At 71.9% G+C, this 111,379-nt stretch carries 112 protein-coding genes and 2 riboswitches (1 of these 114 running past the window's edge); of the genes, 50 read left to right on the top strand and 62 right to left on the bottom strand.

Translation table 11 applies throughout. The features are described 5' to 3' along the window. Positions 1–2 precede the first annotated feature (2 nt). Positions 3–791, bottom strand: coding sequence for a methyltransferase (locus ABT041_RS07750; protein ID WP_351180621.1), 789 nt, complete (start codon positions 789–791; stop codon positions 3–5). A gap of 73 nt (positions 792–864) precedes the next feature. After that, a complete protein-coding gene (locus ABT041_RS07745) occupies positions 865–1,377 on the bottom strand; it encodes an SAV_6107 family HEPN domain-containing protein (RefSeq protein WP_351180618.1) in 513 nt (170 codons plus the stop codon). Positions 1,378–1,539: 162 nt separating this feature from the next. On the opposite strand from ABT041_RS07745, the gene ABT041_RS07740 reads away from it, so the two are divergent. The 5 genes from ABT041_RS07740 to ABT041_RS07720 all read left to right on the top strand — a co-directional run bounded on the left by ABT041_RS07740 (position 1,540) and on the right by ABT041_RS07720 (position 7,540). Further along, the gene (locus tag ABT041_RS07740) at positions 1,540–2,454 is read left to right on the top strand and encodes an ATP-binding cassette domain-containing protein (protein ID WP_351180615.1); all 915 of its coding nucleotides are present in this window, start codon (positions 1,540–1,542) and stop codon (positions 2,452–2,454) included. Next, the gene (locus ABT041_RS07735; RefSeq protein WP_351180612.1) at positions 2,426–4,525 is read left to right on the top strand and encodes a YhgE/Pip family protein; all 2,100 of its coding nucleotides are present in this window, start codon (positions 2,426–2,428) and stop codon (positions 4,523–4,525) included. Before ABT041_RS07740 ends, ABT041_RS07735 begins: the two co-directional genes overlap by 29 nt. A gap of 19 nt (positions 4,526–4,544) precedes the next feature. Beyond that, complete coding sequence (locus ABT041_RS07730; protein ID WP_351180609.1) at positions 4,545–5,153, top strand: TetR/AcrR family transcriptional regulator; 609 nt, start codon at positions 4,545–4,547, stop codon at positions 5,151–5,153. Positions 5,154–5,449: 296 nt separating this feature from the next. Then, positions 5,450–6,097, top strand: a complete 648-nt coding sequence (locus ABT041_RS07725) for a DUF4126 domain-containing protein (RefSeq protein WP_351180606.1) — start codon at positions 5,450–5,452, stop codon at positions 6,095–6,097. A gap of 33 nt (positions 6,098–6,130) precedes the next feature. Next, positions 6,131–7,540 carry a phytoene desaturase family protein gene (locus ABT041_RS07720; protein ID WP_351180603.1) on the top strand — a complete coding sequence of 470 codons (1,410 nt, stop codon included), beginning with the start codon at positions 6,131–6,133 and terminating at the stop codon, positions 7,538–7,540. Positions 7,541–7,548: 8 nt separating this feature from the next. Here ABT041_RS07720 and ABT041_RS07715 read toward each other — a convergent pair whose 3' ends face one another. From ABT041_RS07715 to ABT041_RS07695, 5 genes are all read right to left on the bottom strand, one after another. After that, positions 7,549–8,391 (bottom strand): hypothetical protein, encoded by an 843-nt coding sequence (locus ABT041_RS07715; RefSeq protein WP_351180600.1) that lies wholly within the window; start codon positions 8,389–8,391, stop codon positions 7,549–7,551. Positions 8,392–8,445: 54 nt separating this feature from the next. Then, positions 8,446–9,363, bottom strand: a complete 918-nt coding sequence (gene metF, locus ABT041_RS07710; RefSeq protein ID WP_351180597.1) for a methylenetetrahydrofolate reductase [NAD(P)H] — start codon at positions 9,361–9,363, stop codon at positions 8,446–8,448. Between the two features lie 99 nt (positions 9,364–9,462). Further along, positions 9,463–10,116 (bottom strand): thiamine phosphate synthase, encoded by a 654-nt coding sequence (gene thiE / locus ABT041_RS07705; protein WP_351180594.1) that lies wholly within the window; start codon positions 10,114–10,116, stop codon positions 9,463–9,465. 89 nt (positions 10,117–10,205) lie between these two features. Continuing rightward, positions 10,206–10,580: an Rv2175c family DNA-binding protein gene (locus tag ABT041_RS07700; RefSeq protein WP_351180591.1), complete on the bottom strand. Its 375-nt coding sequence runs from the start codon at positions 10,578–10,580 to the stop codon at positions 10,206–10,208. A 43-nt stretch (positions 10,581–10,623) separates the two neighbouring features. After that, complete coding sequence (locus tag ABT041_RS07695; protein ID WP_351180588.1) at positions 10,624–11,838, bottom strand: NAD(P)/FAD-dependent oxidoreductase; 1,215 nt, start codon at positions 11,836–11,838, stop codon at positions 10,624–10,626. Positions 11,839–11,920: 82 nt separating this feature from the next. Then, a riboswitch (TPP riboswitch) is annotated at positions 11,921–12,033 on the top strand. Between ABT041_RS07695 and thiO the strand changes: the two genes are divergently transcribed. The 5 genes from thiO to ABT041_RS07670 all read left to right on the top strand — a co-directional run bounded on the left by thiO (position 12,031) and on the right by ABT041_RS07670 (position 17,208). Further along, complete coding sequence (gene thiO / locus ABT041_RS07690) at positions 12,031–13,185, top strand: glycine oxidase ThiO (RefSeq protein WP_351180585.1); 1,155 nt, start codon at positions 12,031–12,033, stop codon at positions 13,183–13,185. Its footprint overlaps the riboswitch before it by 3 nt. Further along, positions 13,182–13,382, top strand: coding sequence for a sulfur carrier protein ThiS (thiS, locus tag ABT041_RS07685; protein ID WP_351180582.1), 201 nt, complete (start codon positions 13,182–13,184; stop codon positions 13,380–13,382). The genes thiO and thiS overlap by 4 nt, the downstream gene beginning before the upstream one ends. Positions 13,383–13,387: 5 nt before the next feature. Then, on the top strand, positions 13,388–14,182 hold the full coding sequence (locus ABT041_RS07680) for a thiazole synthase (protein ID WP_351180580.1): 795 nt from the start codon (positions 13,388–13,390) through the stop codon (positions 14,180–14,182). A gap of 263 nt (positions 14,183–14,445) precedes the next feature. Further along, the gene (gene pknB / locus ABT041_RS07675; protein ID WP_351180577.1) at positions 14,446–16,341 is read left to right on the top strand and encodes a Stk1 family PASTA domain-containing Ser/Thr kinase; all 1,896 of its coding nucleotides are present in this window, start codon (positions 14,446–14,448) and stop codon (positions 16,339–16,341) included. Positions 16,342–16,347: 6 nt separating this feature from the next. Further along, positions 16,348–17,208 (top strand): deoxyribonuclease IV, encoded by an 861-nt coding sequence (locus ABT041_RS07670; protein ID WP_351180574.1) that lies wholly within the window; start codon positions 16,348–16,350, stop codon positions 17,206–17,208. 84 nt (positions 17,209–17,292) lie between these two features. Here ABT041_RS07670 and ABT041_RS07665 read toward each other — a convergent pair whose 3' ends face one another. Then, the gene (locus ABT041_RS07665) at positions 17,293–17,616 is read right to left on the bottom strand and encodes a hypothetical protein (protein ID WP_351180571.1); all 324 of its coding nucleotides are present in this window, start codon (positions 17,614–17,616) and stop codon (positions 17,293–17,295) included. 42 nt (positions 17,617–17,658) lie between these two features. Between ABT041_RS07665 and ABT041_RS07660 the strand changes: the two genes are divergently transcribed. Beyond that, positions 17,659–18,081, top strand: coding sequence for a DUF4396 domain-containing protein (locus ABT041_RS07660; protein WP_351180568.1), 423 nt, complete (start codon positions 17,659–17,661; stop codon positions 18,079–18,081). A 36-nt stretch (positions 18,082–18,117) separates the two neighbouring features. Here the strand turns inward: ABT041_RS07660 and ABT041_RS07655 are convergent, their stop codons facing one another. Beyond that, the gene (locus ABT041_RS07655) at positions 18,118–18,774 is read right to left on the bottom strand and encodes a sulfite oxidase-like oxidoreductase (RefSeq protein WP_351180565.1); all 657 of its coding nucleotides are present in this window, start codon (positions 18,772–18,774) and stop codon (positions 18,118–18,120) included. A gap of 178 nt (positions 18,775–18,952) precedes the next feature. Here ABT041_RS07655 and bfr point away from each other — a divergent pair, with 178 nt between their 5' ends. Beyond that, positions 18,953–19,429, top strand: a complete 477-nt coding sequence (bfr, locus tag ABT041_RS07650) for a bacterioferritin (protein WP_351180562.1) — start codon at positions 18,953–18,955, stop codon at positions 19,427–19,429. 16 nt (positions 19,430–19,445) lie between these two features. Here bfr and ABT041_RS07645 read toward each other — a convergent pair whose 3' ends face one another. Then, complete coding sequence (locus ABT041_RS07645) at positions 19,446–19,694, bottom strand: (2Fe-2S)-binding protein (RefSeq protein WP_351180559.1); 249 nt, start codon at positions 19,692–19,694, stop codon at positions 19,446–19,448. A gap of 122 nt (positions 19,695–19,816) precedes the next feature. Continuing rightward, complete coding sequence (locus ABT041_RS07640; RefSeq protein ID WP_502976403.1) at positions 19,817–21,217, bottom strand: class II 3-deoxy-7-phosphoheptulonate synthase; 1,401 nt, start codon at positions 21,215–21,217, stop codon at positions 19,817–19,819. 107 nt (positions 21,218–21,324) lie between these two features. On the opposite strand from ABT041_RS07640, the gene ABT041_RS07635 reads away from it, so the two are divergent. From ABT041_RS07635 to ABT041_RS07625, 3 genes are all read left to right on the top strand, one after another. Further along, entirely contained in the window at positions 21,325–24,123 is a 2,799-nt protein-coding gene (locus ABT041_RS07635) for an N-acetylmuramoyl-L-alanine amidase (protein ID WP_351180556.1), read from the top strand. A 93-nt stretch (positions 24,124–24,216) separates the two neighbouring features. Then, complete coding sequence (locus tag ABT041_RS07630) at positions 24,217–24,276, top strand: trp operon leader peptide (protein ID WP_351181052.1); 60 nt, start codon at positions 24,217–24,219, stop codon at positions 24,274–24,276. 104 nt (positions 24,277–24,380) lie between these two features. Beyond that, positions 24,381–26,249, top strand: a complete 1,869-nt coding sequence (locus ABT041_RS07625; protein WP_351180553.1) for an anthranilate synthase family protein — start codon at positions 24,381–24,383, stop codon at positions 26,247–26,249. Between the two features lie 6 nt (positions 26,250–26,255). Here ABT041_RS07625 and ABT041_RS07620 read toward each other — a convergent pair whose 3' ends face one another. The 4 genes from ABT041_RS07620 to ABT041_RS07605 form a co-directional block, all read right to left on the bottom strand. Continuing rightward, complete coding sequence (locus tag ABT041_RS07620) at positions 26,256–27,257, bottom strand: 2-hydroxyacid dehydrogenase (protein ID WP_351180550.1); 1,002 nt, start codon at positions 27,255–27,257, stop codon at positions 26,256–26,258. Positions 27,258–27,328: 71 nt separating this feature from the next. Beyond that, a complete protein-coding gene (locus ABT041_RS07615; protein WP_351181049.1) occupies positions 27,329–27,976 on the bottom strand; it encodes a response regulator in 648 nt (215 codons plus the stop codon). Between the two features lie 20 nt (positions 27,977–27,996). Beyond that, positions 27,997–29,208 (bottom strand): MacS family sensor histidine kinase, encoded by a 1,212-nt coding sequence (macS, locus tag ABT041_RS07610; RefSeq protein ID WP_351180547.1) that lies wholly within the window; start codon positions 29,206–29,208, stop codon positions 27,997–27,999. A 31-nt stretch (positions 29,209–29,239) separates the two neighbouring features. Continuing rightward, positions 29,240–29,986 carry a lysophospholipid acyltransferase family protein gene (locus ABT041_RS07605; protein WP_174518248.1) on the bottom strand — a complete coding sequence of 249 codons (747 nt, stop codon included), beginning with the start codon at positions 29,984–29,986 and terminating at the stop codon, positions 29,240–29,242. Between the two features lie 174 nt (positions 29,987–30,160). On the opposite strand from ABT041_RS07605, the gene ABT041_RS07600 reads away from it, so the two are divergent. Both ABT041_RS07600 and ABT041_RS07595 read left to right on the top strand, forming a co-directional pair. Further along, positions 30,161–30,943 (top strand): alpha/beta hydrolase, encoded by a 783-nt coding sequence (locus ABT041_RS07600; RefSeq protein ID WP_351180544.1) that lies wholly within the window; start codon positions 30,161–30,163, stop codon positions 30,941–30,943. Next, positions 30,936–31,580, top strand: coding sequence for a hypothetical protein (locus tag ABT041_RS07595; RefSeq protein ID WP_351180541.1), 645 nt, complete (start codon positions 30,936–30,938; stop codon positions 31,578–31,580). Before ABT041_RS07600 ends, ABT041_RS07595 begins: the two co-directional genes overlap by 8 nt. Positions 31,581–31,778: 198 nt before the next feature. Here the strand turns inward: ABT041_RS07595 and ABT041_RS07590 are convergent, their stop codons facing one another. From ABT041_RS07590 to ABT041_RS07565, 6 genes are all read right to left on the bottom strand, one after another. Next, positions 31,779–32,525, bottom strand: coding sequence for an endonuclease/exonuclease/phosphatase family protein (locus tag ABT041_RS07590; protein ID WP_351180538.1), 747 nt, complete (start codon positions 32,523–32,525; stop codon positions 31,779–31,781). A gap of 75 nt (positions 32,526–32,600) precedes the next feature. Next, positions 32,601–33,542, bottom strand: a complete 942-nt coding sequence (locus tag ABT041_RS07585; RefSeq protein ID WP_041128818.1) for an ROK family glucokinase — start codon at positions 33,540–33,542, stop codon at positions 32,601–32,603. Between the two features lie 66 nt (positions 33,543–33,608). Next, positions 33,609–34,070, bottom strand: coding sequence for a DUF5304 domain-containing protein (locus ABT041_RS07580; protein ID WP_351180535.1), 462 nt, complete (start codon positions 34,068–34,070; stop codon positions 33,609–33,611). A 44-nt stretch (positions 34,071–34,114) separates the two neighbouring features. Next, the gene (locus ABT041_RS07575; protein ID WP_351180532.1) at positions 34,115–35,242 is read right to left on the bottom strand and encodes an ArsA family ATPase; all 1,128 of its coding nucleotides are present in this window, start codon (positions 35,240–35,242) and stop codon (positions 34,115–34,117) included. Between the two features lie 128 nt (positions 35,243–35,370). Next, positions 35,371–35,811, bottom strand: a complete 441-nt coding sequence (locus tag ABT041_RS07570) for an SRPBCC family protein (protein ID WP_351180529.1) — start codon at positions 35,809–35,811, stop codon at positions 35,371–35,373. A 91-nt stretch (positions 35,812–35,902) separates the two neighbouring features. Continuing rightward, complete coding sequence (locus ABT041_RS07565; RefSeq protein WP_351180526.1) at positions 35,903–36,670, bottom strand: metallophosphoesterase family protein; 768 nt, start codon at positions 36,668–36,670, stop codon at positions 35,903–35,905. Positions 36,671–36,925: 255 nt separating this feature from the next. Here ABT041_RS07565 and ABT041_RS07560 point away from each other — a divergent pair, with 255 nt between their 5' ends. Continuing rightward, complete coding sequence (locus tag ABT041_RS07560; protein ID WP_351180523.1) at positions 36,926–38,722, top strand: AMP-dependent synthetase/ligase; 1,797 nt, start codon at positions 36,926–36,928, stop codon at positions 38,720–38,722. Between the two features lie 62 nt (positions 38,723–38,784). Here the strand turns inward: ABT041_RS07560 and ABT041_RS07555 are convergent, their stop codons facing one another. Continuing rightward, positions 38,785–39,927, bottom strand: coding sequence for a glycosyltransferase family 4 protein (locus ABT041_RS07555; protein ID WP_351180520.1), 1,143 nt, complete (start codon positions 39,925–39,927; stop codon positions 38,785–38,787). 99 nt (positions 39,928–40,026) lie between these two features. On the opposite strand from ABT041_RS07555, the gene ABT041_RS07550 reads away from it, so the two are divergent. Next, on the top strand, positions 40,027–41,289 hold the full coding sequence (locus ABT041_RS07550; protein ID WP_351180517.1) for a glycosyltransferase 87 family protein: 1,263 nt from the start codon (positions 40,027–40,029) through the stop codon (positions 41,287–41,289). On the opposite strand, the gene ABT041_RS07545 is transcribed toward ABT041_RS07550, so the two are convergent. Further along, entirely contained in the window at positions 41,250–42,596 is a 1,347-nt protein-coding gene (locus ABT041_RS07545; protein WP_351180514.1) for an MATE family efflux transporter, read from the bottom strand. The two genes, ABT041_RS07550 and ABT041_RS07545, sit on opposite strands and share 40 nt — an antisense overlap. Positions 42,597–42,698: 102 nt before the next feature. On the opposite strand from ABT041_RS07545, the gene ABT041_RS07540 reads away from it, so the two are divergent. Next, positions 42,699–43,238, top strand: a complete 540-nt coding sequence (locus ABT041_RS07540) for a PadR family transcriptional regulator (protein ID WP_351181046.1) — start codon at positions 42,699–42,701, stop codon at positions 43,236–43,238. Here the strand turns inward: ABT041_RS07540 and ABT041_RS07535 are convergent. The 5 genes from ABT041_RS07535 to ABT041_RS07515 all read right to left on the bottom strand — a co-directional run bounded on the left by ABT041_RS07535 (position 43,235) and on the right by ABT041_RS07515 (position 48,677). After that, positions 43,235–44,449: a hypothetical protein gene (locus ABT041_RS07535; protein ID WP_351180511.1), complete on the bottom strand. Its 1,215-nt coding sequence runs from the start codon at positions 44,447–44,449 to the stop codon at positions 43,235–43,237. The two genes, ABT041_RS07540 and ABT041_RS07535, sit on opposite strands and share 4 nt — an antisense overlap. A 75-nt stretch (positions 44,450–44,524) precedes the next feature. Next, on the bottom strand, positions 44,525–45,544 hold the full coding sequence (locus ABT041_RS07530; RefSeq protein ID WP_351180508.1) for a C40 family peptidase: 1,020 nt from the start codon (positions 45,542–45,544) through the stop codon (positions 44,525–44,527). Positions 45,545–45,741: 197 nt separating this feature from the next. Next, positions 45,742–46,779 (bottom strand): C40 family peptidase, encoded by a 1,038-nt coding sequence (locus tag ABT041_RS07525; RefSeq protein ID WP_351181043.1) that lies wholly within the window; start codon positions 46,777–46,779, stop codon positions 45,742–45,744. Between the two features lie 257 nt (positions 46,780–47,036). Then, positions 47,037–48,401, bottom strand: a complete 1,365-nt coding sequence (locus ABT041_RS07520) for an NYN domain-containing protein (RefSeq protein WP_351180505.1) — start codon at positions 48,399–48,401, stop codon at positions 47,037–47,039. 33 nt (positions 48,402–48,434) lie between these two features. Then, positions 48,435–48,677 (bottom strand): hypothetical protein, encoded by a 243-nt coding sequence (locus tag ABT041_RS07515; protein ID WP_030693922.1) that lies wholly within the window; start codon positions 48,675–48,677, stop codon positions 48,435–48,437. A gap of 157 nt (positions 48,678–48,834) precedes the next feature. Here ABT041_RS07515 and ABT041_RS07510 point away from each other — a divergent pair, with 157 nt between their 5' ends. Beyond that, the gene (locus tag ABT041_RS07510) at positions 48,835–49,569 is read left to right on the top strand and encodes a rhomboid family intramembrane serine protease (protein WP_351180502.1); all 735 of its coding nucleotides are present in this window, start codon (positions 48,835–48,837) and stop codon (positions 49,567–49,569) included. Then, positions 49,566–49,847 (top strand): Lrp/AsnC family transcriptional regulator, encoded by a 282-nt coding sequence (locus tag ABT041_RS07505; RefSeq protein WP_017238849.1) that lies wholly within the window; start codon positions 49,566–49,568, stop codon positions 49,845–49,847. Before ABT041_RS07510 ends, ABT041_RS07505 begins: the two co-directional genes overlap by 4 nt. Positions 49,848–49,918: 71 nt before the next feature. On the opposite strand, the gene ABT041_RS07500 is transcribed toward ABT041_RS07505, so the two are convergent. The 6 genes from ABT041_RS07500 to ctaE form a co-directional block, all read right to left on the bottom strand. Further along, the gene (locus tag ABT041_RS07500) at positions 49,919–51,313 is read right to left on the bottom strand and encodes an aminotransferase class V-fold PLP-dependent enzyme (protein ID WP_351180499.1); all 1,395 of its coding nucleotides are present in this window, start codon (positions 51,311–51,313) and stop codon (positions 49,919–49,921) included. A 183-nt stretch (positions 51,314–51,496) separates the two neighbouring features. Next, positions 51,497–51,612, bottom strand: a riboswitch (SAM riboswitch). Between the two features lie 75 nt (positions 51,613–51,687). Next, positions 51,688–52,752 (bottom strand): anthranilate phosphoribosyltransferase, encoded by a 1,065-nt coding sequence (trpD, locus tag ABT041_RS07495; protein ID WP_351180496.1) that lies wholly within the window; start codon positions 52,750–52,752, stop codon positions 51,688–51,690. A gap of 135 nt (positions 52,753–52,887) precedes the next feature. Then, positions 52,888–54,510, bottom strand: coding sequence for a cytochrome bc1 complex cytochrome b subunit (gene qcrB / locus ABT041_RS07490; protein ID WP_351180493.1), 1,623 nt, complete (start codon positions 54,508–54,510; stop codon positions 52,888–52,890). Then, a complete protein-coding gene (gene qcrA / locus ABT041_RS07485) occupies positions 54,507–55,559 on the bottom strand; it encodes a cytochrome bc1 complex Rieske iron-sulfur subunit (protein ID WP_351180490.1) in 1,053 nt (350 codons plus the stop codon). The genes qcrB and qcrA overlap by 4 nt, the downstream gene beginning before the upstream one ends. Further along, positions 55,556–56,365: a cytochrome bc1 complex diheme cytochrome c subunit gene (qcrC, locus tag ABT041_RS07480; RefSeq protein ID WP_351180487.1), complete on the bottom strand. Its 810-nt coding sequence runs from the start codon at positions 56,363–56,365 to the stop codon at positions 55,556–55,558. The genes qcrA and qcrC overlap by 4 nt, the downstream gene beginning before the upstream one ends. A 74-nt stretch (positions 56,366–56,439) precedes the next feature. Next, positions 56,440–57,060 (bottom strand): aa3-type cytochrome oxidase subunit III, encoded by a 621-nt coding sequence (gene ctaE / locus ABT041_RS07475; protein ID WP_351180484.1) that lies wholly within the window; start codon positions 57,058–57,060, stop codon positions 56,440–56,442. A gap of 202 nt (positions 57,061–57,262) precedes the next feature. Between ctaE and ABT041_RS07470 the strand changes: the two genes are divergently transcribed. Continuing rightward, complete coding sequence (locus ABT041_RS07470) at positions 57,263–57,664, top strand: DNA-binding transcriptional response regulator (protein WP_351180481.1); 402 nt, start codon at positions 57,263–57,265, stop codon at positions 57,662–57,664. A 20-nt stretch (positions 57,665–57,684) separates the two neighbouring features. Here the strand turns inward: ABT041_RS07470 and ABT041_RS07465 are convergent, their stop codons facing one another. The 4 genes from ABT041_RS07465 to ctaC all read right to left on the bottom strand — a co-directional run bounded on the left by ABT041_RS07465 (position 57,685) and on the right by ctaC (position 62,154). Further along, positions 57,685–58,938, bottom strand: coding sequence for a L,D-transpeptidase (locus ABT041_RS07465; RefSeq protein WP_351180478.1), 1,254 nt, complete (start codon positions 58,936–58,938; stop codon positions 57,685–57,687). Positions 58,939–59,060: 122 nt separating this feature from the next. Next, positions 59,061–59,459: a cytochrome c oxidase subunit 4 gene (locus ABT041_RS07460; RefSeq protein ID WP_190157189.1), complete on the bottom strand. Its 399-nt coding sequence runs from the start codon at positions 59,457–59,459 to the stop codon at positions 59,061–59,063. After that, positions 59,456–61,192 carry an aa3-type cytochrome oxidase subunit I gene (gene ctaD, locus ABT041_RS07455; RefSeq protein ID WP_351180473.1) on the bottom strand — a complete coding sequence of 579 codons (1,737 nt, stop codon included), beginning with the start codon at positions 61,190–61,192 and terminating at the stop codon, positions 59,456–59,458. The genes ABT041_RS07460 and ctaD overlap by 4 nt, the downstream gene beginning before the upstream one ends. Then, the gene (gene ctaC / locus ABT041_RS07450; RefSeq protein ID WP_351180470.1) at positions 61,189–62,154 is read right to left on the bottom strand and encodes an aa3-type cytochrome oxidase subunit II; all 966 of its coding nucleotides are present in this window, start codon (positions 62,152–62,154) and stop codon (positions 61,189–61,191) included. The genes ctaD and ctaC overlap by 4 nt, the downstream gene beginning before the upstream one ends. A gap of 729 nt (positions 62,155–62,883) precedes the next feature. Here ctaC and ABT041_RS07445 point away from each other — a divergent pair. Further along, on the top strand, positions 62,884–64,269 hold the full coding sequence (locus ABT041_RS07445) for a cysteine desulfurase/sulfurtransferase TusA family protein (RefSeq protein ID WP_351180467.1): 1,386 nt from the start codon (positions 62,884–62,886) through the stop codon (positions 64,267–64,269). A gap of 395 nt (positions 64,270–64,664) precedes the next feature. On the opposite strand, the gene ABT041_RS07440 is transcribed toward ABT041_RS07445, so the two are convergent. Continuing rightward, on the bottom strand, positions 64,665–65,639 hold the full coding sequence (locus tag ABT041_RS07440; protein ID WP_351180464.1) for a carbohydrate kinase family protein: 975 nt from the start codon (positions 65,637–65,639) through the stop codon (positions 64,665–64,667). A gap of 130 nt (positions 65,640–65,769) precedes the next feature. On the opposite strand from ABT041_RS07440, the gene ABT041_RS07435 reads away from it, so the two are divergent. Both ABT041_RS07435 and ABT041_RS07430 read left to right on the top strand, forming a co-directional pair. Further along, positions 65,770–65,976, top strand: a complete 207-nt coding sequence (locus tag ABT041_RS07435) for a hypothetical protein (RefSeq protein WP_351180461.1) — start codon at positions 65,770–65,772, stop codon at positions 65,974–65,976. Between the two features lie 66 nt (positions 65,977–66,042). Beyond that, the gene (locus tag ABT041_RS07430; RefSeq protein WP_351180458.1) at positions 66,043–67,509 is read left to right on the top strand and encodes a hypothetical protein; all 1,467 of its coding nucleotides are present in this window, start codon (positions 66,043–66,045) and stop codon (positions 67,507–67,509) included. Between the two features lie 85 nt (positions 67,510–67,594). On the opposite strand, the gene ABT041_RS07425 is transcribed toward ABT041_RS07430, so the two are convergent. Further along, positions 67,595–67,951 (bottom strand): HesB/IscA family protein, encoded by a 357-nt coding sequence (locus ABT041_RS07425; RefSeq protein WP_018848827.1) that lies wholly within the window; start codon positions 67,949–67,951, stop codon positions 67,595–67,597. A 247-nt stretch (positions 67,952–68,198) separates the two neighbouring features. On the opposite strand from ABT041_RS07425, the gene nadA reads away from it, so the two are divergent. Continuing rightward, positions 68,199–69,377 (top strand): quinolinate synthase NadA, encoded by a 1,179-nt coding sequence (gene nadA / locus ABT041_RS07420; RefSeq protein ID WP_225798756.1) that lies wholly within the window; start codon positions 68,199–68,201, stop codon positions 69,375–69,377. A 96-nt stretch (positions 69,378–69,473) separates the two neighbouring features. Here nadA and ABT041_RS07415 read toward each other — a convergent pair whose 3' ends face one another. The 10 genes from ABT041_RS07415 to mshD form a co-directional block, all read right to left on the bottom strand. Then, positions 69,474–72,587, bottom strand: a complete 3,114-nt coding sequence (locus tag ABT041_RS07415; protein ID WP_351180453.1) for an efflux RND transporter permease subunit — start codon at positions 72,585–72,587, stop codon at positions 69,474–69,476. 160 nt (positions 72,588–72,747) lie between these two features. After that, positions 72,748–73,437, bottom strand: coding sequence for a response regulator (locus tag ABT041_RS07410; protein ID WP_351180450.1), 690 nt, complete (start codon positions 73,435–73,437; stop codon positions 72,748–72,750). Further along, on the bottom strand, positions 73,434–74,678 hold the full coding sequence (locus tag ABT041_RS07405) for a sensor histidine kinase (RefSeq protein ID WP_351180447.1): 1,245 nt from the start codon (positions 74,676–74,678) through the stop codon (positions 73,434–73,436). Before ABT041_RS07405 ends, ABT041_RS07410 begins: the two co-directional genes overlap by 4 nt. 418 nt (positions 74,679–75,096) lie before the next feature. After that, a complete protein-coding gene (locus tag ABT041_RS07400) occupies positions 75,097–75,504 on the bottom strand; it encodes an NUDIX hydrolase (RefSeq protein WP_351180444.1) in 408 nt (135 codons plus the stop codon). After that, the gene (locus ABT041_RS07395; RefSeq protein ID WP_351180441.1) at positions 75,501–76,487 is read right to left on the bottom strand and encodes a CHAD domain-containing protein; all 987 of its coding nucleotides are present in this window, start codon (positions 76,485–76,487) and stop codon (positions 75,501–75,503) included. The genes ABT041_RS07400 and ABT041_RS07395 overlap by 4 nt, the downstream gene beginning before the upstream one ends. After that, positions 76,474–78,753: an RNA degradosome polyphosphate kinase gene (locus tag ABT041_RS07390; RefSeq protein WP_351180438.1), complete on the bottom strand. Its 2,280-nt coding sequence runs from the start codon at positions 78,751–78,753 to the stop codon at positions 76,474–76,476. Before ABT041_RS07390 ends, ABT041_RS07395 begins: the two co-directional genes overlap by 14 nt. Before the next feature lie 208 nt (positions 78,754–78,961). Beyond that, entirely contained in the window at positions 78,962–79,945 is a 984-nt protein-coding gene (locus tag ABT041_RS07385) for an ABC transporter permease (RefSeq protein ID WP_351180435.1), read from the bottom strand. Beyond that, entirely contained in the window at positions 79,942–80,814 is an 873-nt protein-coding gene (locus tag ABT041_RS07380; protein WP_351180432.1) for an ABC transporter ATP-binding protein, read from the bottom strand. Before ABT041_RS07380 ends, ABT041_RS07385 begins: the two co-directional genes overlap by 4 nt. Then, entirely contained in the window at positions 80,811–81,194 is a 384-nt protein-coding gene (locus tag ABT041_RS07375; protein WP_351181040.1) for a GntR family transcriptional regulator, read from the bottom strand. The genes ABT041_RS07380 and ABT041_RS07375 overlap by 4 nt, the downstream gene beginning before the upstream one ends. A gap of 89 nt (positions 81,195–81,283) precedes the next feature. Beyond that, complete coding sequence (gene mshD / locus ABT041_RS07370) at positions 81,284–82,210, bottom strand: mycothiol synthase (protein WP_351180429.1); 927 nt, start codon at positions 82,208–82,210, stop codon at positions 81,284–81,286. 152 nt (positions 82,211–82,362) lie between these two features. Between mshD and ABT041_RS07365 the strand changes: the two genes are divergently transcribed. Further along, positions 82,363–84,204, top strand: coding sequence for a bifunctional metallophosphatase/5'-nucleotidase (locus tag ABT041_RS07365; protein WP_351180426.1), 1,842 nt, complete (start codon positions 82,363–82,365; stop codon positions 84,202–84,204). A gap of 111 nt (positions 84,205–84,315) precedes the next feature. Then, positions 84,316–85,170, top strand: coding sequence for a phosphatidylinositol-specific phospholipase C (locus ABT041_RS07360; protein ID WP_502976401.1), 855 nt, complete (start codon positions 84,316–84,318; stop codon positions 85,168–85,170). On the opposite strand, the gene ABT041_RS07355 is transcribed toward ABT041_RS07360, so the two are convergent. From ABT041_RS07355 to ABT041_RS07330, 6 genes are all read right to left on the bottom strand, one after another. Then, entirely contained in the window at positions 85,167–85,952 is a 786-nt protein-coding gene (locus tag ABT041_RS07355) for a nucleotidyltransferase domain-containing protein (RefSeq protein WP_351180423.1), read from the bottom strand. The genes ABT041_RS07360 and ABT041_RS07355 overlap by 4 nt on opposite strands. A 43-nt stretch (positions 85,953–85,995) precedes the next feature. Further along, on the bottom strand, positions 85,996–87,387 hold the full coding sequence (locus tag ABT041_RS07350; protein ID WP_351180420.1) for a sensor histidine kinase: 1,392 nt from the start codon (positions 87,385–87,387) through the stop codon (positions 85,996–85,998). After that, positions 87,384–88,112 (bottom strand): response regulator transcription factor, encoded by a 729-nt coding sequence (locus tag ABT041_RS07345; protein ID WP_351181034.1) that lies wholly within the window; start codon positions 88,110–88,112, stop codon positions 87,384–87,386. The genes ABT041_RS07350 and ABT041_RS07345 overlap by 4 nt, the downstream gene beginning before the upstream one ends. A 35-nt stretch (positions 88,113–88,147) precedes the next feature. Continuing rightward, complete coding sequence (locus ABT041_RS07340; protein WP_351180417.1) at positions 88,148–89,269, bottom strand: S1C family serine protease; 1,122 nt, start codon at positions 89,267–89,269, stop codon at positions 88,148–88,150. Positions 89,270–89,381: 112 nt separating this feature from the next. Further along, the gene (locus ABT041_RS07335) at positions 89,382–90,407 is read right to left on the bottom strand and encodes a LacI family DNA-binding transcriptional regulator (protein ID WP_351180414.1); all 1,026 of its coding nucleotides are present in this window, start codon (positions 90,405–90,407) and stop codon (positions 89,382–89,384) included. 24 nt (positions 90,408–90,431) lie between these two features. Beyond that, positions 90,432–91,241, bottom strand: coding sequence for a response regulator transcription factor (locus ABT041_RS07330; protein WP_351180411.1), 810 nt, complete (start codon positions 91,239–91,241; stop codon positions 90,432–90,434). 231 nt (positions 91,242–91,472) lie between these two features. Between ABT041_RS07330 and ABT041_RS07325 the strand changes: the two genes are divergently transcribed. From ABT041_RS07325 to ABT041_RS07290, 8 genes are all read left to right on the top strand, one after another. Beyond that, positions 91,473–92,279, top strand: coding sequence for an alpha/beta hydrolase (locus ABT041_RS07325; protein ID WP_351180408.1), 807 nt, complete (start codon positions 91,473–91,475; stop codon positions 92,277–92,279). A 45-nt stretch (positions 92,280–92,324) separates the two neighbouring features. Beyond that, the gene (locus ABT041_RS07320) at positions 92,325–92,579 is read left to right on the top strand and encodes a MoaD/ThiS family protein (protein WP_329849796.1); all 255 of its coding nucleotides are present in this window, start codon (positions 92,325–92,327) and stop codon (positions 92,577–92,579) included. Positions 92,580–92,590: 11 nt separating this feature from the next. Beyond that, positions 92,591–93,724 (top strand): hypothetical protein, encoded by a 1,134-nt coding sequence (locus ABT041_RS07315; protein ID WP_351180405.1) that lies wholly within the window; start codon positions 92,591–92,593, stop codon positions 93,722–93,724. A 106-nt stretch (positions 93,725–93,830) separates the two neighbouring features. Further along, positions 93,831–94,517, top strand: coding sequence for an LmeA family phospholipid-binding protein (locus ABT041_RS07310; RefSeq protein WP_351180402.1), 687 nt, complete (start codon positions 93,831–93,833; stop codon positions 94,515–94,517). A gap of 243 nt (positions 94,518–94,760) precedes the next feature. Further along, positions 94,761–94,841, top strand: coding sequence for a putative leader peptide (locus tag ABT041_RS07305; protein ID WP_350497993.1), 81 nt, complete (start codon positions 94,761–94,763; stop codon positions 94,839–94,841). 164 nt (positions 94,842–95,005) lie between these two features. Further along, positions 95,006–95,845 (top strand): sulfurtransferase, encoded by an 840-nt coding sequence (locus tag ABT041_RS07300; protein WP_189806763.1) that lies wholly within the window; start codon positions 95,006–95,008, stop codon positions 95,843–95,845. Between the two features lie 33 nt (positions 95,846–95,878). Continuing rightward, entirely contained in the window at positions 95,879–96,169 is a 291-nt protein-coding gene (locus ABT041_RS07295) for a DUF1416 domain-containing protein (protein ID WP_030693674.1), read from the top strand. Positions 96,170–96,360: 191 nt separating this feature from the next. Next, complete coding sequence (locus ABT041_RS07290; protein ID WP_502976400.1) at positions 96,361–96,624, top strand: DUF3099 domain-containing protein; 264 nt, start codon at positions 96,361–96,363, stop codon at positions 96,622–96,624. Positions 96,625–96,646: 22 nt separating this feature from the next. Here the strand turns inward: ABT041_RS07290 and ABT041_RS07285 are convergent, their stop codons facing one another. Beyond that, entirely contained in the window at positions 96,647–97,009 is a 363-nt protein-coding gene (locus ABT041_RS07285) for a DsrE family protein (RefSeq protein ID WP_041130408.1), read from the bottom strand. Between the two features lie 103 nt (positions 97,010–97,112). Between ABT041_RS07285 and ABT041_RS07280 the strand changes: the two genes are divergently transcribed. From ABT041_RS07280 to ygfZ, 6 genes are all read left to right on the top strand, one after another. Further along, on the top strand, positions 97,113–97,928 hold the full coding sequence (locus ABT041_RS07280) for a hypothetical protein (protein ID WP_351180398.1): 816 nt from the start codon (positions 97,113–97,115) through the stop codon (positions 97,926–97,928). Positions 97,929–97,945: 17 nt separating this feature from the next. Further along, the gene (locus ABT041_RS07275) at positions 97,946–98,758 is read left to right on the top strand and encodes a hypothetical protein (protein ID WP_351180395.1); all 813 of its coding nucleotides are present in this window, start codon (positions 97,946–97,948) and stop codon (positions 98,756–98,758) included. Beyond that, positions 98,755–99,753, top strand: a complete 999-nt coding sequence (locus tag ABT041_RS07270) for a hypothetical protein (protein ID WP_351180392.1) — start codon at positions 98,755–98,757, stop codon at positions 99,751–99,753. The genes ABT041_RS07275 and ABT041_RS07270 overlap by 4 nt, the downstream gene beginning before the upstream one ends. 228 nt (positions 99,754–99,981) lie before the next feature. After that, positions 99,982–100,554: a heme-binding beta-barrel domain-containing protein gene (locus ABT041_RS07265; RefSeq protein ID WP_351180389.1), complete on the top strand. Its 573-nt coding sequence runs from the start codon at positions 99,982–99,984 to the stop codon at positions 100,552–100,554. 40 nt (positions 100,555–100,594) lie between these two features. Continuing rightward, positions 100,595–101,032 carry a Fur family transcriptional regulator gene (locus ABT041_RS07260; protein ID WP_351180386.1) on the top strand — a complete coding sequence of 146 codons (438 nt, stop codon included), beginning with the start codon at positions 100,595–100,597 and terminating at the stop codon, positions 101,030–101,032. 10 nt (positions 101,033–101,042) lie between these two features. After that, positions 101,043–102,008, top strand: a complete 966-nt coding sequence (gene ygfZ, locus ABT041_RS07255; RefSeq protein WP_351180383.1) for a CAF17-like 4Fe-4S cluster assembly/insertion protein YgfZ — start codon at positions 101,043–101,045, stop codon at positions 102,006–102,008. A gap of 12 nt (positions 102,009–102,020) precedes the next feature. On the opposite strand, the gene dtd is transcribed toward ygfZ, so the two are convergent. Next, entirely contained in the window at positions 102,021–102,446 is a 426-nt protein-coding gene (gene dtd, locus ABT041_RS07250) for a D-aminoacyl-tRNA deacylase (protein WP_351180380.1), read from the bottom strand. Between the two features lie 141 nt (positions 102,447–102,587). Between dtd and ABT041_RS07245 the strand changes: the two genes are divergently transcribed. The 4 genes from ABT041_RS07245 to ABT041_RS07230 all read left to right on the top strand — a co-directional run bounded on the left by ABT041_RS07245 (position 102,588) and on the right by ABT041_RS07230 (position 107,263). After that, positions 102,588–103,202 carry an RsiG family protein gene (locus ABT041_RS07245; protein ID WP_351180377.1) on the top strand — a complete coding sequence of 205 codons (615 nt, stop codon included), beginning with the start codon at positions 102,588–102,590 and terminating at the stop codon, positions 103,200–103,202. Between the two features lie 99 nt (positions 103,203–103,301). Continuing rightward, the gene (locus ABT041_RS07240; RefSeq protein WP_351180374.1) at positions 103,302–104,546 is read left to right on the top strand and encodes a GNAT family N-acetyltransferase; all 1,245 of its coding nucleotides are present in this window, start codon (positions 103,302–103,304) and stop codon (positions 104,544–104,546) included. 44 nt (positions 104,547–104,590) lie between these two features. Then, positions 104,591–105,214: a TetR/AcrR family transcriptional regulator gene (locus ABT041_RS07235; RefSeq protein ID WP_351180371.1), complete on the top strand. Its 624-nt coding sequence runs from the start codon at positions 104,591–104,593 to the stop codon at positions 105,212–105,214. Positions 105,215–105,274: 60 nt separating this feature from the next. Further along, on the top strand, positions 105,275–107,263 hold the full coding sequence (locus ABT041_RS07230; protein WP_351180368.1) for a HelD family protein: 1,989 nt from the start codon (positions 105,275–105,277) through the stop codon (positions 107,261–107,263). Positions 107,264–107,662: 399 nt separating this feature from the next. On the opposite strand, the gene ABT041_RS07225 is transcribed toward ABT041_RS07230, so the two are convergent. Genes ABT041_RS07225 through ABT041_RS07215 form a run of 3 tightly spaced genes read right to left on the bottom strand, consistent with a single transcriptional unit; the run spans position 107,663 to position 109,189 of the window. Further along, positions 107,663–108,247 (bottom strand): DinB family protein, encoded by a 585-nt coding sequence (locus ABT041_RS07225; protein ID WP_502976399.1) that lies wholly within the window; start codon positions 108,245–108,247, stop codon positions 107,663–107,665. Positions 108,248–108,282: 35 nt separating this feature from the next. Then, on the bottom strand, positions 108,283–108,699 hold the full coding sequence (locus tag ABT041_RS07220) for a VOC family protein (RefSeq protein ID WP_351180365.1): 417 nt from the start codon (positions 108,697–108,699) through the stop codon (positions 108,283–108,285). 10 nt (positions 108,700–108,709) lie between these two features. After that, positions 108,710–109,189 carry a helix-turn-helix transcriptional regulator gene (locus ABT041_RS07215; protein WP_351181028.1) on the bottom strand — a complete coding sequence of 160 codons (480 nt, stop codon included), beginning with the start codon at positions 109,187–109,189 and terminating at the stop codon, positions 108,710–108,712. A gap of 136 nt (positions 109,190–109,325) precedes the next feature. On the opposite strand from ABT041_RS07215, the gene ABT041_RS07210 reads away from it, so the two are divergent. From ABT041_RS07210 to ABT041_RS07200, 3 genes are all read left to right on the top strand, one after another. Continuing rightward, positions 109,326–109,718 (top strand): helix-turn-helix domain-containing protein, encoded by a 393-nt coding sequence (locus ABT041_RS07210; RefSeq protein WP_502976398.1) that lies wholly within the window; start codon positions 109,326–109,328, stop codon positions 109,716–109,718. A 27-nt stretch (positions 109,719–109,745) separates the two neighbouring features. Next, positions 109,746–110,318 carry a prolipoprotein diacylglyceryl transferase gene (locus tag ABT041_RS07205; protein WP_351180362.1) on the top strand — a complete coding sequence of 191 codons (573 nt, stop codon included), beginning with the start codon at positions 109,746–109,748 and terminating at the stop codon, positions 110,316–110,318. A gap of 91 nt (positions 110,319–110,409) precedes the next feature. Then, entirely contained in the window at positions 110,410–110,757 is a 348-nt protein-coding gene (locus tag ABT041_RS07200) for a DUF2516 family protein (RefSeq protein ID WP_351180359.1), read from the top strand. Between the two features lie 31 nt (positions 110,758–110,788). On the opposite strand, the gene ABT041_RS07195 is transcribed toward ABT041_RS07200, so the two are convergent. Continuing rightward, a protein-coding gene (locus tag ABT041_RS07195) for a PP2C family protein-serine/threonine phosphatase (RefSeq protein WP_351180356.1) crosses the window boundary here: on the bottom strand, positions 110,789–111,379 show its final stretch. 648 nt of this gene lie beyond the right edge of the window; only the last 591 of its 1,239 coding nucleotides appear in the window; its start codon lies off the right edge, out of view; it ends in the stop codon at positions 110,789–110,791.

The following is a 111,379-nucleotide window of genomic DNA, read 5'->3' as shown; positions in this document are numbered from 1 at the left end:
GCTCAGGCCCGCTTCTCGGCGAGAACGTGCAGCTGGGTGGCGATGGCGTGGAAGGAGGGCAGCTCCGCGGCGGCCGCTTCCAGCTTGAGCAGGGCCTCGGCGGCGCCGGGCTCGGTGTCGACGAGGACGCCGGGGACGAGGTCGGCGAAGACCCGGACGCCGTGCACGGCGCCGACCTCGAGTCCGGCCCCGTCGGCGAGCTCGGTGAGCTGCTCGGCGGTGAAGCGCCGGGGCACGGGGTCGCCGGCGCCCCAGCGGCCCGCCGGGTCGTCGAGCGCGTGCCGGGCCTCGGTGAAGTGGCCGGCGAGGGCGCGGGCCAGCACGGCTCCGCCGACGCCGGCGGCGAGCAGGCTGAGGCAGCCGGCGGAGCGGAGCGCGGCCGTCGCGTTCCGCACGCCCTCGGCGGGATCGTCGACGTACTCCAGGACGCCGTGGCAGAGCACCGTGTCGTAGGCCTCGCGCTCGACGACGTCGAAGAGGCCCTTGATGTCGCCCTGGACGCCGGTGACGAGGTCGGCGACGCCGGCCTCGGCGGCCCGGCGCTCCAGCGCGAAGAGCGCGTCGGGGCTGGGGTCGACGACGGTGACCCGGTGGCCGAGGCGGGCCACCGGCACCGCGAAGTTGCCGGAGCCGCCGCCCGTGTCGAGGACGTCGAGGCTGTCCTTCCCGGTGGCCTCGACCCGGCGGTCCAGGGCGTCTTTGAGGACGTCCCAGACGACGGCGGTACGCAGGGAGGCGCGCGACGGACGCGAAGACGCCTCTCGACCGAAGACAGGGGAAGGGTCCGGCACGGCTGTTGACTCCTCGGTGACGGGTACGAACGCTCCCCACCCTATGGCCTCGCCCCTCCCTTTCGGATCATCCTCAGGCCTCGTCCGCCCCGGGCTGGCGGGGCAGAACCGGCTGGAGGGCGAGCAGCCGCTCGACCAGGCGCAGGAAGTGCGCGGCGTCCCTGAGCAGGTCGTCGGCCTCGCGCCGGGTGGCCGCGCTGCTGATGCCGGCCTCGGCGCGGGCTCTGCGCGAGGCGCCGGCGGCGAAGAGGGCGCTCCATTCGGTGAGCTCGGGGGCGAGGTCGGGGAGGAGCTCCCAGGTGCTCCTTATCCGCTGCCGGTGGCGGGGCCGGGTGTCGGGCCTGGCCCGGGCGGCGAGCACGGCGGCGGCCGCGCGCAGGGCGGCGAGGTGGGCGGTGGCGTACCGCTCGTGGGGGCGGTCGAGGACGGCGGCCTCGGCGAGTCCGGCGCGGGACTTGGCGAGGAGGTCGAGGGCGGCGGGCGGGGCGGCGGAGCGGCGCGGGACGGGGTGGATGTCGGAGCCCGGTCCCGCCTCCCCCGGGGTGGGACGGCGGCGGGGCGTGGCTGCTGCGGATGGGCCGGCCATGACGAGCCTCCTGTCGTCGCGTGACGGCGCTGTGGCCGTATGTGTTCATCGTGCCGCGCCCCACTGACAATCGCGCTGACCTGGGGTTTTGCCTCAGACCCAACCCCGGGGTAACTTTTGAACTGACTGGTCAGTTCAAAAAGGGGAATGGGGGGTGAGTCCGTGGGCACGGAAACCGAGGAACAGCCGCACGGCGCCGCCGTCGTCGCGGACGGCTTCGGACTGAAGGGACCGCGCGGCTGGGCCTTCCGGAAGGTCTCCTTCCGTGCCGAGCCCGGCGCGCTGGTGGCCATCGAGGGACCGTCCGGCTCGGGCCGCACCTGTCTGCTGCTCGCGCTCACCGGCCGGATGAAGGCCACGGAGGGGCACGCCGAGGTCGGCGGCCTCCCCCTGCCCCGCAAGATGGCCGCCGTGCGCCGGATCACCGCACTCGGCCAGGTCCCGGGCGTCAGCGAGCTCGACCCCGCCTTCACGGTCGCCGAGCACCTGCGCGAGCGGGCCCTGCTCCAGCGCCGCTTCGACGGTTCCGTACGGGCCCTCCTGCGGCGCCCGGCCGAGCGGGCCGCGACCTCCCGGGCCCGGATCGACGAGGCCGTGAAGGCCGCCGGTCTGGACCTCGACGCCCTGCCGAAGGGCGAGCGGACCTCCGTACGGGATCTGGAGCGCCTCGAAGCGCTGCGGCTCTCGATCGCCCTGGCCCTGATCGGCCGCCCCCGGCTGCTCGCCGTGGACGACACCGACCTCAAGCTCTCGGACGCCGACCGCGCCGAGGCCTGGGCGCTCCTGCGCTCCCTGGCCGCGTCCGGGACGACGGTCCTCGCCGTCTGCAGCGAGGCCCCCGAGGACGCCCTGCGCATCACGACGGTCCAGGACGAGAGCGAGCCCGAGGCCCCCGGGGCCGAAGAAACCGCCGCCACCGAGACGGCCACCGAAGAAACCGCCGCCACCGAGACGGCCACCGCGGAAACCCGCGCCACCGGGACGGCCACCGAAGAAACCGCCGCAGAGAGCGGCGCCACCGACGCCACGACCGAGGAGGGGGCGGCCGATGCGCTCGCCGAAACTGGCCGCGCTTGAGCTGAAGCGCTTCGGCAGGGGAAAGCTGCCGCGCGCCGCGCTCGTCGCGATCCTGCTGCTGCCCCTGCTGTACGGCGCCCTGTACCTGTACTCGTTCTGGGACCCGTACAGCAGGCTCGACAAGATCCCCGTCGCCCTCGTCAACGAGGACCGGGGCGCCACCGCCGGCGGCAAGGAGATCCACGCCGGCGACGACATCACCGAGGGGCTCCTGGAGAGCAAGACCTTCGAGTGGCACCGCGTGAGCGACGCCGAGGCACGCGCGGGCGTGGAGGACGGGACGTACTACCTGTCCCTGACCATGCCCGGCGACTTCAGCTCCCGCATCGCCTCCAGCTCCGGCGACTCCCCCGAGACCGGCGCGCTCCAGGTGCGGACGAACGACGCCAACAACTACATCGTCGGCCAGATCTCCCGGACGGTCTTCTCCGAGGTGCGCACCGCGGCCTCCACGAAGTCCTCCCGCACCTTCCTCGACAAGATCTTCATCTCCTTCTCCGACATCCACGACGCCACCGCGAAGGCCGCCAAGGGCGCGGCCGACCTGAAGCAGGGCGTGGACAAGGCGAAGAAGGGCTCGAAGAGCCTGTCGGAGGGCCTCACCGACGCCAAGGCCGGCAGCGGTGACCTGGCCGCCGGTCTGAAGAAGCTCGACAAGGGCGCCAAGGACCTGGAGAACGGTTCCCGCAAGGTCGCGAAGGGCACGCAGGCCCTCGCCGACAAGGTGAACGGCACCGCCGACAAGGTCCGCCCGTACCTGGCGAACAACGGCAAGTCGATCCGCGACACCGCCCGCCTCGTCTCCGACTCGGCCACGGCCGCCCGCCACAACCTGGACAAGCTGGTCGAGCACGCGCCCCAGGTCCGCACCGCCGCCCACAAGGCCGACGACGGTCTCGCCCGGCTGCACCGCGAGGTCTGCGTGGACGCCCCCGCCACCACTCCCCCGCTCGACCCCAGGATCTGCCAGAAGCTCAAGGAGGCCTCGGTCACCGCCGGGGACGTCGCCACGATCGCCGACGACGTCCACGAGCTCACCAAGGACAACTCCGACGACCTGAAGACCCTGGACGCGCGCCTGGCCAAGCTGAAGAAGCAGGCCGACGAACTGGCCGCCCGAGCCCCGCACCTCGACGAGGACGTGGAGGGCGCCATCCGGAAGATCAACGAGCTCAACGCGGGCGCGCAGAAGGTCGCGACGGGCGCGGACCAGCTGCACACGGGCATCACCCAGGCCAAGACGGGTTCGGTCAGCCTCGACACCGGTGTCGGCAAGCTCAAGAAGGGCGCGGGCGACCTGGACGGCGGCCTGTTCAAGCTGGCCGACGGTTCGGGCAGCCTCGCCACCGGTCTGAAGGACGGGGTCGACAAGATCCCCGACTACGACGAGCAGGACCGCGACCGGCGTACGGAGGTCATGGCCGACCCGGTGAAGCTGGCCTCGCAGTCCCTGCACAAGGCCCCGAACTACGGCACCGGCTTCGCCCCGTACTTCATCCCGCTCTCCCTCTGGGTCGGCGCGATGGTCGCGTACATGCTCATCCAGCCGTTGAACCGGCGCGCCCTCGCAGCGGGCGGCTCCGCCTGGCGGATCGCGCTCGCGGGCTGGCTCCCGGTGGCGGCGATCGGCGTCCTCCAGGTCGCGGCCCTGATGTCGGTCCTGCACTGGGGCCTCGGCCTCCAGATGGCCCGGGCCGCCGGCACGATCGGCTTCCTCGCCCTGGTCACCTGCTGCTTCGCGGCGATCATCCAGTGGCTCAACGCCCGCTTCGGGGCGGCGGGCCGGATCCTGGTCCTCGCGTTCCTGATGCTCCAGCTGACCTCGGCGGGCGGCACGTACCCCGTCCAGACCAGCCCGGCCTTCTTCAACGCCGTCCACGCCTTCCTCCCGATGAGCTACGTGGTCGAGGCGCTGCGCCGGCTGATCACCGGCGGCGGGATCGGACCGGTCTGGCAGGCCTGCGCGGTCCTGACGGCCTTCACCGTCGGTGCCCTCGCCCTGACCGCGGTCTCGGCACGCAAGAAGCAGGTGTGGACGATGGACCGGCTCCACCCCGAACTGTCGCTCTGAACCTGTGAGAATCGACGCCATGGACAGCAGCAGCACCCGACGCCAGGCCACGCGCACCAAGCTCTACGAGGCGGCCGTCACCCTCATCGCGGAGCAGGGCTTCTCCGCGACGACGGTGGACGAGATCGCCGAGCGGGCCGGCGTGGCCAAGGGCACCGTCTACTACAACTTCAAGAGCAAGACGGAGCTCTTCGAGGAGCTGCTGCGCCACGGCGTGTCGCTGCTCACCGCCTCCCTGCGCTCGGCGGCCGAGGAGACCGCCGAGCGCGGCGGGAGCCGGGTCGACGCGCTGGACGCGATGATCCGGGCCGGTCTCGTCTTCATCGACCGCTACCCGGCCTTCACCCAGCTGTACGTGGCCGAGCTCTGGCGCACCAACCGGGCCTGGAACTCCACGCTCCTGGTGGTGCGTCAGGAGGCCGTCGCGGTCGTCGAGGGCGTGCTGCGCGAGGGGGTCTCGGCCGGTGAGCTGAGCGAGGAGATCGACGTCCAGCTGACGGCCGCGGCACTGGTCGGGATGGTGCTGGTGGCGGCGCTGGACTGGCAGGCCTTCCAGAGCGAGCGCTCGCTGGACGACGTGCACGCGGCTCTTTCCCGCCTGCTGCACGGGCGCGTCGGCGGCCGCTGAGGCAGGACACGGCGAAAGGCCGGGGCGGCAGGACGTGGCGAAAGGCCGCTGACGCAGGAGACGACGAAAGGCCGGTGCGGCGAAGCTCGATCCCCCCGAGCCTCGCCGCACCGGCTTCTTTCTCCCCCCGTGCCGGCAGGTGCGCGGCCCCGTTCCGCAGCCCCGTGCCGGCGGTACCGGAGCCGCGCCCCTTCCGTGGGCTCCACTCTCTCCTTCCGCCGGCACCGGCCCCATCCGCGCACCTACTCATCTCGACCCCTAGGTACGGATACTCAGTCCTGGTTACGATCGCGGGCGTGTCCGTACTCCCCCTGGTGTTCACCAGCGGCTGGGCGAGCGGGATCAACGCGTACGCGGTGGTCCTGCTGTTCGGCGTCTTCGGCGCGACCGGGCTGACCGACGAGGTGCCCGAGTCCTTGCAGCGCACCGATGTCCTCGTCGCGGCGGGCGTGCTGTTCCTGTGCGAGGCGGTGGCGGACAAGATTCCGTACGTCGACTCGATATGGGACTCCGTCCACACGGTGATCCGGCCGATCGCGGGAGCCGTGGTCGGCGCCCTGCTCGCCGGGCAGAACGGTTCGCTGCCCGAGCTGGCGGCGGGCGCGGTCGGCGGTTCGACGGCCTTGCTCAGTCACTTCGTCAAAGCCGGGACGAGGATGGCGGTCAACACCACTCCGGAACCGTTCTCGAACGTCGCGCTGAGCCTGGCGGAGGATCTCGGGGTGGCGGCGATCGTCACGTTCGCCGTCTTCCACCCGGTCGCGGCGGCGTCGATCGCGGGCTTCCTGCTCCTGGCGGGCCTGGCGATACTGGTCTTCCTGGCCCAGCGGATCCGCCGTTTCTGGCGGCGCCGGTCCCAGCGCCGGGAGGAGAGACGGCTCGCGACCCCGAGGGCGCGCCCACGGGTCCCGGCCCCGCCGGACGACGGTTCCGACCACTTCTGATCCGGTCCTGGGACGCCCCATAGACTCGCCCGCATGGCACGGATTGTGGTGATCGGCGCGGGACTCGGCGCCATGGCGGCGGCGGCGCGCCTCGCGGTCGCCGGGCACACGGTGACGGTGTACGAGAAGACGTCGACGTACGGCGGCGCGGTCGGCCGCTTCGAGCGCGACGGCTTCGCCTTCGACACCGGCCCGGGGCTGCTGCACCTGCCCGCCGTCTACCGGGACCTTTTCGTGAAGACGGGCAAGGAGCCCCTGGAGGAGTGCGTCGCGCTGACGCAGGTCGATCCGGCGGCCCGTCATGTCTTCGCCGACGGCGCCCGTGTCGACCTGCCGAACGCCTCCCGGGCCGGCACGGTCGCCGCCCTGGACGCGGCGCTGGGCGCGGGAGCGGGCGAGCGCTGGGGCGACTTCCTGACCCGGGCCCGCGAGGCCTGGGACCGGACCCGGCGCCCGCTCCTGGAGGAGCCGCAGCCGGCCGACCCGGCGCCGCTCGCGCGCGAGCCGTACCCGGCCCTGAAGGCGGGCCTGCTGCGCCGCCCGACGACGACGCTCGCGCAGGTCGGGGCGCGGGAGCTGCGCGACCCGCGGCTCGCGGCCCTCCTCGACGCGTACGCGTGGTCGTACGGCTTCGACCCGGCGACCGCCCCGGCCTCGGCTGCCGTCCTGCCGTACATGGAGCAGACCTTCGGCAGCTGGTACGTGGGCGGGGGCCTGCGGGCGCTCGCCGACGCGGTGTACGAGCGGTGCCTGAAGCGGCGGGTGGAGTTCGTGTTCGACACCGCGGTCGAGGACGTCGTGGAGAAGGACGGCCGCGCGGCCGGTGTCCGCCTTGCCGGCGGCGGGACGGTCGAGGCCGACCACGTGGTGTCCGGGACCCCGATGCCGGCGCTCCACCACGGTCAGGACCTGCCCCGTCACCAGGCGACCGGCACAAGCCGGGTGACGGTCTGTCTGGCCCTGCGCGGCGCCCGGGAGGCGGACGCGGTCCACCGGACCGTCGTGCACGCGGAGGGCGGGCGGCCGACGGTGACCGTGCTGCGGCCCGACGACCCGGCGCTGCACCCGGACGGTGCGTACGAGTCGGTGACGGTCACGGCGACCGTGCGGACGGGCCCCGGGCAGGAGTGGGAGCCCTTCGCCGACCGGATGGTCGAGGCGGCCGGGCGGGCGGTCCCGGACCTCGCGGAGCGGCTCCTCTGGCGGCACGTCCGGACCCCGGAGGACGTAACGAGGGACACGGGCGCCGCCGAGGTGCCGGGCCCGGCGCTCGCCGGGGCCGGCGGCCGGCTGCTTCCGGCCGCCAACCGCTCCCCGCTGCCCGGCCTGTACCACGCGGGCGGCTGGTCGCACCCCGGCGGCGGGCTCGCCCACGCGGGCATGTCGGGCGCGCTGGTGGCCGGACTCATCGTGGAGGGCGCGGACTTCCGCGGCTCCCAGTAGGTCCCGGCCTAGTAGCGGTACTGGTCGTCCGGGTGCGGCTGCTCGTAGCCGTACGGCGCCTGCTGCTGCGGGGCCTGATCGGTGTCGCGCTGCTGCGGGACCCAGACGCCGCCGGGCGGGGTGTCGTAGGTGTACGAGGGGGCGTACGGGTCGGTGTAGTAACCGGCGTACTGCTGGCTGTCCGTTCCCGGGCCGATGTACGGGTCGGAGTACGCGGCGTACTGCTGCTGCCCGGCGGCGGCACCGTAGTCGTAGGCCGGCTGCTGCTCGTAGCCGGGCTGCGGGTAGGAGGGCTGCTCGTAGGAGGTCTGCTCGTATCCGGGCTGCTGGTACGCGGAGGCGTAGGGGTCGTACCCCGTCCCGTACCCGGCGCCCTGGCCGGCGGTCTCGTAGACCCCGTACTGGCCGGTGTCCTCGGGCATCGGCTGCGGCTCGTAGACCGCGGTCGTCTCGGCGGCGGTCTCGGGGTGCGGGTCGTGACCGGAACCGTCCTCCGTGCCGTACGCGCTGTCCGGCGTGTCGTACGAGAGCTCGGTGACCTCGAGGGTGGGCCCGGCCTCGGCCGGTGCGGCCTTGCGGCGGCGGCTCGCCCCCGGGTTGCCGCCGATCGCCCAGCCGGTGGAGAAGCCACGGCGGAAGGAGAGCGTCACATAGGTCTGGCCCACGGCGAAGGCGACGGCTCCGGCGATGATGACGTAGACCGAGGGCAGCAGGACGCCGAGGACCACGCAGAGGAAGCCGGCGAAGGCGAGCAGGCGCCAGCGCAGTCGTGCCTTGTACTGGAGGAGCACCTCCCCCAGCAGCCACAGTGCGACCACGCCGAACGCGATGTAGAGGACCGTCCACCCCATGCCCCGCCGCCCCTCTCCACGGTCACCGCCGCGGGTCGGGGCGGGTACGACCGGTCACGACTGCTGGTGCAGTCCGAGATTCTCGTAGATCTCGAGCGTCGCGGTGGAGCTGTTGAGCGTGATGAAGTGCAGTCCGGGGACACCCTCGGAGAGCAGACGCGCGCAGAACTCCGTCGCGAACTCGATACCGATGGAGCGTACAGCGGCCGGATCGTCCTTGACGGCGAGGATGCGCTCTTTCACATCCGCGGGGAAGACGGCGTTGCTCAGCTGGGGCAGCCGGTCGAGGGTCTTCACGTTCACGACGGGCATGACCTCGGGGATGATCGGGGTCTCGCAGCCCGCCTTCTGCACGCTGTCGCGGAGCCGCAGGTAGTTCTCCGGGTCGAAGAACATCTGGGTGATCGCGTAGTCGGCGCCCGCGCGGCACTTGTCCACGAAGTGCCGGATGTCGGTGTCCCAGTCGGTGGAGCGGGGGTGCATCTCCGGGAAGGCGGCGACGCCGACGCAGAAGTCTCCGGACTCCTTGATCAGCCGGACGAGGTCGGCGGCGTACCGCACGCCCTCCGGGTGCTCGATCCACTCGCCCAGCGGGTCGCCGGCCGGGTCGCCGCGCAGCGCGAGCATGTTGCGGATGCCGGCGTCGGCGTACTGGCCGAGGACGTTGCGCAGCTCGGCGACAGAGTGGTCGACGGCCGTCAGGTGGGCGACGGGGGTGAGCGTGGTGTCGGAGGCGATCTTCTGGGTGGCCTTGACGGTGCCGCCGCGGGTGGTGCCGCCGGCGCCGTAGGTCACGGAGACGAAGCTGGGGCCGACCGCCTCGACGCGGCGCATGGCGTTCCAGAGGACCTGTTCGCCCTTCTCGGTGCGGGGCGCGTAGAACTCGAAGGAGTACGACGTGTCACCGGCAGCGAGGATCTCGCGCACCGTGCGGGCACGGTCCGATCGGACGGAAGCGGTTCCAAGGGCCATACCGGCAGGTTAGACGCGGTCAGGGAAGCCGCGTAGACGGCGTCCGAGTGGTGGACACCTTTTCGGACACTCTGCCGGGCTCCCCGCGGAGGCGCCGGGTCAGGCCTCGGCGCGCTCGCGGACGCGCTTGGCGAGGGCGGCCGTCGCGGCGGCCGGGTCGTCGGCCTCGGTGATGGCGCGGACGACGACGATCCGGCGGGCGCCCGCGTCCAGGACCTCGTCGAGGTTGGTCTCGTCGATGCCGCCGATGGCGAACCAGGGCCGGTCCTGCGCCAGCTCCGCCGCGTACCGCACGAGGCCGAGCCCCGGTGCGTACCGTCCGGGCTTGGTGGGGGTGGGCCAGCAGGGGCCGGTGCAGAAGTAGTCCACGCCCGGCTCGGCGGCGGCCGCGGCGACCTCGCTCTCGGCGTGGCAGGACCGGCCGATCAGCACCTCCTCGCCGAGGATCGCGCGGGCGGCGGGCACGGGCAGGTCGCCCTGGCCGAGGTGGAGGACGTCGGAGCCGATGGCGTGGGCGACGTCGGCCCGGTCGTTCACGGCGAGGAGCTTGCCGTGCCGGCGGGCGGCCTCGGCGAAGACGGCGAGGTGCTCCAGCTCCTCACCGGCCTCCATGCCCTTGTCGCGGAGCTGCACGATGTCCACGCCGGAGGAGAGCACGGCGTCGAGGAAGGCGGGCAGGTCGCCCTGGCGCTTCCGGGCGTCGGTGCACAGGTAGAGGCGGGCGTCGGCGAGCCGTGCGCGAGGCGTGGACATGGGTGTTCCCCCGTCGGGTGGTGCCGGTGCCGGGCCGGCCTCGATCGGCCGGCCCGGCACCCGCGGCGGTGTCTTCGGTGGTGCGAGCGTCAGACGGCGAGCGCCTGGGCGCGGCGCTTCACCTCCGTGCCGCGATTCTCACTCAGGGCCTGCGCGGGGGTGCCGGGCAGGGTCGGGTCCGGAGTGAAGAGCCACTCCAGCATCTCTTCGTCGGTGAAGCCGTCGTCCCGCAGGAGCGTCAGGGTGCCGGCGAGGCCCTTGACGACCTTGTCGCCGTCGATGAAGGCGGCGGGCACCTGGAGGATCTTCTCGCCGGGGCGCACTTCACGGCGGACGGCGATGAGCTGGCCCTCCTTGACCAGCTGCCGCACGCGCGTCACCTCGATGTCGAGCGCCTCCGCGATGTCGGGGAGGAAGAGCCAGGCGGGGACGAGAGCATCGGTCTTTGCGTCAATCTCGGTCACGGGACAAGCCTGCCATCCCGGACTGACAGCCGGTAGTCGGGCCCTACCGGACTGCCGCCTTCAGGGGGACGGACGGGTCGGCGGCGCGCCCGGGGTCGACGGGGACGGCGGCCTCGATGAGCTTGCGGCCCTGGGCCAGGTCGCGGGGGCGGCCGACGGCGAGGAGGGCCACCGGCACGCCGGCGCGCAGCCAGAGCACGGACCAGGACTCGGCGGCCGGGTCGCCGCGCCACAGCAGCTCGTCCGCGTGCGCGTGGTGCCCGGCGTACTGGACGAAGCGGCCGAACTGCTCGGACCAGAAGTACGGCACGGGGTCGTACGGCACGTCGGCGGCGCCGGTGATCGCGGCGGCGACCGCGCGGGGGCCCTGGAGGGCGTTGTCCCAGTGGTGGACGAGGAGGCGCTCGCCGTAGCGGGCGGAGGGGAAGGAGGCGCAGTCGCCGACGGCGTACACATCGGGCAGCGAGGTGCGCAGCCGGTCGTCGGCGGTGATGGCGCCGCTCGGGTCGAGGGCGATGCCGGAGCCGGTGAGCCAGCTCGTGGCGGGGCGGGCGCCGATGCCGACGACGACGGCGTCGGCGGCCAGTTCGCGGCCGTCGGCGAGGACGACGCGGCCGGGTTCGACGGTGTGCACGCGCGCGTGGGTGAGGAGTTCGGCGCCGTTCGCCCCGTACCACTCGGCCATCGGGGCGGTGACCTCGGCGGGCAGCGCTCCGGCGAGGGGGCGGTCGGCGGCCTCGACGACGGTGACGGCGCAGCCCGCCTCGCGCGCGGCGGTGGCGAACTCGGCTCCGATCCAGCCGGCGCCGACGACCACGACGGAGTGGCGGCGCTCCAGGACGGGCCCGAGGCGCACGGCGTCGTCGAGGGTGCGGAGGAGGTGGACGCCGGGGACTCCCTCGGCGCCGGGCAGGGTGACGGGGTGGGCGCCGGTGGCGACGACCAGGGTGTCGTACGCGACGGGTCCGGCCTCGGTGTCGATCTCGTGGTCGGCGGCGCGCAGACCGGTGACGTCCAGGCCGAGGCGGAGCTCGATCCCGAGGTCCTCGAAGTCGATCTCGAAGGCGGAGTCCTCGGCCTTGCCGAGGAGGATCGCCTTGGACAGCGGCGGCCGGTCGTAGGGCTGGTGGGGTTCGGCCCCGATGAGGGTCAGGGGGCCGGTGAAGCCCTGCTCGCGCAGGGCGACGGCGGTCTGGACGCCCGCCATTCCGGCGCCGACGATCACGACGTGCTGCTGGGCCTGCTTCTGCTCGCTCACCCGACCACCTTACGCATCTGACGAACCGTCAGGACGGGAGGGGTCTGTGGCCCGGTATCGGCGCGGGCTAGTCTGGCGGGCGTAAAGCACTCGCGGGAGCCCGGACGCACCGGGCTGAGAGGGAGGCTGGCCGGCCTCCGACCGTACGAACCTGATCCGGGTCATGCCGGCGAAGGGAGGGGCTGGACGCCCATGCGTTCTTCCGATGTCCTCGTGGTCGGGGGCGGCATCATCGGCCTGGTCACGGCCTGGCGGGCCGCGCAGCGCGGACTGCGCACCGCCGTCGTCGACCCGGACCCGGGCGGCGGGGCCGCGCGGGTCGCGGCCGGCATGCTCGCCGCCGTCACCGAGCTCCACTACGGCGAGGAGACCCTCCTCGGGCTCAACCTCGCCTCCGCCGCGCGCTACCCCGCGTTCGCCGCCGAGCTGGAGGAGGCCGCCGGCCACGACGTCGGCTACCGGGCCTGCGGCACCCTCGCCGTCGCCCTCGACGCCGACGACCGGGCCCATCTGCGCGAACTCCACGCCCTGCAGACCCGCTGCGGCCTCGTCTCCGAGTGGCTCAGCGGGCGCGAGTGCCGCCGCCTCGAACCGATGCTGGCGCCCGGCGTGCGGGGCGGGCTGCGGGTCGACGGCGACCACCAGGTCGACCCGCGCCGGATGGCCGCCGCGCTCGTGACGGCCTGCGAGCGGGCCGGGGTGGTCTTCCACCGCACGCTCGCCGAGCGCCTGGCGGTCGTACGGGACCGGGCCCGCGGGGTCCTCCTCCACGGCGGCGAGGAGCTGTCGGCCGGCCAGGTCGTGCTCGCCGCGGGCAGCCTCAGCGGGCGGCTCGCGGGCGTGCCGGAGGAGGTGCTGCCGCCCGTCCGCCCCGTGAAGGGCCAGGTCCTGCGGCTCCGCGTCCCCGCGCCGTACGCCCCCTTCCTCTCCCGCACCGTCCGGGCCGTCGTCCGCGGCAGCCACGTCTACCTGGTGCCCCGCGAGAACGGCGAGCTCGTCGTCGGCGCCACCAGCGAGGAGCTCGGCTGGGACACCACGGTGACCGCGGGCGGGGTGTACGAGCTGCTGCGCGACGCCCACGAGCTGGTCCCCGGCCTCACGGAGCTCCCCCTCACCGAGACCTGCGCCGGGCTGCGCCCCGGCTCCCCCGACAACGCGCCGCTGCTCGGCCCCACGGCCCTGCCCGGCCTGCACCTGGCCACCGGCCACTACCGCAACGGGGTGCTGCTCACCCCCGTCACCGGCGACGTCATGGCGGAGGTGCTCACCACGGGCGCCCTCCCCGACGAGGCGCGCCCCTTCACCCCCCGCCGTTTCTCCCCTGTACGTCAGGAGCAGCCCGCATGAACGTGTCCGTGAACGGAGAGACCCGCGAGCTCTCCGGCCCCCTCTCCCTCGACGCCCTCGTGGCGACCCTGACCACGGCGCACTCCGGGGTCGCGGCGGCGCTCAACGAGACGGTCGTACCGCGCGGCGAGTGGGCCACGACGCTGCTCGGCGAAGGCGACCGGGTGGAAGTCCTCACGGCCGTGCAGGGGGGTTGAGCGCGATGTCCGACGACGTCTTCTCCCTCGGCGGTGCGGAGTTCTCCTCCCGTCTCATCATGGGCACCGGCGGCGCCCCCAGCCTGGACGTCCTGGAACGCTCCCTCGTCGCCAGCGGTACGGAGCTGACGACGGTCGCCATGCGGCGCCTGGACCCGACGGTCCAGGGCTCGGTCCTCTCCGTCCTGGAACGCCTCGACATCCGGGCCCTGCCGAACACGGCGGGCTGCTACACCGCGGGCGAGGCCGTGCTCACGGCGCGGCTGGCGCGGGAGGCGCTGGGCACGAACTGGATCAAGCTGGAGGTCGTCGCCGACGAGCGGACCCTCCTCCCGGACGGCGAGGAGCTCCTGGCCGCGGCCGAGACCCTCGTCGACGACGGCTTCGTGGTCCTCCCCTACACCAACGACGACCCGGTCCTCGCGCGGAAGCTGGAGGACGTGGGCTGCGCGGCGATCATGCCGCTCGGCTCGCCCATCGGCTCCGGGCTCGGCATCCGCAACCCGCACAACTTCCAGCTGATCGTGGAGCGGGCCGGGGTCCCGGTGATCCTCGACGCGGGCGCGGGGACGGCGTCGGACGCGGCGCTCGCGATGGAGCTGGGGTGCGCGGCTGTGATGCTGGCGTCGGCGGTGACGCGGGCGCAGGAGCCGGTGCTGATGGCGTCGGCGATGCGCCACGCCGTCTCGGCGGGGCGCCTGGCGTTCCGTGCGGGCCGGATCCCCCGCCGCCACTTCGCCGAACCGTCCTCCCCGACGACGGGCCACGCCCACCTGGACCCCGAACGCCCAGCGTTCTGACCCCGCTGTGGGCGGCGCCCACGCCGTTGTGGGCAGGCGTTCCGCAAGGGGCGATTGCCCACACGGGCAGCGGGGCACCGCCCGCCCGGCCGCGGGCCCACACGGCATTGCGCACTGCCCAGCCGGGCGCGGGCGCGCACGGGCGTGGGGCGCCGCCCAGGGGCGGGCGGAGGGGCGGCTCGGGGTGGGGCCCGCGTCACAGGTGCGCTGCAGTGGTGGGCGGCAGGACCGGCGACCCGTACCGCCCTCGTAGACTCGTCGCCGTGGACACGACCCTTCAGGACCCCCTCGTCGGGCGGCTGCTCGACGGCCGCTACCGCGTGGACGCGCGCATCGCCGTCGGCGGCATGGCCACGGTCTACCGGGCCGTCGACACCCGCCTCGACCGCGTCCTCGCGCTCAAGGTCATGCACCCCGACCTCGCCACCGACGCCGCCTTCGTCGAGCGCTTCATCCGCGAGGCGAAGTCCGTCGCCCGACTCGCGCACCCGAACGTCGTCGGCGTCTTCGACCAGGGCGCCGAGGGCGCGTACGTCTATCTGGCGATGGAGTACGTCGCCGGCTGCACCCTCCGCGACGTCCTGCGCGAGCGCGGCGCCCTCTCGCCCCGGGCCGCGCTCGACATCCTTGAGCCGGTGCTCGCCGCACTCGGCGCCGCGCACCGGGCCGGGTTCGTACACCGCGACATGAAGCCGGAGAACGTCCTGATAGGGGACGACGGCCGGGTGAAGGTCGCCGACTTCGGTCTCGTACGGGCCGTGGGCTCGGCGACCGCCACCACCGGCGCGGTCCTCGGCACGGTCTCGTACCTCGCGCCCGAGCAGATCGAGCACGGCACCGCCGACACCCGCGCCGACGTGTACGCCTGCGGTGTCGTCCTCTACGAGATGCTCACCGGCGCCAAGCCGCACTCGGGCGACACCCCCGCCCAGGTCCTCTACCAGCACCTGAACACCGACGTGCCCGCCCCCTCCGCCGCCGTCCCCGGGCTCGCCCCCGAGCTGGACGACCTGGTCGCGGCGGCCACGGCCCGCAACCCCGAGCTCCGCCCGTACGACGCCGTCGCCCTGCTCGCCCTGCTCCGCGAGGCCCGCGCCGGGCTCGGCGACGAGCAGCTCGACGCGGTGCCCCCGTCGGCGCGCGCCGAGGCCCGGGACACCGCCGAGGACCGGACGAGCGTGATCGCCCGCCCCGTACCGGCCGCGACCGAGCACACCGACGTGCTGCCCGCCCCGGAAGCGCCCCCCGCCTCCGGGACCGCCCGTCGGCGGCCCCCGCGCGGCCCCCTCCTCGTCGTCGTCGCGGTCCTGCTCGCCCTCGGCCTCGGCGCCGGCGTCTGGTACATCAATTCCGGCCAGTTCACCCGCGTCCCCGCCGTCCTCGGCCAGTCCGAGGCCGCCGCGACGAAGCGCCTCACGCACGCCGGCCTCGACGTCGGCACCACGAAGCGCGCCTTCAGCGACGTGTACGAGCGCGGCACGGTCATGGCCGTCGACCCGGCCCCCGGCGAGCGCGTCCGCGGCGACGGCCCGGTCACCCTCACGATCTCCCGCGGCCCGGAGATCGTGAAGGTCCCCAACCTCAAGAACAAGCCGCTCGCGGAGGCCAAGCGCACCCTGGAGCAGGAGGGCCTGGCGCCCGGCGTGATCACCTACGCCTTCAGCGACTCCATCGCGCAGGGCTCCGTGATCAGCTCCGACCCCGAGCCCGGCACCGAGCGCAGCCCCGACTCCGCCGTCGCCCTCGTGGTCAGCAAGGGCTCCCCGATCGACGTCCCCGACGTCAGCGGCGAGACGGTCGCCGACGCCACGGCCGCCCTCCAGGAGGAGGGGCTCACCGTCAGGGTCGCGCCGGAGCGGATCAACTCCCCCGAGGCGGCCGGCACCGTCGCGGCCCAGTCCCTCGCCGGCGGCAGCCGGGCCGCCGAGGGCGACGTCATCACCCTCACCGTCTCCAAGGGCCCGAAGCCGGTCGAGGTCCCCGACGTGACCGGGGAGACGACCGCCGACGCACAGACGGCCCTGGAGGACGCGGGCTTCGAGGTGGAGGTCAAGAAGTCCTTCCCCTACCTCGGCGACACGGTCGCGAGCCAGTCCGTCGAGGGCGGCGAGACCGCACCCGAGGGCTCCACCATCACCATCACGATCAAGGGACTCTAGAAACTCATGCGCAACCCCGTCGGCGGCCATGTCCCCGTGGCCGGTGGCCTCGCCACGACCGGCCTCGGCTACGCCCGCGAGCTCGGCGCCGAGACCGTGCAGGTCTTCGTCGCCAACCCGCGCGGCTGGGCGACGCCGGTCGGCAACCCGGCCCAGGACGAGCGCTTCCGGGCCGAGTGCGAGGCCGAGTCGATCTCCGCCTGGGTGCACGCCCCGTACCTGATCAACTTCGGCTCCCACACCGAGGCCACGGTGGAGAAGTCGGTCGAGTCCCTGCGGCACTCGCTGCGCCGCGGCCGGGAGATCGGCGCGAAGGGCGTGGTGGTCCACACCGGCTCGGCGACCGGCGGCCGCCCCCGCGAGGTGGCCCTCGCCCAGGTGCGGGAGCGGATGCTGCCGCTCCTCGACGAGCTGACCCACGAGGACGACCCGTACCTGCTCCTGGAGTCGACCGCGGGCCAGGGCTTCTCGCTCTGCTCGCGCACCTGGGACTTCGGCCCGTACTTCGACGCCCTCGACCATCACCCGAAGCTGGGCGTCTGCCTCGACACCTGCCACATCTTCGCCGCCGGCCACGACCTGGCGGGTCCGCACGGGGCGGCTCAGACCCTCGACCTGCTGGTGGAGACGGTCGGCGAGGGACGCCTCAAGCTGATCCACGCCAACGACTCGAAGGACGTCGTGGGCGCCCACAAGGACCGGCACGCCAACATCGGGGCCGGGCACATCGGCGAGGACGCCTTCGGAGAACTCCTGCGACACCCGGCGACCGACGGCGTACCGTTGATCATCGAGACCCCCGGCGGCAAGGAAGGGCACGTCGCCGACATCGAGCTCCTGAAGAAGCTCCGCGAGCGCCAAGGCTGATCATTTCCCGTTGAGGAATACCCCAGGGGGGTATAGCGTTCTGATCGATCGACGACAGAACGCATACCCGAGGCTGGGGGCACCTCAATGCAGCACGAAGCGCACGGACACCACGACCATTCCGGCCACGAGGGTCACGCGGGGCACGCGGGGCACGCGGGGCACACGAGCCACGAGGGTCACGCGGGCCATGAGGGTCACGCCGGTCACGACACCCACGCCGGTCACCCCGAGAACCACGGCGACCACCAGAACCACGCCGCCCACGCGAGCCACGCGGGCCACGGCACCCACACCGCCCAGGCGGACCACGAAAGTCACGACGCCCACGCGGGCCATGCCGCCCACACCGCCCGTCACGCCGCCCATGCGGGTCATGCCGCCCACACCGCCGGTCACGACGCCCACGCCGGACACCACCACACCCCCGGCGGCACCGTCTCCTGGTCCATGGCCGCTCAGGCCACCCTGCACTGCCTCACCGGCTGCGCCATCGGCGAGATCCTCGGCATGATCATCGGCACCGCGTTCGGCTGGGGCAACATGCCGACGATGGTCCTCGCGATCATCCTGGCGTTCTTCTTCGGCTACGCACTCACCCTGCGCGGCATCCTGGCCGCCGGCGTCGACTTCAAGACGGCCTTCAAGGTCGCCCTCGCCGCCGACACCCTCTCCATCGCCGTCATGGAGCTCATCGACAACGGCGTCATCGCCCTCTGGCCCGGCGCGATGGACGCCCACCTCGACGAGCCGCTCTTCTGGATCGTCCTCGCGATCTCGCTGGGCATCGCCTTCGTGCTGACCACCCCGGTCAACAAGTGGATGATCGGCCGCGGCAAGGGCCACGCCGTGGTCCACCAGTACCACCACTGAACCACCCGCGAACACCGTCGAGGCGGTCCGGAGCCGCTACAGCTCCGGGCCGTCTCCTGGTTCCTCCTGGTACGAGTAGCGCTGCTCCCGCCACGGATCGCCGAGGTTGTGGTAGCCGCGCTCCTCCCAGAAGCCCCGCCGGTCGGCCGCCATGTACTCGACGCCCCGGACCCACTTGGGCCCCTTCCAGGCGTACAGGTGCGGGACGACGAGCCGCAGCGGGAAGCCGTGCTCGGCGGTGAGCAGCTCCCCGTCCTTGTGGGTGGCGAAGATCGTACGGTCCGAGGCGAAGTCGGCGAGCCGCATGTTCGCGCTGTAGCCGTACTCGGCCCAGACCATCACGTGCGTGACGTGGGGAGCGGGCGGGGCGAGCTCCAGGACCGTGCGGGCGGGGACACCACCCCATTCGGCCCCGAGCATGCTGAATTTCGTGACGCAGTGCAGATCGGCCACGACCGTGGAGAACGGAAGGGCCGAGAACTCCTCATGGTTCCAGCACCGCTTGTCGCCGTCGGCCGTCGCCCCGAAGACGCGGAACTCCCAGCGGTCCGGCTTGAACTTGGGGACGGGCCCGTAATGGGTGACCGGCCAGCCGCGCTGGAGGCGCTGCCCCGGCGGCAGATCCGGCGGAAGGTCCGGCGAACGATCCGGCTGACCCGCTTCCCGGTGTACTCCGCTCTCCGGCTGACCCATGTCATCCATGGTGACAGACGGCGAGGGGTGGTCATGACCAGGCGACCACGCCGAGGGCTCGATTCGGGCAACTCACACTAAGCCTGCACTTACTGGACGCCCCCCATTCGGGGTGCGAGGATGCGGCCATCCCGCCTAGTGACGGCATGGACACGTACCGTGGAAGGATCCTGAAGCGATGCAGGGCGACCCCGAGGTCCTCGAGTTCCTCAACGAGCAGCTGACCGGCGAGCTGACGGCCATCAACCAGTACTGGCTGCATTACCGCATCCAGGACAACAAGGGGTGGACGAAGCTCGCCAAGTACACCCGCGAAGAGTCCATCGACGAGATGAAGCACGCGGACAAGCTGACCGAGCGCATCCTGATGCTCGACGGCCTGCCCAACTACCAGCGGCTCTTCCATGTGCGGGTCGGTCAGACGATCACCGAGATGTTCCAGGCGGACCGCCAGGTCGAGGTGGAGGCGATCGACCGCCTCCGGCGCGGGATCGAGGTCATGCGCGCCAAGGGGGACGTCACGTCAGCCAATCTCTTCGAGGAGATCCTCGCCGACGAGGAGCACCACATCGACTACCTGGACACGCAGCTGGAGCTGATCGAGTCCCTGGGCGAGTCGCTGTACATCTCGACGCTCATCGAGCAGCCCAGCTAAGTGCCGGGCAGGGGGCCTAGGCGGCTTCCTGGAGCTCCACGACGGTCTCCGTCGTCAGGGCGGGCATGCCCTGGTCCACGAGCTCCCGTCGCGGGCAGTTGCCGCGCCCCAGAATGGCCTGAATGCGACGGACGCAGGAACCGCAGTCCGTGCCGGCCTTGCAGGCGGAGGCAATCTGGCGGGGCGTGCAGGCACCCGCGTCCGCATGCTCCTTGACCTGCTTCTCCGTGACACCGAAGCATGAGCAGACGTACACGCGGTTCACCTCCCGCCGAGATCGTTAAGGCTAACCTAACCTTACCCGGCACCTCGGGGCCGTAAAAGCCCTCGATACGACGATGGGGCACGGATCACAGCGATCCGTGCCCCATCCCCGTAGGAACCTACTTACTGATCGCGGTACATCTCCGCCACCAGGAACGCCAGGTCGAGCGACTGGCTGCGGTTGAGCCGCGGGTCGCAGGCCGTCTCGTAGCGCTGGTGCAGGTCGTCGACGAAGATCTCGTCGCCGCCGCCCACGCACTCGGTGACGTCGTCACCGGTGAGCTCGACGTGGATGCCGCCCGGGTGGGTGCCGAGCGCCTTGTGGACCTCGAAGAAGCCCTTGACCTCGTCGAGCACGTCGTCGAAGCGGCGGGTCTTGTGGCCGGAGGCCGCCTCGAAGGTGTTGCCGTGCATCGGGTCGGTGACCCAGGCGACGACCGCGCCGGAGGCGGTGACCTTCTCGACCAGCTCGGGGAGCTTGTCGCGGACCTTGTCGGCGCCCATGCGGACGATGAAGGTCAGCCGGCCCGGCTCGCGGTCCGGGTCGAGACGGTCGATGTAGGTGAGCGCCTCGTCCACCGTGGTGGTCGGGCCGAGCTTGATGCCGATCGGGTTGGCGATCTGCGAGCAGAACTCGATGTGCGCGTGGTCCAGCTGGCGGGTGCGCTCACCGATCCAGACCATGTGGCCGGAGGTGTCGTACAGCTTGCCGGTGCGCGAGTCCGTACGGGTCAGGGCGCCCTCGTAGTCGAGCAGCAGCGCCTCGTGGGAGGCGTAGAACTCGACGGCCTTGAACTCGGCCGGGTCGGTGCCGCAGGCCTTCATGAAGTTCAGGGCGTTGTCGATCTCGCGGGCGAGCGCCTCGTAACGCTGGCCCGAGGGGGACGACTTCACGAAGTCCTGGTTCCAGGCGTGCACCTGGCGCAGGTCGGCGTAGCCACCGGTGGTGAAGGCGCGGACCAGGTTGAGCGTGGAGGCGGAGGCGTTGTACATCCGCTTCAGCCGCTCGGGGTCCGGGATACGGGCCTTCTCGTTGAAGTCGAAGCCGTTGACCGAGTCGCCGCGGTAGGTCGGCAGGGTCACGCCGTCGCGGGTCTCGGTGCCCTTGGAGCGGGGCTTCGAGTACTGGCCGGCGATACGGCCGACCTTCACGACGGGCACGGAGGCCGCGTAGGTGAGGACGGCGCTCATCTGGAGCAGCGTCTTGAGCTTGGCCCTGATGTGGTCGGCGGACACGGCGTCGAAGGCCTCGGCGCAGTCGCCGCCCTGGAGCAGGAACGCCTCGCCACGGGCGACGGCTCCCATCCGGGCGCGCAGCTGGTCGCACTCGCCGGCGAAGACGAGCGGAGGATACGACTCGAGGTCCGCGATCACATCGCGCAGAGCCTCGGCATCGGGGTACTCGGGCTGCTGCGCCGCGGGCAGGTCTCGCCAGGTCGCCTTGGCGACGGCGTGGGAATCAGCGTTCACGGTCACATGCACAACATTACGGGGTTCTTCGTCCGGTCCTGTCCCCCTGCCCATTGGCTGAGACGCGCGCCCGAAATGTCACACGGGGATCTTCACACCGTCGAGTGGTGTTACCCTCTGGCCCGTTTCACAACAGCAAAGTCGAGTTCACAGGGGTGGGCGTGAGCCAGAGGCACCGCAGGGATCGCAAGAAGAAACGACTCTTGTACGGAGCGGCGGCGGCGGTCGTCGCCACCGCCACCATCGGCACGATCGCGGTGGCCTCACCGGGCCTCCTGGGCGCGGACGGCCCGTCCGGGGGTGACCCTTCCCTCCAGACGCAGTTCGCAAACGCCGCCCGTGAGTTCGACGTCCCGCAGAGCGTGCTGATGGCGGTGTCGTACCGCCAGACGCGGTGGGAGTCGCACGAAGGCGTGCCCAGCACCACGGGCGCGTACAACGTCATGGGGCTGACGAAGGTCGACCCGGAGGACGTCGAGCAGGACACGGACGAGCAGCTGCTCGATCTGATGAACCGGAGCGGCGACCCGCGCATCGAGAAGCGCTTCGACGGGAAGAAGGCGCTGGCGTCCCTCCCCGAGAAGAAGATCGACACCTCCGACCCGACGCTGCACACGCTCGACAAGGCCGCCGAGCTGATCGACGGCTCGACCGAGTCCGTGCAGAACGACACGGCCGCCTCGATCCGCGCCGGTGCCGCACTCCTGGCCGAGTACCAGAAGCAGGCCGGCGCCGAGCTGGCGGACGACCCGGGAGCCTGGTACCCGGCCGTGGCCCGTTACAGCCAGTCCGAGGACCGGAAGGGCGCCGACCTCTTCGCGAAGCGCGTCTTCGAGTCCATCAGGACGGGTGAGCGGGAGATCACCGCGGACGGCGAGCAGGTCGTCCTGCCGGCGGACCCGTCGGTGAAGCCGGTCGCGCCGTCGAACGTGCCGCTGGCGGCGAGCTTCACGGCCACCACCGAGACCCCGGCGGTCGAGTGCCCGACCGGGCTGGTCTGCACCTACATCCCGGCCGCCTACTCCGAGAACGACGGCAACTACAACATCGCGAGCCGGCCCGCGAACGGCTTCGACGTCCGCCAGATCGTCATCCACGACATCGAGGGCAACCACGACGGCGCCGTCAACGTCTTCCAGAACCCCCTGAGCTACGCCAGCGCCCACTACATCGTCCGCGCCGACGGCCGCGTGACGCAGATGGTGGAGACGAAGAACGAGGCGTACCACGCCGGCAACAAGACCCTCAACATGCACTCGATCGGCATCGAGCACGAGGGTTACGCCATCAAGGGCGACGCGGGCTGGTACACCGAGCCGGAGTACGAGTCCTCCGCCGCCCTCGTGAAGTACCTGGCGGCGAAGTTCTCCATCCCGCTGGACCGCGAGCACATCATCGGCCACGACGACGTGCCGAGCATCCTGGACAGCAAGATCCAGGACCACTGGGACCCGGGCCCGTTCTGGGACTGGAACCACTTCATGACCCTGGTGGGCGCCCCCACCGGCGCCGGTGGCGCGGGCGGCCCCCTCCAGGCCGGTCAGCTCGTCCGGATCGTCCCGCCGTTCACCTCGGCCAACCAGCAGCAGCTGAAGTACACGGAGGACGGCGTCACCAAGACGACCGCGCCGCTGCCGGTGAACTTCGGCTACCTGTACTCGGAGCCGGTGGCCGACCAGACCAAGGCGCTGACCGACCCGTACTTCACCTCGAACTGGCAGTTCGGCTCGAACTGGGCGAACAAGGTCACGGCCGGCAGCACGCACGTCGTCGCCGAGTCCCGGACCGACTGGACCGCGATCTGGTACGGCGGCAAGAAGGCCTGGTTCTACAACCCCGGCGGCCAGTACACGGCCCCCGTGGGCGTGAAGACGGCGATCACCGCCAAGGACGGCGCCGCCTCGATTCCGGTCTACGGCCGCGCCTACCCCGAGGACGCCGCCTACACGGGCACCGGTGTCCCCGTCCAGGCCAACAACAGCGCGTCGCTGACGAAGTACAGCCTCCCGGCCGGGCAGCTGTACGTGAAGGCCGGCGAGCCGGTCGCGGGCGACTACTACTACAGCGCCTACAACACCGACGGCACCCGTGTCGTCGGCACGACCAACATCTTCATCCCGATCCGCTACAACCACCGCATGGCGTGGGTGAAGGCGAGCGACGTCAAGGAGGTCGCCACCACGGCCTCCGTCCGCGCGGACAACCGCTACAACCTCCTCGCCCGTGACGGCTCCGGTGTCCTCTGGCAGTACCAGGGCACCGGCAGCGCCGCCGCCCCGTTCCTGACCCGGTACAAGGTCGGCAGCGGCTGGCAGATCTACAACACCGTCACCCCGCTGACCGCCCTCCGGGCCGACGGCACCGGTGACGCCGTGGCCCGGGACGCCTCCGGTGTGCTCTGGTACTACCAGGGCAGCGGCAACGCGTCCGCGCCGTTCAAGCCGCGCCTGAAGATCGGCGGCGGCTGGCAGATCTACGACCGGATCACCGGCGTCCGCGACCTCACCGGCGACTCCAAGCCGGACCTGATCGCCCGCGAGAAGTCGGGTGTCCTGTGGCTGTACAAGGGCACCGGCACCCCGGCGACGCCGTTCGCCCCCCGGGTGCAGATCGGCACCGGCTGGCAGATCTACAACACCATCGTCAGCACCGGCGACCTGACCTCCGACGGCAAGCCGGACATGATCGGCCGCGACGGCGCCGGCGTGCTGTGGCTGTACAAGGGCACCGGCAGCGCCACCGCCCCGTACGCCGCCCGCGTCAAGGTCGGCACCGGCTGGCAGATCTACAACAGCATCACCGGTCCGAGTGACATCACCGGTGACGGCAAGGTCGACTTCGTCGCCCGTGACGGCTCCGGCGTGATGTGGCTGTACAAGGGCACCGGCAGCGCCACCGCCCCGTACTCCTCGCGCGTGCAGGTCGGCCCGGGCTGGCAGTCCTACAACCTGATCTTCTGATCGGGTAGTTCGCTCGGCCTCGGGGCCCGGCTCGCACCGTCCACGGTGCGGACCGGGCCCCGTTTCCGTGCCGGGCTGCGTTACAGTGCTGGCATGTCGTACGCCTCGCAGACCCAGAACTGGTGGTGGACCGCTCATCCGGCGGCCCACTGACTGCGCGTACACCGACACACGCAAAGGCCGCCCGAGGGGCGGCCTTTCTCGTACCCGGGCCGTTCCTCCTCTCCGTACTCCCCTCGGAAGGAACGACCCGCCCCATGGACCTTTCCCGTCTCCTCGCCCCCTCCTGCCCGCCCTTCGCGCTGCTGCGCCGGCGCACCCCCGGACGTGACCGCGACACCGTCGAGGTGCTGGTCGGCCGGGTCCACGAGGCCGAGCGCCTCGCGGAGCTGCCCGTGGGCCCGCTGCCGACCCTCGCGCTCGTCCCGTTCCGGCAGATCCGCGAGCGCGGCTTCGACGTGCGGGACGACGGCACCCCGCTCTCCGTGCTGGTCGCCGACGAGGCGTACGAGCTGCCGCTCGACGAGGCCCTCGCGCAGCTCCCGGCGCACGAGGTGCGCGTCGAGGGCGGCGGGTTCGACGTCTCGGACGAGGACTACGCGGAGACCGTGCGGCGGGTCATCGACGAGGAGATCGGCTCGGGCGAGGGGGCGAACTTCGTCATCCGGCGGACGTACACCGGTGAGATCCCGGGCTTCGGGCGCGCCGACGCGCTCGCCCTGTTCCGGCGGCTGCTCGCGGGCGAGCGGGGCGCGTACTGGACGTTCGTCGTCCACACCGGCGACCGGACCCTCGTCGGGGCGAGCCCCGAGGTGCACGTGCGCATGTCGGGAGGGACGGTCGTGATGAACCCGATCAGCGGCACGTACCGCTACCCGGCCGGGGCCGCCCCGACCCCCGAGGACCTGCTCGCCTTCCTCGCCGACCGCAAGGAGACCGAGGAGCTCTCCATGGTGGTGGACGAGGAGCTGAAGATGATGTGCACGGTCGGCGACATGGGCGGGGTCGTCGTCGGGCCGCGGCTGAAGGAGATGGCCCATCTCGCGCACACGGAGTACGAGTTGCGCGGACGGTCCTCGCTCGACGTGCGGGAGGTGCTGCGGGAGACGATGTTCGCGGCGACCGTGACCGGCTCCCCCGTGCAGAACGCCTGCCGGGTGATCGAGCGGCACGAGGAGGGCGGCCGGGGCTACTACGCCGGCGCGCTCGCGCTGCTCGGCACGGACGCGAGCGGGGCGCAGACGCTGGACTCCCCCATCCTGATCCGTACGGCCGACATCGCCGCCGACGGCCGGCTGCGGGTGCCGGTGGGGGCCACGCTCGTGCGGCACTCGGACCCGGCGGGCGAGGTCGCCGAGACCCACGCGAAGGCGGCGGGCGTCCTCACCGCGCTCGGCGTACGGGGAGGGCGGCCGCGCGACGAGTCCCCGGTGGCGCCCCGCCTCGCCGACGACCCCCGGGTGCGGGCCGCGCTCGACGCGCGCCGCGCGGACCTCGCGCCGTTCTGGCTGAAGATGCAGGTCCGTTCGGCGGAGCTGTCCGGGCACGCGCTGGTGATCGACGCGGAGGACACCTTCACGGCGATGCTGGCGCACGTGCTGCGCTCCTCGGGCCTCGAGGTGTCGGTGCTGCGCTACGACGAGCCGGGGCTGCGGGAGCTGGCGCTCGCCCACGAGGGGCCGGTCGTCCTGGGGCCCGGCCCGGGGAACCCCTCGGACGCCGCCGACCCGAAGATGCGCTTCCTGCGCGGTCTGACGGCGGAGCTCGTACGGGAGCACCGCCACGGCCTGCTGGGCGTCTGCCTCGGGCACGAGCTGATCGCGGCCGAACTGGGCCTGGACATCGTCCGCAAGCGGACCCCGTTCCAGGGGGCGCAGCTGCGGATCGACCTCTTCGGGCAGGAGCAGACGGTCGGCTTCTACAACAGCTTCACCGCGCGCTGCGACGACCGGACGGCGACGGAGCTGGCGCTGCACCGCATCGAGGTGAGCCGGGACGCGGAGACCGGCGAGGTGCACGCCCTGCGCGGACCGGGCTTCGCCGGGGTCCAGTTCCACCCGGAGTCGGTGCTCACGACGGACGGCGCGGCGCTGACGGCCTCGCTGCTGGCGGGCGTGCTGGTCTAGGCGGTTCTAGGAGGCCGCCCTCGGTACCAGGACGTTCTCGCTGCGCCGGCCGGCGGTGTGGTCGAGGACGTTCTGGACGGTGGTGTCGATGATCTGGCCGACCGCGTCGGTCGTGTAGTACGCCTGGTGGGAGGTGACCACCACGTTCGGGAAGGTGACCAGGCGGGCCAGGGTGTCGTCCTCGACGACCTCCAGGGACTTGTCGAGGAAGAAGAGCCCGGCCTCCGCCTCGTACACGTCGAGGCCGACGCCGGCGAAGCGGCCGGACCGCAGCTCGGCGACGAGCGCCTCCGTGTCGATGAGCCCGCCGCGGCTGGAGTTGACCAGGATGGCGTCGTCCTTCATGGCCTTGAGGGCGCCGGCGTCGATGAGGTGCCGGGTGGCGGGGAGCAGCGGCACGTGGAGGCTGATGAGGTCGGCCTCGGCGAAGAGCTGTTCCTTCTCCACGTACTTCATGCCGAGTTCCAGGCAGGCGGGGTTCTCGGCGACGTCCCAGCCGAGGAGGTTCATGCCGAAGCCGTGGGCGATGCGGGTGAAGGCCTCGCCGATCTTTCCGGTGCCGAGGACGCCGACGGTGCGGCCGCGCAGGTCACGGCCCATCAGTCCGTCGAGCCGGAAGTCGAAGTCACGGGTCCGGTTGGAGGCGCGGACGATCCGGCGGTTGACGGCCAGGGCCAGGGTCCAGGCGAACTCGGCGACGGAGTACGGCGAGTAGTACGAGACCCGGGCGACGGTGAGGCCGAGGCGCTCGGCGACCTCCAGGTCGATGTTGTTGAAGCCGGTGGAGCGCTGGGCGATCATCTGCGTCCCGCCGGCCGCGAGGGTCTGCAGGACGCGCTGGTCCAGGCTGCAGTTGACGCTGGTGGAGACGGTCTCGTGGCCGGCGGCGATGGGGGCCGTGTCCTCGCTGAGGAAGACGCTCAGGCAGCGGACGTCGTGGTGGCCCTCGAAGGCCTTCTCGATGAGGGGCTTCTCGTCCGCCTGCACGCCGAATGCCAGGATCTCCACGGTTTTTCCCCTCACCGTCACGATGGGCCGTATATCCGCGAATATACGGCCCCACGTGACGCCCGGCCGCCTCAGGCGTCGTCGAGGCCGCGCTCGATGGCGTACCGGACGAGCTCCACCCGGTTGTGCAGCTGGAGCTTGCCCAGGGTGTTCTGGACGTGGTTCTGCACGGTGCGGTGCGAGATGACCAGGCGCTCGGCGATCTGCTTGTAGCTGAGGCCCTTCGCGACGAGCCGCAGGACCTCGGTCTCGCGCTCGGTGAGCTGCGGGGCCTTCGGCTCGTCGGTGCCGGCGGCCGGGGCCGGCTCGGAGGCGAGGCGGCGGTACTCGCCGAGGACCAGCCCGGCCAGGCCCGGGGTGAAGACGGGGTCGCCGACGGCCGTGCGGCGTACCGCGTCGAGCAGCTCCTCCGTACTGGCCGACTTGAGGAGGTAGCCGGTGGCGCCCGACTTCACCGCCTCCAGGACGTCGGCGTGCTCGCCGCTCGCCGAGAGGACGAGGACGCGCAGCTCGGGCCGGCCGCCGACCAGCTCCTTGCAGACCTGGACGCCCGGCTTGACCGGCAGGTTCAGGTCCAGGACGAGGACGTCGGGACCGGCGGCGACGGCACGGCGCACGGCCTGCTCGCCGTCGCCGGCGGTGGCGACGACGTCGAAGCCCGCCTCGGCGAGGTCGCGGGCGACCGCGTCCCGCCACATCGGATGGTCGTCGACGACCATCACCTTGATCCGCTGCTCGCTCACTTCTCCCCTGCCTTCCCCCGTGGAACCTTCAATTCGACTTCCGTGCCCTGGCCGGGGACCGAGATCAGCTCGGCCGAGCCGCCCAGATCCCGCAGTCTCCCCCGGATGGACAGGGCGACGCCCATCCGGCCCTCGCCCCAGGCCTCCGCGAGGCGGCCCTCCGGGATGCCGGGACCGTCGTCCCGGACGGTGACGATCACCTCGTCCGTCCAGTCCTCGATCAGGATCCACGCGTGCGCGTCCTGCCCGGCGTGCACCCGGACGTTGTCCAGGGCGGCGCCGACCGCGTTGGCCAGCTCGCGGGCGGCGGGCGGCGGCAGCAGGACCGGGGCGCCCGGCTCGGAGAGGGTGACCTTGGACCCGGCGCGCGGGGCGAGCAGGACGCGCAGGTCGACCGGCGCGTCGTCGTCGGGCTCGTCGTCGACCTCCACGACCCGGACGAAGGCGCCCTCGGACTCGTCCTCGGAGACCAGGCTGGGCCGGGTGAGTCCGCCCGCGACGAGGGTGCGGAGGGCGACCTCCTGCTCCCCCGCCATCCGGCCGAGTTCGGCGGCCTCGCCGCCGAGGGCCGTGCCGCGCCGCTGCACCATCGCGAGGACCTGGAGGACGCTGTCGTGGATGTCGCGGGCGAGCCGCTCCCGCTCCCGGGTCGCGGCCTCGATCTCCAGGGCGCGGGCGAGGGTGCGCTCGGAGGCGCGGGCGACCTCGACGACGTACCCGATGGCGATGGAGGCGACCCACACGAGGATGAGGTTGTGGAAGGTGTCCCGGCTGGGATGGCCGCGCTCGATGATGTTGGCGACGGCGACCAGGGAGGAGGCGACGCCCGCCCAGCGCCAGCCGCCCTTGATGGCGTACGCGAGGACGGAGCCCGCGGTCCATATGGAGGGCAGGGTGGGGCCGTCGAACGACTGGGCGTCGGCGTCGGCGAGCGGGGTCAGGAGGATGCCGACGAGGGCGAGGGTGATGTCGGCGACGAGGAAGCGCCTGGTGCAGCCGGCCGCGTTCGCCACCTTGGGCAGGGTGGCGAGGGTCCAGACGCACAGCACCGCCAGATAGACGACGGCGATCCAGGGCCGCTCGTACCGCTCCCGGCCGAACGCGAAGATCAACACCGCGTAGACCATGGTCAGGACTCGGTAGCCGGTCAGCGCCCGCCACAACGGCTGCTCGACCGACATGCGCACGACACGCTCACGCTTGGCCATCCACCCCACCCCCGACGAGTCCCCGAAGGACTCAGGCGCCCGACTCTTCCCGAGCGGCGATCTCGGCCTTGACGGCCTCCTTGGCCGCCTTCTCCGCCTCCGCGATCTGCCGCTTGGCGGCGGTCGCGTAGATGTCGACGTACTCCTGGCCGGACAGCTTCATGATCTCGTACATGACCTCGTCGGTCACCGAGCGGAGGATGAAGCGGTCCCCCTCCATGCCCTGGTAGCGCGTGAAGTCCAGCGGCTTGCCGATCCGGATCCCCGGGCGCATCAGCTTGGGGACGACCTTGCCGGGCGGCTGGATCTTCTCGGTGTCGATCATGGCGACCGGGATCACGGGCGCGCCGGTGGCCAGGGCCACGCGCGCGAGACCGCCGGGCTTGCCCCGGTAGAGGCGGCCGTCGGGCGAGCGGGTGCCCTCGGGGTAGATCCCGAAGAGCCCGCCGCCCTCGATGACCTCGATGCCTGCCTTGATGGCCGCCTCGCCCGCGCCGCGGGCACCCGAACGGTCCACCGGGAGCTGGCCGACGCCCTTGAAGAAGGCGGCGGTGAGCTTGCCCTTCACACCGGGGGTGGTGAAGTACTCGGCCTTGGCGATGAAGGTGACCTTGCGGTCCAGGACGGCGGGCAGGAAGAAGGAGTCCGAGAAGGACAGATGGTTGCTCGCGAGGATCGCGGGTCCCTCGGCGGGGATGTTCTCCAGACCCTCCACCCAGGGCCGGAAGGCAAGCTTCAGGGACCCTCCGATGGAGAACTTCATTGCGCCGTAGATCAACTCGCCAAGCCTTCCGTGTGCCGTCGCCCCGACTTTATCCCGTACCGGCGTACGGCCCCCTCTACGGCCCTGGTCGGTGTCGGTCCGGTCGCGTACCGTGAAGGTCCTTCCCCATTCACCGTCGCTCCGGCGCACCCCGAGGACGCCGGAGTCGCAACCGAACAGGAGACCCCGGTGCCGGTCCTTCCCGGAGCCGAGCCGTACCGCCATGAAGGCGGAGAGGTCGGCGTCCTTCTCTGTCACGGATTCACCGGTTCCCCGCAGTCGATGCGCCCGTGGGCCGAGTACCTGGCCGAGCGCGGCCTGTCGGTGTCGGTGCCGCTGCTGCCCGGTCACGGCACCCGCTGGCAGGACATGCAGCTCACCACCTGGCACGACTGGTACGCGGAGGCGGACCGGGCGCTGCGCGAGCTCCTGGAGCGGTGCGAGACCGTGTTCGTCTTCGGCCTCTCCATGGGCGGGGCCCTCACGCTGCGGCTCGCCGCCCAGCACGGTGACGCGGTCCGGGGCATCGTCCTCGTCAACCCGGGCAACAAGGTGCACGGCATCGCCGCGCGCGCCCTGCCCGTCGTCCGGCACCTGGTCCCCTCCACCAAGGGCATCGCCAGCGACATCGCCAAGGAGGGCGTGGCCGAGATCGGGTACGACCGGGTGCCGCTGCACGCCGCGCACTCCCTGCGCCGGTTCTTCCAGACGGTCGACGCGGAGCTTCCGCAGGTCACCCAGCCGGTGGTACTGCTCCACAGCCCGCAGGACCACGTCGTGCCGCCCGCCGACTCGGCCCGGATCCTCTCCCGCATCTCCTCGACGGACGTGAAGGAGATCCTGCTGGAACAGAGCTACCACGTGGCGACGTTGGACCATGACGCGGAGCGGATCTTCGACGAGAGCCTGGCCTTCGTCGAGCGTCTGGCCCCGGATCTGGTCGACGGAAAGGGGAGCAGGAGCGGTGGCTGAGCAGCAGGACGGCCCGGAGCGGGAGCCGCAGCCCATCGACGAGGAGGCGGCGTGGGCCGCGATCGTCGCCGGGTACGGCGAGGAGCCCGCGGACCCTCCGGGGACGAAGCCGTTCCGGCCCGTCGAGAACCTTCCGCTGCCCGAGCCCGAGGAGGAGGACGGTGAGGGCGCGGAGATCCGGCCCGTGAAGGGCACCGCATGGAAGCCGAGGCCGAAGCCCGCGGCCGAGGAGCCCGAGGCCGGTTCGGACGAGGACCCGGAGGCGGGCCCCGAGCGGCCCGCGCTCGGCAGCTCGATCGTGTTCGCGCCCGGGGTGCGGACCGGCGGCCCCCGGGACTACTCCCCGGCCGAGCCGGACGAGGAGACGGGCGGCGCGGACGAGGGCCACTTCGTCCCGCCGGAGCCGCCGCCGCTGCCCGAGGCCGACACGACGACCAGGTTCGCCTGGCTCGCGGTCGTCGGGGGCCCGGTCCTGATGCTGGTCGCCGTCCTGCTCCAGTGGGACATGACCTGGTGGCTGACGACGCTGTGCGTGGGCGGCTTCCTGGGCGGCTTCGCGACGCTGGTGGCCCGCATGAAGCACGACGACGACGATGACGACGGCTTCGACGACCCGGGGCGCGGGGCGGTGGTGTAGCTCCGCCCTGAAGGGCGGAGCTCGTCGTTCACGGCGTCGGGGGGACCCGGACCGCCGCCAGGACCGGGAGGTGGGCTGCTCCTCCCGTCGCCGCCCTCGCACCGCTCGGCGCCGGGGCGCCCCGTGGGCTTCGGACGGCTGCGCCGTCCTCCGGCCGCCGGGCACGTGGCCGGTCCCCCGGCCGTCGGAGCGCGTCGTTCACGGCGTCGCGGGGACCCGGACCGCCGCCAGGACCGGGAGGTGGTCGGTGGCGGCCCTCAGGTCCTCGGGGTCGAGGTCCGTCGGGACTCCGCAGCCGAGGAACTCGATGCCCGGGGTCGCCAGGATCGCGTCGATGCGCTGGTGCGGGTCGGCCGGGGTCGAGGTGTGCTCGCCGCCCCAGGGGCTGACCGCCCAGCCGTCCTGGAGCTCCTTGGTGAGCCGGGTGAAGGCGGGGCCTCCCGGGCGTTCGTTCAGGTCGCCGGCGACGAGGGCGTGCGGGGTGCCGAGGGCGGCGACCCGGTCGAGGACCATCCCCGCCTGGGCGTACCGCTCGTCCTTCCGCAGGCTCAGATGGCAGCTGACGAGACCGAGCCGGGCCCCGGCGAAGCGGACGACGGCGGTCGCGAGGCCGCGCCGGTGCAGGCCCGGTGTGAGCGGCAGCAGGACGTCCTCGGTCCGCTCGACGGTGGCCCGCAGGGAACAGAGCAGAAGCGGTCCGGCCGCGGTGGCGCCGCCGCTGAGGACGACGAGCTCGCTCTTGGCGGCGAGCCGGGCGGCGTGCTTGCGCCAGCGGAAGAAGCGCGGGGCCTCCTGGACGAAGACGAGGTCCGGGGCGCAGGCCCGGATCACCCGGGCGAGGGCGTCCTCGTCGTCGCGCATCGAACGGACGTTGTAGCTCAGGACCCGGAGGACGGCCGAACCGTCGCTCTCGGTGCGGGAGTTGGGCAGCTCACTGATCGCCATGACGGCCAACATACGACGACCGCCCGCCGGGTCCGAGAGGACGCGGCGGGCGGTCGTCGTATGCCCTGGGGGCGCTCAGCCCTGGCGGGCGAGGTCCGCCGCGCCGACCAGGCCGGCCTTGTTGCCGAGCTGGGCCGCGAGGACCTGGGCGTGCGGGCGCCACTGGCCGCCGATCAGCCAGCGCCGGAAGGACTTGCGGATCGGGTCGAGGACGAGGTCGCCCTCGTCCGAGACGCCGCCGCCGACGATGAACGCCGAGGGGTCGAAGAGCGAGGCCAGGTCGGCGAGACCGGCGCCCGCCCAGCGGGCCAGCTCGCGGAAGGAGTCGACGGCCACCGGGTCGCCGGCACGGGCGGCCTGGCTGACGTGCTTGCCCTCGATGCCCTCCGGGGTGCCGTCGCCGAGGCCGAGGAGGATCTCCGCGCGCTCCGGGGTGGCGTTGGCTCGCTGCTTGGCGTACCGGACGAGCGCGCGCCCGGAGGCGTACTGCTCCCAGCAGCCCTGGCTGCCGCAGCCGCACAGCAGACCGTCCGGGACGACCCGGATGTGGCCGAACTCGGCGGCCACGCCGAAGCGTCCGCGGCGCAGCTTGTTGCCGATGATGATGCCGCCGCCGAGGCCGGTGCCGAGGGTGATGCAGATGACGTCCTCGTGGCCCTTGCCGGCGCCGAACTTGTACTCGCCCCAGGCGGCCGCGTTGGCGTCGTTCTCGACGACGACCGGCAGGCCGACCCGCTGCTCGACCTTGTCCTTGAGCGGCTCGTGCCGCCAGTCGATGTTCGGCGCGAAGAGGACGGTGGCGCGCTTGTCGTCGACGTAGCCCGCGGCTCCGATGCCGACGGCCTCGATCTCGTACCCCTTGCCGGCCTCGGAGACCGCGGCGCAGATGGCGTCGACGATGCCTTCGGGGGTCGGCGGGGTGGGCACGGTGTGCGTGTCGAGGATGTTGCCCTCCTCGTCGACCACGCCGGCCGCGATCTTCGTGCCGCCGATGTCGACGCCGATGGTGAGTCCCATGTGTCCCTCAGTTTTCGGTCGAGCCCCGCTAAGGCCCACCGTACCCGAGCGGGGATGGCTCGCCGATCAGTCCAGGTCGATGTGCTGGCCGGTTCCGGGCCCCTCGTCGTCCTTGCGGGGGGTGTCCGGGTCCGCGTCGCGGCGCGGGTCGTCGGCGTCGGGTACGGAGCCGCCGCGGGTCCAGCGGCTCTCGTGGCCCTCGACGGCGGAGCGGTAGGCGGCGAGCAGTTCGCCGCCGGCGGCGGCGAGGTGGTCGAAGACCTGCGGGTTGCGCTCGATGACGGGCTCGACGACGGCCTTCGCCTGGTTGACGAGCTGCTGCACGGTCTGCGCGGCGGTCTGCGCGGCCTGACCGCCGAGGAGCGGGCTCCCGAGGCCGCCGGAGACCTTCTCGGCCACGGCCTCGAAGAGCTTGCGGAACTCCTCCGCGGGAGAGCCGGGCTCGGTCGCGCGCTGCGCCCGGCGGCGGGCCTTCTCCGCCTCCAGGTCCTCGGCACAGGCCTTGGCCCAGGCGTCCGAATCGCTCATGGCGTACTCCTCAGTGGCTGCGTACTTCGACGGTACACGCCGCGTCAGGGGGTGCGGGGCCACAGCCCGGGGTCGGGTGTGAAGCGCACCCGGAGGTCCCCGTCGACGAGCCCGGCGCCGCTGACGGTGCAGCGGCGCAGGGCGCCCGGCAGGGGGACGCCGCGGCGGAAGGCGCCCACGGTCAGGAGCAGTTCGTCACCGCGGCGGACGAGGGAGAGCTCCTCCTTGACGGCCCCCGGCAGCGGGATGTGCCAGACGAGGACGCCGTCCTCCTCGCGCCGGTCCTCGACGGCCCACTCCGGTACGGGGGCGGCCTTCCCGGTCCGGGCGGGCGCGAGGAGCACCAGGTCCTCGGCGCCGCGCGGGGCCCTGCCGAGGTGCGGCAGCTCGTACAGCTCGCCGGTGGTGGCGGTACGGAGCTCCGCGAGGTGCCGGTGCTGTTCGGCGGTGAGTCCGGCGAGCCAGGGGTCCTCGGAGGCGGCGGGCAGGATCCGGTTGGCGACGACGGCGTCGAGGGCGAGGCGCTGGACGGCCAGGCCGAGCCGGGCGGTGCGCAGGGCGGGTGCGGCGCCGGGGCCGGGTTCGAGGACGAGCCGGACGGTGGTGTCGGGGGCCTCGACCACGGCCTGGACGGCTTCGAGCTCCGCCTCCCAGCGGGCGGTGGTCTCGTACAGCCACTGCGCGGGCATCGGGACGCCGGCGAGCTGGGCGAGCATCGGGCGCAGGGCGCGGGCCGCCTGGCGCTCCTGGGGCAGGAGGCGGCGCAGATAGCGGCGGAGCTGGCCGGGGAGGGCGAGCAGGGCGAGGGCCTCGGGGAGCGGGGGCAGATCGACGACGGCGACCTCGTGGTCACCGGCGGCGGCGTCCCGCAGCGCCCGCAGGAGGGCGAACTGCCGGCTTCCGGGGAGCTCCGTCAGCTCGGCGTCCTCGAAGGGAGCGGCGCCGAGGAGGTCGAGCGCGGCGGAGGAGCGGTCCTGGAGGGCGAGGAACTCCCGTCGGAAGTCGGCGGCGGGCTGGGGGCGCAGGACCCGGAGACCTTCCCCTGGGAAGGGGCCCGCGTCCTCCGAGACCAGCAGGACCTGGCGGCCGGACCGCGCTTCGGCGAGGGCGGTGGCGGCGGCGAGGGTGGTACGGCCGGCGCCGCCGGGTCCGGTGACAAGGATGATCCGCATGCGGCGGAACGTTACCTGCGCGGCGACGTGGGACGGTGCCCACGTCGGTGCGGGCCCGCGCCTTGCTGGGCGGTGCCCCGCTGCCGTGTGGGCACCGCCCTCGCGGAACGCATGCCCACAACGGGGGGCTACGCGCCCGATTCCACCCGCTGCTTCAGGCCCGCCAGAGCGCGGTCGATGATGACCTTCTCCGCCTTGCGCTTGATCATGCCGAGCATGGGGATCTTGACGTCCACCGTCAGCTGGTACGTCACCTCGGTGCGCTTGTCGCCGAGGGCCTTCAGCAGGTACGAGCCGTCGAGGGACCGCAGCATCTGGGACTTGACCAGGGTCCAGGAGACCTCGTTGTCCCCGGTCCAGGTGTACGCGAGGGTGTGGTCGTCCCTGATCGCCCCCGCGTCCAGGAGCAGCCGGACCTTCTCCGCGCGTCCGGCCTCGTCGGAGGACAGGACCTCGGCCTCCTTCACCTCGCCGGTCCACTCGGGGTAGCGGGCGAAGTCGGCGATCACGCCCATGACGTCGGCCGGCGCCGCCTCGATGGTGATGCTCGAGCTGGTGTGTTCGGCCATCGCGGTGGCTCCTCCACTGTGCGGTCCGGCGGAAGTAAAAGGGGGCACAGACGTGCCGACGGAAGGCTATCGCGCCCCCGTGGCCCCGCCGTCACCACTCCAGGGCGTAGGGCCTCCCGGTCGAGGCGAAGTGGCCGACGTTCACGCACTCGGTCCGGCCGATCCGCATCCGCCGGGCGAGCGGCTGGTGGACGTGGCCGAAGAGGGAGTACCGGGGCCGGACGCGGTGGATGGCGTCGAGCAGCGCCCGGCTGCCGCGCTCGAAGCGGCGGGCGACGGTGTCGTACGTCAGCTCCGGCACCTCCGGCGGGATGTGGGAGCAGAGGACGTCCACGTCGCCGAGGGCCTCGACCTTGGCGGCGTACTCCTCGTCGGAGATCTCGTACGGGGTGCGCATGGGCGTGCGCAGCCCGCCGCCGACGAAGCCGAACACCAGCCCGCCGAGTTCGACCCGCTCACCGTCGAGGACCTTCGTGCCCGGCCCGGCGAAGTCCGTCCAGAGCTGGGGGATGTCGACGTTCCCGTAGGTGGCGTACGTAGGGGTGGGGAAGGCCGCGAAGAGTTCGGTGTACTGGCGGCGGACGGCGGCCTCGATGGCGATGTCGCGGTCGACGTCGAGCGCGGCCCACAGGCTGCGCCCCAGGTCGCGGGCCTCGTCGAAGCGGCGGGCGGTACGGAGCTCGACGATCCGGTCGGCGTTCTCGGTGCCGAAGAGATCGGGGAAGATGCCCCGGCTGTGGTCGGCGTAGTCGAGGAAGAGGACCAGGTCACCGAGGCATATGAGCGCGTCGGCGCCCTCTCCCGCCTTGGCGAGGTCGCCGGCGTTGCCGTGCACGTCACTGACCACATGGACTCGCATGAGCCCACCTTAGGGGGTGTCACCTGCGGTTACTTGGGAGTCGCGAAACCGGTGGATTACTGTGCGCACAGCACCGTCACGCATGTGTGACGCACGGAACATCTGGCCGGGACCCCCTATCGGGAACCATGTACTGATGGGTAACGTCCGAGCGGTCCAGTCGTGCTCACCCCCACTGAGCACCTGCCCGATCTTGGACCACACCGGTGCATCACACAGAGCCGTGGCGCCGGCGCCCGATGAGGAGCAGCAGTCTTGCGCGAGTTCAGCCTTCCGGCCCTGTACGAGGTCCCCACGGACGGCAACCTGACGGATCTCATCCGCCGCAACGCCTCCCAGCACCCAGACGTCGCCGTGATGGGGCGCAAGGTCGACGGCGTCTGGACCGACGTCACCGCCACCCAGTTCCTCGCCGAGGTCCGTGGGGTCGCCAAGGGCCTGATCGCCGCGGGTGTGGAGCCGGGCGACCGGGTCGCGCTGCTCTCCCGTACGCGCTACGAGTGGGTGCTCCTCGACTTCGCGATCTGGAGCGCGGGCGGTGTCACCGTGCCGGTGTACGAGACGAGTTCGCCGGAGCAGATCCAGTGGATCCTCGGCGACTCGGGCGCGACGGCCGTGGTGGTGGAGAGCGCGGCGCACGAGGAGTCGGTGGCCTCCGTCCGGGCGAACCTGCCGGAGCTCAAGGCCGTCTGGCGGATCGACACGGACGCGGTGGCCCGGCTCACGGCCGAGGGCGCGGACGTCTCCGACGAGCTGCTCGACGCACGCATGTCGGCGGCGAACGCGGACGACCCGGCCACGATCGTCTACACCTCGGGCACGACCGGCCGCCCCAAGGGCTGTGTCCTGACCCACCGTGCCTTCTTCGCCGAGTGCGGCAACGTGGTGGAGCGGCTCAAGCCCCTCTTCCGTACGGGCGAGTGCTCGGTGCTGCTGTTCCTGCCGGCCGCGCACGTCTTCGGGCGGCTCGTCGAGGTCGCGTCCGTGATGGCGCCGATCCGGCTCGGCTGCGTCCCGGACATCAAGAACCTCACGGACGAGCTGGCCTCGTTCCGGCCGACGCTGATCCTGGGCGTTCCGCGCGTCTTCGAGAAGGTCTACAACTCGGCGCGGGCGAAGGCCCAGGCCGACGGCAAGGGCAAGATCTTCGACAAGGCCGCGCACACGGCCATCGCGTACAGCAGGGCGCTGGGCACCCCGCAGGGCCCGTCCTTCGGTCTGAAGCTGAAGCACAAGGTCTTCGACAAGCTGGTCTTCAGCAAGCTGCGGGCGGTGCTCGGCGGTCGCGGCGAGTACGCCATCTCGGGCGGCGCCCCGCTGGGCGAGCGGCTCGGCCACTTCTTCCGGGGCATCGGCTTCACGGTCCTGGAGGGCTACGGCCTGACGGAGTCGTGTGCGGCGACGGCGTTCAACCCCTGGGACCGGCAGAAGATCGGCACGGTCGGTCAGCCGCTGCCGGGCTCGGTGGTGCGGATCGCCGACGACGGCGAGGTGCTGCTGCACGGCGAGCACATCTTCTCGCGGTACTGGAACAACGAGGCGGCGACGGCCGAGGCGCTCGCGGACGGCTGGTTCCACACGGGTGACATCGGCACGCTCGACGAGGACGGCTACCTCGCGATCACCGGCCGCAAGAAGGAGATCCTGGTGACGGCCGGCGGCAAGAACGTCGCCCCGGCGGTCATCGAGGACCGGATCCGGGCGCACGCGCTGGTCGCGGAGTGCATGGTGGTCGGCGACGGGCGTCCGTTCGTGGGCGCGCTGGTCACGATCGACGAGGAGTTCCTGGGCCGCTGGGCGAGCGAGCACGGCAAGCCGGCCGGTTCGACGGCGGCTTCCCTCCGTGAGGACGCGGAGCTCATCGCGGAGGTGCAGCGGGCGATCGACGACGGCAACGCCGCGGTGTCGAAGGCGGAGTCGGTCCGCAAGTTCCGTATCCTCCCGGCCCAGTTCACGGAGGAGGCGGGGCACATCACCCCGTCCCTGAAGCTGAAGCGGAACGTGGTGGCGAAGGACTTCGCGGACGAGATCGAGGCGATCTACGCCAAGTAGGAGCGGGTACGGGAAGGGCCCGGGGCGATCACATCGCCCCGGGCCCTTCCCGTGCGTCCGGCCTACAGCAGCTCGCGCAGCCGCTCGGCGAGGAGGTCCCAGCGCCAGCGCTCCTCCACCCAGGCCCGGCCCCGCTCGCCCATGCGGGCGCGGAGCTCGGGGTCGAGGAGGAGGGTGCCGACGCGGTCGGCGGTCTCCTCGGCGGACTCGCCGCGGACGACCCAGCCGGTCTCGCCGTCGAGGACGGCGTCGGGCGCGCCGCCGGAGTCGCCGGCGACGACGGGCAGGCCGGTGGCGGAGGCCTCCAGGTAGACGATGCCGAGGCCCTCGACGTCGAGTCCGCCGCGCCGGGTGCGGCAGGGCATGGCGAAGACGTCGCCGGCCCCGTAGTGGGCGGGCAGCTCGGACCAGGGGACGGCGCCGGTGAAGCGTACGGATCCGGCCACACCGGTCTCGGCGGCGAGGCGGCGCAGGTCCTTCTCGTACGGTCCGCCGCCGACGATCAGGAGGACGGCGTCCGGGACCCGGCTCAGGATCGCGGGCATGGCCCGGATGAGGGTGTCCTGGCCCTTGCGCGGGACGAGCCGGGAGACGCAGACGACGACGGGACGGTCGCTGAGCCCGAGGGCGGCGCGGACCTCGTCGCCGCCCGAGTCGGGGTGGAAGGTCTTCTCGTCGACGCCGGGCGGGAGCTGCACCATGCGTCCGGCGGCGGCCGGGGTGAGGGCGGTCGCGATCCGGGAGCGGGTGTACTCGCCGAGGTACGTGATGGTGTCCGTGCCCTCGCCGATCCGGCGCAGGAGCTGCCGGGCGGCGGGGAGCTGGGCCCAGCCGGCCTCGTGCCCGTGGGTGGTGGCGACGAGCCGCTCCGCGCCCGCCCGGCGGAGGGCGGGGGCCATCAGGCCGAGCGGCGCGGCCGCCCCGAACCACACGGACTCGCAGCCGTGCTCGCGGAGCAGCGCGGTGGCGCGGGCGGTGACCCGAGGAGTCGGCAGCAGCATGGTGGTGCGATCCCGTACGACCGTGAAAGGCTGTTCGGCGTCGAACGCGGCCGTCGCCTCGATCCCTTCACGGCTGCGCTTCCACGTGGAGGCGTAGACGACGATCCGGTCGGGGTCCAGGCGGAGTGCCATGTTGTGCAGGAAGGCCTGGATTCCGCCGGGACGCGGCGGGAAGTCGTTGGTTACGATCAGGGTCTTGTGCATCGTGGCCGACAGTACGCGATCGCATCCACCGCCCGGCAACACGACCGCCCCGCCACCGCGGGCCGACAGGACAGGGACGCGACAGTGACGACGGGTGCCGTGGGGAACGGGTCACGCACGGGTCTGCGACTTCCGCTCGGCCTCTGGGGCCTCACCCGGGTCCTGCTGCTGCTCTGCGTCTTCAAGGTCGTGGTGATACCCGGCCCCGACATCACCTTCGACGTCCGGGACATCTACCAGGGCTGGTACGAGGTGCTGCGGACGGGCACGTATCCGCTGGACGACGTCACCTGGCAGTATCCGCCGGCCGCGGCGTTCGCGATCCTCGCCCCCGGTCTGCTGCCCTTCCTCGACTACGCCTCCGCCTTCTTCGTCCTCGCCTTCCTCTGTGACGCGCTGGTCTTCGGGCTGCTCCTGCACACGGGCCGCCGCGCGGGCCGCTCGCCGCGGGGCGCCTGGTTCTGGCTCGCGGGCGTCCCGCTGCTCGGCCCGACGGCGTACGCCCGGTACGACGTGATGGTCACCGCCGTCGCGGTGGCGGGGCTGCTCGCGGCGGGCCGCAGCCCCCGGGTCCTCGGCGCCCTCGCCGGATTCGGCGCGGTCCTGAAGGTGTGGCCGGTGCTGCTGCTCGCGGGCGCCCCGAAGGGCCGGGCGACCCTGCGCTCCTGGTCGGCGGCGGCGGGCGCGGGGGCCGCGGTGCTGGCGTTCTGCGTGGTGTGGATGCCGGGGGCGCTGGCCTTCCTCGGTTTCCAGCGGGACCGGGGCACGGAGGTCGAGTCGCTGGGCTCGATGGTCTTCCACGTCGTCCGGCACTTCGGCTGGGAGGGCGAGGCGCTGATGAACTACGGGTCGATCGAGTTCCTCGGCCCGCACGTGTCCACGGTGTCGACGGCGGCGCTGTTCCTCACGGTCGCCGCGTTCGGCTGGCTGCTGGTGTGGCGGATCCGGGCGCGCCACTTCGCCTCGTCGACGGTGGCGGACGCGGCCTTCGTGGCGGTGCTGCTGTTCACGACGACGAGCCGGGTGCTCTCCCCCCAGTACATGCTGTGGCTGGTCGGGCTGGCCGCGGTGTGCCTCGCCTTCCGTTCGAGCCGGATGCGGAAGCCCGCGCACCTGGTGCTGTGGGCGACGGCGGTGACGCAGTTCGAGTTCCCGGTGTGGTTCTCGCATGTGACGCGGAGCGATCCGCTGGGCATGGCGGTGCTGTTCACGAGGAACGGTCTGCTGATCGCGGCCACCGTCATCGCCTGCCGGATCCTGTGGCGGCACACGGTGACGGAGCCGCGTCTCGCCGGGGCCGCGAAGGTGCCCGCCCAGGGGACTCACCCGGAGCGCGAGAAGGCTCTGTCCGGCTCGCTCTGAGTCTTCACGGCGGCCGCCGGGACCGTACGGCGGTGCAGCAGGCCGAGGGACGCGCACTGGGCTCCCATGGCGAGCGCCATCGCGAGGCAGATCCCGGGCAGTCCGAGACCGGCGCCTGAGAGGGCGTACGCGAGGGGGAGCTGGACGAGGACGCCGGCGACGGTGATCCGGGCGAGGTACGGGCTCGCCCCGGTGCCCTCGAAGACCCCGGCGAGCGCGATGTACCCGGCCATGAGCAGCAGATAGGGGCCGAGGCAGCGCAGGAAGAGCGCGCCCGCCTCCGCCACCGCGGGTTCGGCGCCGAAGGCCCGCATGACGGGTCCCGCGCCGAGGAGCAGCAGGAGTGCGGCGCTCGCGCCCAGGGTGCCGCCCAGGAGGAGGGCCTCCCGGCCGACGGCCCGGCGCTCGTCCCTGCCCGCGCCGAGGAGGTGGGCGCTGTGGATGGACGCGGCCTGCCGGACGGCGTAGAAGGCCATGGTCGCCACGTACATGGCCTTGGTGGCGATGCCGTAGGCGGCGATCTCGGTGACGCCGAGTCGGGCGACGACGGAGACGAGCGCGAGGGCTCCGGCCATCCGGACCGTGAAGTCGACGGCCATGGGCAGCCCGGTGGCGGCGGTCCGGCGCAGCGCGGCGGTCGTGGGCAGGGCCGCCCGGGCCGCCCGGGCGGCCTTGAGGAGCGGGTCGCGGCGCAGGGCGAGGAGTCCGGCGGCGAGGGCGGCGCCCCGGCCGATGACGGTGGCGAGGGCGGCGCCGGGGACCCCGTACGCGTGGATGAGCAGGGGGTCGAGGACGAGGATCAGCCCGTTGGCCAGGAAGGCGAGCCGCATCGGGGTGCGGGTGTCGCCGGTGCCCTTGAGGATCCCGTCGAGGACGTTCGTGGCGAAGAAGACGGCCGTGCCGGGGAGGGAGATCGCGAAGTAGGCGGTGGCCAGGGTGTGCGCGGGGTGGCCGGAGCCGCCGAGCAGAAGGGCGGCGAGCGGGTCCCGCAGCAGGTATCCGCCGAGGGCGACGGGCGGTACGAGCAGGGCGCAGAGGGCGGTGCCGCCGCGGACGGCGGCGCGGACGGCGCCGGGGTCGTCGGCTCCCCGGGCGCGGGCGACGAGGACGGTGGTGCCGGAGCCGGCCATGAGGACGACGCCGAGCAGGAGGTTCTCGACGTTGGTGGCGACGGCGACGGCGGCGACGGCGTCCCCGCCGAGGCGGGCGACCCAGACCATGTTGATGATGCCGGCGGCGACTCCGGCGAGCAGTTCGAGATAGACCGGGCGGGCGAGCCGGACGAGTGTGCGGCGGTGCGAGGACATGACGAAGAGACCCCCTCTTTCCGATGTACCTCGATTAGAGGCACCTCGAAAAGAGGTAGCATGAGGGGCAGTCCCCCGACAAGCGCGAAGGAGTGGTGCCCGGTGCTGGAGCTGTCGATCCTGGGCTTCCTGTACGAGAAGCCGCTGCACGGCTACGAGCTCAAGGAGCGCATCCAGGGCCTGAGCGGCCACGTCCGCCCGGTCAGCGACGGCGCCCTCTACCCGGCCATCACCCGCCTGGTGAAGAACGGCCTGGTCGACAGCCGTACGGAGCCGGGCGCGAGCGCCGCCCCGCGCCGCACCCTCTCGCTCACCCCCGAGGGCCGCCGGGAGCTCCTCGCCCGGCTGCGCACCCCCAAGGACGCAGAGATCACCGACGGCCAGCGCTTCTTCACCCTGCTCGCCTTCCTGCGGCACCTGCCCGACCGGGCGGAGCAGGCGGCCGTCCTCCGCCGCCGCCAGGAGTTCCTCGACACCCCGGCCAGCTTCTTCTACGAGGGCGGGGCCCCGGTCACCGTCGAGCGGGAGCCCGACGTCTTCCGCCAGGGGATGCTGCGGATCGCCCGCGCGACGGGCACGGAGGAGAAGGCCTGGCTGAAGGAGACCCTGGCGCAGCTGGAGGGCCCGCCGCAGGGGGCCTAGCCGAGCCGCTCCCCCAGGTACGTCCGCCAGTCGGCGGTGAACTCCTCCGGCGTGGTGTCCAGGACCTTTCGGAGCGCCTTCTCCACCGCCCCGTCCCGGCCCGGGTGCGCGCCCACGGCCCGGTAGAACGCGGTCAGCTTCTCCTCGCCCCAGCGGTCCGCGATCAGCTCGCAGGCCAGCCAGCCGCCCTCGTAGGCCCGGGCCAGGGCGTCCGCGTCCCCGCCGAAGGAGAAGGCCTCGTCCTCGGGCAGCTCCGCCGGGAGGTCACCGGCCCGGACCGCACGGCGCAGCTCGGGGGCGGCCTGCGCGGCGGTGCGGTCGGTCCCCCGGTAGGCGACCCAGTCGGCGAAGCCCTCGGAGAGCCAGACGGGGGTGGCCTTCGTCGTCTGGACGCGGGTCGCGACATGGGTGGTCTCATGAGTGAGGACCATCTGTCGGCCGAACTCGCCGAGCACCGCGTACGCCTCCGGGTTCACGATCACCCGGTCCGCGGGCGCGGTCGGGCCGCCGCCCGTCCGGCCGGTCGTGACGGCCGCGATGCCCCGGTAGGAGGCGGCCGGCCCGCCCAGGAGCCGGCCCATCGCCTCGGTGGAGGCGGGCACGAGGACCACGACCCGGCCCGCCCAGTCGCCGTGCCAGGCGTCCCCGACGGCGGGCACCGCCCGGTCCGCCGCCGCCGCGATCTCCCGCAGCCGCTCCTGGCCCTGCCCCACGCCGAGGACGAGGCTGCGGCGGCCGGTCACGCTCGTGACCTCACCCTGCTGCCACAGCTGCTGCGGGGCGCCCTCGGCGGCGCGGTCGCCGGTCACGTACCAGCGGCCGTCCCGCTCGGCGAGGTCGAGGACCCGCTCGGTGGTGGCCGGCCCGGAGTCGTAGCCCTTGATCCGGTACCCGAGCTCGGCCCTGGCGACGACCCGGCCCTCGCCGGCCCGGTCGACATCGGTGACCCGGTACTTCCAGCCGCCGAGCGGGACCTTCGCGAGCCGGTCGAACTCGGTGCGCGCGGCCGGTACGAGCGCGGGGTCGAGGGCCGCGAGGTAGCCGGTCTCGTCCCGGTCGAGCAGCGCCCGGGCGTGCCGGTCGAGCAGGCTCTGGATCTCCTCGGAGGCCGGGCCGACCGGGGCGGGGGCGGCGCATCCGGCGAGGGCGAGCACCGCGGCCAGCAGCCCCGCCGCCGCACCGCGCACCGCTCGACTCCGCCTGCCCGCCACGCCCCCGATCGTACGGGGCGCCGAAGGGGCGCCGCCGGTTCGAGCGCCCCGGGGGCCGGCGGGGAGGGCGGAGCGTCAGACGCGGGTGACGGTGACGTGGGACATCATGTTCACCGGGTCGTAGCGGACCCGGGCGCCCGGGTAGGGGGCGTGGATGACCTGGCCGTTCCCGGCGTAGATCGCCACATGGCTGGCGTCGCCGCGGTAGGTGACGAGGTCGCCCGGCTGCGCCTGCGAGAGCGGCACCTGGCGGCCGGCGTACCGCTGCGCCGAGGAGGTGCGGGGCAGGCTGATCCCGGCCTGCCGGTACGACCAGACCATCAGGCCCGAGCAGTCGAAGGCGGAGGGGCCGGTCGCGCCCCACACGTACGGCTTGCCGATCGCGCTGCGGGCGGCGATCACCGCGGCGGCGGCCCGCGAGGGGCCCAGGTCGGCGAGCGGCGGCAGCTCCTCGGCGGGCGCGTCGGCGCGCTCGCCGGTGCGGGAGGCGCGGTCGTAGTCGGCGCGCTCCTCGACGGTGAGGGAGGCGAGCGCCCGGCGGGCCTCGGCGAGCTTCCGCTCGACGGTGCGCTTGTGGCGGGCGACCTCGGCCCGGCTGCGCTCCAGTTCGCCCAGGGCCGCGCGGGCCTCGCTCCGCTTCTGGTTCAGGCCGCGCTGCTCGCGCAGGAGTTCGCCGAGCGCGGCGCCCTGGCGGGCGGTGACCCGGTCGAGGGCGGTGGCCCGGTCCAGGTAGCTGTCCGGGTCGGAGGAGAGGAGCAGGGCGAGGGCGGGGTCGATGCCGCCGGAGCGGTACTGGGCGCCGGCGACCGCACCGAGCGCGCCCCGCATGCGGTTGATGCGCTCCTGGCCCCGGGCGAGGCTGTCCTGCGCCTGGGAGACCGTCCTGCGCAGCGCGTCCGCCTTCTCGTCGGCCCGGTTGTAGCCCTCGGTGGCCTTCTCGGCCTCCTCGAAGAGGCGGTCGACCGTGGCGCGGGTGGCCGCAGGGGTGGCTCCGGGGTCGGCGCTCGCGGGGACGGCACCGAGGGACGCCGCCGCGGTGGCCGCGGCGGCGGCGGTGAGGACGGTGACCCGGGCGGGTCGGCGGTGGGACGCCACGAACAGCGCTCCGTTCGTCTCGACGCAGACTGGCGCGGCAGACAGTAGCCGCTGATCAGTCCTCGTCCAACGAAGCCGCCGGGCACACAAAGTGACGCCCCGCCGGAGAACACAGGTCACCGGCGGGGCGTCAGGTCAGTGCGCGTCGCGGCGAACCACCCGATTGGGCGGTGTGCCGCAGCGGGTCGCGGGAAGGCTCAGCCGCCGATCCGGACGCCGAACTGGAAGGTGCCCATGTAGTCCATGGACTCGTAGCGGACGACCGCGCCCGGCTTGGGGGCGTGCAGGATCGTGTTGTTGCCCGCGTACAGGCCCACGTGCGACAGGCTGTTGAAGAAGACCAGGTCGCCCGGCTTGAGCTGGCTGCGGCCGATCTTCACGCCGTCGTTCTGCTGGGTGTAGGTGGTGCGGGTGAGGGTGACGCCGGCCTGGCGGTAGGACCACATGGTCAGACCGGAGCAGTCGTACGAGTTGGGGCCCTCGGCGCCGGAGACGTACGGCTTGCCGAGCTGGGTGGCGGCGGCCGCGAGCGCGGCGGCGCCGAAGCCGTTCGCCGGGACCTCGCTGCCGAGGTTGACGCGCTCGGCGGCGCCGCGGCTGGCGCGCTGCTCCTGCTCCTCCATCTTGGCCCGTTCGGCGGCGGTGAGGCTGTTGAGGAGCTTGCGGGCCTCGGCCAGCTTGCCCTGGTACTTGGCCTTCTTGGCGCCGAGGGTCTTGCGGACGTCCTCGAGGTCGGCCAGCTTCGCGGTGGCCTCGGCCCGCTGCTGGGCGAGCGTGCGCTGCTTGGCCTGGATCGACGTGAGCACGTCGGCCTGCTGGGCGCTCAACTGGTCGATCGCCGACGCCTTGTCGAGGTAGGTGTCCGGGTCGGAGGAGAGGAAGAGCTGGAGCGCCGGGTCGATGCCGCCGGAGCGGTACTGGGCGCTGGCGACCGAACCGATCTGGTCGCGCAGGGTGTTGAGCTCCTGCTGACCGCGGGCCACCTTGTCCTGGAGGTCGCCGATCTCCTTCTGCAGCTTGCCGCGGCGCTCCTCGGCGAGGTTGTACTGCTCCGTGGCCTCCTCGGCCTCGTGGTGCAGTGCGTCGACCTTCGCCTTGACCTCGTCGATCTTGGGCTTGGCGGGGGCCGCCTGGGCGCCGGACTGGGCGGTGAGGGCCACGGCGGCGGCCGCGGTGACGGTGAGCACGGTCACACGGGTGCGGCTCGGCTGCTTGGGTCGACGGTGGGACGCCACGAAGGCGAGCTCCTTCTTCCTCAGAGCCGCCCAACCGGTCACGGGCAGGCGGTTCCTCCGCCGCCACCCCGGATGGGTGATCAACCGCGCGAAGGTTCGAAGCCCGACCCTAGTGACCAAGTTGTGATCAGTTCAAATCCCGCTGGCAAAAATCTCGCCCACGCACCACTTTATTTACATACATCGCACGGCCAGTGATGGGCACTTGACGGTGCGCCATCCAGAATTCGGGCATAACGCCCAGGAGTTGCGATGCGTCACGAGAGGCGCGAAAGCCGCTTCAGCAACAAGGCGGACGCGACCGGCCGCGCACCGGCCTTCGCGACGCCGTCGGCCACCTCGCGGTCGGTGGAGACCACCACGACCGGCCGCCCCGGCGGCTCCGCCCGGACCAGCTGACGGATCAACTCGTCCGCCGTGACGCCGGGCTTGGAGAACAGCACCCGCACCCCGCGCGGCGGGGCGAGCAGCACCGGGGCCGCCAGCTCCGCCCCGTCGAAGACACAGGTGACCTCGGCGCCCGAGCGGGCGGCCAGGGCCGAGAGCCCGCCCAGCAGCCGCAGCCGCTGCTTCTCCAACGGCATCGTCGGATAACCGGTCTTGGTGACGTTGTAGCCGTCGACGACCAGATGCGCCTGCGGCAGCGCGAGCAGCTGGTCGAGGAGCGCCGGGTCCGTCTCGGAGAGCGCCCGCGCCGCGATGTCCTTCGGGGACATCCGCCCCGGCTCCACCGCGTCCACGGTGTCCGCCGGGTGCACCGAGACGGGCGGCAGCGCGAGTTCGCGCCGCAGCCCCTGGGCCGCGTCGAGGACCGTGTCGAGCAGCAGCCGCAGCCGCATGTCCTCCACCGAGCGGCCCTCACGGGCGGTCCTGCGGCTCGCCTCCAGGGCCGCCTCGACCTCGCCGAGCCGGGCCTTGAGCCGCCGGGTCTCGCTCTCGGCGGCCGACACCTGGGCCGCCGACTCCGCCCGCGCGGCCTCGATCTCGCCCTGGACCTTGCGCAGCGCGGCCTCGCCGCGCTTCACGTCGCTCTGGGCGCTGCGCAGCTTGCGCTGAAGCGATTCCGCTTCCTTGCGGGCGGCCTCCAGGTCGTGCCGGAGCTGCTCGGTCTCGCCCCGGGAGCGGTCCCGGGCGGCGGCGAGCTCCTCGCGCAGCCGCTCCAGCTCCCGCCGACCGGCCTCGTCGGCCCGCTCGGCGTCGGCCCGCAGGGCCTCCTCGCCGGCGGCGGCGACGAGCTTGACCCAGCCCGGCGGGCGCAGCACATAGGCGGCCGCCGCCACGTCGACGGGGTCGGCGGCCGCGGGCGGGGTGCCGGTCTCCACGGCCCCGGCCAGCTCGGGCTGGCCCTGCTTGAACCGTTCGCCGATCCGCTGCCGGAAGAGCGGGTCGCTCTCCAGGGCGGCGGCCATCGCGTTGCCGGCGAACTTGGCCCGCCGGCTCGCGGTGAAGCGGGCGTACTGCCGCAGGGGCGCGGGCAGCTCCGCGACGGTGAGCCCGCCGAAGGCGTCCGCGACCAGCGCGACGACCCGTCGCCGTACACCTTCCGGCAATGGGTGGTCGAGCGTCTCGGCAGCGTCACCTGCCGCGCCGGCCGGCTCACCACCGTGCGCGGGCTGCTCCACGTTCCGTCACCCCTATGTCGTCCGCGCCGTCCCTCAGGATTCGGCGCCCGGCCTGTCCACCAGTTCGATCTGGTCCACCGCGTTGCACCAGCGGCAGCGGACCGACTCGATGGTCTCACTGACCACCTGCCGCTCCTCGACCTTCGGCTCTCCGGCGAGGTCCAGATGGACGTACTCCACGACCTTGGAGGAGCGGGTCACGTCGAAGCGGGTCAGATTGCCGCAGAGCGTGCAGCGCCAGCGGGTCTCGTCGGTCGGCAGGGGAACCGTCGTCATCGGTCCGTCCTTCTTCCTGTTGCGTGGTGCCAGGTGCGGGTGCCGCGGTGCGCCGTCGAACTGCGGTGGTGTGCCCGTAACCCTACGGCCTCACGGCCGGGCAGGGGCACGGCGAGGCACTCTGTCCACTTCGGCCCCGGTACGCCATGATCTGTCCATGATCGACTGGCGAGGCGCGGTCCTCGGTGCCTGGCGGGGCACCCGCGGCGGACCCACGGTGACCTACGGACTGATCGCCGCCTGCTGCCTGCTCTTCGTCATCAGTCCGGTCTCCGGGATCAACCCCGGGTACGGCACGGGCGACGAGCTGCTGGCCGCCCAGGGCGCCTACTTCCGCCGCTGGGGCGTCGTCCCCGCCGACCTGACCGGCGGCGACCCGCGCGCCCTGCTCACCCCGCTGACCGCGCTCTTCGTCCACGGCAGCTGGCTCCATCTGCTGGGCAACATGCTCTTCCTGTACGTCTTCGGCGCGATGGCCGAGGAGCGCATGGGCGCCGTCGAGTTCTGCCTCTTCTACCTGGGGACCGGCTACATCGCCCTGTCCGGGTACGCGCTGGCCCACGCGGACAGCGAGCAGACCCTGGTCGGGGCGTCCGGGGCGATCTCCGCGGTGCTCGGGGCCTTCCTCTTCCTCTTCCCCCGCTCCCGGGTCACCAGCCTCTTCCCCTTCCTCTTCTTCCTGCCGCTGCGCTTCCCCGCCTGGATCGTGCTGATCTTCTGGTTCACGCTCCAGTGGCTGGCCGCCCGGGAGGCGGGCGCGGGGCCCGGCGTCGCCTATCTGGCCCATGTCGTGGGCTTCTCCGTCGGCTTCCTCTACGCCTGGGTGCGCTTCCGCGGTGGGGATAGAGTGAAAGCCCAAGCCGCGGCGACCGAGGGAGAAAGCCAGCCGTGATCACCGCGATCGTGCTCATCAAGACCAGCGTGGACCGCATCCCCGAGATCGCCGAGTCGATCGCCGCGCTCGACAGCGTCAGCGAGGTCTTCTCGGTCACCGGTACGTACGACCTGATCGCCATGGTCCGGGTGCCGCGCCACGACGACCTGGCGGACGTGATCCCCGGCCGGATCAGCAAGATCCCGGGCGTCGAGGCCACGGACACGCACGTCGCCTTCCGGACCTACTCCCAGCACGACCTGGAGGCGGCCTTCGCCATCGGTCTGGAGTCCTGACACGGGGCACGCGGCACGACCGAAGGGGGCCTCCCGACCGGGAGGCCCCCTTCACCCGTACGAGTGAGCAATCAGCCACGGTCCGGGACGCAGCGGCCGTCCTCGGTGCGGTACTTCCACTGCGCGCCGTCCCGGACGAGCTCCTTCACGGCGCCGACGAACCGGTCCACGTGCTCGTCCGGCGTACCGGCGCCGAAGCTCACCCGGATGGCGTTGAGGGACCTCTCGCCCGGGTTCGCCTCGGGGGCGCCGCACTCGCCCGGGTCCTGCGGGTCGCTGCCGAGCAGGGTGCGCACCAGCGGGTGGGCGCAGAACAGGCCGTCGCGGACGCCGATGCCGTACTCGGCGGAGAGCGCGGCGGCGAAGTGGGAGCTGTTCCAGCCGTCCACGACGAAGGAGATGACGCCCACGCGGGACGCGTCGTCGCCGAAGAGCGAGAGCACCCGCACCTCGGGCACGTCGGCCAGTCCCTCGCGGACCTTGGCGATGAGGTGCTGCTCGCGGGCGACGAGGGAGTCGAAGCCGGCCTCGGTGAGCGCCTTGCAGGCGGAGGCGATCGAGTAGACGCCGATGACGTTCGGCGAACCGGCTTCGTGCCGGGCCGCGGTGGTGTGCCACTCCACGTCCACACCACCATCGGCCCGACGGGCTACCTTGCGGGACGCTCCACCGCCCGCGAGGTAGGGCTCGGAATCCTGCAGCCAGTCGGCGCGGCCGGCGAGCACGCCGGAGCCGAAGGGCGCGTACAGCTTGTGCCCGGAGAAGGCGACCCAGTCCACGTCCAACTCCCGTACGGAGACCGGGTGGTGGGGCGCCAGCTGGGCGGCGTCGAGCACGATCCGGGCGCCGTGCGCGTGCGCGGCGGCGGCCAGTTCCTTCACCGGCCACAGCTCGCCGGTGACGTTGGAGGCGCCGGTCACGCAGACCAGGGCGGGGCCAATGGGGTCGCGGTCGGCGAGGGCGCGCTCCAGGGTCTCGACGGCCTGCTCCGGGGTGCGCGGCGCGTTGAGGTAGGTGACGCGGGCGTCCCTCCAGGGCAGCAGGGAGGCGTGGTGCTCGGTCTCGAAGACGAAGACCTGGCAGCCGGCCGGGACGGCGGCGGCGAGCAGGTTGAGCGAGTCGGTGGTGGAGCGGGTGAAGACGACCTGGTCGTCGGGGCGGCAGTCGAGGAACTCGGCGACGGTGACGCGGCTGTTCTCGAAGAGGTCGGTGGAGAGCTGGGAGAGGTAGCCGGCGCCGCGGTGGACGCTGCCGTAGTACGGGGCGTACGCGGCGACGTCGTCCCACACGCGCTGGAGGGCGGGGGCGCTGGCCGCGTAGTCGAGGGCCGCGTAGGTCACTTCGCCGCCGGTGACGAGCGGGACGGTGACGTCCCGGCCGAGAACCGGCAGCGGGGCGGCGCAGCAGGGGTCGGCGGACTCGGCGGCGGAGGTGTCGACGGTGGCGGCGTTCGGGCGTGCGGACATGACGGTGTCTCCCGGCATAAAAAGGGCGCGAAAAGGCGTGAAAGGGCCCGCAGGGCAGCGCACAGACGGGTGCCGCGTACGGGTGTGAGGGTGGAGAGAAGGGGCCGGAAGGGCCCTAACGCATTCGCTTGCTCACGAGACACCGCTCCCTAGAGGACCAAGGACCCCAGGGTGGCGCGCAGGGGTCCGCGCTTGCCGCAGGCTTCTGCCGTACGACCTGGTCTTCACCCGGGGCACCCCGCCACGGACGGAGGGTTGCCGGACAGCCAGCCGGGGCTTGAGGGCTGTCACTCATGACCTGGTACAGAACGTAGTTCAGCTGATCGACGACGCGCAACCCCGTCCGTATGCCGGACGGGGCCGCGCGGGGCGCCTCAGCGGTGGGTGGCGGCGATCCACCGCTCCAGGGACCGCTGGGCCGCGCCGGAGTCGATCGCCTCGGCCCCCTTCGCGATGCCCGCGGCCAGTTGCTCCGCGAGGGTGCCCGTGCCGGGGTCCAGGGCGGTGAGCGCCGCGGCCGCGTTGAGCAGCACCGCGTCCCGTACCGGACCGGTCTCCCCCGCGAGCAGCCGGCGGGCGACGTCGGCGTTGTACGAGGCGTCCTCGCCGCGCAGCGCCTCCAGGGGCACGAGGTCGATGCCGACGTCCCGCGGGTCGAAGCGCTCCTCGGTGACGCCGCCGTCCCGGACCACCCAGACCCGGGAGGTGGAGGTGGTGGTCAGCTCGTCCAGGCCGTCGTCGCCGCGGAAGACGAGGGCGGAGTTGCCGCGCTCGGCGAAGACCCCGGCGACGACCGGCGCCATGCGCGGGTCGGCGACGCCGACGGCCTGGGCCCGCACCTTGGCCGGGTTGGTCAGCGGGCCGAGGACGTTGAAGGTGGTCCGGATGCCCAGCTGGCCGCGGGCAGCGGCGACGTGCCGCAGCGAGGGGTGGAACTTGATCGCGAAGCAGAGGGTGATGCCCGCCTCGTCGGCGACCTCGGCGACCCGCTGCGGGGTCAGGTTCAGGTTGACGCCGAGCTTCTCCAGGACGTCGGAGGAGCCGGAGGCGGAGGACGCGGCGCGGTTGCCGTGCTTGACGACCTTGGCGCCGGTCCCGGCGACGACGATCGACGCCATCGTGGAGATGTTCACCGTCTTGGCGCCGTCGCCGCCGGTGCCGACGATGTCGACGGTCCGGCCCGGCACCTCGATGACGTTGGCGTGCTCGTACATGGTCCGGACGAGGCCGGCGATCTCCTGCACGGTCTCGCCCTTGGCGCGCAGGGCCACCATGAAGCCGGCGATCTGCGCGTCGGTCGCCTCACCGCTCATGATCAGGTCCATCGCCCAGGCCGTGTCGTCGGCGGTGAGGTCGTGGCCGTCGAGGAGCCCGTTCAGCAGGACGGGCCAGGAGCGGCCCGCCGACGTAGGTCCTCCAGCGGGGGTCGCAGCGCTCATGGCAGCTCCTGTGATGATCACGTGACGGATACGGTTCCACCCTATCGACCTCCGGGGACGGCAAAGAGCCCCGTCCATCGAATGGACGGGGCTCTCGCCGTGGCGACACCTACATGGTCAGGTGTTCAAGGGTGATCAGTGGTGGCCGTGGCCGCTCTGGATCTCCTTGTACTCCTCGACCGTGGGCTTGGCGATCTGGCTGTCGTCGCCGTAGTAGCCCTTGTTGAGCTTGACCCGGAGCTTCTCCATGCGGCCGATCTTGCGCTCCACGCCGTTCTCGTCGACGGCCGGCGGAAGCTCCGCGGCCTCGTACTGCTCGTGCGCCGTGAGGCGGTGCAGCTCGCCCTGGCTGAGCGGCGTGTGGACCTCGACGAACTCACCGTGCGGCAGGCGCTTGATGATGCCCGACTCGCGGCCGTGCAGCACCTTGTCCTTGTCGCGGCGCTGGAGGCCGAGGCAGATCCGCTTGGTGGCGATGAACGCGAGGACCGGGCCGACGAAGAAGAAGATCCGCACGAACCAGGTGATCGAGTTCAGCGACAGGTGGAAGTGGGTCGCCCAGAGGTCGTTTCCACCACCCACGAGCATGATCATGTACGCGGTGATCCAGGCGACGCCGAAGGCGGTGCGCGTCGGAGCGTTGCGCGGGCGCTGCGCGATGTGGTGCTCGCGCTTGTCGCCGGTGATCCACGACTCGATGAACGGGTAGACCGCGATCGCGGCGAGGACCGCCGGGAAGATCGCGAGCGGGATCATCACGCCGAGGACCAGCGTGTGGCCCCACAGGTTGATCTCCCAGCCCGGCATGACACGGATCAGACCCTCGGCGAAGCCCATGTACCAGTCGGGCTGGGCGCCGGTGGACACCTGGTCCGGACGGTACGGGCCGATGGCCCAGATCGGGTTGATCGAGGCGACCGCCGCGATGACCGCGATGAGACCGAAGACCAGGAAGAAGAAGCCTCCGGCCTTCGCCATGTACACGGGCAGCAGCGGCATGCCCACGACGTTGTCGTTCGTCCGGCCGGGGCCGGCGAAGTGCGTGTGCTTGTGGACGAACACCAGGATGAGGTGGGCGACCACGAGACCCAGCATGATGCCGGGCAGCAGCAGCACGTGCGCCGAGTAGAACCGGGCGACGAAGTCGCCGCCGGGGAACTCGCCGCCGAACAGGAACATCGAGAGGTACGTGCCGATGACCGGCACGGACAGGATCGCGCCCTGCATGAAGCGGACACCGGTGCCGGAGAGCAGGTCGTCCGGGAGCGAGTAACCGGTGAAGCCGGTGAACATGCCCAGGAAGAACAGCAGGAAGCCGAACAGCCAGTTGATCTCACGCGGCTTGCGGAACGCGCCGGTGAAGAACACGCGCATCATGTGCACGAACATGCCGGCGAGGAAGATCAGCGCCGCCCAGTGGTGGATCTGCCGGATCAGCAGACCACCGCGCACCTCGAAGGAGATGTGCATGGTCGAGTTGAACGCCTCGGACATCAGCTGTCCCTGGAGCGGGACGTACGGTCCGACGTACTCCACCTCGTTCATCGACGGGTGGAAGAACATCGTCAGATAGACGCCCGTCAGGATGATGATGAGGAAGCTGTAGAGGCAGACCTCGCCCAGCATGAAGGACCAGTGGTCCGGGAAGATCTTCCGCATGTTGGCCTTGGCCAGCGTGTAGATCCCCAGGCGGCCGTCGGCCCAGTCCGCGACCCGCTCACCGGCGGGTGCTTTCTTACTCGTGGTCACGGTGCTCATCCGCGCTCCCAGAAGGCAGGACCGACGGGCTCGTCGAAGTCGCCGAGCGCCTCGAGGAAGCCCTTGTCGTTCACGCCGATCCGCAGCTGCGGAAGGGCGTGACCGGCCGGGCCGAAGATGACGCGGGCGCCGTCGGAGAGGTCGAAGGTGGACTGGTGGCACGGGCAGAGCACGTGGTGCGTCTGCTGCTCGTACAGGGAGATCGGGCAGCCGACGTGGGTGCAGATCTTCGAGAACGCGACGATGCCCTGGTGGGACCACTCGAGCTCGCGCTTGTCCTTGATGTCCTCCGGCTGGATCCGGACGATCATCAGGGCGGCCTTGGCGATCTCGGTCTGGAAGTGCTCGTCGTGCTCCGAGAGGCCCTCGGGCATCGCGAAGGTCAGCGAGCCGACCGCGACGTCCTCGGGACGGAGCGGCTCGTGCGTGTTCATGTTGATGAGCTGGAGCCCCTTGGTCCACAGCGTGGACCGGAGCTTCTTCTCGGGCAGCGGGCCCATGTCACGCAGCAGGACGATGCCGGAGAGCGGTACGAGCGACAGCGCGCCGAACATCGTGTTGCGGATGAGCTTGCGGCGGCCCATGCCCGACTCCGCGGCACCGGCCGCGAAGTCCGCCATGACCTTCGCCTTGACCTCGGGCGACGCCGCCATCGGGTGACGCTCGTCGGCGACCTCGACGTCGGACATCAGGGTGCGGGCCCAGTGGACCGCGCCCGCGCCGATGAAGAAGAGGGCGGCACCGAGGGTCAGACCCAGGGCGAAGTTGAGCGCGGACACGTGACCGAAGGGCCAGATGTACACGATCTTGTCGACCGGGAAGATCACGTACGAGGCGATGAAGCCGACGGTGGCCAGCATCGACAGCGTGAACATGAAGGCGACCGCGCGCTCGGACCGACGGGCGGCCCGCTCGTCGATGTCCTGGATGCGGGGCTTGTGGGGCGGGAGGCCCGGGTCGGCGAACGGGTCGTCGGCGACCTTCACCGCGCCGTGCGCGGCGTCCTGCCCTGCCGGCAGGGTCTCTTCTGGAATCTCTTGGCTACTCATGACTTCTTGGCCTTAGCGGTGTGGGCCGCGACCCAGATGGCAACTGCGATCAGCGCGCCCAGGCCGAAGACCCAGGCGAACAGGCCTTCGCTGACGGGGCCGAGGCCACCGAGCTTGAGACCGCCCGGGCTCTCGGACTTGTCGCTGTTGACGGCCTGGACGTACGCGATGATGTCCTTCTTCTCCTTCTCCGGCATCGTCGTGTCGGGGAAGGACGGCATGTTCTGCGGGCCGGTCTGCATGGCCTCGTAGAGGTGCTTCGGGGCCACGTCCTCGAGGCTCGGGGCGTACTTGCCGTAGGTCAGCGCGCCACCCTCACCGGTGAAGTTGTGGCACTGGGCACAGTTGGTGCGGAACAGCTCGCCACCCTTGGCGATGTCGGCACCTTCGGGGCTGTACTGGCCCTCGGTCGGCGTGATCGCGCCGGCACCGAGAGAGGCGACGTACGCCGCGAGCTGATCGATCTCAGCCTGCGAGTAGATGACCTTCTTCTTCGGGACCTGGGCGCCCGGCTGCTGGGCCGGCATGCGGCCCGTGCCGACCTGGAAGTCGACCGCGGCCGAGCCGACGCCGACGAGGGACGGGCCGTCAGAGGTGCCCTGACCGCCGGTTCCGTGGCAGCTGGCGCAGCCGACGGAGTAGAGCTTCTTGCCCTCCTCGATGGCGAGGGACTGGGCGGTTTCATCGGCCTTCGCCGTGCCCGCGGGCGCGAACGCGGCGTACAGCCCCCCCGTGGCCGCCAGCGCGAGAAGTAGGACGACGACCGCCGCCAGCGGATGGCGTCGTCGTGCGGAGAGCTTTTTCACGGATTACCCCGGTGTCAGGATCTTCTGCGTCGATGCTTGCTGGATGTCTCGGTCCGCCGTGGAGGCGGAGCCGATTACTTGATCATGTAGATCGTGGCGAAGAGGCCGATCCAGACGACATCGACGAAGTGCCAGTAGTAGGACACGACGATGGCGGCGGTTGCCTGCTCGTGGGTGAACCTCTTGGCGGCGTACGTCCGGCCCAGGACCAGCAGGAAGGCGATGAGACCGCCCGTCACGTGCATGCCGTGGAAGCCGGTGGTCAGGTAGAACACCGTGCCGTACGGGTCCGAGGACAGCGAGAGGCCGTCCTTCTTGACCAGCTCGGTGTACTCGAAGACCTGGCCGCCGATGAAGATCGCACCCATCACGAACGTGATGATGAACCACGTCCGGAGCTTCTTCACATCGCCCCGCTCCGCGGCGAAGACGCCGAGCTGGCAGGTGAGGGAGGAGAGCACCAGGATCGTGGTGTTGGTCGCCGAGAAGGGGAAGTTCAAGGCCGAGGCCTTTTCCGCCCAGAACTCGGGACCCGTCACCGATCGCAGGGTGAAGTACATCGCGAAGAGGGCCGCGAAGAACATCAGCTCGGAGCTCAACCAGATGATGGTTCCGACGCTGGTGAGGTTCGGTCGATTGACCGACGGGTGCGCGTGCCCTGTTTCTACTGTCGTTACTGTCGCCACGACCGACATTATGTCGGTCGCTTATCCCGCCCTCACTCCGGGGGGTGCCGTTCGGAGTGTCAGGGGGGTGTGTCCAGCCCGAACGGCCCAGCGGGAGGGCCCCGCAGCCCCGTTCGAACAGGTGTTGAACGGGTGTTGACGGGGTGTGGACCGGAGTAGCATCCGGCGCATCGATCGACGACCTTCCCACGGACTTCCCCACGGAGGAACGATGCAGTCGAGTGCCACGGTCCTGGTCTACAGCGACGACGCGAACACCCGCGCGCAGGTGCGGCTCGCGGCCGGACGCAGGCCCGCGACCGACGTTCCCCCGGTCGAGTTCGTGGAGTGCGCGACGCTGCCGGCGGTCCTGAAGCGCCTGGACGAGGGCGGGATCGACGTGTGCGTGCTCGACGGCGAGGCGGTGCCCGCCGGAGGCATGGGCGTCTGCCGGCAGATCAAGGACGAGGTCTTCCGCTGCCCGCCGGTGCTCCTGCTGATCGGGCGGCCCCAGGACGCCTGGCTGGCCACCTGGAGCCGCGCGGACGCCGCGGTCACCCTTCCGGTGGAACCGGTCGAGTTCGCGGCGTCCCTGGCGGCGCTGCTGCGCTCGCGCCTGTCGATCGACGCCTGAGCCGCCGGGCGCGTCGCCGCTCAGATCGAGGGCCTGAGACGGGCCTTCTCGGTGGGGGTCACCGGGTTTCCGGCGGCCTCCACCAGGGCGCTGCCCTGGCGCCACTTGGCCCACTCCATGTTCCAGTCGCCGAAGCCGTTGCCGAAGGTGTCCATCGCGTCGCCGTAGCTGTTGACGACGCGGACGATGTCTCCGGGACGGACGGTCTCGAAGAACCAGGCCGCGTTCTCCGTCGACATGCCGACACATCCGTGGCTGACGTTCTCGACGCCCTGCGAGCCCACGGACCAGGGCGCGGCGTGGACGTACTCCCCGCTCCAGGTGACCCGGGTGGCGTAGTACACGGGCAGGTCGTACGAGTCGGAGCTGCCCTCCGCGATGCCGATGCTGGTGCCCCGCATCCGGACGTAGTACTCCTTGCCGAGCACGACCTTGATGCCGTTTCGGGTGGAGAAGCCCGGTTTGCCGGTGGTCACCGGAATGGTGTTGATCACTTCTCCGTTGCGCTTCACCGTCATGTAGTGCGACGCGGCGTCCGCGACGGCCTCGATCCGGTCGCCGATGGTGAGCTTCAGCGGCTTGGAGGCGCCGCCGTAGAGCTTGTCGCCGACCTTGAGGCCGTCCAGGTTGCCGGTGACCGTGACGAGCGCGCCGGCCGGCCAGTACTCCTTCGGACGGAAGTGCAGTTTCTTGTCGTCCACCCAGTACCAGGAGCCCTCGACGAAGGGCGTGGAGCGGACCTTGAGGGCCCGTTCGACGACCGCGCGGGCCGAGCGGTCCTTGACGGGGAGGCTGAGCTCCGCCGTGATCGGCTGTCCGACGCCGTACGTGCCCGCCTCCGGCCCGAAGGTGGCGGTGAGGGCCCGTTTGGCCGGAGCCGTCTCGAAAGTGAACGTACGGGCGCCTGGGGCGCCGTCCTCGTCCTCGGTGGCCACCCGGACGGTGTAGCGGGCGCCGGCCGCCAGGGCGGCCGTGGAGCGCCAGCGCTGCCCGTCCGCGGTGAGCTCGCCGGCCAGGTGGTGCCCCGAGGCGTCGGTGGCGGTGACGTCGGTGATCCGGGCGTCGTCGTCCTTGGCGGTGATCTCCAGGGGCTTCTCGGGGTCCGCCTTGGCGCCGTCGGCGGGGGCGTTGACCGCGAGCTGGTCGGCCGCGTCGTAGGCCTTCTCCGACAGCGGGTGGTTGTCCGAGCCGGCGCACGCGGTGGCACCCGCGGTGACGGTGACGGCCAGAAGAGTGCAGCTCAGAACAGTCCGAATGCGCGGCGTGTCGTTCATGACTTCACGCTAGATACGTTCCTCGCGACCGGCGCGCCGAGTGCTGCAAAAGAGGGGCCCGGACGCTTCGGTGACGAAGCGTCCGGGCCCCTCGGTGTGCTCCGGTGCGGAGCGGGGTACCGCTACTGGTTCTGGTTCTCGCCGCGGTAGAACTCGAAGACCCAGCCGAACAGGCCGACGAGGATCAGCGGGGCGGAGAAGTACAGGATCCACCAGCCCATGGCGATGCCGAGGAAGGCGAGCGCGCCACCGACGGCCAGCGAGAGCGGCTGCCAGCTGTGCGGGGCGAAGAAGCCCACCTCACCGGCCTCGTCCGCGACGTCGGCCTCCTTGTCGTCCTGCGCCATCGCGTCGACACGCTTGGCCGTGAAGGCCAGGTAGTAGCCGATCATGATGGCCAGGCCGAAGGCCAGGAAGAGCGCCGTCGTACCGACCGGCTCCTTGGACCAGACGCCGTAGAGGATCGCCATGGCAAGGATGAAGACGCTCAGCCAGATGAACATCTTGCCCTGGATCTTCACTTGCCGGCCTCCTTGCTGCCCGTGAGGGCCGCGGCCTCGTGCGGCTTGTTCTCGAGCTGGTCGAGAGCGGCGATCTCAGGGTGGTGCAGGTCGAACGCCGGGGATTCCGAACGGATCCGCGGCAGGGTGAGGAAGTTGTGCCGCGGCGGCGGGCAGGACGTCGCCCACTCGAGCGAACGGCCGTAGCCCCACGGGTCGTCGACCTCGATCTTCTTGCCGTACTTGGCGGTCTTCCAGACGTTGTAGAAGAACGGCAGGATCGACAGGCCGAGCAGGAACGAGGAGATCGTCGAGATCGTGTTCAGCGCGGTGAAGCCGTCGGCGTCGAGGTAGTCCGCGTAACGACGCGGCATGCCCTCGGCACCGAGCCAGTGCTGCACCAGGAACGTGCCGTGGAAGCCCACGAACAGCGTCCAGAACGTGATCTTGCCGAGGCGCTCGTCGAGCATCTTGCCGGTGAACTTCGGCCACCAGAAGTGGAAGCCGGAGAACATCGCGAAGACGACGGTGCCGAAGATGACGTAGTGGAAGTGCGCCACGACGAAGTACGAGTCGGAGACGTGGAAGTCCATCGGGGGCGAGGCCAGGATGACGCCGGTCAGACCACCGAAGGTGAAGGTGATCAGGAAGCCGACGGCCCAGAGCATCGGGGTCTCGAAGGACAGCGAGCCCTTCCACATCGTTCCGATCCAGTTGAAGAACTTCACGCCGGTCGGTACGGCGATGAGGAACGTCATGAAGGAGAAGAACGGGAGGAGCACGCCACCGGTGACGTACATGTGGTGCGCCCACACGGTCACGGACAGACCGGCGATCGCGATCGTCGCGGCCACCAGACCGATGTAGCCGAACATCGGCTTGCGGCTGAAGACCGGGATGACCTCGGAGATGATGCCGAAGAACGGCAGGGCGATGATGTACACCTCTGGGTGTCCGAAGAACCAGAAGAGGTGCTGCCAGAGCAACGCTCCGCCGTTGGCCGCGTCGAAGACGTGGGCACCGAACTTGCGGTCCGCCTCCAGGGCGAACAGCGCGGCCGCCAGGACCGGGAAGGCGAGCAGGACCAGGACACCGGTCAGCAGCACGTTCCAGGTGAAGATCGGCATGCGGAACATCGTCATGCCCGGAGCGCGCATGCAGATGATCGTGGTGATGAAGTTGACCGAACCGAGGATCGTGCCGAAGCCGGAGAAGGCCAGACCCATGATCCACATGTCGGCGCCGACACCCGGCGAGCGGACGGCGTCCGACAGCGGGGAGTAGGCGAACCAGCCGAAGTCGGCCGCACCCTGCGGGGTGAGGAAGCCGGCCACCGCGATGATCGAGCCGAAGAGGTACAGCCAGTACGCGAACATGTTCAGCCGCGGGAACGCCACGTCGGGCGCGCCGATCTGCAGCGGCATGATCCAGTTCGCGAATCCGGCGAACAGCGGCGTCGCGAACATCAGCAGCATGATCGTGCCGTGCATCGTGAACGCCTGGTTGAACTGCTCGTTCGACATGATCTGCGTACCCGGACGGGCCAGCTCGGCGCGCATGAAGAGCGCCATGAGACCGCCGATGCAGAAGAAGACGAACGACGTGACCAGGTACAACGTACCGATGGTCTTGTGGTCCGTGGTGGTGAGCCACTTGATGACCACGTTGCCGGGCTGCTTGCGCCGTACGGGCAGCTCGTTCTCGTACGAGTCCTCAGCTGCGGCGGCACCCTGGGTTTCGTTGTGGATGCTCACAGTTGGTGCTTCTCCGCATTCCTAGCCGGGTCCGTCTGCTCGATGCCGGACGGGATGTAGCCGGTCTGCCCCTTCTCGGCCAGCTCCTTCAGGTGCTGCTGGTAGCGCTCCGGAGAGACCACCTTGACGTTGAAGAGCATCCGGGAGTGGTCGACACCGCACAGCTCGGCGCACTTGCCGAGGAAGGTGCCTTCCTGCGTCGGAGTCACCTCGAAGGAGTTGGTGTGACCCGGGATGACGTCCTGCTTCATGAGGAAGGGGACCACCCAGAACGAGTGGATGACGTCACGCGAGGTCAGGACGAACCGGACCTTCTCACCCTTCGGCAGCCACAGGGTCGGGCCCGGGTTGCCGGTCTGCGGGTTCCGGTCGCCGGGGATGCCGGCGTCGTAGACACCGCCCGCGTTCGCCGGGAAGTCCGCGAGGTACTTGTCCGGGATCGTGGCGAGGTTCTTGTCCGTCTTGGCGTCGCCCTTCACACCGGGCACGTCCTCGACGTAGTTGAAGCCCCAGCTCCACTGGTAGCCGACCACGTTGATCGTGTGGGCCGGCTTCGGGGTGAGCTCGAGGAGCTTCGACTCGTCGCGCGCGGTGAAGTAGAAGAGCACCGAGACGATGATGAGCGGGGTGACCGTGTACAGCGCCTCGATGGGCATGTTGTAACGGGTCTGCGGAGGTACCTCGACCTTGGTCCGGCTGCGCCGGTGGAAGATGGTGGCCCAGAGGATCAGGCCCCACACCAGGATGCCCGTGATGAGGGCGGCGGCCCAGGAGCCCTGCCACAGGGAGAGGATCCGAGGCGCCTCTTCCGTGACGGGGGTGGGCATGCCAAGGCGGGGGAAGTCTTCCCAGTTGTACGAGCAGCCCGTGGCTGTCGCCAGGATCAGGCCCGCAGTCAGCACCTGCGGCAGCTTCCGCCGCATCGGGCGCCGCGACGAGCGGTCGGAGCCGTTGGGACTCACGTAGCGCCTTCCCGAGAGTCTCGGCCCGCGTTGGTCGGCCACGGCCGTCCGTCTCGCTGGTCGGTCGCCGCCCCGGCCGCGGGCAGGGGTTTGGATGTTTATGCGGACCAAACCCTACTGGACGCTATTTGGGGTCGCGCGGGGAGGGTGCCCAACGCGCCGTCCGAGTCCCCGAAGGGGTGGACTCCGGCCTTCCGGAGGGGGTCCGGGAACGCCCGTTCGGCCGTCTGCCGACGCGCCGGGGCCGGGTTCTGACGGGGGCTCATCGGGGGTGGGGGTGGGGGCCACGGGGTGTCAGCTGGGGCAGGGGGGCGGGCGTCGGCGGGGTGCGCGGGGGCGCGGGGTTCCGCCGGGCGAGGGGGCCGGGCCCCTGCGGGAAGGGCGCGCGGGGCGCGGGGCCTCCAGGTGTAGGGGCGAGCTTCGGCGGGGCGGGGACTCCAGGTGTGGGGGGGTGAGCCTGGGCGGGGCGGGGCCTGCAGGGCGGTGGGGGAAGAGCCTCGGCGGGCCGGGACGCCCCGGGCGCGCGGCCTCCATGTGCCGTGGGGCCTGACCGTGGGGCACGGCATGCGCCCGGGCGGCCGGAGCGGCGCGGGGCACGGGGTGTGCCCGGGCGACCGGAGCGGCGCGGAGCAGGGAGTGGGCCCGGGGTGCCCGGAGCAGCGCGGGGCACGGGGTGCGCCCGGGGTGCCCGGAGCCTGGTGGTGGGGCGGTGCGTTCTACCGTGGGTGGATGCCGTACTTCGACGCCGCGTCCGCCGCTCCCCTGCACCCCGTCGCCCGTCAGGCTCTGCTCGCCGCCCTGGACGAGGGCTGGGCCGACCCGGCCCGGCTCTACCGGGAGGGACGGCGGGCCCGGCTGCTGCTCGACGCGGCCCGGGAGGCCGCGGCGGAGGCCGTGGGGTGCCGCCCGGACGAGCTCGTATTCACTCCTTCGGGGACGCGCGCGGTTCACGCCGGAATCTCCGGCGCGCTCGCGGCGCGTCGGCGTGTCGGAAACCGGCTCGTCGTCTCGGCGGTCGAACACTCCTCCGTCCTGCACGCGGGAGAGACGCACGCGGCGGCGGGCGGCACGGTGACCGAGGTGCCGGTGGGGCGCTCGGGCGCGGTGGACGCGTCCGCGTTCGCCGCGGCGCTCGGCCCCGGCACGGCCCTGGCCTGCCTCCAGTCCGCCAACCACGAGGTGGGGACCGAGCAGCCGGTGGCCGAGGTCGCCGAGGCCTGCCGGGCGGCGGAGGTGCCGCTGCTCGTGGACGCGGCCCAGTCGCTGGGCTGGGGTCCGGTCGAGGGCGGCTGGTCGCTGCTCGCGGCGAGCGCGCACAAGTGGGGCGGTCCGGCGGGGGTCGGCCTCCTCGCGGTGCGCAAGGGCGTCCGGTTCGCGCCCCAAGGCCCGTCGGACGAGCGGGAGTCGGGGCGGGCGCCGGGGTTCGAGAACCTGCCGGCCATCGTGGCGGCCGCGGCGTCCCTGCGGGCCGTCCGGGCGGAGGCGGCCACCGAGGGGGCGCGGCTGCGGGCCCTGGTGGACCGGATCCGGGCGCGGGTGCCGGAGCTGGTGCCGGACGTGGAGGTGGTGGGCGACCCGGTGCGCCGGCTCCCCCACCTCGTCACCTTCTCCTGCCTGTACGTCGACGGGGAGACGCTCCTTCACGAGCTGGACCGGGAGGGTTTCTCCGTTTCATCCGGTTCGTCGTGTACGAGTTCGACGCTGACGCCCAGCCATGTGCTGCGCGCGATGGGGGTGCTGAGCGAGGGGAACGTCCGGGTGTCGCTGCCGGCCGGCACGTCGGAGGAGGACGTGGACCGCTTCCTCGCCGTGCTCCCGGGGGTGGTGGCGGGGGTACGGGAACGGCTCGGGGCCCCCGCGGCCGTACCGGTCGCCGCGGCGCCCTCGGGGTCGCTCGTCGTGGACTCCCTGGGCAAGCGGTGCCCGATTCCGGTGATCGAACTGGCGAAGGTGATCGGGGACGTGCCGGTGGGCGGGACGGTGACGGTGCTGTCGGACGACGAGGCGGCGCGGCTGGACATTCCGGCGTGGTGCGAGATGCGGGGGCAGGAGTACGTGGGTGAGGAGGTGTCGCCTCGGGGGGGCGTGGCGTACGTGGTCCGCCGCGCGTCGTAGCCACCGGGGCCGCGCCCGCGCCGGGCGGCGCCTCGATCCGCCTCCTGTATGGGCGGCGCCCACGCCCGTGTGGGCCCGCGCCCGTGCGGGACGGCGCCCACGCCCGTGTGGGCAATCGTCCCTCCCCCAGACTTCGTCCGGGAGGTGCCCCCAGGGCGGGACGGGTGGGCACACGGGACGGCGCCCTTCAGCGGCGCCTCCGCGTTCCGCGCCCTGGCCCGCACCACCGGCTTCGGCGCACGGGGTGCGGGTCCAGGCACGTAAGCCTCTGGCGCCGGCAGGGGCGCCGTTCCGTTGTGCCCACCCGTTCCGCCCTGGGGGCACCTCCCGGACGAAGTCTGGGGGAGGAACGCATGCCCACAACGGGGGTGGGCGCCGTCCGCGGTCGGTTCGGGTCAGGACAGGTGGGCGTGGACCTCCGTCGCGGCCTCGTCGCCGTACGCCTTCGTGAAGCGCTCCATGAAGTGCGCCCGCCGCAGCGTGTACTCCTGCGTCCCCAGCGTCTCGATGACCAGCGTCGCCAGCATGCAGCCGACCTGCGCCGCCCGCTCGAGCCCGACGCCCCACGACAGACCCGTCAGGAAGCCCGCGCGGAAGGCGTCGCCGACGCCGGTCGGGTCGACCTTGGCCGTCTCCTCGGGGCAGCCGACCTCGATGGGCGTCTCGCCGACCCGCTCGATGCGCACGCCGCGCGAGCCGAGCGTGGTGACGCGGTGGCCGACGCGGGAGAGGATCTCCGCCTCGGTCCAGCCGGTCTTGGACTCGATGAGCCCCTTCTCGTACTCGTTCGAGAAGAGGTACGTCGCGCCGTCGAGGAGGGTCCGGATCTCCTCGCCGTCCATCCGCGCGATCTGCTGCGAGAAGTCGGCCGCGAAGGGGATCTTCCGGGCCTTGCACTCCTCGGTGTGGCGCAGCATCGCCTCGGGGTCGTCGGCGCCGATGAGGACGAGGTCGAGGCCGCCCACGCGGTCGGCGACGGCCTTGAGCTCGATGAGCCGGGCCTCGCTCATGGCGCCGGTGTAGAAGGAGCCGATCTGGTTGTGGTCCCTGTCGGTGGTGCAGACGAAGCGCGCGGTGTGCAGGACCTCGGAGATCCGCACCGAGCCGGTGTCGACGCCGTGCCGGTCGAGCCAGGCGCGGTACTCGTCGAAGTCGTAGCCGGCCGCGCCGACCAGGATCGGGTTGCCGCCGAGCTGGCCCATGCCGAAGCAGATGTTGGGGCCGACGCCGCCGCGGCGGACGTCGAGGTTGTCGACGAGGAAGGAGAGGGACACCGTGTGGAGCTGGTCGGCCACCAGTTGGTCGGCGAACCGGCCGGGGAAGGTCATGAGGTGGTCGGTGGCGATGGAGCCGGTGACTGCGATACGCACGGCGGGGTGCTCCTGCGGGAAGGCGGTAATGACAGTTCACGCTACCGGGTGGGGCGCGCCCTGCCGAACAGTGGAAACTACCCCAGAGTAGGCCTTTTCCCCGGAGTGGTGCGGTGCATACGGTGCGCCCATGACCATGTACCCCGCTCCCCGAGAGCGACACGAGTCCGAGTTGAGCCTCGCCCAGCTGCGCGGGGACGGCGCTCGGATGGCCCCCCACTGGGTCACTCCGGTCTCCCCCGAACCCGTACCGGTCTCGCCGGCGGCGATCCACGGGGTGGTCGTTCCGGCGGCCTCGGCCCGGCTGATCGACGCCACCGCCGAGTACGGCGGCTGACGGACGGAACCGTCCGCCCCTCCGCTCCGTCCCATCGACGTCCGGTCGAGACGAGGGAGCTTTGCGGTGAGCGGTACGGAGAACGTACGGAGGCGACGGAACGTCCTCGCCGCCTCGGTGGCGGCGGGTGTGCTGCTCGCCGGCGGCGGTGGCGTCTATCTCGCCGTCGCGGCGACGGCGCCCGGCGAGGCGACCCCGGCCGCCGCGGCCGGCAAGGCGGGCCGGGCCGGTGACGCGATCGGGTCGCCTCCGCCGCTGCGTCTGGAGGGCGGCGACGGCGGTACGGAAGGCGGTCCCGGGATCGCCCCCGGTGAGCCCGACCCGGGCGGCGGGCCGAACGGGACGGTCTACAAAGCCAAGGGCCCCCTCCCCGATGGGCCCTCCTCGGCCGCGGTCCACCGGCCCGAGGGCCTGGTCACCTCGGCCGAGGTGACCAGGCTGGCGGAGGCGCTCGGCATCGAGGGCCGGCCCTCCCTGGTCGGGGACGTGTGGACGATCGGGCCCGGGAAGGACGCTTCGGGGCCGCGCCTCGACGTGGCCCGGAAGGCGCCCGGGAACTGGTCGTACTCCTGGTACGACGGCGGCCCGGTCGGCGACTCCTGCCTCAAGGGCAAGGAGTGCCCGCCGCCGGGAGAGGCGAAGCCCTCGCGCGGTGGTTCTCCGGTGAGCGAGGCGGCGGCGAAGGCGGCGGCCGTCCCGGTCCTCAAGGCGCTCGGCCAGGACGACGCGAAGGTGACCGCGACCCAGGTGATGAACGGTTCGGTGCGGGTGGTCAACGCCGATCCGGTGATCGGCGGCCTGCCGACCTACGGCTGGTCGACGGGGCTGCACATCGGCCCGGACGGCCGCCCGGTCGCCGGGAGCGGGATGCTCAAGGAGCCGGTGAAGGGCGCCACGTACCCGGTGATCGGGGCGGCGAAGGCGCTCGCGGAGCTGAACGAGGACTCGAAGGGCACGGGCCCGGTCGGCATCGGCGGCTGCGCGACCGACCCGCCGGCGGACGTGCAGACCGAGGGGAACGGCAAGGACGAGCCGGCCGCGCCCTGCCAGTCCATCGTGGACACGGCCCCGCCGACCGAGGTCCCGGTGACGGCCGCCGTCTTCGGCCTCGCGGCGAAGGACGTGGCGGGCGAGCGGCTGCTCGTGCCGACCTGGCTGTTCACGGCGGACCCGGTGGACGCGGCGCCGTACACGGTGACGCAGACGGCGGTGGCCCCCGAGTACCTGGCGCCGCCGGAGAAGCCCGCGCCGGACCAGGGCACGGCGCCGGTCCGGCAGATCCAGTCGTATCGCACGGCGGAGGACGGCCGGAAGCTGTCGGTCACCTTCTGGGGCGGGGTGTGCAGCACGTACACCGCGAAGGCCGTGGAGACCCCGGCGAAGGTGACCGTGCGGATCGACGAGAAGTCCGACCCCGGGCGGGCCTGCATCATGATCGCCAAGGAGATCACGCTGACCGTGACCCTGCAGAGCCCGCTGGGCGACCGCTCCGTGGTGGACGCGGCGAGCGGCCAGACCGTACCGCGCCACTGAGCACGGCCCCGGGGTGTCCCCGGGTACGCGTGAGGGCGGCGGCTCCGGGGGTTCCCGGGGCCGCCGCCCTCACGGTCGTACAGGCTTAGCTGAACGAGTCGCCGCAGGCGCAGGAGCCCGTGGCGTTCGGGTTGTCGATGGTGAAGCCCTGCTTCTCGATCGTGTCGACGAAGTCGATCGACGCGCCGCCCAGGTACGGGGCGCTCATGCGGTCGGTGACGACCTTGACGCCGTCGAAGTCCTTCACGACGTCGCCGTCGAGCGAACGCTCGTCGAAGAACAGCTGGTAACGCAGGCCGGAGCAGCCGCCGGGCTGAACGGCGACGCGCAGGGCCAGGTCGTCACGGCCTTCCTGGTCGAGGAGGGCCTTGACCTTGGCCGCGGCGGCGTCGGACAGGAGGATGCCGTCGCTGACAGTGGTCTTCTCGTCCGATACGGACATCTGCTTCTCTCCCGGTGGTGTACGGAGACTGCTTGCCGACGGTTGCAACCGACGGTGCCCCGGATTCATTCCGGGCCGAGTGGGGTCTTCCCTCTTTCATGCTCGCACACCATGTCCAGGAGCGCGGACAGCGAATTCGTCACATCGACACTATGGCCATCGTCATCCTGACGTGAAGCGGTTATGATAGATAGCGTCATTTCGACGAAAAGCGTTTCCCGAAGACCCCGAAGAAAGGGTGCGTGACGTGACCACCGCCCAGCCCCTGGATGTGCAGCCGACGCCGCTCGCCCTGCTCCTGCTCGGTCGCGAAGCCGACCCGAAGAGCGAGCGCGGTGTGGAGTGTCCCGGCGATCTGCCGTCGCCCTCCGACCCGGACCTCGTGGAGCGCGCCCGCGCCGCGAAGGAGAAGCTCGGGGACAAGGTCTTCGTGCTCGGCCACCACTACCAGCGCGACGAGGTCATCCAGTTCGCCGACGTGACCGGCGACTCCTTCAAGCTCGCGCGCGACGCCGCCGCCAAGCCGGAGGCCGAGTACATCGTCTTCTGCGGTGTCCACTTCATGGCCGAGTCGGCCGACATCCTCACCGGCGACGACCAGAAGGTCGTCCTGCCCGACCTCGCGGCCGGCTGCTCGATGGCCGACATGGCCACCGCCGAGCAGGTCGCCGAGTGCTGGGACGTGCTGACCGAGGCCGGCATCGCCGAGCAGGTCGTGCCCGTCTCGTACATGAACTCCTCGGCCGACATCAAGGCCTTCACCGGCAAGCACGGGGGCACGATCTGCACCTCGTCCAACGCCGAGCGGGCCCTGAACTGGGCCTTCGAGCAGGGCGAGAAGGTGCTGTTCCTGCCGGACCAGCACCTGGGCCGCAACACCGCCGTGCGCGACATGGGCATGTCCCTGGACGACTGCGTGGTCTACAACCCGCACAAGCCGAACGGCGGGCTCACCGTCGAGGAGCTGCGCGCCGCCAAGATGATCCTGTGGCGGGGCCACTGCTCGGTGCACGGCCGCTTCTCGCTGGACTCGGTGAACGACGTCCGCGAGCGCATCCCCGGCGTGAACGTGCTCGTCCACCCCGAGTGCAAGCACGAGGTCGTCGCCGCCGCGGACTACGTGGGCTCGACCGAGTACATCATCAACACCCTGGAGGCGGCCCCGGCCGGTTCCAAGTGGGCCATCGGCACCGAGCTGAACCTGGTCCGGCGTCTGGCGAACCGTTACGCCGACCAGGGCAAGGAGATCGTCTTCCTCGACAAGACGGTCTGCTTCTGCTCGACCATGAACCGCATCGACCTGCCGCACCTGGTGTGGACCCTGGAGTCCCTGGCCGAGGGCAACCTCGTCAACCAGATCCAGGTCGACAAGGAGACGGAGAGCTTCGCCAAGCTGGCGCTTGAGCGGATGCTGGCTCTGCCGTAACGGTTCTCCGTCACGGTTCTCCGTCGCGGTTCTCCCGTACGGACGACGGAAGGGGCGCCCCGCACTCGCGGGGCGCCCCTTCGTCATGCGTACGGATCAGGCGCCCAGGACGTCCAGGACGCTGTCCACGCCCTCCGCGAGGTCCGCCGCGGCCTTCCCGGCCTTCTTCAGCCTCCGGCGCTCCTTGCGGAGCTCCACCATCGCGTAGAGCGTCGGGACGAGCAGCAGGGTCAGCAGCGTCGAGGTGATCAGACCGCCGATCACCACCACGGCCAGCGGCTTCGCGATGAAGCCGCCCTCGCCGGTGACGCCGAGCGCCATCGGGAGCAGCGCGAAGATCGTCGCCAGGGCCGTCATCAGGATCGGGCGCAGACGGTGCCGCCCGCCCTCGATCACCGCTTCGACCACGCCCAGGCCCTGGGCCCGGTACTGGTTGATCAGGTCGATCAGGACGATCGCGTTGGTGACCACGATGCCGATCAGCATCAGCATGCCGATCATCGCCGGGACGCCCATGGGCGTGCCCGTGGCGACGAGCAGGCCGATGGCGCCGGTCGCCGCGAACGGGATGGAGACCAGCAGGATCAGCGGCTGGATCAGCGAGCGGAAGGTCGCGACCAGGAGCATGAAGACGATCGCGACGGCCGCGAGCATCGCCAGGGCCATGCTGCTCGCCGCCTCGGCCTGGTCCTCGGAGACACCGCCGATGGAGGCGGTGGCGCCGTCCGGGAGGTCGAGGCCGTCGATCTTCTTCTGCAGCGCCGCGCTGACCTCGCCGGTGTTGTCGGTGGTCGGCTTGGCCGTGATCGTCGCCGCGCGGGCGCCGTCGATCCGGGTCATGGAGACCGGTCCCGCCACCAGCTCGACGGTGGCGACGTCGCCCAGCTTCACCGGGCCGAGCGGCAGCGCCTTCAGCTCGGCCAGGGTGGTGGCCGGCTTGGCCGAGGTGATCAGGACGTCCCGCTCGGTGTCGTCGAGGGTCGCCTTGGCGGCCGGGATGCCGCGTACCGCCTGGGAGACGACCATGCCGAGGGTCGTGTCGTCGAAGCCCGCGTCGGCGGCCTTCTCGTTGGCCTTCACCGAGATCCGGGGCACCGACTGCGACAGGTCGCTCTGGACGTCGGTGACGTCCTTCAGCTCCGCCACCGCGTTCTTGACCTGCTCCGAGGCCTTCTTCAGGACCGCCGGGTCGCCGGCCTTGACGACCACGCTCAGGTCCTGGTTGCCGAAGCCGTCTCCGGCCGCGATGGAGGTGTCGCCGATGCCGTCGAGCTTCCCGAGCGCCGCGTCGATCGCGTCGCGGGTCTTCTCGTACGAGGCGGAGTCCTCCAGGGTCACCTGGAAGGAGGCCTGGTTGGAGCCGGTGCCGCCGCCGAAGGCCGCCATGAAGCCGGAGGAGCCCACGGTGACCTGGTAGTCCTTGACGCCCTCGGTGTCGGCGAGGACCTTCTCGATCTTCTTCGCGGCCTCGTCGGAGGCGCCGAGGCTGGTGCCGGGCGCCAGCTTCTGCTTGACCGTCAGGACCTGCTGCTCGCCCTGGTCGAAGAAGTTGGTCTTCAGCAGGCCGCCCATCCCGAAGGTGCCGAAGAGCACCACGAGGGCGATGACCACGCTGGTGAGGCGGCGCCGGGTCGCGAACCGCAGCACCGGCACGTACGCGCGCTGCAGCCGGCTCCGGTTCTCCTTCTCCTCGGCCAGCCTGCGGGCCTCCTCCGGGTCCTCCGGGGTGTCCTTGGGGGCGCGCAGGAACCAGTACGAGAGGACCGGCACGACCGTGAGCGAGACGAGCAGCGACGCGAGGAGCGCGGCGGTGACGGTCAGGCTGAACGAGCCGAAGAGTTCGCCGATCATGCCGCCGACCAGACCGATCGGCAGGAAGACGGCGACGGTGGTGAGCGTCGAGGAGGTGACCGCGCCGGCGACCTCCCTGACCGCGGTGATGATCGCGGCCTGGCGCTCCTCGCCGTAGCCGAGGTGCCGCTTGATGTTCTCCAGGACCACGATCGAGTCGTCGACGACCCGGCCGATGGCGATGGTGAGCGCGCCGAGCGTCAGCACGTTCAGGGACAGGTCACGGGTCCACAGCACGATGAGGGCGAGGACGACCGACAGCGGGATGGAGACCGCGGTGACCAGGGTGGAGCGCAGCGAGGCGAGGAAGACCAGGATGACGAGGACGGCCATGACGAGGCCGAGCGCGCCCTCCGTGGTGAGGCCGGAGATGGACTTGGCGACGGCCGGGCCCTGGTCGGAGACCACGGTCAGCTCGGCGCCCGCGCCGAGGTCCTTGCGCAGCTGGGGCAGCTTGTCCTGGACGGCGTCGGAGATGGCGACGGCGCTGCCGTCCTTGTCCATGGTGGCCATCACGGCGAGGCTGGGCTTGCCGTCGGTGCGGGTGATGGAGACGCGGCGCGACTCCTCCTGCTTGACCGTGGCGACGTCGCCGAGACGGACCGCCCTGCCCTTCTCGGGCTTGATCCGCAGGTCCTCGATCTGCCGGAGCGAGGTGTAGCCGCCGCCGACCTGGACGGTGCGGCTCTTGCCGGCCTCCGAGAAGGCGCCGGCGGGCATGGTGCCGCCGCCGTTCCTGATCGCCTCGGAGAGCTTCATCGGGCTCAGGCCGGCCGCCGCGAGCTTGCGGTCGTCGGGCGTGACGGAGACCTGGAGGTCCTGCACGCCGTCGACGGTGACCTGGGCGACGCCGTCGATGTCCTCGAGGACCGGGACGACGGTCTTCTCCAGCTGGTCGGCGAGGGCCTGCTGGTCCTTGTCGGAGGTGACGGCGAGGACGACGGTGGGGATGTCGTCGGTGGAGCCGGCCACCACCTGCGGGTCGACCGAGTCGGGCAGCGTGGCCCGGGCCCGGTTCACGGCCTGCTGGACGTCGGCGACGAGCTGCTTGGTCCCCTCGTCCCCGTAGTCGAAGCTGGCCATGATGACGGCGCTGCCCTCGGAGGCGGTGGACGTGATGCCCTTGATGCCGTCGACGGCCTTGAGGTTGTTCTCGATCGGCTGGACGACCTGCTTCTCGACCACGTCGGGCGAGGCGCCCTGGTACGGGGCGAGGATCGAGACCATCGGGAGCTCGATCGAGGGGAACAGCTGCTGCTTCAGCTGCGGGATCGCGATGACTCCGAAGAGGAGCGCGACAAGGGACATCAGCCCGATCAGGGCCCGTTGCGCGAGGCTGAATCTGGACAGCCAGGACATGGGGACTCTCTTCTGTGGCGTACTCGGCGGCCGGACACCCTCAGGGGTCCCCAGGGGTGTCCGCTTATACGATCAGCCACGGGAAGGGCCCGATCCTCGGCCCCGGGGCCCAATTCCTTATGCCGCGCATACCGCGTCTGGAGTACGCCCGCCCCCGGGGTCACTCCACCCTTGGGCGTACGAGCCCCGACTCGTAGGCCGTGACCACCAGCTGCGCCCGGTCGCGGGCGCCGAGCTTGGCCATGGTCCGGTTGACATGCGTCTTCACGGTGAGCGGGCTGACGTCGAGCCGCTCGGCGATCTCGTCGTTGGAGAGTCCGCCCGCGACGAGGACGAGGACCTCCCGCTCCCGGGCGGTCAGCGCGGCGAGCCGCTCGGAGCGCGCCCCGGCGCCCTCGCCGACGGGCTCCGCGCCGGGACCCTGCGCGAGGAAGGTGGCGATCAGGCCCTTGGTGGCGGCCGGGGAGAGCAGCGCCTCCCCGGCGTGCGCGATACGGATCGCGCCGAGGAGCTCCTCCGGTTCCGCGCCCTTGCCGAGGAAGCCGGAGGCGCCGGCGCGCAGCGACTGCACGACGTACTCGTCGACCTCGAAGGTGGTCAGCATGACGATGCGTACGTCGGCGAGTTCGGGATCGGCGGTGATCATCCGGGTGGCGGCGAGACCGTCGGTGCCCGGCATCCGGATGTCCATGAGGACGACGTCGGGCCGGGTGGCCCGGGCGAGCGTGACCGCCTCGGCGCCGTCGGGAGCCTCCCCGACGACCTCCATGTCGGGCTCGGAGTCGACCAGGACCTTGAAGGCGCTGCGGAGCAGGGCCTGGTCGTCGGCGAGCAGTACCCGGATCGTCATGTGCGGTCCTCCCCCGTGCGGCACGTCACCGGCAGTATCGCCTGGACGCGGAAGCCGCCGCCGTAGCGGGGGGCGGCGGTGAGGGTGCCGCCGAGCGCGCCGACCCGCTCCCGCATGCCGAGCAGTCCGTGGCCGCCGACCGGGGGCTGCTCGACGGCCTGGGGCGGGACGGTCCTGGGCGTGCCGTTGTCGAGGACGGTGATCTCGACCGTACGGCCCACCCGGACGATGCTCACCTCGGCCTTCGCTTCCGGTCCCGCGTGCTTGCGGACGTTCGTCAGTGCCTCCTGCACGATCCGGTACGCGGCGAGGTCGACGGTCGCGGGCAGCGTCAGGCCCTCGTCGGCGCGGGCCAGGGCGACCGGGAGGCCGGCCTTGCGGAAGCTGTCGAGCAGCCCGTCGAGGACGGCGAGGCCGGGTGCGGGCTCGGTGGGGGCCTCCGGGTCGCCGGACTGGCGCAGCAGGCCGACGGTGGCGCGCAGCTCGTCCAGGGCGGAACGGCTGGCCTCGCGGACGTGCGCGAGGGCCTCCTTCGCCTGGTCGGGGCGCTTGTCCATGACGTGGGCGGCGACGCCGGCCTGCACGTTCACCAGGGCGATGTGGTGGGCGACGACGTCGTGGAGGTCGCGGGCGATCCGCAGCCGCTCCTCGGCGACCCGGCGCCCCGCCTCCTCCTCACGGGTCCGCTCGGCGCGCTCGGCGCGCTCCCGGATCGCGTCGACGAAGGCCCGGCGGCTGCGGACGGCGTCCCCGGCGGCCGCGGCCATGCCGGTCCAGGCGAAGACGCCGAGGTTCTCCTGCGCGTACCAGTGGGTCGGCCCGAAGATCATGGCCGCGGCGGTCAGCACCGCCATCGTGACGAGGCCGACCCGCCAGGTGGTGGGGCGGTCGGTGCGGGAGGCGACCGTGTAGAGCGCGACGACCGCGCTCATCGCGATGGGGGCGGGGCGGCTGTCGTTGACCAGCTCGAAGAGGCTGATGGTGACGGTGAACGCGAGCACCGCGAAGGGGTTGCGGCGACGCATCACCAGTGCGGCCGCCCCCGTGATCATGATCAGCACGCTCCACGCGTCGGGGCGGTGATCCCCGAACGTCGGCCCGTCCGGGCTGCCGTGCGGGTCGGTGAAGGACCCGGCGACCATGGCGACGAGCGCGCCGGCGGCGATGACCGCGTCGAAGGCGAGCGGGTGCGCGCGGAACCAGTCGCGGAGACGGGCGGTGGCGGGGCCGGTGGGGGTCACGGGAGACAACGGTACGGCCCCGTTGCGGGCGGGCGTCCCGCGCTGTGGGCATGCGCCCCGCGGGGGCAGTGCCCACCCGCGTTGTGGGCATGCGTTCCGCCGGGGTGGTACCCCCCCCCGTTGTGGGCATGCGTTCCGCCGGGGCGATGGGGGTCCCCCCTGCTCGAGCGAAGCCGAGAGCTTGGGGGAGGGTGGGCACAACGGACGGCGCCCTTGCCGGCGCCAGAGGCTTACGCGCCCTGACCCGCATCACGTTGTGCGCCGCCGCTCGGGGCGCGGGTCCAGGCGCGGAACGCGGAGGCGCCGCTGAGGGCGCCGTCCCGTGTGCCCACCCGTCCCGCCCTGCGGGACGGATTGCCCACACGGGCAGCGGGGCGCCGCCCACACGGGGCGTGGGCACCGCCCGCGCGGGCGTGGGTCAGTGGTGGGTGGTGGGGACTGCCATGTCCAGGAGGGTGCGGTCTCTCGGTTGGGTGAGGCGGTGGCGGGCCGCGGCCGGGGGGAGCCACACGAGGGCGTCGATCTCGCGCGTGGGGACGAAGCCGCCGTCCAGCGCCCGGGCCGCCCAGTACTCGACCTCCTTGGGCCGGCCGTCCACCGTGTAGTGGACCGTCGGCAGGCGGGGGCCCAGTTCGCAGCGGCGGCCCGTCTCCTCCAGGACCTCGCGCACCGCGCACGCCTCCGCCGTCTCGCCGCGCTTCCGCTTGCCCTTGGGGTGCGACCAGTCGTCCCACTTCGGACGGTGGACCAGGGCGATCTCGATGCCCTGGCCGGAATTCGCCGGGCGCCACAGGACGCAGCCCGCCGCGAGGATCGACGTGGTCATGGGACCGGGGCCGTCGTGCGGTGCCACGCGTGCTGGAAGGCGAAGCGGGCCGCCTCCACCTCGTGGCGCTGGTCGGCATGGAGGACGCCCAGGGCGTAGGCCGTCGCCGGGGCGATTCGGGGGGTACGGGCGGCGGCGGCCGCCGCGGAAGCCGCCTCCGCCGCGTCGCGGTGCGCGTCCAGCGCCCTGGCCGCCTCGTACAGGACCGGGTCGGGTTCGCCGCCCGTGTGCAGGGCCTCCGTGGCGTACCGGTGCAGCCGCAGCAGGAGTCGCGTCTGGTGCCAGGGCGCGTCCTGGCTCTCGGCGGCGGCGAGCGCGAGGGCGTCCGCGTTGTACGGGTGGGCGGCCCGCGTCAGGGGCAGCGCCGCCACCGCGTCGAGCAGGCGCCGCTCGGCGAGCTCGGCGGGGGCGTCGATGACCTCGACGGCCGGGGCCGCGCCCGCGGGACCGAGCGGCACCTCGGAGGCGAGCAGGGCGACGGCGTCCGCGACCGCGTGGAAGCGGGCGGAGCCGAGCGCCTGGAGGGAGGCCGAGTGGGCGCGCGTACGGGCCAGGGTCAGCTGGCGTTCGAGGAGGGCGCCCGCCCGGGCCGCGCCGACCGTCAGGCCCGTACTCTCCGCACCGCGCGCCGCCGGCACCGGGCCCCCGCCGCTCGACAGGCGGGACAGGGCGTCCACCAGGCGGACGAGCCGGGACGTACAGGCCTGCTCCAGGGCCAGGGTCCCCGAGAGCCAGGCGAGCTCCGTGCGCAGCTGGTCGGCCCAGGCCGAGTCGAGCAGCGGCCGGAAGGTGTGGAGGGTGCCGCCGATCCGGCGGGCCGCGCCCCGCAGCGTACGGGCGGCCTCCTCCGCCCCGGCCGTGTCGGAGCCGCTCTCGCGGTGCAGCCGCAGGCCGCGGAGGAAGTCCGCGGCCCGGGCGTGCAGGTAGGGGGCGAGGACCTCGCCCGCCGTGACGTCCTGCGAGGAGTGGTCAGGGTTGTGCACGCCGGCGCCTCCGCGCGTCGATGAGCATCTCCTGGACGTGCCGCAGGGGCCGGCCCTCGGGGTCGGTCGCGTGCCGCGTCCAGTTCCCGTCGGGGCCGAGGTGCCAGGAGGAGGTGGTGTCGGACATCCCGGTCTCCAGGAGCCGGGTGAGCGCTGCCCGGTGCGCCGGGTCGGAGACCCGTACGAGGGCCTCGATCCGGCGGTCCAGGTTGCGGTGCATCATGTCGGCGCTGCCGAGCCAGACCTCGGGTTCGCCGCCGTTGCCGAAGGCGAAGACCCGGGAGTGCTCCAGGAAGCGGCCGAGGATCGAGCGGACCCGGATGTTCTCCGAGAGGCCGGTGACGCCGGGGCGTACGGCGCAGATGCCGCGGACCCAGATGTCGACCGGGACGCCCGCCCGCGAGGCCTGGTAGCAGGCGTCGATGACCGCTTCGTCGACCATCGAGTTGACCTTGATGCGGACGTACGCGGGCCGCCCGGCCTTGTGGTGCGCGATCTCCTTGGTGATCCGGGAGACCAGGCCGTCGCGCAGTGACTTCGGTGCCGTGAGCAGGCGCCGGTACGTCTCGCGGCGGGAGTAGCCGGAGAGCCGGTTGAACAGGTCGGAGAGGTCCGCGCCGACCTGCGGGTCGGCGGTGAGCAGGCCCAGGTCCTCGTAGAGCCGGGCGGTCTTCGGGTGGTAGTTGCCGGTGCCGACGTGCGAGTACCGGCGGAGCAGCTCGCCCTCCTGCCGTACGACCAGGGAGAGCTTGCAGTGGGTCTTGAGGCCCACCAGGCCGTACACGACGTGGCAGCCGGCCTCCTCCAGCTTCCGCGCCCACTTGATGTTGGCCTGCTCGTCGAAGCGGGCCTTGATCTCGACGAGGACGAGGACCTGCTTGCCGGACTCGGCGGCGTCGATGAGGGCGTCGACTATGGGGGAGTCGCCGGAGGTCCGGTACAGCGTCTGCTTGATCGCGAGGACGTCCGGGTCGGCCGCCGCCTGCTCCAGGAAGGCCTGGACGGAGGTGGAGAAGGAGTCGTACGGGTGGTGCAGGAGCACGTCCCGCTCGCGCAGCGCCGCGAAGATGTCGGGCGCGGACGCCGACTCGACCTCGGCGAGGTCGCGGTGGGTGCCGGCGACGAACTTCGGGTACTTCAGCTCGGGCCGGTCCTGCCCGGCGATCCCGAAGAGCCCGGTGAGGTCGAGCGGGCCGGGCAGCGGGTAGACCTCGGCGTCGGAGATCTTCAGCTCGCGGACCAGCAGGTCGAGGACGTACGGGTCGATGGACTCCTCGACCTCCAGGCGCACCGGGGGCCCGAAGCGGCGCCGCATGAGCTCCTTCTCCAGGGCCTGGAGCAGGTTCTCCGCGTCGTCCTCCTCGACCTCCAGGTCCTCGTTCCTGGTCACCCGGAACATGTGGTGCGCCAGCACCTCCATGCCGGGGAACAGCTCCTCCAGGTGCGCCGCGATCACGTCCTCCAGGGGGACGTACCGCTGCGGGGAGGCCTCCAGGAAGCGGGAGAGCAGCGGCGGCACCTTGACGCGCGCGAAGTGGCGGTGGCCGCTGACCGGGTTGCGTACGACCACGGCGAGGTTGAGGCTCAGGCCGGAGATGTACGGGAAGGGGTGCGCCGGGTCCACGGCCAGCGGCGTGAGGACCGGGAAGATCTGCTGCCGGAAGAGGGTGAAGAGCCGGGCCTGCTCCTTCTCGGTGAGCTCGGGCCAGCGGATCAGGTGGATGCCCTCGTCGGCGAGGGCCGGGGCGACGTCCTGCTGGTAGCAGGCGGCGTGCCGGGCCATGAGCTCGCGCGAGCGCGTCCAGATCAGGTCGAGGACCTCGCGGGGCTGGAGGCCGGAGGCGGAGCGGGTGGCGACGCCGGTGGCGATGCGGCGCTTGAGGCCGGCGACCCGGACCATGAAGAACTCGTCGAGGTTCGAGGCGAAGATCGCGAGGAAGTTCGCCCGTTCGAGGAGGGGGGTCGTGGGGTCCTCGGCGAGTTCGAGGACGCGCTCGTTGAAGGCGAGCCAGCTGCGCTCACGGTCGAGGAAACGCCCCTGCGGCAGCTCGTCGCCGAGCGCGCCGTCGTCCTGGTAGGTGTCGGGATCCGCGTCGAGGTCGGGGTCGATGTCGGTGACGACGGCCCCGTTCACCACGTGCGCGCGGCGTGCGGTTATGGAACCGAAGGGGGACGCGGCGGAGGGCGCTCCGGACGCCTTTGCGTTCGACGGGGCGGACGGCGTGGCGGAGGACTGGACCGGGACCTCGGCGGGCTGCTGGCTCATGGCCCCATTCTTCCGCGCGAAGGGGTGGTCGGGCGCGTCGGAGCGGGCCGTGGGGGAGGGAAGTCTCCCTTTGGGGAGAGCGGACACGGAGCGCTTCATTGCGTGAGCGTCGCAAGCGCGTCTGAATGGCCGGTAACGACGACATGTCGTACGGGAATCGGTGGCGGGGCCCTTGTCGGGCCCCGCCACCGGGGGTTTCCGGGGGGTCCTAGGGGTGCCGGGCGCGCAGGACGCGGAAGGCGGCGAAGGCCGCGAGGGCGGCGAGGGCGAGGAGGATGCCGGTCTCGATGAGCTGGGTGGGCCAGTAATGGGACCCGGGGTGGTAGTCGGTGTACTGGCCGGTGACGTGGTGCCGGGTGAGGCAGCGGTCGAACAGGTTCATGCCGCCGTCCTCCATGCCGTCCAGGCCGGGGGTCCTGTCCACCTCGTCCCAGCAGATGTTCTGGTCGAAGCGGGCGCCGGTGGAGGTGAGCAGTCCGGTGTCCATCACCAGGCCGTTCTCCGGTGTCCACAGCGTGGGGCCGGCCGGTCCGGTGATCGTCTTCACCGGCAGGAAGTCCCAGCGGAACGAGCCGAGGACGAAGACGACCACGCCCATGACCAGACCGGTGACGGACATGGCGAGGAGGGTGCGGCGGATCAGCTGGCCGACGAGCGCGCCGACGGCGACGGCGGCGAGCAGGTACGCGAAGAGGACGATGCCGGTCGCCTCGTACGGGCCGCGGTCGGCCCAGGTGAGGTTCCAGCTGCCGCCGACGCGGCTCCAGCCGATCCGGTAGACGCCCAGGAGGGCGATCAGGGTGAGGACGGCGGCGGCGGTCGTGGAGAGGAGCTTGGCGCGGAGCCAGGCCGCCGGCGTCACCGACTGGGTGAGGGAGAGCTTGTACGTCCCCGACTCGAACTCGCGGGCGACGAGCGGGCCCGCGACGAAGACGCCGGCGAGCAGCGGCAGCAGGAGCAGGTACACGCCGCCGTACTCGACGGCGAGGCGCAGCACCTCGTAGCCGCGGTTGTCGTCGGCGAAGTACCGCGTGCCGTCCTCGTAGTACCGGTCGGGGGTCTGCGCGTCCCAGATCCGCAGCCCGCCGATCACCGCCAGCGACACGACCACGGCCGCGGCCGCCAGCCACAGCGTCCGGCGGTACTGGCGGACCGTCACCCAGTAGGCGCCCTTCAGGGCGATGTCGCTCATGCCGGGGCTCCTTCGGTGGTGACTTCCGGGGTGACTTCGGTGGTGACTTCGGTGGTGCGGAGGTGGGCCAGGAGCAGGTCCTCCAGGGAGGGTTCCGTGGTGTCCCACGGGCCTTCGACGGGGCCCTGGTGGCGCACCAGCGCGGTGAGCTGGCGGCCCGTCGTGCGGGACTCGACGACCGTGTGCGGGGCGAGGTCGGCGATGGGGCCGGTGAGCAGGGTGTGGGCGGAGAGGAGTTCCTCGACGGAGCCGTCGAGGCGGACCCTGCCGCCGTGGAGCAGGAGGAGGTGGTCGCAGGCGCCCTCCAGCTCGGTGAGGATGTGCGAGGACATGACGACGGTGGCGCCGTGTTCGGCGGCCTCGGCCATGAGCAGGCCCATCAGCTGGTGGCGGGCGAGCGGGTCGAGATCGGCCATCGGCTCGTCGAGGAGCAGCAGTTCGGGCCGCTTGCCGAGGGCGAGCGCGAGGGCGACGCGGGTGCGCTGGCCGCCGGAGAGTTCGCGTACGAGCGCGCGGGGATCGAGCTGGTCGGCGATCACTCGCGCGGCGACGGCCTCGTCCCAGCGGCCCGGGTTGAGCTCGCGGCCCATGCGGAGGGTGTCGGCGACGCTGAGCCGGGGGTGGAGCGGCTTGTCCTGGGCGACGTAGGCGAGGTGCTCGCGGGCCGGGGCCTGGATCGTGCCCTCGGTGGGGCGGAGCAGGCCGGCGGCGAGGGCGAGGAGGGTGGACTTGCCGGCGCCGTTGGGGCCGACGAGGGCGCAGATCCGGCCGGCGGGGACGGCGAAGTCGCATCCCCGCAGGGCCCATCCCCCGCGGCGCCGTCGGTAGTGCATGCCGAGGCCCCTGGCCTCGATGACCGGGTCGGTCATTCGTCCCCCTCGAAGTGTTCCTTCAGTACGGATGTGAAGAGCGCGGCCACGTCCTCCCGCTCCAGTCCCTCGGCGCGTGCCCGGCGGGCCCAGTCGGCGAGTTCGCCGCGCAGCGGCGAGTCGGCGGGGCCGGTGCCGAGGGTGGCGCGGACGAAGGTGCCGAGGCCGCGGCGGGCCTCGACGAGGCCCTCGCGTTCGAGCTCGCGGTAGGCCTTGAGGACCGTGTTGGGGTTGATGGCCGTCGCTTCGACGACCTCGCGTGCGGTGGGCAGTCGGTCGCCGGGCTCCAGGAGGCCCATCCGGAGGGCCTGTTTCGTCTGCTGGACGATCTGGAGGTAGGTGGCGACGCCACTGCGCCGGTCGATGCGGTACTCGACCACGATCGCTTCCACCACCCTTTCACTAATCAAGTAGTGAAAGGGTGGTGGAAAGAAGGGGGCGGTGTCAACCGCCCCCTTCCCGGAAGGACTTAGGACTCCGTGCGGTACATCAGGTCCACCTCGTGCGTCGTGAACCCCATCCCCTCGTAGACCCGCACCGCCGCCGTGTTGTCCGCGTCCACGTACAGCATCGCCGTCGGCAGGCCCTGCGCCGCCAGGTGCCGCAGACCGATCGCCGTCAGCGCCTTGCCGAGGCCGCCGCCCTGGGCCTCCGGCAGGATGCCCACCACGTACACCTCGCCGAGCTGCTCCTCGGCGTGCGTCTTCGTCCAGTGGAAGCCGATCACCTTCCCGTCCTTCTCCGCGAGGAAGAAGCCCTTCGGGTCGAACCACGGCTCGGCCATCCGGTCGTCCAGGTCCCGCTGGGTGAGCGAGCCCTGCTCCGGGTGGTGCGCGAACGCGGCGGCGTTGACGGCGAGCCAGGCCGCGTCGTCGACGCCGGGCGTGAAGGTCCGTACGGTGACGCCCTCCGGCAGCACCGGCTCCGGAATGTCCAGCGGCACCAGGGGCCGGCGCAGCTGGCGCAGCTCGCGGAAGAGCGTCAGACCGAGGACCTGGGCGAGGTGCCGGGCCGCCGACTTGCCGCCGTGCGCCCAGACGCGCAGCCGCTTGCCGGAGGCCGTCAGCAGGGCGGTGCCGAGCGCCCGGCCGTGGCCGCGGCCCCGGTGGGAGGGGTGGACGACCAGCTCGGCGGCCGGGGCCTCGATCGGATCGGTCTCCTCCAGCTGCGCGTAGCCGTAGAGGCGGGAGCCGACGGTGAGAAGGAAGTGGCGCACGCCCTCGCGCCGGCCGTGCCGCAGGTACAGCCGCCCCTGCTCGGACACGGCATGCAGGCCGTCGGCGTGGTCGGCGGCCTCGAGCAGCTCCAGTACGTCCTGGATCTGCTCGGGCGTGAGCTCGTCATACGTGTGGATCTGCCGTCCCGGTTCGAGGGCCGGCGCCGTGTCGGAAGTCATGGTTACGAGCCTACGGCGACACTCCGTCAGTCAAGGGCAACTGTCTTGTAACCCACTCCCCCCTGTTGCGCTACGCGCGTTGACTCTAGGCTGCACGCGCAACGGGGGAGTAGATCAAGGCCGCGTAACGGGGCAAGGGGACTAGGGGAGAGATGGCAGCGACACCGAGGAAGAACAAGACGGCACGGCGAATTCTCGCCGCCGGTGCGGGGCTTGCGACCGTAGGGGCGCTCGTCGCCGCGATGCCGTCGGCCGGTGCGGCCGAGGACACGTACGCCGCCGGGCAGGGGACGAACGGCAAGGGCTGGGGCCGGATGGTCGACGTCCAGCTGCTGTCCTTCAACGACCTGCACGGCAACCTGGAGCCGCCGGCCGGTTCGTCCGGGCAGGTCACCCGGACCAAGGAGGACGGCACCACCGAGAAGATCGACGCCGGTGGTGTCGAGTACCTGGCGACGCACCTGCGCCAGGCGCGTGAGGGGAACCGTTACTCCATCACGGCGGCGGCCGGCGACATGATCGGCGCTTCGCCGCTCATGACGGGTCTCTTCCACGACGAGCCGACCATCCACGCGCTCAACGCCCTCGACCTCGACGTCACCTCGGTGGGCAACCACGAGTTCGACGAGGGCGCGGCCGAGCTGGCCCGCATGCAGTACGGCGGCTGTCACCCGACCGCCGGCTGTTTCGGCGCGGAGAAGGGCTTCGAGCCCTTCGGGGGCGCGGACTTCCCGTACCTCGCCGCCAACGTGACGAACGAGAAGACCGGCAAGCCGATCCTCGACCCGTACTTCGTCTGGGAGAAGGACGGCGTCAAGATCGGCTTCATCGGCGTGACGCTGGAGGGCACCCCGAACGTCGTCACCGCCGAGGGCGTCAAGGGCCTCAAGTTCGGCGACGAGGTCGAGACGATCAACAAGTACACGAAGATCCTGGAGCGCAAGGGCGTCAAGTCCATCGTCGCCCTGGTCCACGAGGGCGGCATGCCGGCCTCGTCGTCGGTCAACTACAACTGCGACGGTGACGGCGACGGTGAGGGCGAGGGCGTCTCCGGCGCGATCGTCGACATCGCGAAGAACGTCTCCCCGCAGGTCGACGCGCTGGTCACGGGCCACACGCACCAGGCGTACGTGTGCAGCATCCCGGACCCGGAGGGCAAGCCGCGCCTGGTCACCTCGGCGTCCTCGTTCGGCAAGCTGTACACGGACACGACGCTGACCTACGACCGTGCCACCAAGGACATCGTGCGCACGGCGGTCGCCTCGGCCAACCACGTCGTCACCCGTGACGTGCCGAAGGCCGACGACATCAGCGAGCTGATCGCCGACTGGAAGGACCTCGCGGCCCCGATCGCCAACCGCCCGCAGGGCTGGATCGCCGCGGACATCAACGGCCGCGGCTCCGCGGCGTACGAGAAGCCGCTCGGCGACGTGATCGCCGACGCGCAGCTGGAGGGCCTGGCCCCGGCGGACAAGGGTGGCGCGCAGCTTGCCCTGATGAACCCGGGCGGCATCCGCGCCGACCTCGTCTACAAGGCCTCCGGCGCCGAGGGCGACGGTGTGGTGACGTACGGCGAGTCCTTCACCGTGCAGCCCTTCACCAACATGATGAACGTGGTCGACCTGTCCGGCGCGAACCTCATCACCGCGCTGAAGCAGCAGGTCAGCGGCTCGAACCTGAACTCGGTCAAGATCCTCCAGGTCTCCAAGGGCCTCACCTACACGCTCGACATGACGAAGACCGGCGCGGACCGCGTGGTCGACGGCACGATCAAGCTGAACGGCGAGGCGATCGACCCGGCGAAGACCTACCGCGTCGCGATGAACGAGTTCCTCGCGGGCGGCGGCGACGGCTTCGGCGCCCTGGCCACCGGCACCAACAAGCTGGTCGGCGCCTCGGACCTCGACGTCTTCAACGCCTACCTGGCGGCCCACTCCTCGGCGGCCAACCCGCTTCCGGTCCCGGCCGCGAACCGGATCACGGTCGTCAAGTAACTCCCGGTGGCTCCTGAGAGGGGGCGGCGGACCGCTCGGGCGGTGCGCCGCCCCCTCTTCGTGCGCACGCACTCTGGCAGTGTTGTCGTGGACCTGCCATAGTCCCGGGTCATGGAGCGACGACGCTTACTCATGGGGGCCCTCGGGGCCGGGGCCGCGCTGCTCGTCGGAGCGCCCGACGCCGCCGCCGTGGACGTACGCGCGTGGATGGCGGCGCACGGGGACGGCACCGACCTGCGGCGGCTCACCATCCCCGGGACGCACGACTCGGGCGCCCGGTTCGGCGGCGCCTGGAGCGAGTGCCAGAACACCACCATCGCCCAGCAGCTGGACAGCGGCATCCGGTTCCTGGACGTGCGGTGCCGGGTGACCGGAGGGTCGTTCGCCATCCACCACGGCGCCTCCTACCAGAACATGATGTTCGGGGACGTCCTCGTCGCCTGCCGCGACTTCCTCGCCGCGCACCCCTCCGAGACCGTCCTCATGCGGGTCAAGCAGGAGTACTCCGAGGAGTCCGACGCCACCTTCCGCGCGATCTTCGACGACTACCTCGACCGGCGCGGCTGGCGGTCCCTCTTCCGGATCGGCGACACCCTGCCGCCGCTCGGCGAGGCACGCGGGCGGGTCGTGCTCCTCGCCGACAACGGCGGACTTCCCGGGCTCCGCTGGGCCGACCCCGCCGTGTTCTCCGTCCAGGACGACTGGAACGCCCTGCCCGACGCCAAGTACCCCAAGATCCAGGCCCAGTTCCGCGCCGCCGTCTCCCAGCCCGGCCGGCTCTACGTGAACTTCGTCAGCACCTCCGCGTACCTCCCGCCCCGCTGGAACTCCGACCGGCTGAACCCCTGGGTGCACGGCTTCCTGGACGGCTCCGAGCTCGCCGGCAAGGCCGGACTCGGGATCGTGCCCATGGACTTCCCCAACACCCGCACCGGGCTGGTCGAGGCCCTCCTCCGGCACAACTAGCGCGGGGCCTTCACCCCGTGGACGGCCGTGTACTCGGCCACGAGCCACGGCGCCAGGTCCTCGATCAGCATCCGCAGGACCGCCGGATCCGGCGCCGGTGACCGGCCCACCTCCGCCGCCAGCCGCATCTGCTCCGCCCGCTCCGGGTAGTACGCGCCGAAGACCTCCGCCGACCGGTCGAGGTCGCTCGTCCAGCCGCCCCACCGCGGCATGACCAGGGTGAAGCCCGTACGGACCAGACGGCGGCCGACCCTGCGGCCCAGCACGCGGCCGGCGGGCTGGGCGCGCCAGCCCGGAAGCAGCAGCGCCAGATCCCCGTTCGTCTCGCGCGCGAGGAGGGACGTGGGGCGGTACGGGGGCAGCTCGGCGGCCAGGTCCGGGCCCAGGAGCGGGGTGCACAGGCAGGCCACGAAGAAACCCAGGTCGTGCCGTTCCAGCTCGCTGAGCAGCGCCCCCGTGCCGCTCAGCAGGATCCCGGCCCCGTCGATCTGCGGCAGCTCCCGGTCCAGCGCCGCCTCCACCTCCCGCGCGGCGGCGCGGTCCGCCTCCGTGGGCTCCCCGTGCAGGGCCAGCTGCACGTCCAGGTCGGAGACGCCCGCGACCGCCGTGCCCCGGGGCACGCTCCCGTACAGATACGCGCTGTGCAGCCGGTCCGGGCCGAACGCCTCCGAGATCCGGGCCCGCGCCGCCGTGACGACCGGCGCGAACTCCGCCGGTACGCGGTCCAGGGCTCCCTCGCGCGCGATCGTTCCGTCCGGGTTCAGGCCGTGGTCGTCGTCCATGGCTCCACCCTGGACTCCGGGCGGCCCGGCGGCGAACCGGTTTTCACAGCTCCGGCGGCGGCGTCGGCGCCCCCGGCAGCCGGAGCGTCGCCACCGTGCCGCCGCCCTCCGCCGGCGCGAGCGCCACCGTGCCGCCCGCCTGCTGCACCGTACGCGCCACGATCGACAGACCGAGACCCGAGCCCGGCAGGCTGCGGGCCGACGGGGAGCGCCAGAAGCGGTCGAAGACGTGCGGGAGTTCCTCCGGGGCGATGCCGGGGCCCTGGTCGCGGACCGTCAGCACGCCCCGCATCAGGGTCACCTCGACCGTGCCCCGGGGCGGCGAGAACTTCACCGCGTTGTCCAGGACGTTCACCAGGGCCCGCTCCAGGGCCGGCGTCTCCGCCCGTACGTACCAGGGCGCCAGGTCCGTGACGAACGTCAGCTCCGGACCGCGAAGCCGTGCCCGGTCCAGGGCGTTGCGCAGGATCGTGTGCAGCGGCACCACTTCGAGCGGGCCCGGCTGCACCGCGTCCGGGCGGGCCAGCTCCTGCAGGTCGCCGATCAGCGCCGCCAGCTCCGTCATCTGCGCCTTCACCGAGGCCATCAGGGCCCGTCGGTCGTCCGGCGGGATCGCCCGCCCGGTCTCCTCGCTGCGCGCGAGCAGTTCGACGTTGGTACGGAGGGAGGTCAGCGGCGTCCGCAGCTCGTGCCCTGCGTCGGCGATGAGCTGCGCCTGCCGGTCCCGGGAGCTCGCGAGCGCCGCCGTCATCGCGTTGAAGGAGCGGGAAAGACGGGCGATCTCGTCCTCGCCCTCCACCGGGATGCGGACGGTCAGGTCCTCGGTCGCGGCGACGTGCTCGACCGCGTCCGTCAGCCGGTTCACCGGCTCCAGACCGGTCCGCGCGACCCACAGGCCGGCCGCGCCCGCGCCGACGACACCGATCCCGGAGACCAGGAGCAGCACCCAGCGGAGCGTGGACATCGAGTTGTCGATCTCGGAGAGGGGACGGGCGACGGAGACGGCGATCCGGAGCGGACTGTCCTCCTGGTACGTGTAGACCCGCATCTCCCGGCCGTCGTCGTCCTTCACCGTGTGCAGGGCGTCGTCCAGCTGCTTCCGGGCCACCGCGAGGTCGGCGGCGCCGACCGGGATCGCGGCCTGCCCGGAGGTGCACGCGGCCCCGTTCGAGAGGATCACCTGCACCGTGTACGGACCGGCCACCGGCCGGGGCGTCTCGCCCCTCTGGCAGGAGCCGAGCAGGTCCTGCACGAGGGCCTGCTGCAGCCGGGTGCTGCTCAGCGAGGAGTCCAGCTCGGCCTCCAGCTGCGCCCGCGTCACGAACCAGCAGGCCGCCGACACCGCCGCGACCGCCACCGCCACCGCGAACGCGGTGAGCAGCGCGAGCCGGGACCGCAGCGGGCGGGAGCGGAACCAGGACACGGGTCCCGTCATTCGCCGCCTCCGCCCCGCAGGGCGTAGCCCACGCCCCGTACGGTGTGGACGAGGCGCGGCTCGCCGCCGGCCTCGGTCTTGCGCCGCAGATACATCACGTACACGTCCAGCGAGTTCGAACTGGGCTCGAAGTCGAAGCCCCACACGGCCTTCAGGATCTGCTCCCGGGTCAGGACCTGGCGCGGGTGCGCGAGGAACATCTCCAGGAGGGTGAACTCGGTCCGGGTCAGCTCCACGGTCCGCCCGCCCCGGGTGACCTCGCGCGTGGCCAGGTTCATCCGCAGGTCCTCGAAGGCCAGGACGTCTTCCTCGGCGGGGGCCGCGGCGGACGCGGACGCGTAGGAGCTGCGGCGGAGCAGGGCCCGGATGCGGGCGAACAGCTCGTCCAGTTCGAAGGGCTTCACCAGGTAGTCGTCCGCGCCGGCGTCGAGGCCGGTGACCCGGTCGCCGACCGTGTCGCGGGCGGTGAGCATGAGGATCGGCACGGTCGAGCCGGCGGCCCGGATCCGGCGGGCCGCCGTGAGCCCGTCCATGCGGGGCATCTGGACGTCGAGGACGACGAGATCGGGGGCGTACGACTCCATCGCGGCGAGCGCGTCGAGCCCGTCGACGGCGTCCCGCGTCGCGTATCCCTCGAAGGCGAGGCTGCGTCGCAGGGCCTCGCGGACGGCGGGCTCGTCGTCGACGATGAGGATGCGCTCGGCTTCGTTCTGCTGTCCGGTCATGGGCTGTCCCGTCATGGGGTCAGCGTCCCACGTGCTCAGTTCTCGCCGCCCGCGCGGAGGCTGTCCAGGTCGGCCTTCACGGTGTCGACCGGGATCGCGAATCCGAGGCCGACGCTTCCGGCGGTGGAGCCGCTCGAAGAACTGGGCGAATACATGGCCGAATTGATTCCGATGATCTCGCCGTTCATATTGATCAACGCGCCGCCGGAATTCCCGGGATTGAGCGAGGCGTCGGTCTGGATCGCCTTGTAGGTGGTCTTCGACGAGCCGGTGTCGCCGTTGAACTGCTGTCCGCCGAACTCGAACGGCCAGCCCTGCCGCGGGTCGTACTGCGGTTGCTGCTGCTCCTGGCTCTCGTCGTCCTTGGCGACGGTCACGTCCCGGTCGAGGGCGGAGACGATGCCGCTGGTGACGGTGCCGGTCAGACCCTCGGGGGAGCCGATCGCGACGACCTCCTCGCCGACCTTCACCTTGGAGGAGTCGCCGAGCGTGGCGGCCTTGAGTCCGGAGGCGCCCTTGAGCTTGATCAGGGCGAGGTCCTTGTCGGGGTCGGTGCCGACGACCTCCGCCTCGTACGTCTTGCCGTTGCTGAGCTGCACGGTGACCGAGGAGGCGCCGGAGATCACGTGGTTGTTGGTGACGATCTCGCCGTCGGAGGTGATGATCACGCCCGAGCCGGTGGACTTGCCGGAGTTCGACGTCGCGGAGATCTCCACGATGGAGGGGGAGACGGCCTCGGCGACCCCGGCGACCGTGCCCTTGGTGCCGGAGGAGACGTTGGTGCCGCTCACGACGGGGGCGGAGGCGGTCGCGACCTGGTCGGAGGTGAGCTGCTGCACGAGGGTCGCCGCGCCGCCGCCGACCGCCGCGGCCGCGATGGCCACGGCCGCCATGAGCCCGACCCCGCGCTTGGCGCGGCGGCGGGGCGAGGGGACGGGGGCGGGGACGGTGGCGACGAGCGGCGGGTCCACCGGCGGCGGCACCTGGCCGCCCGAGGGCCAGATGGTCGTGCCGGGCTCGGTGGTGATCGGCCGGGTCGACTCGTACGGCGCCTGCGTCGGCCGCGTCTGCTCGTACGGGGCCTGTGCCGGCTCGTACGGCGGCCTCGGCGGGTAGTACGGCTGCTGCTGCGGCTGCTGCTCCTGGAAGTCCGTCATGGCTATGACTTTCGGAGCCGTACATGAGAGCCGTCTGAGGACCGGCTGAGAAGCCCGACAGAACCCCGTATGTCCCGTATAAAGACGGGTCTCGCGGGACGGTCTCGCAGGTCTACTCGTGGCAGCCGCAGGAGCGGCGGACGACCAGCGCCGACGGGAAGAGCCGCACCCGCTCACGGCGCGAGCCCGAGACCCGGACCGAGTCGTCGAGGACCAGGTCCACGGCCGCCCGGGCCATCGCGGGACGGTCCGAGGAGACCGTGGTCAGCGGCGGATCGGTGAGCGCCGCCTCCTTCACGTCGTCGAAGCCCGCGACCGCCAGCTCCGTCGGCACCTCGATGCGCAGCTCACGGGCGGCGCGCAGGACACCGAAGGCCTGGTCGTCGGTGGAGCAGAAGATGGCCGGCGGCCGGTCGGGACCGGACAGCAGCTTCAGTGCGACCTGGTAGGCGTCGTAGCGGTTGTACGGCGCCTGGAAGAGCCGGCCCTCGATCGAGAGGCCCGCCTCCAGCATGGCCCGCCGCCAGCCCTCCTCGTGGTCGGCGACCGGGTCGCCGACGGCCGGGGTGTTCGGGACGCCGCCGAGGCACGCCACGTAGGGGTGGCCGTGCTCCAGGAGGTGCCGGGTGGCGAGCTGGGCGCCGCCGATGTCGTCGGTCACGACGGCCACGTCGTCGATGGCCTCGGGCCGCTCGTGCAGCAGCACCACGCGCGCGTCCCAGGCCTCGATCTCGCTCGCGGCCTGCTCGCTCATGCCCTGGCTGACCAGGATCAGTCCGGAGACCCGCATCCCGAGGAAGGCACGCAGATAGTGGACCTCGCGCTCGGTCCGGTAGTCGGAGTTGCCGACCAGGACCATCTTCCCGCGCTCGGCGGCGGCCTGCTCGACCGCGTGCGCCATCTCGGCGAAGAACGGCTGCCGCGCGTCCGGGACGATCATGCCTATGAGATCGGTGCGTCGCGAGGCCATCGCCTGGGCCACCCGGTCGGGGCGGTAGCCCAGCTCCTTGATGGCGGCGAGGACACGCTCGCGCGTGGCCGGGGCGACCGGCCGGGGTCCGTTGTTGATCACGTAGCTCACGACGGCGGTAGAAGTACCCGCAAGTCGCGCTACGTCATCCCGCGTCACCTTGGCCACGCGCGGCAGTCTACGCGGGGGGACCTACCTACCGGCAGGTCGCACTGTGGCATCCGCCACGTTCCGGTCCTCCGCCGGGGTGACGCCCTCCGTGCCGCCCTTGACCCGGGCGCTCGCGCGGGCCTCCTCCTTCGCACGCGCCTCCTCCGCCGCACGCTCCACCTTCTCGGGCGTGACGAAGCGGTAGCCGACGTTCCGGACGGTGCCGATGAGCGACTCGTGCTCGGGGCCGAGCTTGGCCCTCAGCCGCCGCACGTGGACGTCGACCGTACGGGTGCCGCCGAAGTAGTCGTACCCCCACACCTCCTGGAGGAGCTGCGCGCGCGTGAAGACCCGGCCGGGATGCTGGGCCAGGTACTTCAGCAGCTCGAACTCCTTGAAGGTCAGGTCAAGGACCCGGCCCTTCAGCTTCGCGCTGTACGTCGCCTCGTCCACCGACAGGTCGCCGTTGCGGATCTCCATCGGGGAGTCGTCCGAGACGATCTGCTGGCGGCCCATCGCCAGACGCAGCCGCGCCTCCACCTCGGCCGGCCCGGCCGTGTCGAGGAGGACGTCGTCGATGCCCCAGTCGGCGGTGACGGCCGCGAGACCGCCCTCCGTGACGACCAGGATCAGCGGACACCCGGGCCCCGTGGAGCGCAGCAGCTGGCACAGCGAGCGCACCTGCGGCAGGTCGCGCCTGCCGTCGACGAGGATCACGTCCGCGCCGGGGGTGTCCACGAGGGCGGGGCCCTCGGCCGGGGCGACCCGGACGTTGTGCAGCAGCAGACCGAGTGCGGGGAGCACCTCGGTCGACGGCTGGAGGGCGTTCGTCAGGAGCAGCAGAGAACTCATCGCGCCGCACCTTCTTCGGTCGTCGGTCCGCCGGTCGATCCGTAGTGCGTCGTCGTTCGCTCTTCCATGACGTCGGTTCCTCCTCGGTCCCTGCGAGGACGTCTATGTGTGCTCACGTGTAGCTCTCGCGCCCTGAGAGCTTTTGTTCATCCGTCCGTAACAACGGTCGGAAAACACAAAAGGACCCGGGGGCTGCGTTGCCCGGATCCTCTGGCAAGCAGAATAGCCCACATGAGTTCCGAGGCAGAGGGCCGATTTCACATCCTGGATGTTTCCTCGCTCACTTCCCGTCCCACGCGGTCCATGCTGCGTACCGAAGACGGTGTCCGGATCGAGGCGGTTTACGAACCCTCAGGGGCAAGTGTCACCGATTCGGCGGTCGTCCTCGCCCACGGCTTCACCGGGTCGGCCGACCGGCCCGCCGTCCGGCGCGCCGCACGCGCCCTCGCGGCCCGCGGCGCGGCCGTCGTCACCTTCTCCTTCCGCGGCCACGGCCGCTCGGGCGGCCGCTCCACCGTCGGCGACCGGGAGGTCCTCGACCTGTCCGCCGCCGTCCGCTGGGCCCGCGAGCTCGGCCACGCGCGCGTGGCGACGGTCGGCTTCTCCATGGGCGGCTCCGTGGTCCTGCGCCACGCGGCCCTGGAGAAGGGGACGGCCGGCGGTACGGACGCGGTCGCCGCCGTGTCCGCGCCCGCCCGCTGGTACTACCGGGGTACGGCCCCGATGCGCCGCGTCCACTGGGTCGTCACCCGGCCGGCGGGCCGCGTCGTCGGGCGGTACGGCTTCGGCACCCGGATCGACAGCAGGGGCTGGGACCCCGTGCCCCTGTCGCCCGTGGAGGCCGTCCCGCTGATCGCACCGACCCCGCTCCTCATCGTGCACGGTGACCGGGACGCGTACTTCCCGCTCGACCACCCGCGCATGCTGGCCGCCGCGGGCCCCGCCGAACTCTGGGTGGAGCGGGGCATGGGCCACGCCGAGAACGCCGCCGACGGGGAGCTGCTCGCCCGCCTCGGGGACTGGCTCACGCGCGCATAGCCCATGATGGGGGGCGGCGCGCACACGAATGAAGGGAGCGCCGCTATGGCAGCGGGAACCATCCGCTACTGGGCCGCGGCCAAGGCCGCCGCCGGTGTCGCCGAGGAGCCGTACACCGCCGGGACCCTGGCCGAGGCCCTCGACGCCGTCCGGGCCGAGCACCCGGGCGAGCTCGTCCAGGTGCTCAAGCGGTGCTCGTTCCTGGTCGACGGCGACCCCGTCGGGACCCGGAGCCATGAGACGGTACGGCTTGCCGAGGGCGGCACGGTCGAGGTGCTCCCCCCGTTCGCAGGAGGGTGAATCCCCAGAGCATGAGCAACGACCAGTACTACGGCGGGCAGCAGTACGACCCGTACGCCGCCGCCGACGCGAACGGGCCGCAGAACCCCGCCGACGTCACGCAGACGTGGGAGGGGCAGACCTGGGACACCTCCTACCAGCCGGCCGTCTCGTACGAGCAGATCCAGGCCGCCCGGGCGCAGGCGCAGACCCCTGTGACGTACGGGACGCAGGAGGCGTACCAGGAGCAGGCGTACCCGCAGGAGGCCCACCGGCAGCCGTACGCGTACTACGCGGAGCCCGCCGCCGAGCCGGTGGCCGAGCCCGCGCCCGTCCCCGCAGCCGCTCCCGTGGCAGAGGTCCAGGCCGGGCCCGCCTACTCCTCGCCCACCACCTCCGGGAACGCCCGCATCACCGACGCCCAGCGCGCCCGCGCCGAAGGCCGCTCGCCGATCATCGAGCCCGGGATGCAGCCCGCCGCCCTCACCGCCGTCCTCGGCCTGCTGCTCGCCGGCGGCGCCTCCCTCGGCTCGTACGGGCTTCTCGTCCCGCTCGTCCTCCTCCAGGGCCTCACCGCCGCCGGCTGGTTCCGGCTCAACGGCATGTGGCCCGCCCGGCAGGGCATCGCCCTCGCCTTCCTCGGCGGCCTCGTCGCCGACGCCGCCCTCCTCGCCACCGGCCGCGAGCACGCGGCCGCCGCGATCCTGGGCACGCTCGGCGTCTGGGTCCTGCTCTGCCTCGTCCTCCAGCTGCGCAGCCACGCCGACCCCGACGAGCGCATGTACGGCCTGATGGCCACCATCGCCTCCGCCGCCCTGACCGTCGTCGCCACCGGCCACCTCGGCGCCGCCCCGGACGCGGTGGTCGTCGGCGGGGCCGCGGTCGCCGCCACCGTCCTCGCCCGGGCGCTGCCGCTGCCCGGACCGGTCTCCCTGATCGTCGCCCTGCTCGCCGCGGCGGGCGCCGGCATCGCGGCCGGCGGCCTCACCGACCTGGGCACCGCCGGGGCGCTCCTCGGTCTGGGCGCAGGAGTCTGCGCCCTCGTCGGCCTGCGGGTGGCCAGCTACGACTACCCCTCGCGCTTCGTCCACATGACCGCGGGCATCGCGCTGCCGCTCACGGCCGCCGCGCCCGCCGTCTACCTCCTGGGCCGCGCCCTGGCCTGACCTGCGGCTCCCCGGACCCGGGGAACCATCCGGCCCCCTGACACGTCGATCTTCGTGTCCGGGGGCCGGACTGTTTGGTGAACGAAAGCGGGGGGACGCTCAGCCCATGCGAGCACTGCGGATTCTGTTGATCCTGGCCGTCGTGCTGGGCGGGGCACTCGTCGGGATCGACCGGCTCGCCGTGTCGTACGCCGAGTCGGAGGCGTCGAGCCGGGTGAAGCTCGCGGCCACGAAGAGCGACTCCATCGAGGTCGACATCAAGGGCTTCCCCTTCCTCACCCAGGTCGCGGACAAGCGGTTCGACGAGGTCGACGTCAAGGCGACCGGCGTCACCGCGACCGCCGGCGACAAGGACATCCGGGTCGGCGAGCTGACCGTGGCCCTGCGGGACGTGGCCGTGACCGGCGACTGGGCGGGCGCGAAGGCGGGTTCCGCGAGCGGCACGGCCCTCATCTCGTACGCGGACCTCACCGCGGCCTCCGACCGCGAGGCCACCGTCGCCTACGGCGGGGACGGCAAGGTCAAGGTCACCGGCAGCGTGAAGATCATGGGCCGCAGTCTGACCCGCTCGGTCCTCTCCACGGTCACCGTCGTCAACGGCGACACCATCAAGGTCCGCGCCGACGAGGTGCCGGGCGGCGGCATCCCGGGCCTGGAAGACCTGGTCCGGGCACGCACCGACTTCGAGCGCCCGATCGGCCTGATCGCCGGGATGAAGGTGGAGAAGGTCGAGCCGCGCCCGGACGGCCTTGCGGTCATGGTGACGGGCAAGGACGTGGTGCTGGCGGGCTGAGCGCCGCCGACCGGGGCCGGAACCCGGCCTCGGCCCCGGGCGGGCCGAAACCCGCCCGCTCGGGCCGGATTTTCACATGCTGAGACAGGGCCGTCCGATCCGCAGATGGCGAAGCGGACAGCAGGGCGCGGAGGCGTCCGGAGCCGACGCGTACCGTGATCACGTCTCGCATCTCGGACGATCGCGTCTCAAAATACGACACACCGGTGACACGGCCGCCTGTCCGTCCCTACGATCGAGGGCATGAAGCGACAGGCGGATCTCACGAAGCGGCGGGCAGTAGACCTGTGCCGCGTCGCCGCCATGCTCTGTCGCTCAGTCTGAGCGGGACGCCAACTCCCGTATCCCTCAGGCCCGTCGACTTCCGTCGGGGCCGCCCTGTGCAGAGCCGTACGCACGTCCGCCGTCCGTACGCCGCGACGACGCGTACCGCACCACACCCGCACCACCGCAGCACACCCCCGCACACTGCCCCGGAGGAGAACAGCATGGCTCGCAGCGACGTCCTGGTCGACGCGGACTGGGTCGAGGCCAACCTCGACAACCCGCAGGTGGCCATCGTCGAGGTCGACGAGGACACCTCGGCCTACGAGAAGAACCACATCCGCAACGCCATCCGTATCGACTGGACCAAGGACCTGCAGGACCCGGTCCGCCGCGACTTCATCGACCAGGAGGGCTTCGAGAAGCTCCTCTCGGCCAAGGGCATCGCGAACGACACCACGGTCGTCCTCTACGGCGGCAACAACAACTGGTTCGCCTCCTACGCCTACTGGTACTTCAAGCTCTACGGTCACCAGGACGTCAAGCTCCTCGACGGCGGCCGCAAGAAGTGGGAGCTCGACTCCCGCGACCTCGTCGCCGAGGTGCCGGCCCGCCCGGCCACCGAGTACAAGGCCAAGGCCCAGGACGCCTCGATCCGCGCCTTCCGCGACGACGTCGTGGCCGCGATCGGCGCCCAGAACCTGGTCGACGTCCGCTCGCCCGACGAGTTCTCCGGCAAGCTGCTCGCCCCGGCGCACCTCCCGCAGGAGCAGTCGCAGCGCCCCGGCCACGTGCCGAGCGCCCGCAACATCCCGTGGTCGAAGAACGCCAACGACGACGGCACCTTCAAGTCGGACGACGAGCTCAAGGCCCTGTACGAGGACGAGCAGGTCGACCTGGCGAAGGACACCATCGCCTACTGCCGCATCGGCGAGCGCTCCGCGCTGACCTGGTTCGTCCTGCACGAGCTGCTCGAGGTCCCGAACGTCAAGAACTACGACGGCTCGTGGACCGAGTACGGCTCCCTCGTCGGCGTGCCGATCGAGCTCGGCGCCAACAAGTAACCCCCCCTTCTTCCTCAGGACAGGACAGCGAACATGTGTGGAGCTCAGGTCGGCGGTCCCGACGTCAGCACGCTCAAGCCCGGTGAGACGGCCATCCAGGGCCAGGTGACCAAGGACGGCGAGCCCGTCACCGGTTACGTGCGCCTCCTCGACGGCTCCGGCGAGTTCACCGCCGAGGTCCCGACCTCGGCCACCGGCCAGTTCCGCTTCTACGCGGCGACCGGCGAGTGGACCCTGCGCGCCCTGGTTCCGGGTGCCCAGGCCGACCGCAAGGTCGTCGTCACCGAGGCCGGCAGCCTGACGGACGTCGCCATCGCGGTCTGACCCGCGAACGCGGTGAACCCACCGCACCCGAACGGCCGGAGGGCCGTGCCTCCTGGGGGGTTGGACGCCATTCCCGGATTTTGAGGCACGGCCCTCCGGTCTGTTCTCCTCCGCGTCCCTCGCACCGCTGGGGGCGCCTCACGCCTCCGGCCGTCGGTGACGGGTGGCGCGCCCGGTCGTACGCTGAAGGTGTGTACGCGCGACGTCGGCACGTCTACTTCTGGATGATGGGCGCCTGCCTGGTGCTTTTCGTGGGCGCCTGGGCCGTCGTGCGGCTGTTCTCGATGCCGGTGGCCATCGGCATGTGCGTCGTCGCCATGGTCATCCCTCCGCTCGCCGCGATGATCGCGAACCGCCGGGGCCCGGAGGACCGCTGGTGGGACGATCCCTCGGGCGACCCGAAGTCGGACGAGTGGTGGGACGAGCTGGACGGCAAGAAGCGCCACGAGCCGTGACGGTGCGAGAGGTGCGTCGGGGTCAGTAGACGAGTGCCTGGGTCTCGTCCGACATCGCTTCCTGGACGAAGACCTGTGCGCCCGCGATGCGGACGCCGTCGAGGACGTCCTTCTCCGTGATCTCGCGGCGGGCCGCGCACTGTGTGCAGAGGGTGATGCGGCCGGCCGCCAGGATCGAGTCGATCAGGTCCGGCAGCGGCGCGGCGTGCGGGAGTTCGAACTCCGCCGCGCGGCCCGGGAGGGCGAACCAGGAGGACTCGCCGGTCAGCCAGAGCGAGACCTCGACGCCGCTGGCGACGGCGACGGCGGCCACCGTGAAGGCCTGGGAGCAGCGTTCGGGGGCGTCGGCCCCTGCGGTCACCTTGATCACGAGCTTCTTCGCCATATACCGAACTGTAATGCGAGGCGGTGCAACCTCATGCACCTCTCACGTGTCAGCTGTGTGCGCGGATGACGGAATCCGCGCTTCAGGTCTCGTGGGGGGACTCTTGAGTATCGAAGAAAGTATCCAAAATACGGATACAACATCACCGCCCGACCCGGAGTCGGTCACGGAAACCGTCACTCCGGTACAGAAGCCGCGCCGCCGCGTCCTCCGTACCGTCGGGCTGATCGCCGTCGCCGCCGTCATCGGCCTCGTCGGCGGCACCGCCGTCGGCTACGGCATCCAGGCCGACCGCGAACCCACCGCGCTCCCGCCGCTGAACCAGCCCGGCCTCGCGTACCCGGCCAAGCCGCTCCCCAAGGCGCAGGCGCCGAAGCCGCTCGCGGCGTCCGAGGACCTGCAGGCCAAGGCCCAGGGCGACCTGCGGAAGCTGCTCCTGCCGAAGCCCGCCGGCGCGAAGAAGGCGCAGTTCAGCCCCCGCGACGGCTGGATGCCGGCCTACGCCTTCGCCTCGCAGTTCAAGGAGCCGGGCGCCGCCCTCGACTACCAGCTGGACCTGGGTCTCCGCCGGATCGCGACCACGTCCTGGACGGTCGGCCAGTACCGGACGACCGAGATCCGGCTGGTCCAGTACCGGTCGGGCGACACCCTCGGCGCGCAGGAGTACATCGAGGACCAGCAGCGCTACATGCCCGACGAGGAGTACGCCCACAACGTGGGCAAGGAGCTCACGGGCTCGTCCGACGGCCGCTACTACCTCTTCCCCGTGGACCGGAAGGCCGGCTACCTGGACTTCTACGAGGCCAGGGCCTACTTCCACCGCGGTGACATCGCCGTCGAGATCTTCGTCGGCGACACCAAGAAGATCTCCGAGAAGGAGATCCGTTCGCTGGCCGAGCGACAGCTGGGGCGCCTGTGAGTGAGGACCGTAACGACGTGACCGAGCCCGTGGCCGAGCCCGTGGTGGACCAGGAGCCGAAGAAGCGGGGTGTGCGGCGGGTCCTGCTCGGAGTCGTCCTGCCCTCCGTGCTCGTCCTCGGCCTGATCGGCGGCGGCGTCACCTACACCGCCGTCGCCGTCTCGTCCGCCGACCGCACGGCGCCGACGGAGGTGTGGGGCAAGGCCGAGGAGAACGCGAAGGACAGCAAGGACCCGGCCGCCGACCTGGCCCGCGGCAAGGCCGGCACGCCGCTGAGCAAGCTGCTGCTGCCGCTCCCGGACGGGTACGTGTTCGGCCCCGACGAGGAGCTGTACGGGAACGACGGCGAGCTCGGCGCCGCCGAGGCCACCGCGCTGATGAAGCAGGCGGGCGAGGGGCTCTCCGGGAAGAAGCGCCGCGCGTTCGAGAAGGACGTCGACAAGCTCGGCATCCAGGGCGTCGGTGTCCGCTCCTTCGCCGACATGAGCAGTGACGTCGTCGTCACCTTCGAGCTCTCGAGCATGAAGGACAAGAAGCAGATCAAGAACAGCTACCGGATCCGCAAGGAGGTCATGGACGTCCTGGAGTTCCCGAAGGGACCCAAGGTGAAGGACCACAAGAACGCCGTCTGCTACATGGCGCCCGTGGACAAGTCCCTCGACAAGGAGGAGCGGGCCGCGGCGCTGGAGGAGATGATCTGCCTCGCGTACGACTCCGAGGTCTTCGTCACCATGACGGCGGCGGGCGCCAAGCCGTTCGACAAGGCGGAGGTGGCCGGGCTGCTGACGCAGCAGCTGGACCACATCGCATCCCCGGGGGAGTACGTATGACCGAGCAGATCCAGGACGAGCTGTCGCTCCCCGCGCAGGCCCAGCCCGCGGACGCCCAGCCCGCACAGGCCCAGCCCGCGGACGCGCAGCCCGCACAGGCCCAGCCCGCGGACGCGCAGCCCGCACAGGCCCAGTCCGCGGACGCGCAGCTCGTGCAGGCCCAGCCCGCGGACGCCCAGCCCGCGGACGCGCAGCCCGTGCAGGCGGCACCCGCCGTTCCCGGAGCCGCGAAGCCCAGGAAGTCCCGCAAGCCGCTGCTCTGGGGCATCGCCCGCTGGACCGCCGCCGTCCTCGTCTGCGGTGGCGTCGGCGCCGGTACGGCCCTGGGGATCACCGCCATGGACCGCACCGACGTGCCCGGGCTCGCGACCGAGTCCGACGGGCGCTGGGAGTACCCGAAGCTCGCGCTTCCGGCGCTGCCGGAGGGGGCCCCGCGTCCGTACTCCGACGGCAACGACGGCGAGATCCACCACGCCGACCTGCGGAAACTCCTGCTGCCCGCACCGGCCGGCGCCACGGTCGACCCGAAGCTGAACGGCGGCTGGGTCGGGCTCGACTCCTACCTCGCGCTTCTCAAGGAGAAGGACCGCGGCGCGGTCAGGGAGGAGCTGGCCGACTCGGCGCTCCGGCACGTCGCCGCCCGCGGCTGGACCACGCCGGACGGCACGACGACCCGGATCCATCTGCTGCGGTTCTCGTCGGTGGCGTTCGCGGAGGCGTTCAAGGACGGGACCATGAAGGAGGTGTCCCAGTTCGACCGGCTGCCCCTCGGGGTCGAGGTGTCGAAGATCGACACGTCCGTCGAGGACATCGACGTGTCGAACCTGTCCCTGTACGCCTACGGGGAAGAGGAGCCGTACGGCCCCGAGCAGACCCGCTGGGCCTACATCCAGGCCGGTGACACCTTCGCCGTGGTCACCCAGACCCGGAAGGGCGGGGCGCTCACGGTGCCGTTCCAGCAGACGGTCGCGCTCCAGGCGCAGCTGCTCGGTTAGTCACAGCGCGCTAGACCCACCTCACAGGGTGGGCCGGACCCCCGCCCACTAAGCTGGGGTCCGGCCCGTTCCGCCTTCACCGCTCAGTCGAGGAGCACCCCGTGATCGTTTTCTTCGAAACTCTCCTGGTCCTGGTCGCCGTCGGCGTGATCGCCTTCGCCGGTCTGACCGTGAAGAAGCTGTACCAGGGCCAGCGGTAACCACCTCTAGAGAACGCCAGAGCTGCTCATGATCGAGATCCCGTCCGACCTCAACCCGGACCTCGTCCCCCTCGCGTTCCTGCTCGGTACGTGGGAGGGCGCGGGTGTGTCCGACTTCCCCGGCGCCGAGAAGTGCAACTTCGGCCAGTCCGTGACGTTCAGCCACGACGGCCGGGACTTCATCGAGTACCACTCGCACTCGTGGGTCCTGGACAACGACGGCAACAAGGTCCGTCCGCTGGAGAGCGAGAGCGGCTACTGGCGGATCGACAAGGACCGCAAGGTCGAGGTCGTCATGGTCCGTGACCAGGGCATCGTCGAGATCTGGTACGGCGAGCTGGCCGACCAGAAGCCGCAGATCGACCTGGCGACGGACGCCGTCGCCCGGACCGCGGCCTCGGAGGCGTACAGCGGTGGCAAGCGGCTCTACGGCTACGTGAAGAGCGACCTGATGTGGGTCGGCGAGAAGGCGACCCCCGAGGTCCCGCTCCGGCCGTACATGTCGGCGCACCTGAAGAAGGTCGTGACGCCGGAGGAGGTCGCGGAGATGGCCCGCAACCTGCCCGACATGCCGGACGACGGCATCGCCTTCTTCCGCTAGACACCCGAGGGTGTTCACCGCGCCCTCCTACACTGGGGGCGTGGTGAGCACCGACTGGAAGAGCGACCTGCGGCAGCGCGGCTATCGGCTGACGCCGCAGCGCCAGCTTGTCCTGGAGGCCGTGGACAGGCTGGAGCACGCGACTCCGGACGACATCCTGGGCGAGGTCCGCAGGACGGCCTCCGGGGTGAACATCTCCACCGTGTACCGGACCCTGGAGCTCCTCGAGGAGCTCGGGCTCGTGAGTCACGCGCATCTGGGGCACGGGGCCCCGACCTATCACCTGGCCGACCGGCACCACCATCTGCACCTGGTGTGCCGGGACTGCTCCGAGGTGATCGAGGCGGACGTCGAGGTGGCCGCGGAGTTCACCGGGAAGCTCCGCGAGACCTTCGGGTTCGAGACGGACATGAAGCACTTCGCGATCTTCGGCCGCTGCCGGGACTGCTCGAACAAGGACGCCGCCGCCGAGTCGTAGGCTCTTCCATATGAAGAGCCCTCTGTTGTCCCTGCCCGGCGCCGTCCCCGCCGAAGGCCGCGACGAAGGCGTCGCCGCGCACTACGGCGACCTCTTCCGCGAGCAGCGCGCCCTCTCCGAAGGCGACGGTTTCGTCGATCTCTCGCACCGCGGTGTCGTGACCGTCTCCGGTGACGACCGGCTGAGCTGGCTGCACCTGCTCGTCACCCAGCACATGACGGAGCTGCCGGCGGGGCGGGCGACCGAGGCGCTGATCCTCTCCGCGAACGGGCACATCGAGCACGCGCTGTACCTCGTCGACGACGGCGAGACGGTGTGGGCGCACGTCGAACCGGGGACGCGCGAGGAGCTCGTCGCGTACCTGGAGTCGATGAAGTTCTTCTACCGGGTGGAGGTCGCCGACCGCACGGAGGACTTCGCGGTCGTCCATCTGCCTGCCGGGTCCATCGCCGCCGCGCCCGAGGGCGTCGTCGTACGGGAGACCCCGCACGGCCGCGATCTGTTCCTGCCCCGCGCCGACCTGGAGTCCTTCGCGGCCTCGCACGGTCCTGCGGCCGGGATCCTCGCGTACGAGGCGCTGCGGGTCGAGGCGCACCGGCCGCGGCTCGGCTTCGAGACGGACCACCGGACGATCCCGCACGAGATCGGTCTCATCGGCAGCGCCGTCCACCTCCAGAAGGGCTGCTACCGGGGCCAGGAGACCGTCGCCCGGGTGCAGAACCTGGGGAAGCCGCCGCGCCGTCTGGTCTTCCTGCACCTGGACGGCAGCGAGGTGCTGCTGCCCGGGCACGGCACGCCCCTCCGGCTCGCGGCCGACGGGGAGGAGGGCCGGCAGCTCGGCTTCGTGACGACCGCCGTCCGCCACCACGAGCTCGGGCCGATCGCCCTCGCCCTGGTCAAGCGGAACGTGCCGGTGGACGCCCCGCTGATCGCCGGCACGACCGCCGCCGCGCAGGAGACCGTCGTCGAGCCCTGATCGCACTGCTGATCAGACGTCCAGAAGCACCGTGAACGGGCCGTTGTTCGTGAGGGAGACGCTCATCTTCGCTCCGAAGCGGCCCGTCTCCACGTGCGCGCCCAGGCCCCGGAGCTGGGCGACGACCTCGTCGACGAGGGGTTCGGCGACGGGGCCGGGGGCCGCGGCGTTCCAGGTGGGGCGGCGGCCCTTGCGGGCGTCTCCGTAGAGGGTGAACTGGGAGATGACGAGCAGCGGAGCGTTCACGTCGGAGCACGACTTCTCGCCGTCCAGTACCCGGACGGACCAGAGCTTTCTGGCCAATTGGGCGGCCTTCTCCGGGGTGTCGTCGTGGGTCACCCCGACCAGGACGCACAGCCCCTCGCCGGTGATCTCACCGACGGTCTCCCCTGCGACGACGACGCTCGCGCCGTCGACCCTCTGCACCACTGCTCGCATGCGCACCAACCTACCGAGCGTGCCGCCGTCCGAAGGACGAGGGGCCGAACGGGTGCAGAGCGCCTGCATCCGCACGTGCAGGAGTGGCACCATGCGTGTGAGGCGGTGCGGCCGACCGCACCGGTCGAGGGGACGATTCTCATGACTGCACCTGGCATCGGGCCGACGCCGTCCGGGCCCGTACCGCTGACCCGCTCAGGAACCCGCGACGGAGGACCGGGCGGAGGACCCGTGACGCGCCCACCCGTGCAGCGGACCGCCGAGCCGGCGGACCGGACGCAGCCCGACCTCGGCGCCCTGCGGCTGCCCGAGCTGCGCGCGCTGCGCCGTGACGCGCAGAGCGACGAGGCCGACCTGAGCTATGTGCGCCGGATGCTCCAGGGGCGGATCGACATCCTGCGGGCCGAGCTGGCGCGGCGGACCGATCCGGAGGCCCCGGTCCTCGACCGGCTCTCCGAGATCCTCGCCGACGTGCCCTCGCGGCACCGCAGTTCGGCGCGGCACGTGACGCTGTCGACGCCGCGCGGAGAGGAGTACCGGCGGCTCGCGACCGAGATGCTGTCGGAGGTCGAGCTGTCGGACCTGACGGCCCGCACGGACGCCGAGCTGCACGCGGCGATGGGTCGGCTTGCGGGGTACGAACAGCAGGTCTCGCGGCGCCGGCAGCACCTCCAGCGGACCGCCGACGACTGCAGCGCGGAGATCGCCCGCCGCTACCGCGAGGGCGAGGCGCAGGTCGACGACCTGCTGGCCTGAGCACCGGAAAGGTCGGGTGCGGGGGCTTGGTCGACGACCTGTCGGCCCAGCGCCGAAAAGCTGGTGCGGGGCCGGCCGGGCCGTGCGTAGGGTCGGAGGATGACCTTCGACGTGCGTGCGGTGACGGAGTCCGAGTTCCGTGAATGGCAGCGGGCGCTGCGCGTCGGCTTCCTCCGGACCCCCGTCGTCTCCGACGAGGAGTTCGCCGACCGGCTGGCCCAGGCGGATCTGGACCGGACGCTGGGGGCCTTCGACGGGGGCCGGATCGTCGCCACCTTCCGGTCCTTCCGGCAGGAGGTCAGCACGGTCGGCGGCGGCAGTCTCACCGCCGACGCGATCACCCAGGTCACGGTCTCGCCGACGCACCGCAGGCGCGGGCTGCTCAGCAGGATGATGGCCGCCGACCTGGCCGCCGCGAAGGAGCGGGGCGACGCGGTCGCGACCCTGATCGCCGCCGAGTACCCGATCTACGGGCGGTACGGCTTCGGCGTGGCGAGCTGGACCGCCGAGTGGAGCGTGGACGTGCGGCGGGCGGGTCTCGACCCGCGCCGCTCGGGCCGTCCCGAGGACGGCGGCCGGATCGATCTGACGGACGGCGACGAGATCCGCAGGACCGGCCCCGAACTGCACCGCCGTCTCGCCGGTGTCCGCGCCGGGGTGACCAACCGCGACAAGCGGGACTGGGAGCGCGGCACGGGGCTCGGTTACCAGAGCGATCCGTGGCGGGAGCCGTACTACGCGATGTACCGGTCGGCCTCCGGCGAGGTCGAGGGGTACGTGGCGTACACCGCCGACGACAAGTGGGACGACACGAAGCAGCCGGTGAACACGGCGAGCGTGCGGGACCTCGTGGCGGTCACCCCGGCCGCCGAGCGTGCCCTGTGGCACTACCTCTGCTCGGTCGACTGGATCGCCACGGTCCGCTCCGGCCACCGGGCGCCCGACGACCCGCTGCCGCTGCTCCTTCCCGACCCGCGCGCGGCCAGGATGGTGACGTACGCGGACATGCTGTGGGTCCGGGTCCTGGACGTGGCCCGGGTCCTGGAGAGCCGGACGTATCCGGTGGAGGACGGTCTCGTCCTGGAGGTGCGGGACGCCGACGGGCTCGCGGGCGGGCGCTTCCGGCTCGACGCGTCCGCGGCGGGCGCGGCCTGTGTCCGTACCGCCGAGTCCGCCGATCTCGCCTTCGACGTCGCCGAGTTGGGCACCCTCGCGTTCGGTGACGAGTCGGCCGTACGGCTGTCCCGGCTCGGGCGCGTGGAGGAGCTGACGCCCGGTGCGGCGGCCCGTGCGGACCTGCTGTTCCGCACGCCGCTGCGGCCGTTCTCGCCGGACATCTTCTGAGCCCCGGGCTCACTAGGATGGACGTCTCTCAAAGGAGATGTCCCGTGAAGCCGGAGTACCCGACCGGGTTGCGCGAGCGGAAGAAGGCGCGCACCCGGCAAGCCCTGTCGGACGCCGCCATCGCGCTCTTCCTGGAGAGGGGTTTCGACGGGGTCTCCGTCGCGGAGGTGGCCGCCGCCGCCGAGGTGTCGAAGCCGACGCTCTTCCGGTACTTCCCGGCCAAGGAGGATCTGGTCCTCCATCGGTTCGCCGACCACGAGGACGAGTCCGCGCGCGTGGTGGAGGCCGGGCGGGCCGACGGTACGGCGCCGCTCGACGCGCTGTACGCGCACCTGCTCGACGGGCTCGAACGGCGCGATCCGGTCACCGGTCTTTGCGACGTGCCCGCGGTCCTCGCGTACCACCGGCTGCTGTACGGGACGCCCGCCCTGCTCGCGGCGATCCACGGCTACCAGCAGCGGTCGGAGGAGGTCCTCGCGCGGGCGCTGGGTGGTGATCCGCTGGTGGCGCGGCTCGCGGCGGGGCAGATCGTGGCGGTGCTGCGGGTCCTGGCGAACGAGAACGTGGCCCGGCTGATGGCCGGCGACCCGATCGAGGAGGTGGGGCGGGACGCGGTGGTGGGGGCGGAGAAGGCGTTCCGCTCGCTGCGGCAGGGGCTCCCGTACTGACCCCGGCTGAATCCAAGTAAAAAATGTAACCGAGTAACGTTTTCCGTTAGGCTTGCCGGAATGACGTCACTGGACCTTGAGCTCGCCCGCGAACGCTCCCACCACGACGCCTGCCGCGCCGCCCTGATCCGCATGACCGAGGACATCGCCGACCAGGTCGTCATCGGCGAGGACGTCGCCGCGTCCGGCGCCGACGCCGAAGCGCTCGGCTACCACCTGCGCAGCCGCGCCAAGGAGATGGGCGACATGCCGCCCGGGCCGCTGTTCTTCGGGCGGCTCGACCGCGAGGACGGCCAGATCCACCACATCGGCCGCCGCAGGATCGCCGAACACCCGGCCGCCCCGCCGCTCGTCGTCGACTGGCGCGCGCCCGTCTCCCGCGCCTACTACCAGGCCGGCGCGCACGACCCGCAGGGCGTCCTGCGGCGCCGCCGCTTCGGCTGGGCCCCGCACAGCGAGGGCGCCACCGAGGACCTGACCGCCCTGGAGGACGAACGCCTCACCGGCGGCGGCGGGGCGGGGACCGTGAGCGCCCTCGTCACCGGGGAGATCGAGCGCCCCCGGGTCGGCCCCATGCGGGACATCGCCGCCACCATCCAGCCCGAACAGGACGACCTCGTACGCTCCGAGCCCGCCGCCTCCCTGTGCGTGCAGGGCGCCCCCGGCACCGGCAAGACCGCGGTGGGCCTGCACCGGGCCGCGTACCTCCTCTACACCCATCCGCAGCGCATCCGCCGCTCCGGCCTCCTCGTCCTCGGCCCCCACCGGGCCTTCCTCGCGTACATCTCCGAGGTGCTGCCCTCGCTCGGCGAGACCGGCGTCCGGCAGGCCACCCTCGACGAGGAGATCGCCCGCCACCCGGTCCGGGCCGAGGACGGCGAGGCGGCGGCCCTGGTCAAGCACGACGCCCGCATGGCGCGGGTGCTGCACCGCGCGCTGTACGGCAGGGTCGATCCGGCCCCCGCGGAGGACCTCGCCGTCCCCGACGGCACGTACCACTGGCGGCTCCCGGCGGCCGAACTCGCCGCGATCGTCTCGGCGGTACGGGAGGAGGCACCGCCCTACGCGACCGGCCGCGAACGGGTCCGCGCCCGGGTCGTCCGGGCCCTCCAGCTCCGGGCCGAACGCCGCTCGGGGCCGATGGGCGCTGCCTGGGCGCGGAAGATCGAACGGGCGCGGGCGGTGACGGCGTTCCTCGACGCGTGCTGGCCGAGGACGAGCCCCGAGGAGGTCCTCGCCGAGGTCCTGACGCACCCCGACGACCCCGCGCTGAGCGAGACCGAACGTGCGGCGATCCGCTGGGCGCGGCCGCCCCGTTCGTACCGCTCGGCGCGCTGGTCGGCGGCCGACCTCGTGCTCCTCGACGAGCTCGCCGGCCTCGTCGAACGCCCCGAGAGCTACGGGCACGTGGTCGTCGACGAGGCCCAGGACCTCTCGCCCATGCAGTGCCGGGCCATCGCCCGCCGCACCGAGTTCGGTTCGCTCACCGTCCTCGGGGACCTCGCCCAGGGGACGACCCCGTGGGCGGCCCGCGACTGGGCCCAGCAGCTGGCCCACCTGGGCAAGGCCGGGACGCCCGTCGTGCCGCTGACCCTCGGCTACCGGGTGCCCGCGGCGATCGTCGACCTCGCCAACCGGCTCCTGCCGCGGCTGGGCGCCGATGTGCCCGCCGGGCGTTCGGTGCGCAGGGACGGAGAGGTGACCGTCCACCGGGCGCCGGACCTGGCCGCCGGGGTCCGCGAGGCCGTGCGGGCCGCACTGGCGGCCGAGGGCTCGGTGGGGGTGATCACGGCCGACGGGCTGCTGGAGGCGGTGGCGGACGCGGTCCGCGGCTGCGGTGGGGGCGGGCGGGTGAGCGTGCTGCCCGCGTCCGTCGTCAAGGGCCTGGAGTTCGACCACGTCGTGGTCGTCGAACCGGCCGCGATCGTGGCGGCCGAGGCGCGCGGCGCGAACCGGCTGTACGTGGTGCTCACCCGGGCCGTGTCACGCCTCGCGCTGGTGCACCGGGAGGAGCTTCCGGAGTGGCTGGACCCCCGTACGGGGAGGTGAGTTCGGCGTCGATCCCGGCCGGGGCGGTGCGGGGAGGAGCAGGGCGGCGGCGAGTCGGCCGGCGCTCATGCCGCCATGGTCATCTGCCGGGGCTCGGCGGAGGCCGCGGGGCGGCGCAGGACGGTGAGGGCGACGGTCAGGGCGAGGAGGAGAAGCCCGGCGCCGGTGCCGAAGGCCAGGTGGTAACCACCGGTCAGCGCCTCGGCGTTCGGCTTCCCGGCCTCCGAGAGGGACTCGGTGCGGGCGGCGGCCAGGGTGGAGAGGACGGCGACGCCGAGGCCTTACCCCGTGTGCGGTGCGGAACGCCTGCCCACGACCGGGCGTGGCGGGGGCGCGGTCCACACCGAGCGCCGGGCCGCAACCCCGGCCCGGCGGAGGCGCGGTGCAGCCGAGGGACGGCTACACGCCCCGCACCCCGTCGATGCGTTCTCGCAAGAGGTCCGCGTGGCCGTTGTGCCGGGCGTACTCCTCGATCATGTGGATCAGCACCCAGCGGAGCGACACCGTCCCCCGCCACTCGTCCCACCCCGAGACGTCCAGGCTCGGCGCCTCCGCCGTGAAGCGGTCCGCGAAGGCCACCGCCTCGCGCCACGCCTCCCAGGCCTCCGTCACGGCCGACGGCCCCGGCGCGGCCTCGTCGAAGTCGCCGTCCGGGGACGCCGGCGAGGAGAAGAGCGGGCGCGCGTCCTTCTGGCCCGCGAGGATCTCGCGGAACCAGTGGCGCTCGACATCGGCCAGGTGCCGGACCAGGCCGAGGAGGGACAGCGTCGACGGTTCGACCGACCTGACGGCCAGCTCGTCGTCCAGCCCCGCGCACTTGAGGACCAGCGTCGCCCGCTGGTCCGCGAGGAACCCGGCGAGCATCGGCAGCTCGTCCCCGGTCGAGGGACCGGCGAACCGCCCCGGCCCCGCGACCCCCGTCTCGTCGAGGACGTCCGCGCGCCGGCTGGGCGCCGTCACGTCGTTCTGCTCTTCAACTGTCATGCTGTCCCTCCCCGTTGGGCTTTCAGGCCATACTGTCAGGCTTTCGGCTGCGCGAAGCGGATCATGTTGCCGGCCGGGTCGCGGAAGGCGCAGTCGCGGACGCCGTAGTGCTGGTCGACCGGCTCCTGGAGGACCTCGGCGCCGGCCGCCCGGACGCGTTCGAAGGTGGCGTCGACGTCCTGCGTGGAGAAGATGACGCCGCGCAGCAGGCCCTTGCCGAGGAGGTCCGTGACCGCCTTGCGGTCGGCCTCGGAGGCGCTGGGGTCGGGGAGCGGGGTCTCCAGGACGACCGCCACGTCCGGCTGCGCGGGGGACCCGAGGGTCACCCAGCGCATCCCCTCGTAGCCGACGTCGTTGCGGACCTCCAGGCCGAGGGCGTCGCGGTAGAAACCGAGCGCCGCGTCGGCGTCGTCGACGGTGATGAAGCACTGCGAGAGCTTGATGTTGTCCATGCCGACGACGCTACGGCGAGGCGCTCGTTCCCGCTTCTCCGATCCTGACCGCTTCACCGGGGCCGCCGGGACCGACGGCCTCACCGGGACCGACGGCGTCACCGGGGCCGCCCGGACCGCCCGCTGTACCGGGACCGCCAGGAGCATTCCTCACCGGCCGCGTCAGCACCTTCGCCACGCACGCCGGCATCGCCGCGCCCTCCTCGTGGCCGCGCGCCCGGTACGCGCTCGGCGTCTCGCCCACCAGCTCCGTGAACCGCGAGCTGAACGACCCGAGCGACGTACAGCCCACCTCGAAGCAGACCTCCGTCACGCTCAGGTCCCCCCGCCGCAGCAGCGCCTTCGCCCGCTCGACGCGGCGGGTCATCAGATAGCTGTACGGGGTCTCGCCGAAGGCCGCCCGGAAGCTGCGGGCGAAGTGGCCCGTCGACATCAGGGCGACCCTCGCCAGGGCCGGTACGTCCAGCGGCGAGGCGTAGTCGCGGTCCATGGTGTCCCGCGCGCGGCGCAGTCGTTTCAGGTCCTCCAGGTCCACGCCCCCAGGATGGCACGGCCCGCCCCGCCCCGGGGGCGACTCTTGCAAGCAGGTGCTTGCAATAGTTAGCAAAGGCTGGCATGGTCGGAGCATGGCATCGCTCAACGTCGGCAATCTCGGTGAGTACCTCCGCGAACAGCGGCGGACCGCGCAGCTCTCCCTGCGGCAGCTCGCCGACGCCGCCGGGGTGTCGAACCCGTACCTCAGCCAGATCGAGCGCGGGCTGCGCAAGCCGAGCGCCGAGGTCCTGCAGCAGGTCGCGAAGGCGCTGCGGATCTCCGCCGAGACCCTCTACGTACGGGCCGGGATCCTCGACGAGAAGGAGCGGGAGGAGCTGGAGACGCGCGCCGTCATCCTGGCCGATCCCTCGATCAACGAGCGGCAGAAGCAGGTGCTGCTCCAGATCTACGACTCCTTCCGCAAGGAGAACGCCGCCGACGCCGCCGCGGAAGCCGCGCCCGATGCCACACCGCCTTCGAGCTAGTACGTCATCTCCGGGAGGAACACCAGCATGGCCATCATCGACGAACTGCGTACCCCTCTCTACTTCGCCGCCGGCACCGCCGACCTCGCCGTCCAGCAGGCCAAGAAGGTCCCCGGCCTGATCGAGCAGCTCGCCGCCGAGGCGCCCGCGCGCATCGACGCCGTACGGAAGACCGACCCGAAGGCCGTGCAGGAGAAGGTGACCGCGCAGGCCAAGGAGGCCCAGGCCACCGTGCAGTCGAAGTTCGCCGAGGTCGTCGGCGGCCTCGACACGGACCTCAAGAAGCTCGGCGAGACCGCCCAGGACCTGGCCCTGCGCGGGGTCGGCGTCGCCGCCGAGTACGCGGTGAAGGCGCGCGAGAAGTACGAGGAGGTCGCCGCCCACGGCGAGGAGGCCGTCAGGGCCTGGCGCGGCGAGGTCGCCGAGGAGATCACCGAGATCGCCGTCGTCGTCGAGCCGGAGCCGGAGGCCAGGACCGAGGCGAAGAAGGACGGGGAGCCCGAGGCCGCCGAGCCCGAGGCCAAGAAGCCGGCCGCCCGCAAGACCACCGCCCGCAAGGCTCCCGCCAAGAAGGCGACGGTCGCCGCCGAGAAGGAGTAGGGCCGGGCACCAATTCGGGTACCCGGTGCGTTGTACCGGGTACCTTGACCGCGAGGCGCTCTTTCTCCATCCCCACTAGGCGGTGCTCAGCATGTTGCGCGCGGGATTCGACTCCCTTCTCTCCCTGGTGATCTTCCTGGTCTTCACCGGCTTCGCCGTCGCCGCGCTCGTCTTCGCCGCCATGGCGCGCGAGGACGCCTACCGCGCCGCCGACAAGCAGACGAAGAAGTTCTGGCTGATCATCCTGGGCATCAACCTCGCCCTGAACCTGCTGCTGCCGATGCTGTTCCTGCAGATCGCGGGCCTGATCGCCGCCATCGTCTTCATGGTGGACGTCCGCCCCGCGCTCGCGCAGGTCTCCGGCGGAGGCCGTGGCGGCCGCCGTGGCGGCGGCTCCAGCAGCGACGGACCGTACGGTCCCTACAACGGCGGCCGCTAACAAGCCGGCCGAGAAGAGCGGGGCCCGGGTCTCAGACCCGGGTCCTGTCCCTTTCCAGGGCCAGGACCGCGACGTCGTCCGTCAGCTCGCCCCCGTTCAGGGACCTGACCTCCGTCACCGCCGCCTCCAGGAGCTCCTCGCCCCGCAGGCCCGAGGCCAGCTGCCGGTTGATCATCTCGACCATCCCGTCCTGGCCGAGCCGCGCCGAGCCGGGGCCCGCCGAGCGGCCCTCGATGAGCCCGTCCGTGTACATGAGCAGGCTCCACGCCCCGCCCAGCTCGACCTGCCGGCGCGGCCAGCGGGCGCGCGGCAGCAGTCCGAGGGCCGGGCCGCCGTCCTCGTACGGGAGGAGCCGTGCCGTCCGCCCCTGCCGGGCGATCAGCGGCGAGGGGTGTCCGGCCAGGCAGAGGCCGGCCCGGCGCCCGTCGGGCGCGATGTCGACGGTGCAGAGGGTCGCGAAGATCTCCTCGCTCTCCCGCTCGTGCTCCAGGACCTGCTGCATCGTCGAGAGCAGTTCGTCCCCGCAGAGGCCCGCGAAGGTCAGGGCACGCCAGGCGATCCGCAGCTCGACGCCGAGCGCGGCCTCGTCGGGGCCGTGCCCGCAGACGTCGCCGATCATGGC

The sequence above is a fragment of the Streptomyces sp. NPDC002825 genome (genome assembly GCF_040295385.1).
In the GTDB taxonomy this organism is placed as follows: domain Bacteria; phylum Actinomycetota; class Actinomycetes; order Streptomycetales; family Streptomycetaceae; genus Streptomyces.
This window is presented reverse-complemented; position numbering and strand designations above follow the sequence as displayed.

What these genes read in the sequence shown, in the direction of transcription:
- ABT041_RS07640 (WP_502976403.1), bottom strand. Translation starts at nt 21,217, where the DNA reads ATGGGCAGGGGGACAGGACCGGACGAAGAACCCCGTAATGTTGTGCAT.
- ABT041_RS07310 (WP_351180402.1), top strand. Translation starts at nt 93,831, where the DNA reads ATGCGAGCACTGCGGATTCTGTTGATCCTGGCCGTCGTGCTGGGCGGG.
- ABT041_RS07415 (WP_351180453.1), bottom strand. Translation starts at nt 72,587, where the DNA reads ATGTCCTGGCTGTCCAGATTCAGCCTCGCGCAACGGGCCCTGATCGGG.
- ABT041_RS07625 (WP_351180553.1), top strand. Translation starts at nt 24,381, where the DNA reads ATGGACCTTTCCCGTCTCCTCGCCCCCTCCTGCCCGCCCTTCGCGCTG.
- ABT041_RS07575 (WP_351180532.1), bottom strand. Translation starts at nt 35,242, where the DNA reads ATGCGGATCATCCTTGTCACCGGACCCGGCGGCGCCGGCCGTACCACC.
- macS (WP_351180547.1), bottom strand. Translation starts at nt 29,208, where the DNA reads ATGGCCAAGCGTGAGCGTGTCGTGCGCATGTCGGTCGAGCAGCCGTTG.
- ABT041_RS07400 (WP_351180444.1), bottom strand. Translation starts at nt 75,504, where the DNA reads ATGACCACGTCGATCCTCGCGGCGGGCTGCGTCCTGTGGCGCCCGGCG.
- ABT041_RS07215 (WP_351181028.1), bottom strand. Translation starts at nt 109,189, where the DNA reads ATGGACCGCGACTACGCCTCGCCGCTGGACGTACCGGCCCTGGCGAGG.
- trpD (WP_351180496.1), bottom strand. Translation starts at nt 52,752, where the DNA reads ATGAGCGCTGCGACCCCCGCTGGAGGACCTACGTCGGCGGGCCGCTCC.
- ABT041_RS07325 (WP_351180408.1), top strand. Translation starts at nt 91,473, where the DNA reads ATGAGTTCCGAGGCAGAGGGCCGATTTCACATCCTGGATGTTTCCTCG.
- ABT041_RS07305 (WP_350497993.1), top strand. Translation starts at nt 94,761, where the DNA reads ATGAAGCGACAGGCGGATCTCACGAAGCGGCGGGCAGTAGACCTGTGC.
- ABT041_RS07230 (WP_351180368.1), top strand. Translation starts at nt 105,275, where the DNA reads ATGACGTCACTGGACCTTGAGCTCGCCCGCGAACGCTCCCACCACGAC.
- ABT041_RS07410 (WP_351180450.1), bottom strand. Translation starts at nt 73,437, where the DNA reads ATGACGATCCGGGTACTGCTCGCCGACGACCAGGCCCTGCTCCGCAGC.
- ABT041_RS07720 (WP_351180603.1), top strand. Translation starts at nt 6,131, where the DNA reads ATGGCACGGATTGTGGTGATCGGCGCGGGACTCGGCGCCATGGCGGCG.
- ABT041_RS07360 (WP_502976401.1), top strand. Translation starts at nt 84,316, where the DNA reads ATGGAGCGACGACGCTTACTCATGGGGGCCCTCGGGGCCGGGGCCGCG.
- ABT041_RS07300 (WP_189806763.1), top strand. Translation starts at nt 95,006, where the DNA reads ATGGCTCGCAGCGACGTCCTGGTCGACGCGGACTGGGTCGAGGCCAAC.
- ABT041_RS07730 (WP_351180609.1), top strand. Translation starts at nt 4,545, where the DNA reads ATGGACAGCAGCAGCACCCGACGCCAGGCCACGCGCACCAAGCTCTAC.
- thiO (WP_351180585.1), top strand. Translation starts at nt 12,031, where the DNA reads ATGCGTTCTTCCGATGTCCTCGTGGTCGGGGGCGGCATCATCGGCCTG.
- ABT041_RS07680 (WP_351180580.1), top strand. Translation starts at nt 13,388, where the DNA reads ATGTCCGACGACGTCTTCTCCCTCGGCGGTGCGGAGTTCTCCTCCCGT.
- ABT041_RS07380 (WP_351180432.1), bottom strand. Translation starts at nt 80,814, where the DNA reads ATGACCGACCCGGTCATCGAGGCCAGGGGCCTCGGCATGCACTACCGA.
- ABT041_RS07345 (WP_351181034.1), bottom strand. Translation starts at nt 88,112, where the DNA reads ATGACCGGACAGCAGAACGAAGCCGAGCGCATCCTCATCGTCGACGAC.
- dtd (WP_351180380.1), bottom strand. Translation starts at nt 102,446, where the DNA reads ATGCGAGCAGTGGTGCAGAGGGTCGACGGCGCGAGCGTCGTCGTCGCA.
- thiS (WP_351180582.1), top strand. Translation starts at nt 13,182, where the DNA reads ATGAACGTGTCCGTGAACGGAGAGACCCGCGAGCTCTCCGGCCCCCTC.
- qcrA (WP_351180490.1), bottom strand. Translation starts at nt 55,559, where the DNA reads ATGAGTAGCCAAGAGATTCCAGAAGAGACCCTGCCGGCAGGGCAGGAC.
- ABT041_RS07365 (WP_351180426.1), top strand. Translation starts at nt 82,363, where the DNA reads ATGGCAGCGACACCGAGGAAGAACAAGACGGCACGGCGAATTCTCGCC.
- qcrB (WP_351180493.1), bottom strand. Translation starts at nt 54,510, where the DNA reads ATGAGCACCGTGACCACGAGTAAGAAAGCACCCGCCGGTGAGCGGGTC.
- ABT041_RS07200 (WP_351180359.1), top strand. Translation starts at nt 110,410, where the DNA reads ATGTTGCGCGCGGGATTCGACTCCCTTCTCTCCCTGGTGATCTTCCTG.
- ABT041_RS07515 (WP_030693922.1), bottom strand. Translation starts at nt 48,677, where the DNA reads ATGACGACGGTTCCCCTGCCGACCGACGAGACCCGCTGGCGCTGCACG.
- ABT041_RS07225 (WP_502976399.1), bottom strand. Translation starts at nt 108,247, where the DNA reads ATGACAGTTGAAGAGCAGAACGACGTGACGGCGCCCAGCCGGCGCGCG.
- ABT041_RS07390 (WP_351180438.1), bottom strand. Translation starts at nt 78,753, where the DNA reads ATGAGCCAGCAGCCCGCCGAGGTCCCGGTCCAGTCCTCCGCCACGCCG.
- ABT041_RS07270 (WP_351180392.1), top strand. Translation starts at nt 98,755, where the DNA reads ATGACCGAGCAGATCCAGGACGAGCTGTCGCTCCCCGCGCAGGCCCAG.
- ABT041_RS07660 (WP_351180568.1), top strand. Translation starts at nt 17,659, where the DNA reads ATGGCCGCTCAGGCCACCCTGCACTGCCTCACCGGCTGCGCCATCGGC.
- ABT041_RS07385 (WP_351180435.1), bottom strand. Translation starts at nt 79,945, where the DNA reads ATGAGCGACATCGCCCTGAAGGGCGCCTACTGGGTGACGGTCCGCCAG.
- ABT041_RS07330 (WP_351180411.1), bottom strand. Translation starts at nt 91,241, where the DNA reads ATGAGTTCTCTGCTGCTCCTGACGAACGCCCTCCAGCCGTCGACCGAG.
- ABT041_RS07245 (WP_351180377.1), top strand. Translation starts at nt 102,588, where the DNA reads ATGACTGCACCTGGCATCGGGCCGACGCCGTCCGGGCCCGTACCGCTG.
- ABT041_RS07425 (WP_018848827.1), bottom strand. Translation starts at nt 67,951, where the DNA reads ATGTCCGTATCGGACGAGAAGACCACTGTCAGCGACGGCATCCTCCTG.
- thiE (WP_351180594.1), bottom strand. Translation starts at nt 10,116, where the DNA reads ATGTCCACGCCTCGCGCACGGCTCGCCGACGCCCGCCTCTACCTGTGC.
- ABT041_RS07570 (WP_351180529.1), bottom strand. Translation starts at nt 35,811, where the DNA reads ATGGCCGAACACACCAGCTCGAGCATCACCATCGAGGCGGCGCCGGCC.
- ABT041_RS07220 (WP_351180365.1), bottom strand. Translation starts at nt 108,699, where the DNA reads ATGGACAACATCAAGCTCTCGCAGTGCTTCATCACCGTCGACGACGCC.
- ABT041_RS07470 (WP_351180481.1), top strand. Translation starts at nt 57,263, where the DNA reads ATGCAGTCGAGTGCCACGGTCCTGGTCTACAGCGACGACGCGAACACC.
- metF (WP_351180597.1), bottom strand. Translation starts at nt 9,363, where the DNA reads ATGGCCCTTGGAACCGCTTCCGTCCGATCGGACCGTGCCCGCACGGTG.
- ABT041_RS07350 (WP_351180420.1), bottom strand. Translation starts at nt 87,387, where the DNA reads ATGACGGGACCCGTGTCCTGGTTCCGCTCCCGCCCGCTGCGGTCCCGG.
- ABT041_RS07655 (WP_351180565.1), bottom strand. Translation starts at nt 18,774, where the DNA reads ATGGGTCAGCCGGAGAGCGGAGTACACCGGGAAGCGGGTCAGCCGGAT.
- ABT041_RS07295 (WP_030693674.1), top strand. Translation starts at nt 95,879, where the DNA reads ATGTGTGGAGCTCAGGTCGGCGGTCCCGACGTCAGCACGCTCAAGCCC.
- ABT041_RS07735 (WP_351180612.1), top strand. Translation starts at nt 2,426, where the DNA reads ATGCGCTCGCCGAAACTGGCCGCGCTTGAGCTGAAGCGCTTCGGCAGG.
- ABT041_RS07465 (WP_351180478.1), bottom strand. Translation starts at nt 58,938, where the DNA reads ATGAACGACACGCCGCGCATTCGGACTGTTCTGAGCTGCACTCTTCTG.
- ABT041_RS07670 (WP_351180574.1), top strand. Translation starts at nt 16,348, where the DNA reads ATGCGCAACCCCGTCGGCGGCCATGTCCCCGTGGCCGGTGGCCTCGCC.
- ABT041_RS07340 (WP_351180417.1), bottom strand. Translation starts at nt 89,269, where the DNA reads ATGACGGACTTCCAGGAGCAGCAGCCGCAGCAGCAGCCGTACTACCCG.
- ABT041_RS07615 (WP_351181049.1), bottom strand. Translation starts at nt 27,976, where the DNA reads ATGGTCGTCGACGACCATCCGATGTGGCGGGACGCGGTCGCCCGCGAC.
- ABT041_RS07205 (WP_351180362.1), top strand. Translation starts at nt 109,746, where the DNA reads ATGGCCATCATCGACGAACTGCGTACCCCTCTCTACTTCGCCGCCGGC.
- ABT041_RS07355 (WP_351180423.1), bottom strand. Translation starts at nt 85,952, where the DNA reads ATGGACGACGACCACGGCCTGAACCCGGACGGAACGATCGCGCGCGAG.
- ABT041_RS07315 (WP_351180405.1), top strand. Translation starts at nt 92,591, where the DNA reads ATGAGCAACGACCAGTACTACGGCGGGCAGCAGTACGACCCGTACGCC.
- mshD (WP_351180429.1), bottom strand. Translation starts at nt 82,210, where the DNA reads ATGACTTCCGACACGGCGCCGGCCCTCGAACCGGGACGGCAGATCCAC.
- ABT041_RS07545 (WP_351180514.1), bottom strand. Translation starts at nt 42,596, where the DNA reads ATGTCCTCGCACCGCCGCACACTCGTCCGGCTCGCCCGCCCGGTCTAT.
- ABT041_RS07585 (WP_041128818.1), bottom strand. Translation starts at nt 33,542, where the DNA reads ATGGGACTCACCATCGGCGTCGACATCGGCGGCACGAAGATCGCGGCC.
- ABT041_RS07435 (WP_351180461.1), top strand. Translation starts at nt 65,770, where the DNA reads ATGACCATGTACCCCGCTCCCCGAGAGCGACACGAGTCCGAGTTGAGC.
- ygfZ (WP_351180383.1), top strand. Translation starts at nt 101,043, where the DNA reads ATGAAGAGCCCTCTGTTGTCCCTGCCCGGCGCCGTCCCCGCCGAAGGC.
- ABT041_RS07590 (WP_351180538.1), bottom strand. Translation starts at nt 32,525, where the DNA reads ATGGCGATCAGTGAGCTGCCCAACTCCCGCACCGAGAGCGACGGTTCG.
- ABT041_RS07210 (WP_502976398.1), top strand. Translation starts at nt 109,326, where the DNA reads ATGGCATCGCTCAACGTCGGCAATCTCGGTGAGTACCTCCGCGAACAG.
- bfr (WP_351180562.1), top strand. Translation starts at nt 18,953, where the DNA reads ATGCAGGGCGACCCCGAGGTCCTCGAGTTCCTCAACGAGCAGCTGACC.
- ABT041_RS07580 (WP_351180535.1), bottom strand. Translation starts at nt 34,070, where the DNA reads ATGAGCGATTCGGACGCCTGGGCCAAGGCCTGTGCCGAGGACCTGGAG.
- ABT041_RS07265 (WP_351180389.1), top strand. Translation starts at nt 99,982, where the DNA reads ATGATCGAGATCCCGTCCGACCTCAACCCGGACCTCGTCCCCCTCGCG.
- ABT041_RS07240 (WP_351180374.1), top strand. Translation starts at nt 103,302, where the DNA reads ATGACCTTCGACGTGCGTGCGGTGACGGAGTCCGAGTTCCGTGAATGG.
- ABT041_RS07745 (WP_351180618.1), bottom strand. Translation starts at nt 1,377, where the DNA reads ATGGCCGGCCCATCCGCAGCAGCCACGCCCCGCCGCCGTCCCACCCCG.
- ctaE (WP_351180484.1), bottom strand. Translation starts at nt 57,060, where the DNA reads ATGTCGGTCGTGGCGACAGTAACGACAGTAGAAACAGGGCACGCGCAC.
- ABT041_RS07445 (WP_351180467.1), top strand. Translation starts at nt 62,884, where the DNA reads ATGCCGTACTTCGACGCCGCGTCCGCCGCTCCCCTGCACCCCGTCGCC.
- ABT041_RS07565 (WP_351180526.1), bottom strand. Translation starts at nt 36,670, where the DNA reads ATGCGAGTCCATGTGGTCAGTGACGTGCACGGCAACGCCGGCGACCTC.
- ABT041_RS07715 (WP_351180600.1), bottom strand. Translation starts at nt 8,391, where the DNA reads ATGGGGTGGACGGTCCTCTACATCGCGTTCGGCGTGGTCGCACTGTGG.
- ABT041_RS07285 (WP_041130408.1), bottom strand. Translation starts at nt 97,009, where the DNA reads ATGGCGAAGAAGCTCGTGATCAAGGTGACCGCAGGGGCCGACGCCCCC.
- ABT041_RS07510 (WP_351180502.1), top strand. Translation starts at nt 48,835, where the DNA reads ATGATCGACTGGCGAGGCGCGGTCCTCGGTGCCTGGCGGGGCACCCGC.
- ABT041_RS07320 (WP_329849796.1), top strand. Translation starts at nt 92,325, where the DNA reads ATGGCAGCGGGAACCATCCGCTACTGGGCCGCGGCCAAGGCCGCCGCC.
- ABT041_RS07500 (WP_351180499.1), bottom strand. Translation starts at nt 51,313, where the DNA reads ATGTCCGCACGCCCGAACGCCGCCACCGTCGACACCTCCGCCGCCGAG.
- ABT041_RS07555 (WP_351180520.1), bottom strand. Translation starts at nt 39,927, where the DNA reads ATGCACAAGACCCTGATCGTAACCAACGACTTCCCGCCGCGTCCCGGC.